This window comes from Paraburkholderia sp. D1E, from assembly GCF_052682275.1.
In genome coordinates, this window is the sequence record NZ_JBQYMB010000001.1 from 801938 (window position 1) to 917280 (window position 115343).

A 115343-nucleotide genomic window follows, 5' to 3' on the forward strand; every position below is an offset into this window, starting at 1 on the left:
CCGTGTTTCCGTACGTGTTTCCGCTTCAACTCAACCCGTATAGCGAAGTCTCGGCGATCATCAATTACATCGGTCAGCAGTCAGGCGGCCTGAATCAGCTCAAGGGCAAGAAGATCGTGGTGCTCTACCATGGTTCGCCCTATGGCCGTGAGACGATTCCCGTGCTCGATGCGCTCGCCAAAAAGTATGGCTTTGAACTCACGCAGATCGAAGTCCCGCACCCGGGTAACGAACAGGGCTCTCAGTGGCTCACCATCCACCGGATCAATCCGGACTGGGTGATTCTGCGTGGCTGGGGCGTGATGAATCCGGTCGCGTTGAAGTCGGCGCAGAAGGTGGGCTTTCCGGCGAATCACATTATCGGCAACATCTGGAGCAATTCGGAAGAAGATGCGCGTCCGGCGGGCGACGCCGCGAAGGGCTTCATTTCGATCACTACGCATCCGTCGGGTACCGGGTTCCCGGTGCTTCAGGCGATCAATCAGTACGTGATCAAACCCGGCAACGGCAACCTGAAGGACCCGGCGCGCTTCGGCACGGTGTACTACAACCTGGGCGTCGTGAACGGCATTCTCAATGTCGAAGCGTTGCGCGTGGCTCAGGCGAAGTACGGCAACAAACCGCTTACTGGCGAACAGGTGCGTTGGGGATTCGAGCATTTGAATCTCGACGACGCGCGTCTTAAACAGTTGGGTGCGTACGGCCTGGTTCAACCGCTGAAGTTGTCGTGCTCCGATCACGAGGGCGGCGGCGCCGTGCGCTTCCAGCAATGGGACGGACAGCAATGGAAAGTGATCAGCGGCTGGGTTCAGGCGGATCGTGCCCTGCTGCGCCCCATCATCGAGAAGTCGGCGAACGCGTACGCGAAAGAAAAGGGTATTACGCCGCGCGATTGCAGCAAGGATCTCTGAGCATGGGCGCCGCCCCGATCCTGCAGGTCGAGGACATTGCCGTGACGTATAGCCAGCTCATTCCGGCATTGCGCGGCGTTTCACTGACAGTGCCGTCCGGCGCCATCGTCGCGCTGCTGGGCGGCAATGGCGCGGGCAAGACGACCACGCTGAAGGCCATCTCGAACCTGATTCGTGCCGAGCGGGGCGAGCTGACATCAGGCCGCATCGCGTATCGCGGCGATGCCACTACCCACGTGGACCCGTGGACACTCGCCGAACGTGGGCTCGTCCAGGTGCTGGAAGGGCGGCGTTGTTTTGCTCATTTGTCCGTCGAAGAAAATCTGCGGCTCGGCGCGTTTGTGCGCCGGCCTCAACGCGCTGAGCTCGAAGCGGATCTCCAACGCATCTACGGGATCTTTCCGCGGCTCAAAGAACGCCGCAAGACGCTCGCGGGATATACGTCCGGCGGAGAACAGCAGATGGTTGCGATCGGCCGCGCATTGATGGCGCGGCCCTCGCTGGTGTTGCTCGACGAACCTTCTATGGGACTGGCCCCGCAAGTCGTCGAAGAAATCTTCGAGACCGTGGCTGCACTCAATCGCAACGACGGCGTCAGCTTTTTGCTGGCTGAGCAGAATGCGGCGATCGCGTTGCGGTATGCGCAGTCGGGATATGTGCTCGAAGGCGGACGCGTGGTTGCGCATGGGAAGGCAGACACGTTGCTGGAACTGGATGCGCTGCGCGATGCCTATCTTGGGCGTGGCACACCCGTCACGAGTAGCACGCGCTGGGGATCACGCCACGCTGCCCTGCGAGCGAGCGGCTAACGCCACGGACGCCTCAACATTTCAACGCTGCTGCTCAATCCTTATCCACGGAATGCGCAGCAAGTCCTTTTTCGAAGTGCGGGATCTCCTCGCCGCGGACCGGCTTGCCGAGAAGAAAACCCTGAGCATGCGTGCATCCGCAGACGCGCACAAAATTCAGCTGCTCCTGCGTCTCGATGCCTTCCGCCGTAGTCGGCATACCGATTTCTCGCGCCAAAGCCACAATCCCGCGAACCATGGCCGCGGATTCGCGCCGGTACGCGGATTCCTTCACGAACGAACTGTCGATCTTGAGCTTGTCGAACGAGAAGCGCACAAGCGTCGACATGGTGGAAAAACCGGTGCCGAAGTCATCGAGCGCCAGACCGATTCCCAATGCGCGAAGCTTTTCGATGTTGTGCCGGGTGATGACGTCGTCGCTCAACAACACCGTCTCCGTGACTTCGATATTCAGACGCGCCGGCAGCAATCCCGTCTTGCCAAGGATCGCCGCAACAGTCGACGCGAACGACTCCTCCCGCAATTGCACCGGCGACACATTCACGGCGACGCTCACTGCATCACGCCAGGTGGCAGCTTCCGCGCATGATTGCAGCAAGACCCACTCGCCGAGGGCAAGGATGAGCCCCGTACGTTCGGCAGTGGGAATAAATGCGGAGGGAGAAAGCTCGCCGCGAGTCGGGTGGGTCCAGCGAAGCAGCGCCTCGCGGCCGGAAATCGTGTCGTCGCTGAGATCGACGATCGGCTGGTACTCCATGCGCAAATCGCTGTAAGACTGCATCGCGCCTTCCAGATCGCTGCGCAGGAGACTCAAACTTTCGTCGGATGCGTGCGTGGCCGCGTCGAAGATAGCGAAGGCGCTTTTGCCGCTGCGTTTGACTGCGTACAACGCGCGGTCCGCGCAAATCAGCAGTTGTGGCCCTGTATTGGCATGCTCCGGATAGAGTGAGATGCCCACACTCGCACCGATATGTACCAACGCTTCGCTCAACACGAAAGGACGCGCCAGTGTTTTGACGATGCGTTCAGCCAGCAAACGAACATCGCGGGTGGAAGCCGTGCCGTCGGAAATGGCGACGAACTCGTCGCCGGCCAGGCGTCCGACAAGGTCGCCGGCCGGCAGCACTTCACGCAATCGCGTCGCCGCCTCCTGAAGGATCTGATCGCCGGCGGCATGGCCCAGGCTGTCATTGATTGCCTTAAAGCCGTCGAGGTCGATCAGTAGAACCGCGAATAAATGATCCTGCCGTAACGAGCCCGCCGCCGTGCGCTCCAACAGAAGTTCGGTAATGCGAGCGCGGTTGGGCAAGCCCGTGAGACTGTCCTGGTGAGCGAGCCGGTGACTGCTTTCACGCGCCAACAGTAACGCAACGGTGTCGCGATTGCTGCGCAACGCCACGGTGAAGAAACCGGCCGCACAAAACGGCGCCTGAAACAGCAGCACGAGTTTGCCGGAGCCGGGAGAAAGCGCCGCCCCCCACCCCAACAGCCCGAGAATGAGCGAAATCTGAAGAAGCACGAGCCGGGGTGTGCCTGCATTGCGTCCGGCCAATCCGCCGATTACGCCCACAGCGCAAACGTTACCGAGCAGAAAGAGCGTCTGGTTTCCGCTGGTATTGCACAAGAAACTGCCGAACCCGAATAAGACGGCCCAGAGAAGGCTCGCAAAGAGGAAGGCTGAGGTAGGGGTCGGCAGATTCTGGGCGCTGCGCCGGCAGCACAGCCGGATCAACGCAAGACGCGCAACCAGCAGCACGACCACGGCGCTGCTCCACCAGGCGTAAAGGGCTCTTGGGTACAGGTAGTAGGCGGTCGCGCAGACACTGATTTCGCAGATCGACGCAAACACGATCGATGCGGTTCGCGTGAACAGGTTGGCAAGCAATACCTGCCGGTTGTCGGCACTCAGGTCCTGAGCGGAGGACACCACCCACTTGAAAAATGGAGACCTTGGTTCGCTGAAAGCCATGACCTGCACATTTTCACTGGTTAGTGGATCGAATCGGACGCGCCTCGCGATTATTACGTAAACACAAAACAAAATGTCCAAAGCAACGCTACAGCCCTGCTTTGGACGCTATCACGCCGGTATATACCCGCAATGTTGTGCCGCATCCAGGCCGAACACGCGAATATGCCTTACGGATTGCCTCGCACTTGCTTCACACTCCAGCGAGAAAGAAAGTCGTTCAGTCGACTTCTACCGGCACCCGCTTTGCCAGCGCGCACATCAGTTCATACCCGATCGTGCCCGAAGCGTGAGCAACGTCATCGATCCTGACCTGCTCGCCCCACAACTCGACCTTTGAACCGATCTGCGCTTGCGGACATGACGTCAGGTCGACGGTGAGCATGTCCATCGAAACGCGGCCCACCACTTGCGTCATGACTCCATCGACAGCGATTGGCGTACCCGTCGATGCGTGCCGGGGATATCCGTCCGCATATCCGCATGCCACCACACCAATGCGCATCTCACGATTCGCAGCGAAGGCACGGCCATAACCGACCGTTTCCTGTGCCGACAATGACTGCACACCGATCACTTCGCTCCTGAGCGTCATCGAAGCACGCAAGCCCACGTCGTCAATGTGGCGCGACTGACCGGTGGGCGAACCGCCGTACAGCACAACGCCCGGACGCACCCAGTCACGATGCGCCTGGGGGTGCCACAGAACGGCCGCTGAATTCGCGAGACTTCGTTGACCCGGTATGTTGTGAGTCACCGCATCGAAACGATCCATCTGCCATGCAACGTCGCCATCGTCAGCGTTCGCGAAATGGCTCATCAACGTAATGTCCGCGATGGCCGGAATCGATCTGGCTTGCTCCCACGCGGCACGGTACGCGTCGGGTCGGAAGCCGAGGCGATTCATCCCGGAGTTCATCTTCAGATGCACGTTGACGCGCTGACCTGACGACGACAGACGCAACAGATCGAGTTGCTCATGGCAATGCACGGCCATGGAAAGATCGAATTGTTGGGCGATTTGCACGTCACCAGGTCTGAACACACCTTCCAGAAGAAGAATCGGTTTGGACCAGCCCAACTCACGCACGCGGACCGCTTCATCGAGATCAAGCAGCGCGATGCCATCTGCACTCGCGAGCGCCGGGAAAACGCGGTCGATTCCGTGTCCATATGCGTTGGCTTTGACTACGGCCCAGGCCCGTGATCGAGACGCGCGCTGCTTGACGAGGGAGAGGTTGTGGCTGACTGCGCCAGGGTGAATCTGTGCAACGATCGGGCGTGGCATGGGAGGTGTTGGGGACTTGTCTAGAAGGAAGGGATGCCTGTTGCTAAAAGCCGGCGCTACCGCCAACAGGCAGGCTTTCCCACTATCGTATCTAGCCTCAACCAGTTTTTGTTACTGTATTGTTTTAATTTTTTGGGTTTATTTGTCGATTCGCCCGACCGGGTATCCGTCTACCCCAATACCCTTTCCGCGGCAGAACCGTCCCATACCGGGACGGTTCCTCATTTCACAAAGGCAATACTGACGGGAGTCGGTACGCCCACCGATTGCCCCGTGTCCGACACCATGCCAGACGTAGGGTCAATGCTGAACACATTCACCTTCCCGCTACGTTGATTGGCGACCAGCATCCATTTTCCCGACGGATCGATTGCAAATCCCCACGGTCTTTCACCGCCCGAGGACGTGCGCTGAACCAGCGAAAGCTCTCCCGAATCAGAGCTAATGCGATAGACGACTAGCGCATTTTCTCCCCGGTCCTCGACATAGACAAAACGCCCATCATGGCTCACCGCAACCTCAGCGCCACTTTTCACGCCCTGAAAATTCTGGCTGCTTGTCGGCACCGATTGCACCAGTGTCAAACGCCCCTGCTATGCATCCCAGCGTAGCACCATGATCTCTGCGGTCAGTTCGGTTAGCAGATGAACGTACTGACCGTTCGAACCGAAAGCAAGGTGGCGGGTACCACTGCCGGGCGGAACAATGAAGGACCGCGGATCGGTCCCGTCGTCCGGTGACAACGAATGGGCGGCGCGGTCAAAGCCATAAACAAACACACGATCGGCGCCCAGATCGGGAACGAGTGCGTATCGACCTGACGGGTCGACTGTGGCGCTGTGTGCATGCGCGCTCGCCTGCCGGCGGTTCGGTCCGGAACCTGTCTCCTTGATCGTGGACACAAGCGAGCCCAGGCTTCCGTCGCGATTGACCGCAATGCTCGACACGGACCCGCCGCCGTAGTTGGCAGCGAGTAAGGTCATCGAGGGTGTGTCCAGGCCCAGATTCGTGGTTCCACTGCCTCGTGTGGCGACCTCGTTCAATCGGGTGAGCGCACCGGTCCCGCGATCCACCGCGTAGGCGGTGACACTTCCTTCTCTTGTATTGTCGTCATCGACCGAATAGAGAATGGGCAAGCGGGGGTGCGCTGCGACCCACGTGGATTTCGGTCCCTCGGCAACCGGGCCGATCACCGTCAGCTTGCCGGTAGACGTGTCGAAGCGTAGCGCGTGAATCTGGCGTTCCTGCGTGCCAACGTAGGCGAGTTCCGTGTGTGCATCTTCCGGTAACGTAGCGGCGTTGCTGCGCGTGCCGTACATTCCAGCTAACAACGTAAGTGCGATAAATACCGCCACGGCTCCGTACCGTGTCAACCTGTTTTTCTGGTGGGGTGGGGTCGTGTCATAGTCCGCTAGCTTGAAGGTCAGATAGTGTGGGAAGAATGCACGCCGCCTGCCTCCATACGGCTCAAAGGACGCAAGCGGGCAATCATCCGTTATTCCCGACCCCGGCTCACCACGGCGCAATTCTGGTGAAAGCGATCAACGGTCTCCGCATTGTCTACGGGGTGAACTCCTTAACCAGTCTCTTCTGTCGGAAATCAGAGCCGTCTCTGTACGCCGTGAGCACACGGCGCATCCACGATGACGGCGTAATTATTTAATATTCCTTATTTATATGATGGACTTTCGCCTCCTTTCTGATATACGCCCTATTCCGAAATTTACAATCGGAATATATATATAGTATTTCTAATTAATATTAAAAATGAATGGCGCGGCACGCATTGCGTCGATACCGCGCGTTTTTCCTTACCTCACGCCGGCTCCATTCCGTGAGCAAGTTTGGCCGAAGCCGCTTGAGGCGAGACCAGGAACGAGATGAGTGCCTGCGCTTCGGCCCGCTGTTCAGACGTCGTGCAGACCGCAGCCGAGAAAACAGTGACAACCTGGATGTCAGGCGGCAATGTCCCGACAACATCGATGCCAGGCAAATGCATCAGCTCGCTCAATTGCTGGAAACCGAGCTCAACATCCCCACTCGCGACAAGCGAGCCCACCGGAACGCCGGGGGGAGCCTGCACGATGCGCGGTGCGATCGTCTCAGCGATGCCCCAGCGCTCGAATAGGCGAACCAGGTGCGAACCGCTAGGACCCGTTGAGTAGCCGATGCTGCGCGCCGCCAGAATGGCGTCGCGAACCGCCGCTTCACTAGCGATCTCGGGTTGCGTCGCCCCAGCCGCCACGGCAATCGCCACGCCCGAGCGTGCCAGATCTGCCCGCGTGCCCGCAACGACCCGGCCGGCCGCTGCCAGCCGGTCGATCGCGTCGGCCGACAGCACGACAATATCGAACGGCTCGCCGTCCAGAACGCGCCGGGCCGCCTCGACACCGCCGACCGATTCGACCACGACCCGTTGCCGCGAATGTCGCGCGTATTGTTCGACGAGATCGGCCAGCACGTTGCGGGTAGCCATCGAGGAGATACCAGTGATCGCCTGGCTCAGGGTTGGATCGAAGACCATGCTCGCTGCCCTTTCAGTCGATGTAGCGCAGTCCGGCCTGTCGCAACGGCTCGCGCATGTTGTACATATCCAGCCCCAGCACGCCAGAGGCCAGCTTCGCGCGCTTCTCGCCTTCGTTGGCTTCGCGCGCCGCCGCTTTTTCGAGAACCTTTTGCGCCGCCGCTGCAGGCACCACGACCACACCGTCGTCATCAGCCACGACGACATCGCCGGGATTCACCAGCGCACCTGCGCATATCACGGGTATGTTCACCGAACCAAGCGTCGCCTTGACCGTTCCTTTGGCCGAGATTGCCTTGCTCCATACCGGGAACTTCATGTCGGCCAGCACGCGCACGTCACGCACGCCACCGTCGATGACAAGTCCACGTGCTCCGCGAGCCTGGAAGCTCGTCGCCAGCAAGTCGCCGAAATAACCGTCCGTGCAATCCGTCGTGATCGCGGCAATGACGATATCGCCCGGCTGGATCTGTTCCGCCGCGACATGCAGCATCCAGTTGTCGCCCGGTTGCAGCAGGACCGTGACGGCGGTTCCGCTAGCCTGCGTGCCCACATGGATCGGCCGCATGTAGGGTTTCATCAGCCCGGTACGTCCCATTGCCTCGTGCACCGTGGCAGTCCCGAGCGCACCGAGCTTCGCAGCGACGTCGCCGTCTGCCCGCTGAATGTTGCGATACACGACTCCAAGTTCATACATGATCAATGCCCCTTCGCTTTCAATGTTGCATCCAGACGCGGGTAGACACGCCGCGCGTTACCCTCGTAAATCTTGTACCGTTCGTCTGCGTCGATATGCGCCGCCTCGATGTAGCGCTTCGTGTCGTCGAAATAGTGCTGCGTGTAGGGATCGATACCGCGGACCGCGCCAATCATCTCGCTCGCGAACAGGATGTTGTCGACGGGAATCACTTCGGTTAGCAGATTGATGCCGGGCTGGTGATACACGCAGGTGTCGAAGAAAACGTTGTTCAGCAGGTGGTCTTCGAGTGGCGGTTTTTTCATCTCTTGAGCGAGGCCGCGGAAACGTCCCCAGTGATAGGGCACTGCGCCGCCGCCATGCGGAATCACGAAACGCAGCGTGGGGAAGTCATGGAACAGGTCCGACGTCAGGCACTGCATGAACGCAGTCGTATCGGCGTTCAGATAGTGCGCGCCAGTGGTGTGGAAGCACGCGTTGCAACTCGTGCTCACGTGAATCATTGCGGGAATGTCGTACTCGACCATCTTCTCGTAGATCGGGTACCAGTAGCGGTCGGACAGCGGCAGGCTGGTCCAGTGGCCGCCCGAGGGGTCCGGATTCAGATTGATCGCCACGTTGCCGTATTGCTCGACACACTTCACCAGTTCGGGAATGCAGGTGGCGACGTCCACGCCCGGGCTCTGAGGCAGCATCGCAGCCGGAATGAAATGGTCCGGAAAGAGCTGGCTCACCCGGTAGCAGAGTTCGTTACAGATCGCCGCCCACGTGTTCGACACGTCGAAGTCGCCGATGTGATGCGCCATGAAACTCGCACGCGGGCTGAAAATGGTCAGATCGAGCCCGCGCTCGCGCATCAACCGCAACTGGTTGCTTTCGATCGACTCCCGCAACTCGTCGTCGCCGATATGCAATTCGGAAGGCTTCGGCATGTCCGACGGATTGTTGATACCTGCGATCTGCCGGTTGCGCCACATCTCCAGCGCCTTTGGCGCCGTCGTGTAGTGGCCGTGGATATCGATGATCATCGTTGTTCCAAATAGCTGATTTGATGTTACCGCGATGCCACGCGTGACGAGTGGCATCGCCCCATTACTTCGTCAGTGTGCCGTGTTGGGCTGCGGCGCCAGTTCACCGGCCCTCGCCCGTTGAGCCAACAAAATGGCGACCGCAGCCAGCGTTGCGGGCACTGCCAGCATCGCAAGAATCGCCCCGAACAGCAGACCGAATCCAAGCAACGCACCACCTATTGCCGAGCCGAAGATGCTGCCAAAACGGCCCATGCCAAGCATCCAACTGACCCCGGTTGCGCGCGCAACTGTCGGGTAACGGCTCGGTGCAAACGCGTTCAGTCCGGTCTGCGCGCCGCTCATGCAAAAACCCGCAGCAAACACTAGCAACGTTAGCGAGGACGACAATGCCCCGATCCACGCCAGCGCCAGCACGCACAGACCACCGCCAAGGTAGGCCGCGCTGATAACGGGCGCCGGCCGTACCTTGTCCATCATCCAGCCGACAACGATGGCGCCGATCGTTCCACCGATCTGGAACATCGCCGTCACATTAGCGGCCGTCGTGACTGTCAATCCGGCATCTTTCATGAGCGTCGGCAACCAGCCCGTCAACAGATAGATGACGAGCAGACCCATGAAATAGGTCACCCAAAGCGCCGCCGTCATGAAGCCATACCCCTGCGAAAAGAGTACGCCGATCGGTTTGCGCGTTGGCAAAGGCGGTTCGCTGGAAACGAAAACCTCGTCACCGGAAAAGCGCGTGCCGCACACCCGGCCCAGAACCGCACCGATACGTGCGGGCGATGCCCCGCGCACCGCGAGCAGGCGAGCCGACTCCGGCAGCAGCCACATTTGCAACGGAATCAAAGCCAGCGGCAGCGCGCCACCGAAAATCAACACCGAACGCCAGCCGTGTTCAGGAATCAGCCAGCCGGCCGCAAAACCGATCAGGGCCGACCCCAGATTGAAGCCCGTGAACATGATGGTGATCAACAGCGAACGCTTGCGCTGAGGTGCGTACTCCGACAGCAGCGTCGTCGAGTTAGGCATTGCGGCGCCGAGGCCAATGCCCGTCAGCAAACGCAGAGTGGCCATTTCCATAGGCGACTGAGTAAAGGCCGTCGCGATCGTGAACACACCGAAAAGGAAAACCGAGGTAATCAGCACCCACTTACGGCCGATGCGGTCCGAAGCAGGTCCTGCTCCCAGTGCACCGATCACGAGACCCAGCGGCGCCGCGCTCATCACCAGACCGAATGCGGGGCGCGAAATCCCCCAGTCATGGATGATCGAAGGCGCCACAAAACCCATGATGGTCACGTCCATGCCATCGGCAGTCACGATGAGAAAACACAGCGCCACCAGTAGCCACTGGTAAGGCGAGATGGGTCGCTCGTCGATAAAAGCCTTGATATCAATTGTCTTTCCGCTTGTCATTTGTTTCTCCTGTCTCCTTGCCGCCTGTTTGATATAACGCGACGATCGTGATCTGGTCCGCAACCGCGTCTATCAGAAGCGGGTGTGAATACCGACTCGCGCAATCGCCTGAGTGGCACTACTGGATGCGCCGTCCGAACTGTTCAGGCCGTTGATCTGAGCGAGCGCTCCAGAATTGGCGCGCTGATAAAGCCCCAGAACGTAGACGCTCGTTCGCTTGGATAGCGCGTAGTCGACGTTGACGGAGTTATGAACCGTTGTGAAAAGTGCATTCGCGGTCCATGAGCCAAATTTGCTGACGTAAGTAATGCCCGTGTCGATCAGGCCAAATAGCGTAACGCTGCTCTGCGCCTGAGCCCCCGGGGCAGCAAAAGCGGCGCTCAACAATGCCAGGGTGATCTTTTCGGTCTTCTTCACAAAGTCTCCTTACGTCTTAGTTAGTTTTACTAATTTCATGGAAAGTTAGCGACTTCCATATCTGAAGCAAAGCTAGCAACTCACTTCGACTTGATGAAGCAGACCTGATCCGGGTGCAACGCGAAACAGTTACACCGGATCAATATAGCCACCTCACCCAGCTTTCGAAATAGGTCCACGCATACTGAACAGGGCAGAACGAACGTGCGGAACATCGGTTTCGATATAAGGGTTTTTACTTATCTCACATTCTTGCTCGTGGTACGACATAAACACCACATCTCGCAAACCTTTGAAAAATATGATCTTTTACATAGTTTCAGTAAGGGACTCAGCGGTCTGCCGTTGAGCCTCGAGGATGAGTGCGCGTCCTGACCATGAGGCCGGTCACTCAGACTCGATAAACAAAACAGATGGCATGCAGTAGCACTTGGCAAAATGGTCGGTGACGAAAGGCCGCGCGTTGGTATCACGCCGGTCCCATCCGTTTCTCAACTCTTTCCTTTTTCCGCACTGTCCCAGTCGAGCTTTCCAGCACTCTTTCCCGCCACCGAATACAAAGCGCCGGGCGCATTGCGAGTGCGTTGGAAAGCCTCCAGCGTTTCTCCGCGCATTGCGGCGTAGATGTGAAGATTCGACACGCCCGTCACCGCGCCTAGCTTCTCGAGCATGAAGAAAATGACGCCGTAGTGCAGCAGGCCGCGCCAATCTCGACGGCGGATCAGGTCCCGCTCTTCCTCAGTCAAGCCCGCTGCCACGAAACTCGCCTCCGGATCATTCATGAAGGCTCCGCGATGAACGGGCTCTACCATCCGGTGAAGGTAATCGTTGATCCGATAGGCCCTCACGGCGACCTCGATCGTGAACGGATAGGTGCCCTCAAGTGTCTCGACACCGGTGAGTTGAGCCGCCATCCGCTGCCGGTGGCGCTCTGCGATGGAAGGCGCCGCTTCACTCTCTTCGCCTTCGTAGATCGCAGTCGCGATGCCGGCCATCGACGGCAGGTAGTAGCTACGGTGCTTGCATACGACGTTGGACGACAACGCGCCTCGCATCGTGAGCCACATGATCACTTCCGCACCCTCGAACCCGCCCAGCGTTGCATATTCAGCAATCGTCATCTCAGCCAATTGCTCTGGATCGCGCTCGAAAAGATCGAGAAAACGCTGGTCCCATTCCGTATTGTTGAAACCCGCGCGTTCCCCATGCACCTGGTGCGACAGCCCACCCGTTGCGACGATCGCGACTTTGAGATCCTCCGGGTAACTCTCGATCGCGCGTCTCAATGCTTGCCCGAGCTTATAAAAGCGCCGCGCACTCGGAACCGGCAGTTGCAGGACGCCCATCTGCAGCGGTACGAGCTTCACCGGCCATTCGGGCGTGTGTGGGCAGAGCATCGATAGAGGCGAAAAGCAGCCGTGATCGAGCGCCTTGTTCTGAAAAAAAGACATGTCGAATTCATCGGTCATGAGCGAGGTGCCGATGTGCGCAGCCAGGGCCGGATGCCCTTTGATAGGCGGCAGGTCCCGTGCGCCGCCACCCTCGTCAGCAACATGCCACTCGGGCCCCACGCCCAGCGTGAATGCCGAATAGTGGTCGAAGAAGAACGAGGTGACATGATCGTTGTAGATGACCAGTAGCACGTCCGGACGCTTCTCCGCGAGCCAGTTGGCCAACGGGGCGAAATTTTCGAAGATCGGTGCCCACACTGGATCGTCGCGCTTGTTCTTATCGAACGCAAAGCCGATCGTGGGTGTGTGCGAGGCGGCGATGCCGCCGATGATCCGTGCCATGCCAATACTCCTCAAAACTCATATAACCGCCAATCGAAGCCCCAGGCCTCGCTAGTGCGGGAAAAATGCTTGTCAATGAACCGGCGATGGTGAGACCCGCCATAAGTCACGGCAATTGTCGGACAGTCTGCCGTTCCAACCCCGCCGCCCATGACTCCCGCCAGATTCTTGCCCTCCTCACTTTGCGCCGCGCATTTTCGTGCGCGGATTGGATGGGTACGGCGACCGGTGACACTATCTATTGCCCCTATTTGGGATACAAATATAGAAACAGCGGAGATTTTCGGTAAGGGAGGGTAAACCACATTAAAGCGCCGTCAAATAGCCTTCTAAGCGGCATTCTGTCGATTTTCTATCGTTCATCACCCGCCGCAAACCGCATGGCATCAGGTACATTTGGGATCCCAAGCGGGTATAGTCCATCCAGGACGCCTGCTCGCATTCGTCCACGGTCCATAAATAGAACAGATGGCTCATAAACTAAATCGCAATCCGGTTTGCATACGTAGTGGCGGCGATAGCACGTCGCTATACTGATATCGACAAATGAGTCAGTCCCGCCATTCATGAGCAACAACGAACTTCTCAACCTGTCGCAACTGCGCGCGTTCCGGCTTGTCGCCGATACGGGCAGCGCGACGCGTGCAGCCGCTACGCTCTTTCGCGCCCAGTCTGCCATCACACGTTCCGTGCAGGAGTTGGAAGCAGCGCTCGGCGAGCCGCTTTTCGACCGCAGCCCTTCGGGCATGCTTCCGACTCCGGTCGGCCGTGCTGTTCTGAAGCGTTGCGAGCGGATCTTCGCCGAGTTGGAAGAGCTCGCGCAGTGGTGCTCGGCAAAGCAGGCACGCCGCCGGCCTGCAGCGGAAGGTGCGTTGCCGGCGTATCTGCTCAACACGCGGCGGCTTCAGTTGTTTACCGCGCTGGCCCGCCATCGGCACATGCCGAGCGCGGCCAAGACCTTCGGTATCAGCCAGCCAGCAGTGAGTACGGCGATTCGCGTGCTGGAAAGCGGCGCCGGCCTGACTCTGTTTCATCGCAGTCCGCGCGGGATCCTGCTCACAACGGAAGGTGAAACGTTTCTGCTGCGTGTACGCCGTGCGTTGAACGAGTTAAGGCATGTTCCCGACGATATCGCGGCAACGCACGGCAAGATCCAGGGCACGGTGACGGTCGGCGCGTTGCCGCTCGGTCGCACGTTGATCCTGCCCAGAGCGATTGCGCGGATGACCAAAGAGAATCCGGGCGTGCGTACGGTCACGAACGAAAGCGCCTACGAGGCACTCGTCGCAGACCTGCGCGCGGGCGACATCGACTTTATCCTCGGCGCCCTACGGGATAATGACGCCTCGAGTGGCCTGAAAAACGAGCGTCTGATGTCGTCAGATATGGCGCTGCTGGTGCGCTGCGATCATCCGCTAGCGCATATGGGCAATCTCACCATCGTGGATTTGCGCGGCGCGCAATGGGTGCTGCCGCGGAGCAATGCACCGGCTCGTGCGCTCCTCGAAGCGCAGTTCAAGCGGATAAAAGTGAAGCCGCCCATGCCGACTGTCGAGACAGCGGACCTTGCCGTGATTCGCGGGCTGCTATTCGACACGGACATGATCGCTGCACTGTCGGCCCATCAATTACACCTGGAGATCGAATCCGGACAATTAGCGGTTCTCGATGTCAAGTTGCACAATACCCGGCGCGACATCGGTCTGACCATGCGCTCGACCGGCAACCCGTCTCCCGCTGCACGAGCGTTGATCGATGCGATCCGCCTCTCCGTTGTCGACGTTACGCGCACAATCAGCGGCTGAATTTCGTCCGCTCGCGCCCAGAGGCGCCAGCTCCCGCTCAATTCCTGATCGATTGCACGAACCATTCGCGCGGTAGCGGCACGCCAAGCTTCTCGCGCACCGCTTCCCGGTAGACATGGCCGCCGACCGCCGCGAACTGCACGCCCCAGTTGCCGACCGTATAGTAAAACGTGATCTGCCGGTCATCGGTTCGCCCTGGTGCGCGGCCCGAAATCACATCGGTATAGATCGGCCAGTGCGTCGTATCGACACGCGCGCCATGCGACACCGGCAACCGCGCTCGTTCCTCAGCCGAACCGCCGACGAACGCATTCGGGCTCCCTGAAATATGCTGGCTGAAGCGCTCGCTCTCCGCCATCGGCAGCGGTTCGCGGCCTTGTGCAATCGTGACGTCGAAACGGGCCGCAACTTGCGCGTCGAATTCGCGCGGCGTCAGCGCAACAACGTGCATGCCCGGTTCGAGCCACGCGGCATCGAGCACGGGTGTCATGCTGTCGGTACAGGTCGCGACGATATCGGCGCCGCGCACCGCGGCTTCGGGCCCTTCGACTGCCGTGACCTGAATGCCGAGACGCTCGCTCATCCGCTGCGCAAAACGGTTGCGATTATCCGCACTGCGGCTGAACACGCGCACGCTTTGCAGATCACGCACGGCCGTCAACGCTTCGAGAAAGGTTTCGGCCATGCCGCCCGAGCCGATCATGCCGACCGAATGCGCGTCCGCGCGTGCCAGCAGCCGCGTGCCGAGCCCCGCCGCACCACCGACGCGCATATGCTGCAGATGGCCATCGTTGAGGATCGCGAGAGGCGCGCCGTCCTCGGTGCTGAACAGCACGACGAGCCCGCAATAGGTGCCCGGCTCGACGCAATACTTCTGCTCGCTGCCACCGCGCGGCCAGACCATCACGTCCGATTTGAGCCGCACGGCAAGCACACCATCGGTCGCACCGTCGACAGAACCGAAACGGTAGTAGCCGTCATCGCGCGCCGATGGCATGTACGTGTCGATACGCGGCCGGCCAATCGACGCACCGGTCAGGAGGCCTGCAAACGCGCGTTCCTGCACATCGATGCAGTCTCGCATTGTCAGCAGACGCGCGACGCATTCGTTATCGATCAGCAGCATCGTTAGCGCGCTCCACGTATGAGCGCAGCCGCGCCGGCGCCCGCGCGTCTACCGAACACGGCGCCTGCGACGAGACCCGTGCCGCTGCCATAGTTGTGATAGTACAAACCGCCGACAATCTCGCCGGCTGCATACAAGCCGCGCACCGGCTGGCCGGACACATCGAGCACTTCCGCGGCGGTAGACACTTTCAGTCCGCCGAACGTAAAGGTAACGCCAGTCGTCACGCCATAGGCTTCATAAGGCGGTGTATCGAGCCTGTTGGCCCAGTTGGTCTTGTCGATCGCAAGCCCTTGCGTGCGCAAGCCATCGTGCACATTCGGATTGAACGGCACATCGGGGCGCGCGGCGTAGTTGTACGCGCGCACCGTGCGCAGAAAACCTTCTGGATCGACACCGGTCAGCCTGGTCGACAGTTCTTCGAGCGTATTCGCGGTTTCTTTCGTGATGCGCGCAATCCGATATTCGTCGCGCAGCAGTTTCACCACTTTCTGATCGAACACCTGCCATGCGAAAAGGCCCGGTTGCTTCAGCACTTCGTGGCCGTATTTCGCGTAGGTAAAACTATGGAAATCCAGCCCTTCGTCGAGGAAGCGTTCGCCCTTTGCATTGACGAGAATGCCGAACGGATAATTGTGTTTCTGGAAGCGGTCACCGATCGTCAGATCGCCATACTCGGGCGCGTTCATATCCCACTGCACCGCGTGTGCGCCAGACCAGTGGCCGGTCACCGCCGCGCCCACGTCCATCGCCATGCGATGACCCCAGCCGGTGTTGTAACGCGTGCCGCGCACTTTCGCGAGGTCCCAGTTCGGCCCGAGATAGCGAGCCCGCATTTCCGCATTCGATTCGAAGCCCCCGCATGCAAGCACAACAGCTTTTGCACGGACCTCGATCTGCTTGCCCTGATGCAGCGCACGCACGCCCTGAATGCCGCCGCCGTCGTACAACAGGCTCATCGCCTGAGTTTGATACACGACACCGATACCGGCATTCTCCAGCGCCTTATGCAGCGTCTCGACCAGATGCGTGCCGCCGCCCAGGATATGGCACGCGAGTCCACCCCAGAAACGGAACTTGCCTTCAACGCGAAACGCCTGCCGTCCCAACGCTGGCTGGAAACGCACGCCGTGTTTTTTGAGCCATAGCGCAGCGTCGAAGCTGTTTTCGATCAACACATCGGTGAGTTCAAGATCGGCGCGGTATTCGGTGAGGCGGCCAATGTCGTCGAAATACTGCTCGCGCGTATAAGTCCCGAAGTCGATGTTCGGCAGATCGAGTTCCGCAATATCGGGCGCGAGCTTCAACAGATCGTCGACGGAATCGTAGACGAAGCGGAACGCGCCGCCGGTAAAGGCGGAATTGCCGCCGCGCGCATCGGCTGGCGCACTTTCGAGCAATGCGACGCTCGCGCCGCCTTCACGCGCGGCAAGCGCCGCATTCGCGGCTGCGTTGCCGGCGCCGATCACGAGTACGTCGATACCGTTGAGTTCTTCAGGTGTCATCGGATGAATCTCCTTGAAATGAAAGCGGTCAGTGGCGCGGATAGTCGGCAAGCGGCGGCATCGATGCTGCCTGGCTGCCCGCCGCATCGACGGCCGGATTGAGGGTTTCGAGACTGCGGCCGGTCGTACGCGGACCAAACGCGAGTGTGATCAGCGCGGTGAGGAACCACGCGCCAGCGATATACATGAACACCGTCACGTAACCGTAGTTCGTATAGATCGCTGCGATGATGAACGCATTCGCGACGTTCGCGAGGCGCCCCGCGCCATAAGTCAGACCGGTCGCGCTGGTGCGCACTCCGGTCGGAAATTGTTCGGGTGTGTACGAGTAAAGCAGCGTGGCGAAGGTTTGCGTCAGCATGCCGACCGCGAAACCAAACGTGACGATCAGGACCGGCGTGAAGCTCAGGCCGTATAACAGCCCAAAGCCCGCGATCAGCAACGCGACCACGGCGATCAGATGCTTGCGCTCGAAGCGGTCCGCCGGATACACGGCGAGCAATGCGCCCAGCGGCGCGCCGACATTGATCAATGTGAAATATGTGAGGCTGCGCGCGATCGTGATGCCGTGATGCACGAGCAGCGTCGGCACCCACGCTTCGAAGCCATAGAAGCCGATTGTCTGCAGCAGCCAGATCGCGCACAGCGTCAGCGTGCGGCGTCGGTAGACACGATTGAACATCGTGGTCCACGGCTCGCGCACTTCCCGCGGACGCGCGACGACGTCCGGCACACTCAGTGTGTGGCCGTCGGCCACCGCGCGCGCTTCCATTGCGGAAAGTGCCTGTTCGGCTTCATCGAAACGGCCCGCACGCGCGCTCCAGCGCGGCGACTCGGGCAAGCGCCGCGCGAGCAACGGAAACACAATGCCGAGCGCGCCCCACACAAACACCCAGCGCCAGCCATGTGGACCGTACGGCACGAGAAGCCGCGCGACCAGGTTCGTCATTGGAATGGCACACAGGTTGACCACCATCGCCCACGATTGCCAGGTGCCGCGTGAGCGCGCCGGAAACACTTCGGCGATATAGACCATGACCGTCACCATGCCGGCCGAAATGCCGAAACCGGTCACCACCCGCGCCGCAAACAGATAGGCCACGCTTGGCACCGCCGCGGTCGCAAGCGAGCCGAGTGACGAAATCATCACGAACAGGATCAGCGAACGTTTGCGCCCCAGCCGGTCCGACAGCATGCCGCCGAGCGTCGCGCCGAAGAACATGCCAATGAAACTCGCCGACGTGATCAACGCGATTTCGTTGATCGCGATATGCCAGTGCGCGATCAACGCGGGCGCGGCGGACGCGAACGTGTTGATATCGCAGCTTTCGAAGAACAGCGGAATCGCGAACAGGAACATCCATTCGCGGTGCATTCGCGAGGTCGGCAACCGGTCGACGCGCGCGGCGACGAGTGAATCGTTCATGGCTTGTCTCCTTCGTTCCCAGCGGTCGTTACCGCTGGTTTGATGTCGATGCCTAGTTGCGCAGGCCCGCTTCCAGCAACCCCGACAGCGTGGCGAGATCGTCCAGTTCGTCGATTCGCCACAGCATCGCGAGTGCATCGGTGCTGGCCGCATCGGTCAGCACATGCTGTGCGCAATCGAGAAACTTCGCTTCGATACGCGAGTTCGGCAACGGGTTAGCGGACGTGCGCCCTGCGGCACTCGCAACACGTTTTGCAAAGCGCCGGCCATCGCGCATTTCGACGACAATCTCGGCGCCGAAGTGGTCGGGCTGTTGGTCGGCTTGCGGATCGGGCTCGGCAATCACGCGCTTCATCAGGGCACGGATCGCCGCCTCGGCATACGCCTCACCTTCAAAATCCGATAGCACCACACGTCTCTTCGCCAACGCACGCGTGACGCAATACTGCACGCTGAATTTCGCGTCGAGCGCGCTATTCGGTTCGGGACGGTTCGTGTGCTGCAACCGGCGCGGATGCGTATACGACAGCACGCGCTCGACATCCTGCGGTTTCAGATCATGTTCGGCGGCCAGTATCAGCATCGCGTCGATCGCAGGATGCGTGCTGCCGCAGCATGGGTACTGCTTGATCGCGATGCCAGGTTCGACGATATCTAGCGGATCGGCCCAATGATTCACTGCCGCATCCGCGTCGTAGTTGCCCGCGCCGTTGTAGACGTTGAGAAACCCTTGCCGGTGTTCGAACGTTGCATCGCCTGCGGTGAAGCCTTCGCGCGCTAGCAATGCCGCAACGAGGCCGTTACGTGAAGCGTGTCCGACATGCAGCGGTTTGGTCATGGTGCCGAAATTGGCTTTCACACCTGATGCAAACGACGCGGCAATCGACAATGCGCTCGCCGTCTGCGCCACATCTAGTCCAAGCAGGCGCGCCGATCCTGCGCATGCGCCGAATACGCCGAGCGTCGCTGTCGGATGCCAGCCTTTGTCGTAGTGGTGAAAATTCACCGCGCGAGCCAGCCGCGCCTGTGCTTCGAAAGCCGCGACGTACGCCGTCAACAGTTCGCGTCCGCTCACATGCCGCTCGTCGGCGAGCGCGAACAGCGCGGGCAGGATCGGTGCCGACGGATGGCCGCCGAGTGTGTTGCTGCAATCGTCGAAATCGAGCGCATGCGCGGCGGTGCCGTTGACGAACGCGGCATCGGTCGGGCGGATGCGTTCGCGGCGGCCGAACAGCAGCGCGTCGCCAGTCGACGGCGTGGCCACGGCGCGGGCCATTCGGGCACATGGTTCGGGCGCCCCCGCGAGTGTCACGCCAACCGTATCGATGATGCCGATGCGTGCCCAGTGCCGCGCTGCGTCGGGCACATCGGCAAACGAAAAGGCGGCGATTCGCGCGCCGAGTATTTGCGCGATGCTCATGTACGAACTCCTTGAGGCGCGGCGTCGAGCCACTGCAAATCGGTTTCGTGTTCGAGCGCATCGAGCCGCTCGAACAACGTGGCGGCGCGATCACCGAGCCGGCGGGTCAGCCGCACGAATTTGGCGCGAAGTTGGTCGATCTCTAGCGGATCGCTCGGGCAGCCGGGGAAATCGGCCTGCGCCTGTTCATACGCCGTGCCGTTGCCGAGCGTGATGCGCGTTAGCGTAGAAAGACCCGTCTTGTCAGTCGGCACGATTTCGACGCGTTGGGCGAGTTCGCGCACGGCTGGATCGTCAAGCAAGGCCGCACCGAACGTGGCCGGATCGTCGGCGTCGTACAGCAACGCTGCGGCGACGCAGAATGGCACGCTGTACTGCGCGAGCACCTGGTCTTGCGGTGCCTTGATGTCGTGATTCGCCGCGAGCCGCGCCGCGCCTTCGATACGAATCGACGCGATGCGGCGCCCGTCGCTGCGTCGTGCATCGATATCGTGCCCGGCGCGCAATCTTTGCGCGGCAAACACCGGCGTATGCGCGACGATGTGACAGGCGTAGCGTTTGAGGCACAGCGTCAGCGTTTCATACTGCTCGCCGAGTCCGGCAGTCAAACGCGATGCGTCCGCACTTTCGCAATAGCCATGCAAAAACCCATACTTTCCTTCGAGCACACTGGACGGCCCATCGAAGCCAGCCTTCACGAGTCGTGCGGCAGTCACGCCGGCTTGTGCCGCGCGTCCGAGATGGATCCGTTTGACCAGCCCCCCGTCACCACTCTTCGCAAACTCCAGCAGGCCGCCGCCGAGCGACCCCGCAATACCCAACGCGCGACGCAGTTCGCCGGCATTCAACCCTGCAAGCCGGCCAGCAACAATCGCCGCGCCGAACGGCCCCGTCAATCCCGGCGCGTGAAAGCCACGCGCCTCGGCGGAATGTCTCGTCGCATTGCCGATCCGGAACAGCACTTCAATGCCCGCGACCAGCGCGGTCAGCAATTCACTGCCCGATGCACCCGACGCCTGTGCCGCCGCCAATGCCGCCGGTACGAGCGCCGCGCCGGGATGCACGCCGCTGCCAGGCTGCCGCAGACTGTCGAGTTCGGCGGCATGCGTGAGGACACCGCCCGCAAACGCCGCCGCTTCCGGTGTGACCCGTCTCGCACTTCCCAGGATCGCGCAAGGTCCAGCCGCCGCGTCTTCGCTATAACGTATCGCGGCCTGGCCTGCCGCGACTTCATGTCCGTAAACCGCCGCGCCGATCGCGTCGATCAGGCAGTCTTTCGCGCGCCGCACCACCTGTTCGGGCAACTGCCCGAAACGCAGTGCACTCGCATACTCCGACAGCACTTGCGCTGCGAAAGGCGCGTCGTGCGAACTGGACGGCATAAGCAACGGTCTCCTTTTTTCTAGTGCGCTTCTTCGTCGATGATCGAGCGATGCCGCGTTTCCGGCATCAGCAGATAAGTGACGAGCGATACGGCCGCGCACGCGCTGACGTAATAGAAAAACCACGCTTCGTGTCCGGCATTTTTCAGCCGCAACGCGAGAAATTCAGTGGTGCCGCCCATCACCGACGACACCACCGCGAACGGCAACCCGACACCGAGCGCACGCACTTTGGCGGGAAACAGTTCGGATTTGACAAGCCAGTGAATCGACGAGAAGCCGCTCAGAATCGCGAGCGCGCCCAGGTTCAAAGCAAATGCGGTGAGCGCGCTGTGCGTGGCGCCAAGCGCATGCATCAACGGCACGGTGAGGAACGTCCCGCCAATGCCGAAGATCAGCATCACCGGCCGCCGTCCGATAAGATCGGACAGCAAGCCGAAGAGCGGTTGAAAGAACATATAAATCACGAGTGCGATCGTCGTAATCAGCGTCGCCTCGTTGCGGCTGAAACCGGTCGTATTGACCATGAACTTCTGCAGATAGATCGTGAACGTATAGAACGCAACCGTGCCGCCCACACTGATGCCGATCGACCAGAACGTTTGCCGCCGATGCTTGACCAGCAGCACGAGCAGGCTGCCGCGCTCAGCCTGTTGTGTAGCGCGGCCGGTGCCGTGTCGTTCGAACGCATCGGTTTCCGCAATACCGCGGCGCAGATACAGAGCAAACACCGCCAGCACGCCGCCGATCGCAAACGGAATGCGCCAGCCCCACTCTTCGAGTTGCGTCGGCGTCAGTGCGAGCCTCTGCAACACCAGCATCAACGCAAGCGCCACCAGTTGTCCCATCACCACCGTGACCTGCACGAAGCCGACAAAAAAACCACGCCGCCCGGTTGGCGCCATTTCGCTCAGATAGGTCGCGCTCGTGCCTGCCTCGCCGCCCATGCTGAAGCCTTGCAACAGGCGCGCGCAGACGAGCACCGCGGGCGCGGCGACGCCGATCGTCGCGTAGGTGGGCGTCAGCGCGACGATCAGCGAACCGACGCTCATCATCGCCACCGACAGGCTCAGCGCGACGCGCCGCCCACGCCGGTCCGCGAGTGCGCCGATCGCCCAGCTGCCGAGCGGCCGCACCACATAGCCGATAGCCGCGACGGCTGCGGCGTTCAGCAGTTGCGCGGTCTGGCTGCCACCCGGAAAAAACGCCTTGCTGAAATAGATCGAGAAGATTGAGTACGCAAGAAAGTCGTACCACTCGATCACATTGCCCGCGCTGCCGCCGATGATCGACCGCAGCCGCGTGCGACGTTCGCTTTTCGACGCGGGCAGGTTCAACGTACGAGGCGTCGCGGACATGGTTCGCGCCTTATGCGGTGACAGTCGTGACAGGGGCGACGACGATATCGGTGGCAAGCAGGCGCGCCAGCTCGCTCGCGTCCGGCATCGTTTCGGCATGCAGCACCCAGTCAACGATACGTTGCACGTGCGCGGCGTCGATTCGATGGCCGGCCAGCTTTTTCATTTTGTCGATGATCTCCTCAGCACTCGCAAACGCATGCTCGCTGCCGCGCTGCGCTTCAACCGTTTGCTCCAGATGCGTGCCGTCGCGCAGGAACGCTTCGACGCGTACCATATGCCTGAATGTCGAACCGCGCGCCGTGATCGCTGGATCCTCGATCACCTGCACGCGCTCGGCTAGCGCCATGCGCTGCGGGTCCGCGACCTTGTCTTCGGTGAACTGGTCGACGAATACGTCACCTTCGAGCAGTAGTGTGGCGACGCAATACGGCAGGTTCAGTTGCGCCGACGTCAGCCCTTGCGGCGCATATTTCCAGCCGACGTGATCGACCGTCACGCGCGAGCCGTGCACGACAATGCGCTCGATATCGGACGCGCCGAACGGATGGCGTCCCTGCATCACGCGGATCGCATCGAGTGTCGTGTGGTTGCTGCCGACGCATGAATAGAACTTCAGCGCAATGCGCATCGTCTCGAAGCGCTCGCCAAGGCCATCGACGAGTTGCGACAGATCGAAGCGATCGTCCGAGCGCGAAAACGTGCTGCAAAAACCGCCGTAAGGATTTTCGAAAACATCGACGATGCCGGTAAAGCCGTTCTGCGCGAGCAACGCGCCGTACAAACCGCTTTGCGACGCACGTCCCGCATGCATCCGTTTGACCATCGCACCGAACTGCGCGGCCATCAGCCCCGCCGCTTGCGTCCCGCCTATGCCGAGCGCGTGCACGGTCTGCTCCACATTCAGCTTCAGCGCCGCCGCCGCGCCCGCCGCCGCAGAAAACACGCCGACCGTCGCGCCCGAGTGCCAGCCTTGCGCGATATGCTCCGGTCCCATGCACATGCCCACGCGTGGACCGATTTCGTAGCCCGCCACACAGGCGCGCAGAAAGTCGCGACCGCTCATGCGCTGCTGTTCGGCAACCGCCAGCACCGCCGGCAACGTCACCGCGCCGACATGCAGCACGCCGACGCGATGCACGTCATCCAGTTCGAAACTCTGCACCAGCGTGCCGTTGACGAGCGCCGCATGCGGCGCCGACAGCTTCAGCGACGTGCCCCACACCGTACTCCCCTGGGTACTGTCGACGCGGCTCAGCGTGTCGGCAAGAATCCGGCTCCACGGCAACGCGGCGCCATAGATCGCGCACCCGAGCGAATCGAGTATCAGTAGTTTGATGCGCTCAAGCACGGGCGCGGGGATCGCGTCGTACTGCAAGCCTGCGACGAAAGCGGCGACCCCGCCGGTATAAGGGTTTGTGCCAATGTCGTTGTGCTGGTTCATCACGGGTTCGCTGTAGTCATGTCGTGTGTTCAGTATCCGCAGCATCGACGGATTTGTGAATTGCACAGCACGTGATTATTATTGCGTCACACGCAATAGTTGGCGGACTACGATGAACCAGTTTCCCGGGGTCGATCTGGATGCACTGCGAGCGTTTGTGGCGGTCGCAGTGCACGGCTCGTTTCACGATGCCGCGATCGAATTGAGCCTGTCTGCATCGGCCTTGACGCGGCGCATCAAACGGCTGGAAGAAGCGCTCGACGTGATCCTGTTCGAACGCACCACGCGCAACGTCGTGATGACGCAGGCAGGCCAACTGTTCCTGCCGCGCGCGCAAAGCGTACTGCGCGAACTGGAAGCGTCGCTGCAGCTCGTCACCGAAGCGAGCCGCCGCCACTCAGGGCAATTGACGATCGCGTGCATCCCGACGGTCGCCAAATTCCTGCTACCGAAGATCATTGGCAACTATCACCGCCGGCGCCCCGAAGTGCGTTTGCGGCTGATCGAAACAAATCTGGCGACCGTGACGCGCCGCGTATCGGATGGCGACGCGGAATTCGGCATTGCCTTTCTGGTAAACGAAACGCCTGAACTCGCGATCGACGAACTGCTCACCGATCCCTATGTGCTCGCCTGCCCCATCGATCATCCGCTTGCCGCGCGCGAAACCGTTGCATGGCGGGAGTTGCGGCCATGGCCGTTGATCGTGTCCGGCACGACGAGCGGCAATCGCCGGATGCTCGATGCGGCACTCAGGGATATCGACTGGCGGCCCGACCGGTTGATTGAGATCGAGCATCTGACCACGTCGTTGGGCCTGGTCGAAGCCGGCCTGGGCATTTCGATCATCCCGCGCTGCGCGATGCCGCGCGACACGCAAGCGCGTATCGCAATCCGCCCGCTGGTCGAACCGACGGTGGCGCGCACCATCGGTCTGATCCGCCGGCGCGAGGGCACGCTGTCGCCCGTAGCGCGGGATTTCAGGCTGACGTTGCGGCGCATGGCGCCGCTTGATGCGTCCTACCTGTCTGGTGAATGAACCGGATGCGCTTTGTCCTGCGCGTTCTCACGCGCGCCTCGCCTCGATAACGACCGACGCGCGTTGTTCAGGTTTCGAGTGCGCAGCAAAATGCCCGGTCATTAGCGTTAGCAGGCCGGGAATCAGGGCCAGTGGCAAGTCATGGCCCATGCCATCAATGGCCTCCAGACGCGCGCCCGGAATCCGCCTCGCAAGGTCTTCACCGCAGGCAAAAGGTATCAGTGGATCGGCCTTGCCGTGAATCACCAGAGTGGGCGCACGCAACCCTGCCAGTGCTGCTGTGCGGTCGCCGTCGGCCCGCGCCGCAGCCACTTGGCGCAGCACGCCCTGCGGGTAGCGGCAGCGCGCGGCCGCTGCGGTCACGTTATCGCGCACCCGGGACATATCCGGTGGGAAGCCCGGGCTGGAGGTGGCTTGCACCAGCTTGACCGCATGCTCCAGGGTAGCTTGCAAGTCCGTGCCATCGGCCCCGCTTAGCATAGCCTGCATGATCTCTGGTTTGCCGCGGGGCAAATCTGTTGCGCCGCTTGAGCTCATGATGCAAGTCAGGCTTAGCAAACGGCTGCGCGCATTCAGTGCCATGCGCTGGGCGATCATACCGCCCATGCTGACTCCGACCACGTGCGCCTTTTGAATCTGCAAAGCATCCAGTACGCCCACCGCATCGGCAGCCATGTCATTCAAGGTATAGGGTGGCGGTCGCGTCGCTCCATTGGCGCCGAGTATCGTATTCAATGACAGAGTGGCGGCGTCGAAACGAGTGCTCAGACCGATATCGCGATTATCAAAACGTACTACCCGATACCCCGCATTCACAAAGCCTTGTACCAGCTCGGGAGGCCAGGCGATCAGTTGCATTCCAAGCCCCATGATGAGCAGGACCGCCGGTCCGGGATCGGCTGCGGCATTCAGGACATGGCCTGAGTCTTCGACTTCGATGTCCAGACCGTTGGCTTTGATTTTCATGAGATCTTTAAGCGGCTCCGACCGATTGCAGGTCGAGGGTCAATTGTGCGACGGAGACGAAAAGGGCCACTCCGCGCAAGCGATGTCATGTTCATGCAGACAAATTCAGACCCATCAGATAAACCGCAGCTCGTTGCGGCTGAAGGACCTCGCACCCGGCGCGGTAAACGGGCCGCTGTCGGTTGGCGCCGCCGGCGCCGGTTCGGCAGCGCAACGGGTCTCCTCGAAAATTGACGCGACCCGTTGCACGTCCATCCTTTCCCGCGTCGCGCCGAGCTGTTGCGCGCTTCGCCCCGTGCGTCCTAGAACAGGCCACCCAGCATTTTGTCCATGCCGCCCATCATGGGCATGGCCGATCCTAGCATCGATCCTATCGGATTGAGCATGCTGAAGGCCGAGCCCATAACGCTGCTGAACGAGTGGCTGACGGTCGGATCGAGCAGCGTGCTGATCGGATTCTTTAGTAAGCCCCCGAGGGACAGCACCTGCGACGCGTCATACTCGCGGCCGTACTTCTTCGGATCCGACGAACCGCCGTCGAGCGGTCCCCCGGTCTGATTCGCAATCGCATAGGCGCCCGCAGACGTACCGGTGTGACCTTTCGAGTTGAAGTTGTATTCGCCCGCCGCCGGTCCCTTGGTCAACAGGATGGAGGCTTGCTGCCTGGTAATTTCTCCCTTGTTGATCGCCATTTGCAGGTTATTGATCGTCGCCTTCTTGTCCTTGGAATTGCTGGCGTTCGAGTTGAACTGGTTCGCGGCACTCGGATCGGTCTTCTGCCATTGACTGAGCGCGCTCTGGTAGGCCGAGTTATTCTCGCCGGCCGGTTGCAGCATGCCCAACCAACTGCTGCCACCACCGCCGCCGCCGAACATCTGGCTTACCCATCCCTGGATTTCGCTTTCGTCCGGGAAGGACCCTGAGCCGCCCTGGGTTTCCGAGAACGGCGTCGATTCCGGCGTGTACGCTCCGCCTGACGGTGGCGGTTCGTAAGTGGTGTTGACTATATCCATAGTATGGCTCACTAGCGGTTCAGAATTTGAAAATGCAGGCGCAATCCGGCCCGCGGCTTGATTTGCACCTCCTACTCTATTCGTCGCCCACCGCTGTCGACTGCGCCGAAGCGAAGCCGGTGCGGCGCAAACGAAACGGCACCCGCCAGCACCGGTTCGATTTCAAAGCCCCAGATAGTGCTCAGCCAGCGACCGCCGTTCGGCGCTGGCGGGGGTGTCAGCATTCGCGCCGATAGTTTCGCGGCGCAGCCGCTGCATCGATTCGGGTTCGACAAGGATGCCGGTCCTCAGCGACCGCTTGTGCGCCTCGGCCATGTCGTAGTGCGCAACGACGGACATGACGAACAGGCGAGCCTCGCGGGCAAGACTCTCCACGCTCAGCATGTCGTCCGACAGCGCTCGCCATTGCGCGTCCCCGTTAGCCGCGACGCAATAGATCAGCATCGCCGCGTTGCCCGGCAGGCCTATCGACTTGTCGGTCAACGCAGCGAACATATCGATTGCGGCATGCCAGTCGCGGCGCGCGGCGTGCACGAAGCCATCGAACGCATAGAATTCGAGCAGTGCAGGACGCAGCGCGTGCAGCGCCTCGAGTAACGCGTCGACATCGCCGGGATCGCAGCGGATCGACGGAAACGGTGCGACGAGCGACAGGCGCAACAGTTCCGCAAGCGCGCATGTCAGCTCCTCGCTACAGTCTGTGTATTCGTGATCTTGAGCCATATCGGGTCTCGAAACGCTTGGATCAATAGGCGTTAAAACCATCATTGCGCGATGAGGTCCGCCATGGCTTTGGGAATGATCTTTTCGCCGGCTCCATTCTCACGAGCGGAAAGCGGGCAACAATCCGTGGATGCGCAGTGCTGTCGCGCAATGCGAACCGGCATACATTGTGGATCGTTACGCGTTAGCCATAGGGGCGCAGGTTGTCGCCGCCCAGCACCCGCGAGGAGATCGCAAGATCGTGGGCCTGCTTCGCGAACGGGCCGCCGGTTGCATCCATTTCGCCTTCAGCACGTTCTTCGCATAGTTGGCGAGAGCCGGGCCTTGCTGCGCATCCGTTGCGACTCAGCCTGGATACAGTGCAATCCGGTCTCTTTGGCGGGCACCACGGTCTCTCCCAGATCGAAGGTCGCACCGCCCTCGCCCGGTGTTCTGCTTTGGGACACCGGGCATTCTTTTTTCATCGACGCGCGCGTCCGCGTACAGGCGCGATGGAGAAGCACCCCCTTCGTTTCTTTGCGACACACTTCGCTGCATCGCTGCGTTGATCCGGTGAACGAAGCATATTGGCGACATGCGTTTGCTCGAACGCCGAACCGGCACGGGTAGCCCAGTCCATTTTCCACACGGAGCGCCGATATGCGATACGAACTCAGTCAGAAATTTTTCTTCGAAGCCGCCCATACGCTCGATCGGGACATCGGGACCGACAGCAGCCGCCGGATCCACGGTCACACCTATCATGCGCAAGTGGTATTGAGCGGCACACCGGATACGACCTCCAGCATGATCGTCGATCTAGGGGTACTCAAGGAACACATCGAGACGGTGCGCGATCAACTCGATCACCGCTTTCTGGACGAAGTCCCGGATCTGGGTCCGGCAACGCTCGAAAACCTCTGCGCCTACATCTATAAAAAGCTGGCGGCCGTGCTGCCGAACGTGGTCCGGGTCGGCATCGAACGTCCGGCGAGTGGCGACCGTTGCCAGTTGATCTGCCATCCCGGTTGACGCAACAGGGACACCGCGGGTCCATGTCTGTTCCCGCGCGCCGTCGGACACCCTTTCACCTGCCACGCTATGCTGGAGCCTGAACCCTGACGTTACGACCGGCAGGATGCCATCGTGCCCTGCGGCACGGCTGCGCGTGCGCCACAGTACGTGTGCTCCCCCGACCCGTAATGCACCAGCCGTGTCTTTCCCGTCAGAGGATCGGCAAATGACGCAGTCGATTCATCCAGCCAGAACGACACCTTTGTCATGCTTTTCATTTTCAGCATCGCCATCAGATCGTCGCGCACTTTCGCCCGCAATTTCCGCTTCTGCGTTTCCTGCAGCGAATCCGCAAGAGAGAACCTGAAACGTATCGTCCGCTCTCCCTCAACCACGACCTGGCACTGCGACATGCCGTCGATACCGAGCGACAAACCGATGATCGCCAGTGCGTTCAGCTCGTCCATGCGTCCCTCGTCGTTGAGCAGGCGAACCGCCTCTTCCGCCCGGCCGAAGTGCGAAGAAATTACCGTATAGGGACCGGCACTACGGTCGAACCGCCTCGCCAGCGCGTCGTGAAGCGTGTAGCGGATAAGCGGCATCGTGTACTGGTTCAAGCTTGTCACATTGACGTAATTGCCCATGAACTCGTAGATCAGATCGTCTTCCAGCAACAGCATATGCTCGCCCTGGCCGATCCCCATCACGCCGAATTCGGTTGTGCCATAGACATTCGTTACCGGGCATGCAAAAGCCTTTTCGATCTCTCTGCCGACCGGCGCGAGCATCACTTCGCCGACGCAATTGATCGAAGAAGGCCGACAGGCCGTCCGTTGGGCCTCGGGCACTCTCGCCAGCGCCAGAATTGCCGACGTGTATCCACACAGCACGTTCGGCCTGAAGTCGTTCAACTGTTCGACGATGGTCGGCAACGGCATCCCGACGTCGATCGGCAGGAATTCGTGCGGAGCGTGCGCGGGAAAAAGATGTGATACGCCGATATAGCTCGCCGCATAGCGATTGGTGACGCCGATGAACGCGAACCTCGCCCCGCTGCTGTCGTCGGGCTCGAAGCGTCGCATCTGGGCGGCGAGACCCGCGCATTCGTCGAGCGACGACACCACGGGCAAGCGCTCGCCCGAGGTTCCGGACGTTTCCCGCACGATGTAACGGCCGTGCAACAGTTCGGTCGGCCCGGTCGCGGTAGCAAGAAAGCGCCGCACGCTCTTCTTGTCGAGCGAACGATCCGTAACGATTTCATCGAAATGCGCGATCAGTAGCGCTTTGGTCAAAACCGGAAAGTCCTGTGGCGTGCAACTGTCCAGTCGAATCGCGCGCTCGTCGATGAGCCGCCGGTAGTAGGGCGAACATCGATATGCGTGGGCGACCAGCGCGCGGAATCTGGTTAGCTGAACCCGTTCGAACGAGCTTCTGTCGAGCGTCTGGTTCGATCGATACTGCATCAGTTTCCGGTGAACGATATCCGCTGGCAAGATGTCTTGTTTCATGCTGGCCTCCGAACCAGGTCAACGCGACCGGCGCGCCTTCCGCACGCAGCCGTACGCGGCACGTACCGGTTTATTCAAACTCACGCATCCACGCCGACGTCGGCGCATTCGCGCAAAGTTGAGCCGGACGGAAAACGGTCGGCTCAGGCGGAAAGAACGGGCCGCCTGTTATGCGGGCCGCTGCGACCCGTCGCCATATGACCAGTTCGACGATTCCGCTGGATCTTGCGACGGCTGTTGCGGTGCCGGTGGATAGGGATACTGCGAGGGCGGGTACTGCGGGTATTGCGACGGCAAGTACGTGGATTGCGGCTGCGCCGGCAACACCGTGTCAGACGACGCGCCTACGGACGGGGTGCGGGACAGCGATGACGGGAACGCGGGCGACGGTGGCACCTGCGGCGATTGCGGCCACACTATCCGGCCGAGTTCCATCGCGTTGTCGTCTTGCGGTACCGACCCATAGCTGGCTCGCAACTGATCGCGACATTCGAGCACCGCCTTGGCAAAATTTCCGGCGACTTCATCGACGTCGTCCTTGAACGTCTTGTCTTTCCTGTAACGCGCGAACGCACCCGCCCCCAGAATATGCGCAGCGAGCAGGGAAGAAACCGCCGTGCTGACAATTTCCTGGTTGATCGATACCTCGTCGAAACCCTGTTTCAGCATCGCCATCGCAGCAAACTGGAGGGCCAATTTCATCATCGGGTTGCTGCCGCCCGCCAGGCTGATTCCCATCGCCGTCAGCCGAACCCGTTTAACCGCATCCTTACGTGATTCGTTTTTCGAATGCATCTTCGCACTGATTTTCTTCCCCGGCTCTGTGAACTTGAAGACGGCCGTCGTCGCCGCATGTATCAGGGTATCGAAGCTGCACTCGAGAAGACTCGCAACCAGTGAACCCTCGAGGCCCGACGCGATGCTGTTTCTGCCGATCATGGCGGAGTTCGTCACGATCGACACCAACGAATCGGTCACTACACTGACAGTCCAGACCGACGCCGAGCCGTGCGTCTTCGCCGCCATCGTGGGCCAATAGTCCAGACCGGAATACGCGTGGGGATCCTGCTGCGGCACCAGCGCGGCCATGGAGTCCTCTCTCTGGAGCGCCGTTCCGGTAGTCGAGCGCGACAGCGTCGACTGATCGTCGTCGACGAACTGTGTCGGCATGTCCACATGATAAAAGGTCGGCTCGGGCGCACGCGGCATCCCGGGCGGTTCGGAACCCTGGCTTGTCCAACCTTCCCTCGGCGAAACCGGTGAGTAGGTCACCGACAGAGGCCCAAAACGGTCGCCTATCCGGAGCGCGTCGAGATCACGCGCAAGTTGTTCCTGGTCGCGCGACGACCGATTCGTTGTTCCCGACCTGCGCCGCGAAGGCGCCAGCGTCTGCGGAACGTAGCCCTCGGCGGGCGTCTCGACGACCAGCGACGAGTACCGCGACTCCGTGCGGCGCTGCCGTATGCGCACCGTCCCGCCCGCATGGGAAGACTCGCGCGACGTCGTGAGCGGCTGCAGCGATCCGAATGGCCCTTCCACCCACCCTTGCCTGCGAGTGGACTCCACGCGCACTGTGGAACGTGCCCGGGTGTGCTGATCATCGTCGTCATCGCGATGACTCGAATCTGACCGTCTAACCCCGTCACCGTGACCCATGCTCTCGTTCCACCCGTAATCGCATACTCGATTCTTCCATGTACTGGAGCAAACCCTTAGGCACAGCGCGAAGTTCTGTCGCTGCAAGCGCAGCTTCATCTGTGCCGCACGTCGCACCCGATCACGCCCGACGCCGCCGTCTGTTTTTCCAGCACGCCTCGCCACTGCTTCGCCAACAGGACAGGAGCAGTCCCGAACCGTAGCGAATCGCCCACGATCCGCTACTTCTTGCCCGCGACCGCGCGAATCTGCTCGCCCACATGCAACAGGGCGACCTGGTCGCGCACTTGCCCGATGAACATGCCCGTCAGCAGCGCCAGCATCAGCACCGCCATCGCGCCTTTAATAGGTTGCGAGAGGGAAACGAGGTCCAGCTTCTGAGCCGCTCTCGATATCAGGCCGAGACCCAGGTCGACCAGCAGCAACAGCAGCATCGCGGGCGTCGCGAGCTTGGCGGTCGACTGCATCAGCGAGTCCGTTTGCCTCAGCACGAATGCCTGAATCAGTTCGCCCGGTATCGGCGCCGCACTCATGAGCGGCCATAGCCGATACGACTCGAACAGCGCGCCGAGCAGATACGTCATCCCGCCGAGCGTCCAGAAAGCGATCATCGCGCACTGGCTCATCAGCGTCGACGTGAGCGAAGTCTCACGCCCCTGGCTAGGGTTGGTCATCTGGACATTGTTGTAGCCGGTCAGGTCGTCGACATAGGCGCCGACCGCTTCGGCCACCCAGAACACCGGCGAAGCAATGAAGGCCATCACCAGCCCGACCGCCGCTTCTTTCGCGCAGACGTAAACCAGAAAGAAACCGTGCAGTTGCGGCAGCGACGCCTGCTGGCCCAGCGCGACGTACGCGGCCCACACCGCCACGATCGCCGAGCGGGTGGTGCCGTGCAGAACGTTGTCGCCGGTCGGCGGAAAGATGACCATGATGACCAGCAGCCGGATACTGCAGATTCCGCAAAGCAGCAGCATCTCCCTCAAGGTAACGCCATACTGCAGGAGATCGAACTGATACTGGTTCATCGCGCGATGTCTCCCGCGTCGCGTCGCGCCTGCGCACGGCGCGCGATCTGCCGGTTGACGACACCCTCTTCGGCCTCTTCGTCCTGGATATCGTCGGCTCGGGTTTGCGCCTGCGCGTGCAGCTTCGCGATGCGCTCCTTACAGTGATCGAGGCGCACGTCGTTGCGCATGATCTCGGTGCGTGCCTGCGCGATCTTCAGATCGATTTGCGTGACCGCGTCGCGCAACTGGGCAAGCACCCCGACCTGCGTCGCACGCCGCTCCACCGCCTGGGCCCGGTGGTCCTCCCAGCTCAGCAGGTCGTCGATGCGAACCGCCCGGCTGCCGTTGAGCAGCGCGTCGATGCGCGCCTCGTGCGCCCGCAGTTCGTCGGCCGCGCGAGCGACCTCCTGGGTCTGGCGCTCTACCTCGACAATCGCTTTGTCGCGTTGTTTCTGCTGCGCCGCCAGCGTCTCGCGCAAGCCTGACTGCAGGCGGTCCAGCCGCCGCGTCACCATTGCAAATGCCTTCAGGCGAGGATCGGCCATGCCGTTACTCCTGCGTTGTATGCGGTTAAGTCAGACCGTCACGGCCGTTGCAACGCCTGCAGCGCCGTCAGCGTATCGGCACGCGAGCTGAACTCGTCGGTACGTTGAGAAAGGAACTCGCGGATCGCATCGTGCTTGCGTACGGCCTCGTCGGCAACCGGGTCGCCGCCCGCGCGATACTCGCCCAGTTGCAGCAGGGTTTCGATCTCGCGATGCCTGGCAAGCAGGCGCCGAACGTGGCCCGCCGCGCCCATATGCGCGGCGTCGGTCACCTGCGGCATCACCCGCGACAGACTCGCCATCACGTCGATTGCCGGATACTGGTTGCGCGCGGCAATCTCGCGCGACAGGATCATGTGGCCGTCGAGAATGCCTCGCACCTCTTCCGCGATCGGATCGCTGCCCGATTCGTCTTCCACCAGCACGGTGTAGAGCGCCGTGATCGAGCCGTGCGCGGACAGACCGGCGCGCTCCAGCAAACGCGGCAGTTCGGCGAAGATGGACGGAGGAAAACCGCGCCTTGCCGGCGGCTCGCCCGCGGCAAGGCCGATCTCGCGCTGCGCGCGGGCAAAGCGCGTGAGCGAATCCATCATCAGCAGCACGCGCTTGCCGGCATCGCGGAAATGTTCCGCGATCGCGGTCGCGGCGTAGGCCGCCTTGACGCGTTCGATCGACGAGCGATCCGAGGTCGCGCACACGACGATCGAACGCGCCATGCCCTCCGGACCGAGAATCTGCTCGACGAACTCGCGCACTTCCCGCCCGCGCTCGCCGATTAATGCAATCACGTTCAGATCGCAGGCAGTGCCGCGTGCGAACATGCCCATCAACGTGCTCTTGCCGACGCCGGCCGGCGCGAAAATTCCGACCCGCTGGCCTTCGCCGAGCGTGAGCATGCCGTCCACCACCCGCACGCCGGTGTCGAGCGGCCGATCCAGCAGCGGACGGCTCATCGCGTTGGGGGGCGCCGCATAGATCGGCGCGGTGTCGAGCGTCTCGATCGCAGCGAGCCCGTCGATCGGCCGCCCCGTGCTGTCGATCACGCGCCCAAACAGCTCTGGTCCGACCGGAATCGCGAGCGGCTTGCCCAATGCAATGACCTGCGTGTCGCGCGACAAACCGTCGAACCGGCCGAACGGCGACAGCAACGCCGTGTCGCGCGAAAAGCCGACAACCTCGGCGAGTTGCATCAGCGCTCCCTGCGGCGTGCGCAGCTCGCACAGTTCGCCGTAGCGCACGTCGATCCCGCTGACTCGGATCAGCGTACCGATCGCCTCGAGTACCTTGCCGCGCGTCGACGGTTGCGCGCCAGTCGCAAGTTCCACTTCGATCGAATCCGCCAGCACATTGAGCTGCGCCAGATCCTCGACGACGGCATCGGCTGCGATAGACGAGGTCATGCGAGCTCCAGCACGCGCGCGTCGGCGGCGGGTGGATCGCTCCGCGTGAGCGTGTCGGGAAGGTTCCGTTCAAGCGAGGCGAGCTCGGCATGAGCGGCGTGCGGTGCCTGCGCGTCGCCGGTGTCCTGCGCGTCGCCCGTGTCTTGCGGTGTATCGCCGGCGTCCTGCGCATCGCCGTCCGCGGGTGCTGCACCGGTCGTCTTGCGATCCTGCGCGAGCGCACGGCGCAGTGCCGCATTGACCGCGCCGCGCACCGCTTCGATCTGCACGCCGAGACTTGCGTCCATCGAGCCGATATCCGTTTCGCAAACGCATGCGCCAACGTCCAGCGCGCGGTCGGCAGTCACGGTGATCTGCACCGGCCGACCGTTCTCGCGCCAGCCGGCGGCGGCACGCGCAAACTCCTCGGCGGCCGCGTCGCGCTGGTCGGGGTTGACGCGCACGCGCAGATAGCTGCTGCCATCGACAATGCGCTCGACCGCAGTCGCGGCCCTTGCGAACATCGCGGCGGGATGCTCATTGACGACGATCCGCTCCACCGCCGACACCACCAGCCCCGCGATGCGGTTGCGCATCGACATCTGTATTTCACGCCGCTGCGCCAGCAGTTCGGCGGTGCGCGCATACCACTGCGCCGCGGCCTCGAGGCGTCCCGCTTCGAAGCCGCGCTCCTGGGCCGCGTCAAATTCACGCTGCGTCAGCAAACGCAGCGCAGCGGCGTCCGCCGCCGCCGTCGCGACGATCTCCGCCGCCTCGGCGCGAGCTCGCGCCAGTATTTCGGCGTGCTGGTTCTGCAGCGCGATAAAGCCGTCGTCCAGTTCGACGAGTTGGGCCAGCGCCTCGCGCGGCACAATGTCGTCGTTCGTCCCCACGCCCAGTTGCAGCATGGCGCCTGCGCCTGCGATAACCGGTTCTCTCAGCCAGATCATCATGTATCGCTCCCAAAAAAATCGCCAAGTCGGCGGATGACCCTGTCGCTGTCATCCACATGTAGTCGTGCCCCGTGCGCGGACAGCCATTGCGGCTCCATGACGCCCTGCGCCCACACAAAGCGCAGCAGCGCCGCCGGCATCGACGGTTCGCACAGCCCGCTGTCGGCGAACAGGCAATAGCCTTCCCACGCGAGGTCCAGATCGTCGAGCTCGTCGAGCGGCCGCATGTCGTGATCACGCATCAGCCGGTCGAGCGACGGTGCATTCGGCGTCTCGATCAGCCAGCGCAGCGCCGCGGAGCCGTGGCGGCCGAGCCAGCGCAGCACCAGTTCGCGGCTTTCGCGATCGACCCAGTAGCGCAGTTCCGCCCGGCGCAGATACAGCGCGCGCAGGCGCAGCGCGCCCAGTGCGTCCTCGAGGGGCAGCGCGCCGAGCAGCGCGTGCTCGCCGCGAAAAGCCTCGAGCGACGGCACCGCGGCACCCATCGTGCTCAGCCAGGCATCGACCCCGCGCGCAAGCCGCCAATGCGTACCCCGCGAGCCCTCGGGCGGCAGTCGAAACAGCTCCGTGTCGAGCCAACCGGGATGAATCCAGTCGAACAGCGCGAGGCGGTTGCGCTGATACTTCAGAAGCCGGTCAGCAAGCTGTGCCGCAACGCTTCCATGCCGTTCCGTATCGGTCATATGCGGTCCTTGTGCCGGTGTCGGCAATGCGCGTCAATGCACCGGTTCCACTTGCTTGCGGCGCTTGAGCAAAGCCGCCGGCAGACCACCGCCCGCCCCGCCCGGCTTCGTGCGGCGCACCAGCACCAGCAGGCCGAGCGCGCCCAGACCGAACGCAAATAGCGCGAGCCAGCGCAGCGGGAAGCCACCGGACGAGCGGCTCGCCTCGAGCGCCAGAGGGTCGGCGGGCACCGAGGTCACGCTAACCTGGTCGTACGTCAGCCCTTCGACGCCGTGCACCACGAGGTTCTTGATCTGCGGCGTGAGCGTCGCCAGGTTGGCGCTCGGCTGATATTTGATGAACACCGACGCGGACGACGGCTTGATCGTCAGTGCAAGCGGATCGTTATCGGGCAGCACGATATGCACGCGCGCCACCACTACGCCGTCGATCTTCGAAAGGGTATCGGACAGTTCCTGCGAGACGCCGTAAATGAAGCGCACGCGCTCCTCCGTCGGCGTGGAGACCAGACCGTCCTTCTTGAACAGATCGCCGAGATCGTCGTACTTGCGTGCGGGCAGACCGCGCTCACGCAGGACTTCCATCGAGCGCACGATGTCGTTTTCGTCGACCTTCGCGCTCCAGGTCTTGCCGCCATCGGCGCTGACCTTCTGCGCGTCGATGCCCGCCTGCATCAGCGCGGCAACGATCTCGTTGCAGTCGCGCTCGCTCAGGTTGCCGTACAACTCCTTCTGGCAACCGGCGAGCAGCAGGGAAAGCACGAGCACGATGCACAACACCACGCTGCGATGTTTGGTTTCGGTCAGGACGTTCATGTCATTGGTTCTTCATCAGGGTTTCGAGGGCTTCCTTCGAAGAGTTCACCACCGCCATCTTGGTCTGCATATCTACCTGCATGCTGGTCGACTCGATCTGGATCGCCATGGACGCGGTAGTCAGCTCCTGCATCGACATCGAACTGGAGTTCTGCAGCATGAACAGCATGTCGTTTGACACCGACTGCAACGCGGTGTCCTCGCCGCGCACGACCTCCGAGACCAGGGTGCCGGCCGGGTCCGAACCGTGTGTCGCCGGTCCCATTACACCGTTTTGCATCATCGCTTCGAAGCTGCTGGACAACTGCGGCGACACGGGCTGGCCGACCGTGCCGGCGGCCGACGCCTGCGCCGCCTGCGCGGCGGCGGCCTGCATTTGCAGCATCGACAAGGTGATTTCCATTGCGCTCTCCAGATAGACGGGGTGAATCAGAGGCGGAGGTAGCCGTTGAACGGCACCTCCATGTTCATCAGGGGGACCTCATCGAGCGGCGCGGCATGGGACGTTGCGGGGAGCGGACGCAGCGATTCGGGAATCACGAATTTCCCCGAAACGGCGGCCTCCGCACGCGCCTGCCTGATGTCCTGAAGGACGGTAATCGACCTGATCAGCAGACTCGCGTCCGCCGAAAGCGGTTCGTCGAGTGCCTGATTCGCGACGATGCGCCAGTCGGAATTGTTGCTGGCGCTCAAACAGTAAACCAGCATGGCCCGGCTGCCGGGCAGGCACAGCGAGCGGGCGACAAGCGCCTCGAACACCGCGATGGCGTCGTGCCAATGGCCTTTGACGATATAGGCGAAGCCGTCGAACAACGATAGTTCGCCGAGTTTCGGCCGCATGGTGTGGAGGGCTTCGAGCAGATGCTCGGTATCGCCGATCTCCACGCGCGGCGCCGGAAACTGGTCGACCAGCGCCATCCTGAGCAACTCTGTCAGCGCCCCGATCAGCTCGTGACTGCAATTCGTTGCGTCGATTTGCTTGTTCATTTTCAGTCCTGTCCATGAAGTTGACGGTTCTTTCGTACTGACGGTTAGACGGTAGCAAACAGCCCCTCCCCAGGCCGTGCCGCCAGACGAAGCGAGCGGCAGATTCGCGAAGTCGCCCCAGCGGCGAAATCGAAGTGCGTCGTCCGCGCGCCGCGCACTCTGCTTCGCGTGGACCGGCGACCCTTCGCGCCCGGGCCCCGGCAAACCGGCAGCAACGGCTATCGTGCAATGCAGACCCGGGCGAGCGGACAGAACGTCCGCCCGCCGGGCCCGTACGGGACTCGACCATGAGCGAAGAAAAGACCGAAGCACCAACACCTAAAAAACTGCGGGACGCCCGGAAGAAAGGCACGGTGGTGAAAAGCGCGGATCTGATTTCCGCGGCGCTGCTGCTCGCCATGATCGGCGTGTTCCAGTTCGGCAGTCGCTGGCTGCTCGACTCGTTGCATCAGGCAATCACGATCGCCCTCGGCTTCTGCACGTCCGACCGCTCGCCTCAGGCACTGTCGTCCGCGCTGATGCATATGCTCGGCGTCTGCGCGATGGTCTGCGGACCGATCAGCCTGGTCGGACTGCTCGCCGCGGCGGTCGCGACCCTGGGCCAGGTCGGCGTCGAGGTGACCTTTACGCCGGTGATCCCGAAGCTGAGCGCGATCAGTCCCGGGTCCGGCATGAAGCGGATTTTCTCGAAGAAATCGATGATCGATCTCGTCAAGATGACACTCAAGGCGATCGTACTGGCGATCGTGCTCTGGCAGACCATCGCCTCGCTGTTTCCGCTCATCACCGGCGCGCTGTATGAGCCGCTGCCACAGCTCGCGGTGATTCTATGGAGTTCGGTCGTCAGGCTGCTGATGGTGGCGTGTCTGCTCTACCTGTTGCTCGGCGCGGTCGACTGGAAGATCCAGCACTGGCTGATGATGAAGTCGCAGCGGATGTCGAAGGACGAGCTCAAGCGCGAGCGCAAGAGCCACGACGGCGATCCGAAGATCAAGAGCGAGCGGAAAAAACGCGCCAAGGAACTGATCAAGGGCGATACGCGGCCGGCTGCCGTGTCGCGTTCGAGCGTCGTGGTGGTCAACCCGACGCATTACGCCGTGGCGCTGCGTTATGCGCCGCACGAGCATGCGCTGCCAGTGGTCCTCGCCAAGGGCGTGGACGCCGACGCACTGGAGATACGCCGCCTCGCCGCCGCCTATGGCATTCCGATCGTAGCCAATCCGCCGGTCGCACGCGCGCTACACCGCGTCGAACTCGACAGCAACATTCCGGAGGATCTGTTCGAAGTGGTCGCCGCCATTCTGCGCTGGGTTCAGTCGATCGGCGCGCCGCGCGGCGAACCCGGCGCGATCGGCGTAGTCGGCGCGGTCGCAGCGGACCCGCCGCGGCCGGTCGAACCCACCGCGATGGCCAGATTGCCGTAGCCCCGCTTTTCACTGCATTTTCCTGGAGCCTTTCATGCTTAAGACGCTCAAAATACCCGCCAGCGGGGAAGTAGGCATCGCGGTACTGGTGATCGCGATCATCTCGCTGATGATCCTGCCGCTGCCGCCCGAAGTGATCGACGTGCTGCTGTCGATCAATATCTGCATCAGTGTGACGCTGCTGATGGTCACGATGTATGTGCCGACCATCACGTCGCTGTCGTCGTTCCCGTCGATGCTGCTGTTCACGACGCTGTACCGTCTGTCGCTGAACATCGCGTCGACCAAGTCGATCCTGCTGCACGCAGACGCCGGTCACATCATCGAAAGCTTCGGGGAGCTGGTGGTCGGCGGCAATCTGGTAGTCGGTCTGGTGGTGTTCGTGATTATCTCGACGGTCCAGTTCATCGTGATCGCCAAAGGCTCGGAGCGGGTCGCCGAAGTCGGCGCGCGCTTCACGCTCGACGCGCTGCCGGGCAAGCAGATGAGCATCGACGCGGATTTGCGCGCCAACATCCTCACGCCCGAGGAAGCGCGCCGCAAGCGTAGCCGCCTCGCCGTCGAAAGCCAGCTCTACGGCGGGATGGACGGCGCGATGAAGTTCGTCAAGGGCGACGCGATCGCGGGCCTCATCATCACGCTGGTCAACATGGTGGCCGGTATCGCGGTCGGCATGGCCTATCACGAGATGACCGCGGCCGATGCCGCCAACCGCTTCTCAATTCTGTCGGTCGGCGACGCGATGGTCTCGCAGATTCCCTCGCTGCTGATTTCCGTCGCGGCCGGCGTAATGATTACGCGGGTGTCCGACGAATCCAACGACGGCGGCCGGTCGCTCGGCGACGAAATGATGCGCCAGCTCGGCGGCAACGCGCGCGCGTTGTGGTTCTCCTCGCTGCTGCTGCTGGGCTTCGCGGCCGTGCCGGGTTTTCCGTGGCCGCTGTTCCTGCTGCTGTCCGGGACTCTCGCGTTCGCGGGTTATCGTCTGCAACGCAAAACGGTTCACAAGGTGGAGGTCGGCGAGCAAGTCATGTCGCTACAGCGCGCCGGTGCCAAAGGCGACGCGCCGAGCATCCTCAAGCATGCGCCGCAGTTCACCAGCGCGCTCGGCGTGCGGCTTGCAGTGGATCTTGGCGCCCGCCTCGTGCCCTCCGTGCTCGACAGCGCGTTCGAGGTGCAACGCACGCGCCTGCAGGAAGAAATCGGCCTGCCGTTCCCCGGCATCACGATGTGGACCAGCGACGAACTACCCGCGGGCACCTATGAAATCCTCGTCCAGGACGTGCCGTGCGCGCGCACGCAGATACCCACCGGCAAGGTCATGCTGCCCGGCGCGGCTACGGACCCCGCATTAGCACAACTGTGCGAAGCCGCCGGACCTGCGGGCGGCATGCCGGTCAGCCACTGGATCGGCGAACGCCAGGCGCCCCCGAACGCGACCGTGTGGCAGGCCGAACAGGTCATCGCCAACGAAACGCTCAGCGCGCTTCGTCAGCGCTCCAAACTGTTCGTCGGCATCCAGGAAACGCAGTGGGTGCTCGACCAGCTAGGCGCGGACTATCCGGGCCTCGTCGCCGAAGTGCAGAAGGCACTGCCTTTGCAGCGCATCGCCGATGTGCTGCGGCGCCTGCTGGAGGAACACGTGCCGATCCGCAATGCCCGCAGCATCATGGAGAGTCTCGTGAGCTGGGGGCCGAAGGAAAAAGACATGCTGATGCTCGCCGAGTATGTGCGCGGCGACCTCGCGCGCTTTATCGCCTACCGCGCCACCGGCGGCGCACGGACCCTCGAAGCAGTGCTGTTCACCAACGAAGTCGAGCAGCATATCCGCCAGTCGATCAAGCAGACTCCTACCGGCAATTTCCTCGCGCTGCAGCCCGACCAGATCCGGCAAATCTGCGAGCGCATCCTGTCCTACACCGGCAACGGTCAGCGAGACGGCGTCGCGCTGGTCACTTCAATGGATATCCGGCGCTACGTGCGCCGCATGGTCGAAGCGCATATCGCATGGCTGCCGGTGTATTCGTACCAGGAACTGGGCGAGCACGTCGAACTGCGCCCACTTGGCCGCGTGTCGCTCTGACGGGTCCCCTCCATGTGCAGCACCAACGTTCACCCGTGCATCATTCCGGTCGAATCCGCCGACCCGGATGAGGCGCCCGCGCGCCCGCCGGTGCGCCACGGCGGTTTCAACTATGCCACCTTGCTGCGCCAGGCGCGTTTGCGCAGCGAGCGGACCCTGCTGCGCAAGCTACGCGACACCGATGCGCACAGCGTGTCCGACGCAGGACGCGACGATGCAGTGCTGCCGACGCTGCCCAACGAGACCGTGCCGGTCGACGAAGACACCGGGGACGACGTCGCCGAGCAGGAATCGATCCGGGCGCGAGAGCGCCGCCAGGAGGAACACACGACGCCGTTCGTCGCCGAGCTCGCAAAACAGCAGGCGCGTATCGCGGGACTCATGCAGTTTCTCGCCACCCGTGTGGTCGATTTCTGCAGCGACGACGCGATCGTCGAGCATGGCAACTGGACGATCCGCATCAAGCTCGATCCCGCTTTGCTGCCCGAATGCACACTCGAGCTGGGCCTTTCGCATTTTGATTTGACGCTTCGCTTCGAGACCGAACACGAGCCCACGAGAAAGTTAATCTGCCGGCATGAAGACGTCTTAAAGGAACAACTGGTCACGCTACTGCAACAAATGGATACCCCTCGCGAAGTCTCTATCGACGTGTCATAGCGACGATCCGGATAACGCGAAACTGAACCAACCGAGTTCGAACCCAGATCAACAGCAAAAACCCTCGGGGTCTACACAATATGGACCGGATAGTCCCAATCGCCAGCATCAAGGTCAAACGGCTGGCCGAACACGCCGACGCGCTGCCCAGCATCGATCACGAAACCGCGCGTCTTACGCGGCTATTGTGCGACGCGCGGCTCGTGGCCAGGTTAGCCCAACTCGGAATCACCGACTGGCGCGTCTCGCACGATACCAGGACGGCGCCGCTGCGCACGGGCTGGATCGACCTGCAACACGGCAGCGCGCACACCAGCTTCGCCGTCGACCTCGCGGTCTACCCAGCTCTCGCAAGCGCCGTCGCGGAATCGATCACGGTCGACAACGTCGAGGCCGGCGCTTCGCTGCGCTGCGCCGTGATCGCCCTGCTGCTCGAACCGCTGCTCGCCGCACTCGACCGCCTGGGCGCATCGAACGTCGACGTCAGCGGATCGCGCCGCTACGAATCGATGAAGCCGACGCTCAGCCTGAGCTTCACGCACGGCGGACGTCTCATCGAATGCCGGCTCGGCGCGGTGGACAGCGGCTGGAAAGCGCTGCTCGAACGGCACGTCAACCAGCATCGCGTACCGTTCACGAATCGCGTCAGTGAAATCAACGTGCCCGGCTACATCTGTGTCGGCGAAAAGACGCTGAGCATTCAGGCGCTCAACGGCTTGCGTCCCGGCGACGTGATCCTGCGCGCCGCGCCGCAGGATTGGCGCACGCTGCTCGACGGCTCAGGCTCGACCATCAATACCCAGATCGTGTGGGGCCCACCCGGCGCCCACCAACTTCTCGCGAGCGTCACGCTCGCCGGCAAACGGCTTGTCATCACTACGGACCCTTCCATGACCCACAACAATGAACGTACCGACGGCGCCCATATGGACGTCGACACCGCGGGCTCGCTCGACGACCTCGACCTGCCGGTCAAGTTCGAAATCGAAACCGTCACCCTGCCACTCGTCCAGCTCTCCGCGTTGCGCGCGGGCTACGTGCTGGAATTGCCCGGCACGCTGCGCGACGCGCGCATCCGGCTCGTCTCGTACGGCCAGCTTATCGGCTTCGGCGAACTGGTCACCGTGGGGGAGCAACTGGGCGTACGTGTCATTCAGATGTTCAGCGGCCATGACTCAGTTTAGCGACTTCACGGGGCTGATGATCGCGGTCGTCGCGATCGGTCTGGTCCCTTTCGTCGCGATGGTGGTGACCTCGTACGCCAAGATCACCGTTGTTCTCGGCCTGCTGCGCAACGCACTCGGGGTGCAGCAGGTGCCGTCGAACATGGTGCTCAACGGCATCGCCATCCTCGTGTCGATGTACGTGATGGCGCCGATCGGCATGAGTGCGATGCAGACGCTCAGCCATGAGCAGGTGTCGCCAGAACCGTCACAGGCCATGATTCAGGCGTTCGGCGCCGCGCGCGAGCCGTTCCGCAACTTTCTCAAGAAGCACGCGCGCGAACGCGAGAAACTGTTCTTCCTGCGCTCGGCGCACGTCGTCTGGCCGGTCGAGATGGCCAACCAGTTGCATGAAGACGACCTGATCGTACTGGCTCCCGCCTTCACGCTGTCCGAATTGAGCGACGCGTTCAAGATCGGCTTCCTGCTGTACATCGCCTTCATCGTCATCGACCTCGTGATCGCGAACGTGCTGCTGGCGATGGGGCTCAACCAGATACAACCCGTCAACGTCGCGATTCCGTTCAAGCTGCTGCTGTTCGTCGCGATGGACGGCTGGTCGACCCTGATTCACGGCCTCATTCTGACCTACAGGTGACGCATCATGAATACCGACGACCTGATCGGGCTGACCACGCAGGGCATGCTGCTGTGTCTGTACGTGTCGCTGCCGGTGATCATCGTATCCGCGCTGTCCGGCCTGATGATCTCGTTCATCCAGGCGATCACGTCGCTGCAGGACCAGACCATCTCGCATAGCGTCAAGCTGATCGCCGTCACCGCGACCATCGCGCTGAGCGGCGCATGGGCCGGTTCGGCGATTCTGCACTTTGCCACGCGGCTGCTGACGCTGGCCGTACCGACATGAGCGTGCATCGCACCGTCCCGGACGCGACCACGGTCCACGAATCCCACATCGAGGACGCTCACGAGGAGATTCGCTCGCACCACCGGCGCAAGCTGATGCGGCAGGCGAAGCAGTATCGCCAGACCACGTTTCGCCATGCGGCGAAGATCGCGCCCGAGCATGGCTCGCCCAACACCGGCCGGCTCCCGCAGCGCCTGCTGCAAGGCCGCCGGGTATCCGCGCTGCACGGGGACGGACGCGGTGGCGGCAAGCAACAGGGCGGCAGGCAGGACGGGAAACAGCAAGGTGGTCAACAACAGGGTCGCCAGCAGCAGGGCCGCCAGCAACAGCAGGACAGACGCGAGCGCCGTGGCCCGCCGCTACCCGACGAGCAGCGGGCGACAGCCGCGACGGCGAGGTACGGCACCGCCGGGACCGCGCCCCGCGTACGCAGCATCGCCGTCGACACGGCAAGCGCGCGCCCTGCTGCAGCGCCGCGCACCGACCTGCAGAATCTCGCGGACCAGCTACACGATCGCCCCATGCTGCTCGATCCGACACTACGCGTCGAATGGATCCGCCAATGTTTTCTCGCCAACGAGGAACACCGGACGCATCCCGATCGGCGCGGCTCCCATCAGCGTTATGCGATCACCCTCGATATGCTGAAAGCGCGCCAGCGAACTGGCGATTTTTCCCGCTCGTCCCCCGACGATATGAGCGGTGTGCGCCAGGACCTCATCAACGCAAGCAGCGCGTTGCGCGCTTCACCGATCGGACCGCCGCGCGACGAGAAAGAAGAAACCGATAACGCGTTGCTACCGCTCATGGCATTTCATGGAACTCGCTCGTTGAGCCCTGGCATGCTCGATCGTGCGATTCGCCACCTGTCGACCATGCTCAATACGCTGGCCATGAGCGGCAGAAGCCGGACCGACGACGATGCTTCGGACCCGTCGTAACGACTTCGCAGCATGCGCGGCACGAAGCAGGCAACTCGTTAGACTTGATTCAACGCCACACATTTATGCCGCACTCCTTAAACTGCTGATCAACCGGAAGAGAGCGGTATGAAAATCCTGCGCATCTTGACTGGAACCCATGCGGGCATCCAGGCGAGGCTCACGCCGGGCCGCTATCGGATCGGCAAGGCCGACGACACCGACATCTGCATCACGGACTGGGACGATCACGAGGTGATCGTCGAGATGGACGAGGCCGGGGTCGTGAGCGTTCGCCGTTTCGCCGATACCGCCGCGGGCGGGGCTCAAGGGGACGATGCCGATCCGGTGGTCGTGCTGGTGCCGGATTTCGTGCCGTTCCCCTTCGGCACGACGGTCCTGTGCTTCGGCACCGAAGACGCCCAATGGCCACCCGACATCCAGTTGCTGGCCAGTATGTACAACGGCAACAGCAACGGTGCCGCCGATGCGCGGCCGGGCCAGAACGCCGGAGCCGGCGTGCTGCCTGATCTGACTACCGGCAGGACGCGCATACTGCGCACGCTCTGCATCGCCACGATGGTCGGCGCGGTGCTGGTGATCGCGGTTTCGCTGGCGTCCGGCATGGTGCGCCGTCCGCAGGCGGCGACCAGCGCGGCGCAGAACAAACGCGACCTCTCGACGCTCAGCGAGCGCGAGATCAGCGCGCTTACCGACCAGCTAAACCGGGCACTGCAGCAAACCCGGCTCGGCGATCTGCATGCGCAGCAGCGCGGCAATACGATCGCGGTCGACGGCATGGCGCTGAATGCCTCGGAAGACATCGCCGCACGCGCCATCCTCGATCGCTACGGGCGCGACAGCATCGCGCACCACTACGATGTGGCGCAGGACGACGTCGCGAGCATTACCGACTCGCTGGGGATCGACGGCGTGCGTGTTGCTTACTCGGGAAACGGCGTGTTCGCGATAAGCGGCAACGTCCCGTCGCTGACGTCGCTCCACGACCAGCTGGAACGGTTGCGGAGCGACCTCGACGGCAACATCAAGCGAATCGACGTAGACGTTACCGAAGTTCCCACGAACATTTCGATGAATGTGTACACCGAAATGATTTCGGTCGGCGATACTCGTTACGTGCAAACAGCGGACGGCGTCAAGCATCTGTTTCCCGGCACGACAACCGGCTCGGTGAACAACGTGCGCACGCTGCACGAGTCGATCACCCCGCTGCGTGCGCAGGCGCAGTAACGCACTCGCGCTGCTTTCAATCATGCTCAGGAGAAGCACCATGTACGACGCACTCGAAACAGTTCGCACCGATATCAAGGGACTCGAGACAACGCTCAAGACACCCGATGCAAAAGAGCGCGTGGCGCGCATCGCGCAGGCGTTCGAGCAGTGCGCTCAAGACGTCAGCGATGCCACACGCCGGGCGTTGCAGGAAGACGAGCGCGCCGCGCTGCAGAAGATCTATCGCGGCATGGTCGCCGCGCGCCGGATGATGCTGCGCCTGCACGAACTGGCAGGAATGGAATCCAGTGGTTTGTAGTGTGGTGGTTGCAGGAAGCAGCAGGAAGTGGAGGGTAGGGGGTACATCAGTATCGTAGGCGAACAGGCAGCAATTACAACTAGCTGGTTTGCGTTTTCTTAATCTCAACTGTAAAGGAGTCGAGCATGTCTTTTGGTTCAATGGCCTCTGAGGCAATGAGTTCGATGAGCAGCATGATGTCGTCGATGGTCCCGGACATGATTCAAACGACTGAGGATCAGTTCGGACTGTCAATGGTGCAAGGTGTGATGAACATCGCAAAGACCATTGGCAACGACATCGAGGACGATTCGAAGAAGCAGTGACGGCTTGTCTCGCAGCACGGCACGTCGTCGGCGTCTTGTCCGCAAAAAGGACCCGGGGCCTCGCGCTCCGGGTTCTCTATTTTCGCAGCGGGATCAGTCATGAGCATCGAACGATTTGCGGAGGTGGTACGCGACGTCTGCACGGTTGTCGATCTTCCCGATCCGGAACATGTGCTGCAAACACGCACCATCGAGGTCGAAGGTTTCGACGTCCGGCTCGATCACTTCGAGAACGATCAGGAAGCGATGTATGTGAACTTCCACTACGGTACGGTCACCGCAGGCCGCACCCTGGTGGTGTTCCGGCTGATGCTCGAAGCCAATCTGCTGATCTACGCGCAAGACCAGGCACAACTCGGTCTCGATACCGACACGGGCGGCATCATCCTGATCCTGCGACTACCGTTGACACCCGACGTCGACGGCACGGTAGTCGCCGACCTGCTGTCACACTACGCCGAGCACGGCCGCTACTGGCGCAGCAACATCATCGAATCGACCGACGAAATGTTCATGGGCATCGTCAGCGGCGATTACTTCTGGCTGCGCGCCTGAACCTCGCCGCGTATCCGCTTCGCATCCGGCACCTGCGTTGCGTCGCCGGCACTGCGCTCGATCACGTGCGGCACGAGCATCACCAGCCAGATCGTCGGCGGGTCCTGCGCAGTGGCTTGCGCACTTCCTGACGCCCGACTCTCGTCAGGCACCACCAGCACCATCCCCTCGTGCGGCGCCAGCGTCATACGCGCGACGTCGATCTCCACCGGGCTGCGCAGTTCGACTGCCAGCGTAATGCCGGGCGGGCCCGTGCGTTGCTCGACGGACGGCACGATGCGCAGTGACATGGCCGCGGGCGCGACGGCCGGCGGCCGGACGTGGCCGCTGATCGCGACCGGTTGATCGAGGCGCTGCTCGAGCGCGGCCGCCACGCGATCGACCGTGGACAATTCGCTCTCGGTGCGAACGTGTGCGGTCTGTGTCGCCTCCAGTTTGTGCAACCGGTCGCGCAACGCCGCGCCATCGCCGCCAACCTTGACCTGTCCGCCGTCGCCACCGGTCGAACCGGCCTGCACGCGCCCCAGCAACAGAAGCGGCAGCGCCGCAGTCCGCACGTCGGCGATCAGCACGTCCAGCTCGACCAGCGGCGCACTGTTGTCGAGCGCGGTGACCGCGCGCACGTCGGCGTCGAGTTGTTGCGGGCGATCGCGAATCAGGACGGTGTTGGTGCGGGCGTCGGCGGCGATGATCGGCAGCGGCGCTTCGTATTCGGCCACGTCGATATACCGGTTGCCCGGCGGATCGAGCAATCGCCTCGCCTCGCTCGCCACCCCTTCCACCGGACCCGTACGACCGTTGGTCAGCGCGATCCGATCCGCCGCCTGGCTGTAATGCAGGCCGACGATGCGCACCGCCGTGGCGACTTTCATCCTTGCCGCGCCGTCGACCTGGCGCGCGGACCTGTCCACCAGCGCAAGGTAGGCGGCCGGCCCCCTGACGGTGATGAGCCCCGGCATCGGCGTGTCGTCGACGAGCGGAAAACGCGGGTCGGCGCTAGCGGTGCCGTTCAGCAGCGCGTGTAACTCGGCGGGTTTCGCATAGTTGAGGCGCAGCGTCAGCGAGCGTTCGTCGCCGGTTGGGTCTACGTGCAGCACCGTGCCGTCGTAGTACCAGACGAGCCCGTAGGCATTCGCCAGTACTTCCAGGAAACGCTGCGGCGGAAGATCGAAACGGCCTTCGACGGAGCCCGCAAGCTGCGCACCGGCGGCAATCGGCACGCCTGTGGCGGACGACAGGTCGCGCAGCACGTCGGCCACGCTGGCGCCGCTAGTCGAGAGGTAGTAGCGCGCGATGCCCCAATGCGGCGTCGCGGCAGTGAGGCGCGCGTGCAGCGTTGCGTCCGTGTGCCGTACGACCGCTTGCCTGCCCTCGCCTTGCGCGACGCAAGCGTGGGCGCACACAATCGTCAAGCAGAGATGCGCGAGCGCGCTGCGCATCCTGAAGCGACACGGCATGAAGTTCAATAAAGCGAGGCGACGGTCTCGTTCGCGTGGATGCCAGCCGGGCTCGCCGCCTGCCGCGCCTCCGCTTCGCTGAGATTGAGCCGGTAGCCCTTCGCATAGACCGACTGGATCGTCCATTCGATATCGAGCGACTTGAGGCTCGCCCGCAAACGGCTCACATACATGTCGACCGAACGGCTCTGAACGCCGCCATCCCAGCCCCACACCACGGAATGCAGATCTTGACGCTGCACCACCGTGCCCCGGTGCGTGGCCAGATGCCACAGCAAGTCGAATTCCTTCGTGCCGAGCGTGTGCACGTCGTCGCCGCGCGAGACGGTCAGGTTCGCCCGATCGAGCTGATATTCGCCGACGATCATCCGGCGGCTGTCGCTGCCCGGCGTGTGAAAACGCCTGAATAACGCGCGGATGCGCGCGAGCAGCACCATCCGGTCAAGCGGCTTGACGAGAAAATCGTCGGCGCCCGTGTCAAGAATCCTCACGATATCCGCTTCCTCGGAACGGATGGTCTGGAAGATCACCGGCACCGTCGTGCGGGAGCGGCTGCGCACCCAGCTCAGCAGCTTGTCGCCCGACATGCCGGGGAGATCCCAGTCGAGGATCATCAAATCGGCCCAGTGGTCCGACAGGTGATTGCGGGCGTCCAGTCCATTCTTGAACGCATCGACCTGGTACCCTTCCGCCTTGAGCCATGTCACGAGCAGCGACTGCTGGATCAGGTCGTCCTCGGCTATAAGAATCCTTGCTTGATTTCGCATGCTCACATTCCGGCTTTTGGCCGGAGTTCCCATTCTTGTTTTGCGCCTTGTATCACGGGGGATGCATTCACAACGGGCGCCTTGTCGTTGCGAAACTACCGTATTCACGCACCAGATCTGATGTTTCCTGGTTGCCTCGTTGTACAGCAAGGCACGGCAAACGAATGGCGAAATCGGTACCGCCTTTTGCATTACGATCAGCGTTCAGGGTGCCGTCATGAAGCCGAACGATACGTGCAGCCAGCTTCAGCCCCAAGCCAAAACCGCTGGCCGAGCGCTGCGCGAGCGCGTCAAAATCGTAGATGGCTTCGTCCACCAGACCCGGGAGTCCGCCGGCTTCGTCACTGACCGTGATAACGGCAGAATCGCCCATGACCTTTAGCGATACGGTGACCGGCGCGCCGGCGGGGGAAGCCTGAATGGCGTTGTCAATCAGATTCTGCAGCGCTCGGATGACAAATACTCTCACTCCGCTCACCCAGACCGCCGAGCCTTCCGCAAGCCACAGCCGCAACGGCACGTTCCGGTAGACTGCGGCGACGTCGAGCTGCGGGATCAGATTGCGCACCGCGCCGCGCAGATCGAAACGGGCGAAATCACCGCGCTGCAGCGCACCGGCAACCGACGTGAAGATGAACTGATCGCCGAGCGAGAGCGCGTAGCGCGCAAGGTCGGCGACGCGCTGAATGCCGCCGCACTCTTCGAAAGCGTTGGGGTCGTGTTCGTGCAGTTGCGTCAGTGCGACGATCGAATTGGTGGGCGAGCGCAGGTCGTGCGACAGGAAGCGCAATGACTCCACCCGGTCGTCCACGGCGCGGCGCATGTCGGTGACGTCGAACAGCGACAGCGTTGCCGCGATCCGCTCCGAGCCCACGACCATGGTCTGCTTGAGCCACAGCCAACGGTCATCGATCTGCAGTTCGACGCCTTGCTCGAGCGCCTCCCTCAGGCCGGCGTCGTGGTTGTCGTCCGCCAGTTGCGGCAACAGCTCGGCAAGCGGCACACCTGCCACTACGCGCCGCCGCAACAGCCTTGCCGCACCCGGTGTCGCAAACAGCACATCATGCCGCGCGTCGAGCGCAATCGTGCCCCACGGCCGGCTGTCCAGCAGTGCGTCGAACTCATCGTCGGGCGCGACCGCAGCACTCGAACGTTGAGGTCTGAAGCCATCGTCAAATGACATCGACATAGGACGCCTTCTCGCATAGGTCATCACATGATAGTGTGAAAAACATATATTTGTTCGCGTTTTGCAATTTTGCTCGTGCCTCGCGAATGACTGGCCTCCGGATTGCCTCGCCACACTTGCGTGACAGCGATGCGAACGGACGTGCGCGTGGATCTGCATGAATGCGCATCGAACAACTAAGCGTCCTCTCTTACAGTATCTTTCCTATCGACTTACTTTACCCCTACCTTTCGATCAAGCGCCGCTGCGTCATCGGCTCGAAGTCGCCGGCGGTTGACGTCCACGCCGGTGCGCCTCCCGACAGCGCCGGAGTCGCTGCGATCGCGGCTTGTTCGGTGTGGATCGACGTACCGGTTTCATGGCGCGATGGCATTGTTCTGAAAATATTTCACCTTCTGATTGTCCCGATAGATCAGCGATCGTTTCACGTTGCCGGCACACCAAGATCGATGATGCGGGGCGTCAGCAGGAACAGACGTTCCATGTGGCTCTCCTCCTTGTCGGTGCTCTTGAACAAGTTGCCGAGCACCGGGATTTTCGACAGATACGGCACGGCGGTGCCGTCGTTGGTGCGGGTATTGGTCTTGTAGCCGGCCACCAGCAGCGATTCGCCTTCGTTCACGAAAGCCGACGTATTGATATTGCTGCTGGAGATCACCGGAATATTGTCGACCGTCTGGCCGCTCAACTGCCCGTCGCGGATGGCGACGTCGAGCTTGATCTGGGTATGGCCGCTTTCGTCGACCACCATCGGCAGCACCCGCAGCGACACGCCGGTCGACACGCTATACAGGTCCGCCGACGTGTAGCCGGACACGCGCACGAAGAACTGCGTGTCGTTGGTCATGTCGGCCTCGATATTGTCGAGCGTCGTTACCTTCGGGCTCGCATCGATTTTTGCCTGATTGCGCTCTTCGAGTGCCGATACGTTCGCCATCAGATAGCGGCCCGCGTTGCCGATCACCGCACTCAGCGCTCCACCGACCGGCGTCGCAGCCGCGGTCACGCTGCCTGCCAGCGTGGTACTGCCGAAATTCTGGCTCAACGTGCCGTTATAGGTGTTCTGCGCGGCCTGACCATTGCCGGTCTGGAAATCGACACGGCTGTTATGCGCGGTCCAGCTCACGCCGAGCTGCCTCATCGCCGTCTCGTCGACTTCGAAAATCTGCGCTTCGATTTCGATCAGGCGCGGCCGGACATCGAGCCGGGCGATCAATTCCGGGTACTGGTACATGCGGTCCGGCGTGTCGCGTATCAGAACCGAGTTGGTACGCTGGTCCGCCTCGATGACGGGCAACATCTGGTCGTCCGAACTCGCAGCGCCCGACGCTCCGCCCGGCCCGCCGTTCAATGCGGCGGTCAGTTGCGACGAGGCATGCCCGGTCAATCCTGCCAGCAGACCCGTCGCCTGACCGCCGGAGAGACCCCCGCTACTCCCGATGCCCCCGCCGCTCTGGTTGGGCAGCGGCGGCATCACCGCCTGGCCGCTGGAACCGCCGGAGACGTCGCTCATCGGTTGGACCCGCTGCACGTTCTGGGCCGAACCCGTGGCTGCGCCCGACGCAGTCCCGCTGCCCTGATTCGGGTGATACATGTTGTTGAGCACGGTCGCGACGCCCTGCAACGTGATCGACGTGCCGTCGGCGTCCGCGTTACGGTCCATGGCCCACGCGTGATGCAGCGGGTACACCCGGATCACGGTGCCGGCCCGGTGCTGCGTCGTCGAGTCCAGCCGCGCGGCGATGTCCGTGACCATCTGCACGTAGTTCGGCGGCCCGTTGACGATCGCCGCGCCCTGCGCATCGTCGTAAGTGATATGGAAACGCGGGTCCGTCACGCCCATCGACATCAGCGTGTCGCGCAGTTCGGCTGCGCTGCCGTGATCGAGTTTGATCAGCGTGCTCTTCATCTCTTCCGGCGTCACGATGTCGAGCACCTGGCCATCGAAGTACCAGACAAAGCCGAACGACGAGGCAAGCGTATCGAGAAAGCGTCTCGGCGCCATGTGGAACTTGCCGGTCACGCTGCCCGACACGTCCTTCGAGATGTTCGCCGGAATCCCCTGGCTCGCGGCGAAATCGCGCAGGACGTCCTTCACGTCCTTGGAGTCCGCCGAGTAGTCGATCCCGTTGATCTTCCAGTGTACGGGTGCGGCCAGCACGTCCACGGCACACAATGTCAGGAGGGTGAACAGGATGGCGCGTGCAAGTGGGTTCATGGCGGTCATCGAAGAAGGATTGAACAGAACGTATGACTCATGATTCGTTCTGGACGCCTTCCGGTCAATCAGGATCCACGACGCTTGCGCGCTTGCTTCCGGTTCCCGCACGGAGGTTCGCACCGACACGCGGCCGCGCAGCGCGACATGCGGCGCGCCGGCGCAGCGGGCGAGCGCCGGCGCCCGCGACATCGGGTTGCGGGTTCGGATCCGAAACGACACAGCGAGCGGTCATGTCAGTAGTAACTGTTGAGGGTCCATCCCGTCGCAACCGGTGTGTTCGCGATCACCTGCCCCTGCTGTCCGCAGTAGCTGCTGGCCCAGGGCGTCGTGATGACTGCGTAGCTCGCCCAGTTCGTCACCATGACCACTTTATAGGTGCCGATGGCGAGCGCCTGGGTCAGGCTATTCTCGATCCCGCCGGAATCGTCGGTCAGCGTCGGGCTTTGCGATTCGGCGTGAGCGAGGGATACACTCGAACCGGACAGATAGATGTCGATGCTCTGGGAGATCTGCGCACGTGCACCGGCCGAGGGATTGCTACAGTTCCCGTCGTTCATGTGCGACCACGTCGAGACGGCTATGATCCCGGACTTGGTCAGTTGTACCGACTGCGTCTGCGAGTATGAATAAGTGCCGTTGGTGGCGTTGTACGAATACGGCCCCGCCGAATATGCGCCGCCGGGCTGTCCGTTGCACTCCGTATAGTCGGCCGCCCCCGAAGAAGGCATCAGGATCGTGCAGCCGACGGACGTGCTGGCTGGCAGGATCTCCGACTGGGTCTGCCACTGGCCGTTCTGGCACGACAGCACGCGCCCGGTGGAATCGGTCGTGACCGGTGTCGTGCTGGCGGCATCCGGCGCGCAGGCGTTGCCCACGGTCTGCTGGTTGCCGAGATTCAGGTTGCCCAGTTCGTCGACCGCGATGGCCTGCCACGCAGTGCCGTTGTACGTATAGCCGCGGCCCGTGTTGGTCGTCATCGACACATCGCCGCGTTGCGGATTGGGCAACGTGCTCAAATCGGCCGCGGCCGCCACCGGGTCGCGCCAGTGCGCCGACGAAATCGGTTCCCACTCGCCGTCGATGCAACTGACGACGTTGCTGTTGGTATCGGCGGCAATCGATCCCACCGTCGCCGTGCACGCGGTGTAATCTGTCTGCTGCGCGAGAATGATCGGCACCTGCATCGCGTTCGCGCTTACATCTCCCGGCACGCTGACGCGATAGAGATAGTCGGTGTTCTGCGCCTGGTTCGCACCCGCAAAAATCTCGCTTGCCAGATGACCTACGCCGGTCACCGTGCCCGAACAGGACACGTTCGACGGATTCGGCGTCGCGACGCTCCATGAGTCGTATGCGCCGAATGCTGCGCCGCCCGCATTGTTGGTCTTCGGAATCGAGCCGCCGCCCGAACCCGAGTTCGACGCGATATAACCGAGCTGCGGATCAGGAATGACCATGCCGCCCTCGGTCACGAGCAGGCCCTGCAGCCCGCCGAGATCGTTCTTGTACACCAGCAGACACGAAGTCTGGCCGTAAGCGTTCCGCGCCTGCACGCTGGTCGGCAGGAAAGTGGCAAGTTGATACGGCGAACCCTTGAGCGGCACCACCACCGGTACGGTAGGCGTCGCCGCGTCCAGCAGCGCCGCCGAATTCTGCGCGATCAGTTGCGTGGCCGCCTGCGCCATCTGCGACTGGTAGAGCGCAGCCTGCTGACCGCGCGCGTCTTCCATCGACGTGTTGATCATCGCCGCCATCCCGACGATCATCAGCGTCGCGATGGCCAGCGCTGCCAGCATTTCGATCATCGTAAATCCGGCTTGCCGCGCCGTGCGCCTGTACATGGAAACTCCTGCCTCTTTCAGCATGGGTCGACTGGGTTACCGTCTGCAAACTCGCATGGCTCAGGGCTGATACGCCTGCGCCATCCAGACCGGCGTGCCGTTCGGGACCACGGCCGCGATCGCCGTGGGTAGCGGCACCGCCGGATTACCCGGCGACAGCACGGTGCCGTTCAACGCGACCCCGGCCAGCGCCGAACCGCCGGACAACTGCTCGATGCCGGTGAGCGCCGCCGCGGCGCTAGCCGAGGTCGTGTAGACGACGACCAGACTGCCCGCCGACGAGGTATTCGGCACCACATAGTTCAACCACGATCCGCTTGTCGTACCGGCACTCAGATACGGTTGCAGCGCCGCCGCCGACACCGCGCCCACGAACGTCGGATTGGCAAGCGCATAGGCGACCAGCGCCTGCCGGTACGCGCTCATGCTCTGCGCGGTGGTGACACTCACCATCGTCGGCGTCGCCTGCATGTAATTCGCATCCACCAACGCATAGACCCCGGTGATGCATGCGATCGCGAACACCATCCAGAGCGCTGTCATTTACGTCCGCCCCAGGCGCTCGGCCAGCGCGTCGGAATGGATCATCGATCTCATTTGCTGGCGCATCTCGAATGCCAGTTCGCTGTAGTGACCCTGCCGCACGTGATGGCGCGCCGTCTCCCCATCACGCAGCATGAACAGCTGCGTCTCCAGCTTGCGCGTCGAACCCGTCGAACCGATACCCGTCGCGAGTCGCTGGTGCAGCACGCCTGCGAGACCATCGGCTATCAGTGCCTGCACGCTCGCCACATCCAGCGATTGCGAGACGAGTGCATGAAGCCGTCCCACCACCGCGCTGATATCTTCGGCCCGCATGGTGGTGACGAGCAGATGACCGTCGCGTCCCGCCAGCAACATTTCCAGCGCCAACGCGGGCTCGTCCATCGCGCCGACGAAGATCATCCGCGCACCCCAGCTCAGCATCGAGCGCAGCCCGGCCACGGCGTCCGCGCAGGCCGCGGTCTGGAAACAGATGCCGTCGCCGTGCCGACCTTCGAGCGGCAGTTCGATCGGGTTCTCGGACGTCAGCCCGATGCCGCCGTGCGTGAACAACTGCTCGCGCACCAGGGCGCCGGCGGTGGTCGTCTTGCCCGCTTTCGCCGCGCCCGATACGATCAGCAGGCCCGACAGGTCCGCACACATCAGCCGCCTCGCATACGCGAGCGGCACGCCGAGTTCGGCCAGCGACGCGACGGTATTGTCGAGCCGGCGCAGCACGAAAACTTCGCCCTCCGCGGAGTCCATCGTCGACACGCGATAGGACACGCCTTCGCATTCGACCTTGAACACCGGCGTACCCCGCTGCGCGTCACGACAGGCCATCTTCAGGCGATACAGCTCGTTTTGCAGCCGCGGATGCTCCGGCACGGGATACACCGCCGAACCGGGTCCATCCGAAAAGCGGTCGCCGATGCTTGCGTGACCCAGGTAGAGGTACGAGAAGTCGAAGCGGTGCAACAGCGTATTGGTGTCGTAGGTCATCGCACCGTCCAGGTCCATTCAGGTCGAGGTCCAGACGATCGTGTTGGCACTGGTGCTCGAGCAATCCGCCGATGCATCGGCCGGGGTAGCCGGCAACGTAAGCGCCGTGCCATTGACCGAGATCGCCATCCAGCTCCCGCCCGCGGACACCGCATTGACGCATACGTTTTGCGGCACATCCGTGTACGTGATCGTGAACTCGTCGGGCGAGCTCGCCGCCGCCACCGTCACGGTACCGTTCCACGTATTTGTCACCGAGCCGTCCGAGGCCGGCGAGAAGCTTGCCGGAAACACCCCCGCACTCGCCAGCACCGTGTTTGTGAGGCCACTGTAGCTAGCGTTCTGCCCCGAGTACAGCTTCTTCACACCGGTCTGAATCGCACTGATCTGCTCGCTCACCGCATTCGTATTCGCACTACTGAACGCACTGGTAAGCAATGCAATTGCACCGATCACCACCAGTGCCGCAATCCCGAGATACGCGATCGCTTCGAGCAGAGACGCACCCCGTTGCCGGGTAGCCGCACTACTGCGCCAGCGAGCCCCCGCCGGTTTCATAACGGCCTTTTTTACACCGTCCACATCTTTCATTTCGACACCCCAAAAGCGTTGAACATGCACACCTGTCAATGCAGCGATCTGGCCATCGCCGCGATCTCCTGCTGAATCCCGAAGAAGCCGGTAATCAGCAACCCCAATAAAGATGCGAGTAAAATAATCGCCATGCCATTTAGCAAGCGCATCTGCACCGAAACCCTCTCCACCCCTGTTTCGACCCATTCGTCCGCGATCGTTTTCAACGCCTCGCCGAACCCTTTGTATTGCGCATACACGCAGAGATCTTCGACGATTTCCCGCGACGGAAAGTGATAGCCGGCATTCCTCATTGCCTCACCGACATTTAAGCCCGACTTCACGCCGAACAGCATGTCTTCGATTCGTTCGCGCAGCCACGGCTTCGCATTGCCGGACAATCGCGTGAGCGACTTTTCGACCGTGAAGCCCGCCGTCTGCATCGACGCGAATGCGGTCAGAAAACTGGCGCCCACCATCAGCCGGTAGATCGAATAAGGCGGAAAATCGTCGAGCCAATTGCGCGCCCGGCCGCGCCAGCGCGGCAGCGAATAGATCAACAAGGCAGCGAACGCGACCAGCACGAGCACACACTGCACCATCCAGTGCTGGACGAACTGCGACATCAGGTAAAGCATCCGCGCCGCACCGTGCCAGCGTTCCGGATCTTCTATCGCGGCGAACTGGGGAATCAGCCGTGTGCCGAACAGATACAGATAAGCCAGCGTCATCGCGAACAATGCGATCGGATAGGCCAGACCGCCGATCACCGCATTGCGGATCCTGCGTCCCGACATGACGATGCCGGTCACCGCGCGCAGCGCCACTTCGGTGCGGCCCGACTGTTCGCCGGCCATCACGATCATCTGCTCCACGTTCGGCACCCATCCTTCCATCCCCTCGGCCAGCGCGCCGCCGTTTTGCACGACCCGGCGCCACTCGCCAAGCAGAATCGCTTCGGGCTGGTTCGGCTGACGGCCGTCGCGCGATGCGCGCAGTTCGAGTTCCTCGAGAACCTTCAACAGCGGCAGACCGTTCGAGAGCATCTTCTCGATCTTGCGGTAAAGTCGTAGACGCTGTTGCGGACCGGCATTCAGCTTGGCCCAGCGACGATTCAAATCAAGACCCATAGTCCCCGCCCATGCCATTGCCGCTCCTCAGATCGTTGCCCGGCGCCTCGACGGTGTCCACCGGGCGCAGCCGCACCGGTTCGCTGCGCGCCATCAGCGGCCCGACGATGCGCTCGGCGCCGCGCGGGTCGACCAGCCCCGCGGCGACTTTCTCGATCGCATGTTCGACCAGCGTGCTGCCACCCAGTTGATCGAGCCAGTACGCGGTAGCCGCCGCCTTGTTACCGTCGCGCAGCAGCGCGAAAAACTGCGCGTCGGTATGCACGACCTCGGCGACCACCGTGCGGCCCGTCGTGCCACGCCCCACGCAATGCGGACAACCCGGGCCTTGGGCGAAGACGTTTTCGAAAGCCGCGCCGACCGCGCGGCGCACCCGGGCGATCAGTGCTGGCTCGCATTCGTTGGCGATACTGGTAAGGGGTTGTTTGCAATGCGGGCACAGCAGCTTGACGAGCCGCTGGCTGATCAGCCCCGTCACGACCGTCTCGTCGGTCACCATGCGCAGCGGCAGCCCGAGGTCGATCAGCCGGTCGACGATCGAGAGCGCGCCGTTCGCATGCACCGTCGTCCACACCTGGTGACCGGTCATCGACGCGCGCAACGCGCTTTGCGCCGAGGCCCGGTCACGCACTTCGCCGATCATGATCGTGTCGGGGTCGAGTCGCATCGCATTGGAGATCGCCGCGGCAAACGCGAGCGAGCGCGCTTCTTCGGTGGCCGCATTGGTCACCGGTGTTTGCACCGCGCCGGCGATCGGATACTCGACCGGATCCTCCACTGTAATCACGTTGATGCTGCCGTTGCACTCGGCGATCTGGCCGAGCAGCACGCGCTGCAGCGTGGTCGATTTGCCGGAGCCGGTCGGTCCGCTGATGATGTTCATCCCATGCGGCAGGCGTTGCAGTTCGTCCACCTCCGCCGCTTGCGAGCCGGAAAAACCGAGCCGTTGCAGATCAGTGGTTTCGCCCGCATCGTTGTAGAGCAGCCGCATCACCATGATGTTGCCGACACTGGTCGGCGCCGTGGCGATACGCACGCCGAACAGTTGCTCGGGCAGCTTGTCGCGATCGCCAATGCTGGCGTCCTGGCGCTCGCTAGGCTTATACGTGTTGTCGGACACGCTCGCCATCGCCGAATACAGCGTGGCCAGAAGCCGCGCGCCCTGTTCTCGGGTCTGTTCGCTGACACGCACCAGCTCGTTGTGGATGCGAAACAGAATTTCCGTGCTATGGCGTTTGATGCGGATATGGATGTCCGATGCGCGTTCGCGGCAGGCCTGCGCAATCAGTTCTTTTGCCAGCACCTGCATTGCGGTGTGGTCGACGCGCTCACCGGTGCCGTCCCGACGCATGCCCTCGTACGCGCGATGCACAACGTCGAGACTGACCGGGCACGGCTGGTGGCCGAACTTCAAGCGATCCAGACGGGCCCGATACGACAGCACATACGGATTCATCTCGTGGCCTTCGGCGATCAGCAGCCGGCCGTCGTCGAGCAGACAGAGCAGCTTGCGCTCCTCGACGCTGGCGGCCCACGGACCGTCGCCCGACAACGGATGCGCAAGACCGACGTCGCCCGCTGCCTTTGCCAGTTTTGCCGCGGCCGCGGACAAGGCTCGCGCGCTCAATGAAGAGGGGTTCATGGCAACACTCCTATTGAGACCGCGGATAACCGGGCGGCAACCCTGGCACGCCGTTGGCGACCGGCGCGCCCCCTGCCGTGCCCAGTGCGGCGTTCGAGCTGCTCCCCGAAGTCACGCCGGGGTTGAGCACCGCGCCGCTGCGCGAAGCCAGCACCGGCATCAGGCGAAGCGTTTGTCCGCTGCTCCAGCGGCCGACCACCTCGTTCGAGGCAATCGACACGATGTGCAGCCCGTTGGGCAGCACGTCGCCCGCGCTGACATCGAACTGCGCGCCATCGGTACTCTGCAGCGTCGCGGAGAAACGGTGCCCGAGGCCTTCGATCGCCACCACCCGCACGGCATCGGAACCTGCGTCCACCGAGCCGGCGCTGCCAAGCCGGGTTAGCGCAGCCGTGCGTTGTGCGACTTCGGCTTGTGCATCGAGCTTCTTGATCTCGGCCTTCAGCAGGACTGTCTGCTCCTGCAGGCGAGTCAGTTCCGCCGCCGCGTTCGGCATCCACGCGCCATTTGGTGCTTCAGCCGACGGCGGCGAATTCGCGACCGCGACCGGCTCGGCCGCGTGTGCGCAGACAACCCACGTCAGCGCGGCGACCAGCGCCGCCCCATGGGGCCAGGAGAAATTAGTTTGCATAGACGACTCCCTCGACGGACCACGCGCCCGCTTGATAGGTCAATTTCACGAACCGCACGCCGGCTTCGTTCAGATAGGAAGCAAGCTGGTCCGGCGACAACCCGCCGAAATTCGCTTGCAGACGCCATTGCCGCCACGGCGGCGGCGGCGGTTTCTTTGCGCCCACCGGCGTCATGGCGCTGCCGGGCGTATACACGACCGGCGTCAGCGTCAGCGGCACGTCGAGGGTCTGGAAACGCGAGAACAGTCGCGTGTTCACGGTCTTGCCCGGCAGCAGCGTGTCGTCGGCAACCGCGCCCATCGGGAAGGGCCGCGTCAGCGACGCGTAATCGCCGCTACGATCGAGCTGCGCGAGCGGGACGCGTTCCAGCAGCAGCGAAACCGCCGAACCGTTGCGCGACCATTGGTAGTCGACGCCGGTCGGTTGACAGGTATAGCGTTCGAGCTGCCAGCCGCCCGGCGCCAGTTCGGTGAAATGCTGCAGGCAGGCCCGCGCGAATTGTGCGGGTAGCGGCAGCGTGGCCCATGGATGCAGGTTCTGGTCCTTCTGCTGCGTACGCTGCAACAGCGCCCGCGCAAGCTCCAGTTGACGCTCCTGCTGCGCAGCCAACATAGCGCGGTAGTGCTGCACCCACAGGGCCCCGCCGAGCAACGCGACGGCAACGCCCGCCGCCGCCGCTGCGAGGCGCGGCGACACGCGCCGCGTCACCGGGCGCAGCCGGGCCCAGTTCGGGACGCGCAGGCGGCCATGCCGCTTGCCAAGCATGTCTTCGATGCGGCGGGGATAGAAGTTGTGAAACCCCATCGCCTCGATTTCGCTGTCGCCGATCACCGCGTTCCAGCCACCCAGGCCGTAGTCGGAATTCAGGCGCTCGAACACTTCGTCGCTGGTGCCGATCCAGTCGCCATTCGGCAGAAACGCGCCGTCGCGTACGGCGAAGTATGCCCAGCGGCCGTCCGGCAATTTGAATGCGCCGAGCCAATTGGGTGCCGATTGCTGACGACCTTCGTAGAAAGCGCCTTGCTGCGCGACCGCCTTCGAAACTATCACGCCGAGCGAGGCGAGGCCCGCTTGCGCGCCTTCGCGCGCGCTGGTGAAGCCGACCGCGGCGACGCCGCGATCGGCACGCAGCACCATCAGGTCGAAGTTCAGCTTCTTCGCGAGTTCGACGGCCTCTTTCTGCAATTCGTGCCGCCGCGACAGCGACTGCCAGAACAGCCCGCAAATGAAACGCTGCCGCTCGATCTGAACGATATGGGTAGCCATGGCGCGGTGTCCAGTTCGCTCGTTTCGCTCAAGCACCGTTCATCATCACGGGCGTGATCAGGATGACGATCACCTCCCGGTCGTGCGTGCCCTGATAGCCACCGCCAAAGGCGTAGTTATCCGGTTTGCCCACGCCCTGCTTGGTGAGGTCGTCGTCGGTGCCTTCGTAGCCGCTCAGCACCAGTGTCTCGCCGGACTTCATCGAGACGCGCTGCAGGAAGTTGCGCGTATTCACGTTCGGCGTCTGGATCTCCTGGCCGCCGCTCGACACGGTCTGTAGCGACAGCAGCGACGAGATGTTCGTATAGAACTGCAGCAGCACCGTCCCGTTGTCGAGCACATGCGGCAGCAAGGTCATGTTGAAGCCGGTCGTGATGGTGCCCGGCGTCAGTGCCGTTTCGGAGCCGACATTGGCGGTGTTGGTGGTCGACACCGAGGCGAGATAGCCCTGCTCCGACGCAACCTGAACCGGCACCGGCTGGTCGTTGAGCGTGGTGACCGACGCCGAGGTCTTGCGGCGCACCTTGCCTTGCTCGGACAGCGCGCTGATCATCGCAGTGGTTCCCGAAGCGCGGCTGTTCGGCGTAATCACCTGGGCGGCAAGCGAAACCGGATTGGTTGCCGTCGTCGCAAAGGTGCTGGCGAGCGAGAACTTCGTGCCGAGCGCCTGGTAGACCGCGCTCCAGTTGATGCCGTAGCTGTCGTCCGCGGACAGTTGAACCGACAGCACCGTCACGTTGATCAACACCTGCTTGGACAACGAGCGGTTTTGCTCGTCCATGAAGGCGGCGACGCTGTCGAGTACATCCGGCGTATCGGTCACGGTAATCGAGCCGGTGGCCGGTGACGACACCACGCTGCCATAGCGCGACAGCATCGCCTGAATCGACGCATGCAGACTGTCGAAGACCGACAACTGCGAATTGACGACGGTGTTCGCCGTGTTGTTGGACGTGACGGTCGGCGTGCTGCCTGTACCCGAGCCGCCCGAACCGCTGGAGGAACCGCCGCCCGAACCGCCGCTGCCCGAACTGTCGTTGGTCGCGCCGCTCGTCACGGTCGCATTGAGCTTCGCATCGCCGGGAATCGCGCTGACCTGGAAGGTGCGCGTGTCGGTAAAGAAGAACACGATGGCGCCGCCCGCGAGCTTCCACGACACGCCGAAACGGGTCGCCGCGGCATCGAGCAGACCGCGCAGATCGCCGTTGCGGTATGAAATGTGCGTGGGCGTCGGCAAGCCTTCAGTCGCGGCGATGCCGCGCGACGAGGCGGTGCTCGAGAGGCCCGGCAAGGTCGGCAGCGGCGGTTGCACGGCGCCAAGCACCGGCACGCTCTGCGCCGCACCGCCGCCCGTCGTGCGCGAATTGGCGAGCGCATTGGGCGACACGCGGGTGGGAATGTGAGTGAGCCGCGAGATGTGCTCGGCAAACTCCGGCAGCGAATTCACCTCGCTGTCGAAGGTGGCCGGCTGCGAGAACACCGCCGGCAGCACGCTTTCGCGATCCAGCTTGATCGCAGTGCCGGACAGCCACAGTCCGTCCTTGACGATCACGCCATCGGTCGATGTGGCAGGATGCGCATTGCCCTCGCGGGCGGCGTCGAGCGTCTGCTTCGATTCCGCATTGTCGTGATCGACCGAATCGGACAAACGCTGAGACAGACCGGTGCAACCCGCCAGCAGCAGCACGGAGAGTGCAAACATTGAAATGGTGTTGCGCATCAACCTGCCCCTTTCTCAACAATACGGAGTACTTTGTTGCCGCGATACAGAATCGCCTGCACGGGCGCGTTGGAACTCGCAAGCGCCGCGACCACCGACTGCAGCGCCTGATCGAAGGTGCCCGTGACGACTGCGGGAGCGTCGACGCTGAAATCCACTGGCGCTTCCCAGATCAACTGCCATCCGGCCTGCTGTGCCCAGCGCGTCAACGCGGCCCGCACGGTGCGATCCGACAGTTCGATGCGCCACGTAGGCAGCGGCGGTGGAGGCGCCACAGCCGGTGCACTCGATGCACTCGGCACGGTAGCAGCCAGCGCGGGTACGGCGCCACGTGCGGTAGCGGACGGCGTGCCTGCACGGGAGGTCGAGCCGTGGGCGGCCGCAGCAGTCGACGACGCCGCATCGGCGTAGCGATCCGCCTGGGTCGCCGTGCCGGTTCCGGCGGACGGTCCGGCAACGCCTGCGGCAAAATCTTTCGAGGTGATGCGTGGTTGGGCGGGCGTCGGACTCGCGGTGCTGTTATCCGTGCGAGCCGCCATCGCGCTCTGGGCACCGGCGCGCGAAGCCGGTGAGTGCGCCGCTTTCGCTGCGGGCTGCGCTGCCGCGCCGGCGGTATCGCCGAGCGGCGCGGCGCTCACGTTGGTGGCCAGCGGACCGCCGACCACGGCGGCACCGCCCGCTCCCGAGTTGGAAGCCGATGCGGAAGGAGTCACCGAATTCCAGGCTGGCGGCAGCGTGCCAACCGTGTCGGTGCCAAACGGCTGCCGGTAACGCACCGTCACCAGTTGAAAATCTGTATCGACCTGGGCCGCCAGTTCCGGATGTCCAGCCAGCATGTCGCGCAGCGTCTGCACCAGCGAATGGCCAGCCCCCCAGCTCACCGGCGTCGCGGCCCACACACCTGCGTTCGGGAGATTGATGCTGTAATCGATCGGTACGACGAGACGCAGCGCATTGCGCAACGGCATGTTGGTGCCGCTTGTCGTCACGCGCGGACTTTCACGCGCCTCGCCGGTCAGGGTCACCTGTCCATCGTGCTGGGCGTCTGGCATCGCAGTTGCGCACGCGCAGCTCGACCATCCGCCGCCCAGCACCAACAGTGTCACCATGCATGTAATGACCGTGCGCATCTGCGACCTTCCTCGTATTCGTTCGTGGCGTCTGATAGCGCCAACCATGTTTTCACCGCCAGTCGTGCGCCGATTCTTTAGCATCGTTCGCCGACCTCGTTGCCTCTGCGCTGGACAATCGACTACTGGCCTGAGACGATTGCAGCACTCCATCCTTACCCGACGACACAACCGTGAAAAATCCCAGCCAACTCCGTGATCTGACTCGCGAGATACTCGACCTCGTCGATCAGCGCCGCTTCTTTACCGACCTGCACATCGAGCAGGACCGGCCCATCATGATCAAGACGCCACGCGGCTGGATCGAAGCGGACGGCGGTCCGGCCATGATCGAGGAGATGGAACCGCTGCTCGCAGCGATCGACGACGACTGGCGCGACCGGCTTCAGGAAGGCGCGCTCGACAGGCCGTTCGTCCTGACCCGCTGCCGTCTGCGCTGCCACGTTTACCGCGTCTCGGGCGGGCGGAAAACGGTCATTTCGATCCGCCGCCTGCCACTCGAACCACTGTCGCTCGACAAGCTCGGCCTGCCCGCTTACATCAAGACGATGCTCGAGAGCAACAAAGGCATCGTGCTCGTGACCGGCCCCACCGGTTCCGGAAAAACGACCACGATGGCGTCGCTGCTCGATCACATCAACCATACGCGCAACTGCCACATCGTCACGATCGAACAACCCATCGAATACGCATTGGAAGCACACCAGGCCATCATTTCGCAGCGCGAAGTGCCGACCGACACGCGGAGCTTTTCTGCAGGCATGCGCGAAGTGCTACGCGAGCGCCCCGACGTCATCATGGTCGGCGAGATCCGCGACCAGGAAACCGCCGAAGCCGTGCTCCAGGCCGGCGAATCGGGACACCTGGTTTTCGCTAGCATGCACACCAGCAGCGCGCTCAACACGCTGACCCGTCTGCTGTCCTTCTTTCCGCCCGAGCAGCGCGACCGCCATGCCGCATCGCTCGCGAATTCGCTGATCGGCGTGATCTGCCAGAGCCTCGTTCCGAGCGAAGATGGCGCACAGCTCGTGCTGGCCAGCGAACTCCTTTTCAACCACAACCAGCAGGTCAGCAAACTTCTGGTCGACCCTGCCAAAATCCATTTCCTCGCAGACTTTGTCCGGCGCAAGGAAGACAACATGTCGCGCTCGCTGAACGAAAATCTCAGTCAGCTCGTGACCAAAGATTCCATCACCGCCCGCGACGCGCTTCGCGCCGCCTATAACCGCATGGAGCTGCATGAACTGCTGCAGTCGTCCGCCACTCGTTGAAGCCATTTTCTCCTGCAAATATTGCAGGCCTCGAGTTTTTGACAATCTGTTACGGTTGACGCCTAAACGAATCGCCAGGCACCGGCCAGCAACGACATTGACGCGGCGAACGCATGCATGCATGCGTCATTCGACGTGTGACAGCGCAGGCTGGCGAGTGCAACAGATCGGGAGAGTTAGCCGGAGAATCGGCGCGATAGGGAATGCATGGACGCGATAAAGCGCCGCCGTGCACACGTCGTCAATCCGCTTGAAGCAAGCGGGGCGCCAGCATGAGCAGTTCGCCGCATCAGCGACTCATACTTTGGGATGTCGCATAGCAGCCCATATCATTCGCCCGCTATGCGATCAGGACAACACCGTCACAATCATTGCAACGAACTTACTGCATTCGCACGACGCGCCCGGTAAGGAATCCCGAACGCCTCGCCACGCGCCACGCAAAGCGCGGCCAGCGTCCCAAAGCGGAACTCAACGTGGGGCTTCTCCTGTGGCCGCGTTTTCCGCTGCTGTCGCTCGCCGGCTTGTGCGATGCGCTGCGTCATGCCGCCGATCTCGGCGACCTGCGCCGGCCGCTGCGCTGCGCTGCGCGTAGAGGATTATTGGCGTCCAGAACGAAATCGTCGCAGCCAGTTGCGGGGTGACGGTTTCAGTGCAGGCGGCCTTCCCCGAAGTCCGCCAATTCGACTACGTGGTCGTGATCGGCGGCTTGCTGCCGCATCTCGACATGCGTTCATGGGCCAGGGGCTTTCACCAAGCCGAGCTTGTCCATTGCTTCATGTGCATCGATCACCATCGTCGCGATTTCGCCCACGGTGACCCGCAGGCTCGTGGCGCGTGAACGCATGTGTTCGTACGCATCGTTCTCGCTGAGCCGATGCGCCTCCATCAGGATGCGGCTTGCCTTCTCGATATGGCGTCGTGCCTTGAACGCCTCTTCAAGCTTGCCGATCTTGTGGTGCAGCCGTTGCTGGTAGCCAGACGATGCGCGCGCCAGCATCAGCGTGCTGAGAATGCCGTTAGAACGATAGGGCTTGGTGATCACGCCGTGCGCCTGGCTATCGACGAGCATTTTCAGGGCCGTAGGATTTTCGTAATCGGACAGCGCGATCAACGTTGCTTCGGTATCGGCCGCACACCAGTTGCCAGCGCTTCGAAGTTCCTGCCCCACCAGAAAGAAAATCACGTCGACATCCACCGGCAGTTGCGAAGGAAACGGCCAGAGGACGCGAACCGGGCAACCGATCCGGCGCAACTGTTCCTCGAGGACGCGGCGGTCGTCTCCGGGCGGATGGATCACGACCACGCGCAGCGTGCGCAGATCGTCAAACAGCCGGCGCGCGCCCGTACTCATGGCCGTTCTCCATCCAGCCAGAACTCCGCGAAACCATAGGAAGTCAGATACGGGTCCGGCTTGATCGGACTGCGACCTTCCCACACCACGTCGAACACACCGTCTGGCCGGCAAATGGCGATGCGTGGAGTCAGGACGGCATGGTTGTTATCGGGGTCGATTTTCAGTAGACCTTCTGGAGAATCAAACTCAACATCACAGGCCGCCTCGACTATTTTCGCGGTGTCCAGACTCCCGGTGCGTGCCAGCGCGAGTGCGAACAGATGCACCTGGTTGTACGCCATCTCAGACCACATGCTGGCCGGTTGCGGGCCGAAGCGTGCGTGCCACGATTTCAGGAAACGCCGGTTGCTCTCGTTGCTCAGAGAATTGACATAGCTTGCAGAGACGATATGGCCGCCGCACAGTTGCGTGCCGATCATGCGCGTCTCGCCTTCTGTCATGGTCAGGCTGGCAATCGGGATGCGCGCGGGGTCGATGCCGTGTTCGCGGTACAACTGATAGAACGCACGCGCACCGCGGCCAATCAGCGTGGAGAACACTACATCGGGTTCGATCGCCCTGATCTGCTTCACCACTTCCTGCAGTGCGGCGGGATCGGCATCGCTCGGCAAATAGACTTCGTCGATAATCTCGCCGCCATGCTCCTCGACCATATCGCGCATGATCCGGTTCGATTCGCGCGGATAGATATAGTCGGCGCCGACCAGAAAGAAACGGCGGCCGTGATTACGCAGCAGATAGGCGGCCAGTTGCATGCTGTTCTGGTTGGGCACCGCCCCGGTATAGATCACGTTCGGCGAATACTCGAAGCCCTCGTAGATCGAGCAGTACCACAGCAAGGCGTTGTTTCGTTCGATCACCGGCAACACCGCCTTGCGGCTCGATGAGGTCGAACAGCCGAAGATCACCGTCGCGTCGTCTTCCTGCAACAGGCGTGTGGCGAGCCGCCGATATTCGTCAGGGTCGCTCTTCGGATCGTAAGCGACCGGTTCGAGAAGACGCCCGTTGACGCCCCCCGCCGCGTTGATCTCTTCGATTGCAAGGGCGGTGCCGAAGAAATGTTCGGATTCGGTTGCCGCGGTCACGCCGGTTCGCGAGTACAGCACGCCAATGCGCCAGCCATCGCCCGCGCGCAACGCAGGATCGTCGTACGCACTACTGCTCGTCATGGTGTTGCTCCATCCCTTGTCCTGGAGGCCGCCACCGGATCATGGCGACGCCGTCTTGTCCTGCTGCCGCGTTACAAGACGACAATCGTACTTGAATCCCGCTGATCGATCCGTTTCGCAGCATTGAAAAGTGCATTCGAGTTCACCACGTCCCACTTATAGGGAGGAGTCAAACGCGAAGGTGTTCGAAAATTGTACCCGCGGCGCCAGCGTCTTTCGCATTGCCGTGATCGATGATTTCGCCCTGCTTCAGGACCGCATAACGATCGGCAACCTTCAATGCGAACGGCACGTTCTGCTCGATCAACAGAAGCGTGGTGCCGTGACGCTTGCGTTCCCAAAGGAGTGCTTCGGCCAGCCGGTCGATCACCGAGGGCTGCAGGCCTTCGGTGATTTCATCCAGCAGGATAATCGACGGACGCATCATGAGCGCACGGGCCACCAGCAGCATCTTCTGCTCGCCGCCCGAGAGCGTGCCGGCGAATTGCCTCAACCGGCTCTTGAACACCGGAAAAACCGGTTCAATCCCGGCAAAGCGTTCGTCGAAAACCGACGCCTTGGCAAGTCCCAGGCACAGGTTGTCACGAACGCTGAGATCCTGAAACAGCGCATGCTCCTGAGGCGCATAGGCGATCCCTGCTTGCGCGATCCGATGCGGCGCCAGACGGGTGATATCTTGCCCGATCGCACGAATCGCACCGCTTTTCTTCGGCAGATAACCCATGATCGTCTTGACCAAGGTGGTCTTGCCCATGCCGTTCTTGCCCAGCAAGGCGACAGCCTCGCCGCTCGCCACGGTCAACGACAGCTTGCGAAGTACCACCGAGGTCTTGTATCCGCTGGTGACGTCCTGCAGATCCAAAGCAATCTCGCTCATGACGCCTCCTGACGGATGGTGCCGCCATCAGATCCCGCGCTCTGCGCGGTTCCGGCGTAAATAGTTCTGACCAGTTCCGAATTCACCACTTCGTCGAAGTTGCCTTGCATCACGATGCGGCCCTGATGCAGCACCACAATGCGGGTCGCAATCTCGGCGACGAAATCGAGGTCGTGCTCGACCAGCACGCAACAAAGCTGATACTGGTGAGCCAGTGCCGCCAGCACGTTGCCGATCTGCGTGCGCTCCGTCTTGGTCAATCCCGCAGTCGGTTCGTCGAGCAGCACGATGCGCGGCTCCAGGCCGAGCACCATCGCCAGTTCCAGCGCCTGCTGTTCGCCGTGCGAAAGATCCTTTGCCACCGCACTCAGCTTCTGGTCGAGGCCCGTGGTCCGAATCACCTCGAGTGCATACGGCGGTAACGCAAGCGTCGGCGCACGCTGCAACAGCGACGGCCGTTCGATGATCGTGCCCGCGATGCGTAGACATTCGGCCACGGTCAGCGTGTCGAAGATGTTCGCGTTCTGGAACTTGCGCCCCAGTCCGAAATGCACGCATCGGTCTGGCGGCAGTTGCCGGATATCGTTACCGCACAGCAACACCGAACCCGCCGAGCGTTCCGCGCCGTCACTCATGCAGCGCATCAGCGTCGTCTTGCCCGCGCCGTTCGGACCAATCAGGCCAACCAGTTCGCCGGCGTCGGCGTTCAGGTCGATGCCCTGCAACACCTTGAGACTGCCGAAATGTCTGGCCACACCGGTCATCGCCAGCGCCGGCTTCGAGGCGTCCTGCGTGTGCCCCATCCGGACGGCCCGCTCCACCAGTTCGGGTTCGGCGCCCTGGCCCGCCAGGTGGCGCAATGGTTTCAACAGCAACGGCACCAGACCTTGCGGCAGCAAGACAATCACGGCCACGAACGCGGCGCCCAGGATGAGCTGCCACGCAAATGGCATGCTGCCGCTGAGATACGACGTTCCGACGTTGATCAGCAGTGCACCGATGACCGGTCCCCACAGGGTTCCGCGACCGCCCAGCGCGACCCAGATAATGAGTTGCGTACCAAGCACGAAGCCGGTCAGTTCCGGGGCCACGACGCCGCTAAACGCGCCATAACCGAAGCCCGCGAGGCCGGCGACGATCGCCGTCGCAACCAGCAGCACTATCTTGATCAGCGATGTATTGATACCGAGGTACGAACAGCGTGACTCGTTGTCGCGAATCGCCGCCAGCACCCGGCCACCGTCGCTGCGCACGAAAAACCACGCAAGCGTTGCGATGAGCAGCAAGGCGCCTCCGGCGATCCAGTACCACGCGCCGAGCGACAGATCGAACGTCTCGTAGCCGGTCAGCCCCGAACTCGAGCCGGTCCATTCGCCGCCGGAGAGCAGAAGCTGGCTGAGTACGATCGGCAGCACAAGCGACATCACGGTCGCGAAGAACGGTGAGGCGCCACGATAAAAAGACAGCCAGCCGAGCAGTGCCGCGACCGCGGCCGTCGCCGCGATCGCCGCGCCTAACGCCAGCACCGCATAACCGGCGGAAAAGCCGCCGTGCGTGAAGACGAGGCCCGTCGCGTATGCGCCGATTCCGAAGAAGGCCGATTGCCCGAACGTTAGATAGCCGGTGTATCCCCAGAGAATATCGACCGTCACGGCAACGATCGCAAAGAAGAATGCCTGGATCAGGATGTTCAACAGATACGTGCCGAACAGCAACGGACCGAGCGCGAGCAGCAGGACGACGCAACCGCCGAGCATCAACGATCCGCGTCCGGACAGCTTGCGCCGGTTGGAAACCGGTTCATCCCGAAACGACGGATTGCCCATGGTCGCACGGCCCGGCGGCGTGCTGACTTTAGCCATGTGAGAACCCCTTCGGACGAATCCGCAATGTGAGCGCCGCCAGCACGGCGATAGTCAGGCCACCCAGGACCGGGCTGACGAACGTGCTGACGAGAACCTGGCAAGCGCCGAATACGAAGCAGGTGATCAGCAGACTGACCATCGAATAACCCGAGACCATCACCAGCATGAAGGCGCTCACCAGCCAGGGCAATCCCATGTCGGGATCGACGCTCGACAACGGCGTAACGAGCGTGCCGGCAAGCGAACCCAAAGCCGCGCCGAGACTGAATGTGATGAAGCGGATACGGCCCGAATGAATGCCGAGCCCGCGCGCCAGGTCCTCATTCATGATGACGGCACGCGTCTTGACGCCGAAGCGCGTGCCCGTGAGCAGCGCGGTCATGAGCGCGCACAAGCCGAGCGCAACCGGAATCAGCAGCAGGCGATATGCCGAATATTCGGTCCCCGCAATGGAGACGGCTCCTTTGAGCGGCGTTTCCACGAACTGGACCTCGCGGCCAAAGGCCATCACGATGAGTTGCCCGATCACGATGCCGAGTCCCCAGGTGGCGAGGATCGCGTCGAGCGGGCGTTTGTAGAGCGGGCGCACGATCACCTGCTCGACCAGCATGCCGACCACGGTGCCGACCACGACTGCGAGCAGCGGGCTGATCCATGGGTTGAGCTTCAGTTGCGTCACAACGAAGCTCGCATACGCGCCCATCGTCAGTAAGGCGCCATGGGCAAAATTGACGATTTTCATCACACCGAAAATCACCATCAATCCCGCGGTCACGATGAACAGTACGGCCGCGGTTGTGAAAATATCCAATGCCAGAACCATTGTCTTCTCCTGTCACAACCGCCTTCACGCAGGCGAGGCCCGGCGCTCAGGCGGATGCTGCCATCCTCAGCCAGCCTACTTGATATTCGGGCACTGTTCGCCCGGGTCTACGTCCGGAAAGGATTGCAGGATCTTCACCGAGCCGTCTGCCTGAATCTGGCCCAGGCGCATGGCGAGCGGCGTATGCCGGCTCTTGTCCATCGTCACCGGACCGCGCGGGCCGTCGAACGACACCTGGCCCAGTGCCTTGATTACCTTGGCGGGATCTGTGGAACCGGCTTTCTCGACGGCCGCCTTGTACAGGTAGAACGCTTCGTATTGCGGCTCCGACAACTCGTTCGGCGTCTTCATATCCTTGCCGAAGCGTTTGTCCAACGCGGCGAGGAATTTCTCGTTCTCGGGCGTGCTGATGCTCGTCAGGTAGGAGCCCGACATATAGATGCCCGTTGCAACATCACCCATGCTGTGGGCCGTGCCTTCGTCAATGGCCAGGTTGCCGTACGGCAGTGTGAGTCCCGATCCCTTCAACTGCTTGGCAAGCGATACGTTGGGCGCGCCGCCCGCCGTCGCGCTGATCAGTGCGTCAGGATGCGCCGAGCGGATCTTGGAGAGAATCGGCGTCCAGTCGGTGCCGTCGATCGGCAGGTATTCCTCGCCCACGACCTTGCCGCCATGCTGCGCGATATATTTTTTCGTGAACTCAAGCATGCCTCTACCGAAAGCATAGTCGTTGCCGACCAGATAGAACGTCTTGGCACCCTTGCTCTTCGCGAAGTAATCGACCACCGGCGCCACCTGCTGCTCCGGTACCCAGCCGTTCACGTACATCCACGGGCTGCATGAGCGGCCTTCGTAGAACGAAGTATAGATAAACGGCTTCTTGCCGCGTGCAACGATCGGAAGCGCCGCGTTGCGGGCAGCACTGGTTTCCATCGAAATGATGGCATCCACATTCTTCTGAAACACCAGTGTGTCGTACGCCTTTTGCGCGCCGACCGCGCCGGACGCGTCGTCGGTGATTTCGAGTTCGATCGGTCGGCCCAGGATACCCCCAGAGGCGTTGATTTCGTCCACCGCAAGCTGTGAGGACTGCACCACGGCCGGCGCAACCACGCTGTTGGCGCCGGACAACCCGACGGCAACACCGATCTTGATGGGCTCAGCGGCTAACACATTGACACAGGTGCTAACGCTCACAATGGCCGTGATCGCGGCAACAAGAAACTGCTTGTCGAACTGGGTCATGACTTTTCCTTTTTTGGTGATCGTGTGGTGTTTTGAGGAGCATGCAGGCGCCCGCCAATATTTCAACAGGGAGACAACGGCCAGCCGGTGCCGAGCATTGGGTCGTACACGTCGGCACGCCGGTCGCGCAGAACGTGATTGAAAGCGTTGAGCGTGCGCTCGGCGCGCGTGCGCTGCACATCGATCGCGGCGTACAGCACTTCCTCGCGGTCAACGCTTGCAGGCCCTGCGACAGGCCACCCGTTGCCTCCTACAATCAGGCTCTGGCCGACGAACGGTTGCCCGCGCTCGGTCCCGATCCGGTTGGCGCAGGCGATCATCACGCCGTTGCTGTGCGCGGCGGCCATGGTGAGGGTCGTGGCCATCGCAGGACAATCGGCCGGCTGTCCCGCCATCGGCACCCAGTTCGTCGGCACGCACACGATGTCCGCACCTTGCGCGGCCGCCAGCCGATAGGTTTCGGGGAACCACCCGTCATAGCAGATCACAATCGCGACGCGTCCCAACGGGGTGTCGAAAACCGGCACGCCACGGTCACCGGGTTCGAAGAAGCGGTGTTCATTGTTCCAGAGATGCAGTTTCCGGTATATGCCGACGTGCCCCGAAGGACCGGTCAGGATGGCCGAGTTGTACAGATGCCTGCCCGCCCGCTCGGCAATGCCGGCGACAATATAAATGCCCAGGCGCTGCGCCGTTTCGGTAAAGGTCTGCGCGGTTTCTCCGTCCGGCAACCCTTCTGCCAGAGCAAAAACCTCTTCGCGATCCTTAAAGACGTAACCGGTATTGGCCAGCTCGGGCAACACCACCAGCGAGGCGCCTCGTGAGGCCGCGGTTTCGATGTGCTGGACCGCACGCGCCACGTTATCGAGCTTCGCGCCGACCTGCGGCCGCATCTGGACGCAGGCAACGACGGGGCCTTTGAAGCCTGGTTCTTTCGGGTTGTGCTGCAACATCCCTTTTCGTCTCCCAAAACAAAAAGCCCCCTCACCAGCGTTGGACGCAAGTCAGGGGGCTGCATAGCCTTCCATATGTGGCACGGCATCGTTGCCGTGGAGCCGCCAGACAACATGACGGCTCAGTGGACGCGAATTTAAGAAGCCAAATTCAGGATGTCAAGTGCTTTAGCGGGAAGAGATTGAGGCTTCTTCCAGGCTGGATGGCGACAAACGGATGGTGAACGGGTAGCAAACTGTTATTTCGTGGCGGTAGAAAATGGCAGCGCTCGCCTCCTGGGTACACGCGCTTCGCGCGTCGCGTCCTTGCTTCGCGGAGCCGGCAAAAACGCAGCGTAGCGGATTCTATTCTCGTGTCATTAACTGACCCGAACCACGAGGATAGCGATGGCGCACGTCACGAACGACAGCAGTATTCCAGCAGCAGATCTCTCTCACGATAACGATTCGATCACGGAAACGCGTGGGGAAACCAGTCGCGGCAATCCGCTGCGTTCCACTCCGATGGGCTCCTCAGGCAGGGACATGCCCCCAGCTCGCACGAGCACCTCGGGGCGCCCAGTGCAGGAGCAAAGCGTGGCGCTTCGCCGACGAAACGCGCCGCTGGCGACACGCAACGCGCAGGAAGCGGAGACAGGCGCACCCACGGCCGAAAACCGGCTCCGGCATCTCGCCGGCGCCAATGTGTCTGAATCCGCGATTCAGGTCGCACACACGGCGGGACGGGTTCTCTACCCGAAGACCTTCGACAAGATGCCGGACGACGTGCTCGTCAGCCTGATCGAGCGAGCGCCAGTGTACGAAAGTCATGGCATTACAACGCGTAAAGACTTCGAGGGATTTTTTGCGAGGTCGCTCGCCGAGACATTTGCGCCGGTGCTCGGGCGCCTCGGCTATCTGCCGACGCTTCCGCTCGCGGCCAATTACATTGCGCCGCATCTCGAACTCCCGTTGACCGGCTATTCGACCGGCGCCCCGACGATGTTCATGACGGTCAATACGATGGCGTTCGAGGAAGGGCTCAGGAAGTACTACATCGGCCAGCTCGATACGCAGCACCTGCCCTTGTCGGTCCAGTCGCGCTATGACGACTTCAGGAAAAACGCCGTGCCGCCGGAGGTGCTTACCGAAATGTACCGGCAGATCCCCCGCGTAATGACGACGTTGATCCCCGCTTTCAATGCGATGCGCAAGGGTGAACTCCTGAATCAGAAAGCGGTGGTTCTCAACGACGTTTATGCCGATTCCGCGAGTTTCGCGTTTGCCGACCTGATTCCCGTCGTCGCGACGGCGGTCAGCGAAACCATGTTCAAGAATCATGCAGACGCCGGTAGAGGCCTCGAGGCGCCGACGCATGGCGAATTGAGCGCGCATCAGCCCATCGATATCCTCGAACATCGGCTGAGCAACCATGAAAAAGGGTGGTTCAAGTCAATCGGCGAAGCGGGCAATGCAATGACCAAGGGATTGGGAGAAGCTCTGGACGACGCGGGAACGCCTGCCAAGGACCGTGCTCGTGCCAGCCAATGCTGGATCACTGATTTCGGTCGCGCTTGTCGTGACTGCATTCACGCTCGACAAGTTCAAGAATCCGAACCACCCCGCAGGAGAGATCGATCCGAAACTCGCGGCGGCCGTGCCCTTGCCGCTTGTGTACATGGAAGTCCTCGCGACCCTCGCTTTCGGCAAGCTGCTCGAGGTCTGCGACAACGCGATCACGAAAGGCGCCCCGCGCAGGGAATACGACACGCCGGCGATGATCGAAGAAGTGACCGGACACCGCACGGATGAAGACAGCACTGACGGGCACGACGTCGCTGTAACCGAAGCGCGCCGCGAATCGTCACGATCCGAAGCGCACCCCGAACCTTTGATGACCGCGGCGGCAACGTCGTTCGAAACGCCCGGGAGCAGAACCGCCAGACCCGGTGCGCATCTGGGCGACGCAAGTTGAGCGGAGCATCGAGGTGACTCACGAGCGCCCCCCGAGACTGTCAGTCTCTGGGGGCATCGTATCTACCTGACTACCTTGAAATCGAAAAGGATATTTCTTCATGTCTGACCTCAATATCACTCGCACCGTTGGCGACGATCATCCGGACCTGCCGGTGATCTCCGAACCCAGTACCACTTCGGCGCGCCGCAATACGACCGCGAGCTCGCGGCTGCCCCGACCGGCCAACGTACCGTCATCTTCGTTGACGCTGCCTTCCAGCGGCACGCGTCAACCTGTTCGCCCAGCGCCGTCCGGCAGCGCAAGTCGGACCGCGGCGGCTAGCGCCGAAGCAAGCCTGATTCCGGGCGAGATCGACACGGCGAAGCTCGACAAGTTAACGGACGCCAAGAACAAGAGCCGACCCTATCGGGCGAAGCTCAGTACGATCGGGCTCACGCTGCCCGCGATGGTTCCGCAAATGATCGGACACTATGCGCCCGCTGTGATCGGCGCCTGGCCCGCCACGGACCGCACCAGGAAAATGGATTGTGTCCTGATGAACCTGAAGACGCTGGCCGAGATGCCAGCAGGAACCGATAAGGCAAAGCAGTTACATCGCGAAATCACGGTGCACTGGCACGGTCTCTCGCCGACGGAAATGAGCGACGTGCTCAACAAGGTCGGCCCCACGATCACCAGCAAGCCGAACGGCAAGCGGTGGCTCGAGCATACAGCCGCGCACATGGCGGCAGACGACGTGACGGATCTGCTCAAAGCGTGCGACCCAGGGCAACAAGTCGGCCTGGCTGCGACTTTCGGCCTGGCCGGCACCGATGCCGCGCGCAAGGCCCAGGTCAAGAGCGACACCGCAGACATGCGCATGACACTGCCGATGGACCACCTGTTCGATTACACGGGTCTCATGGAGAAGCACGGCTGGAATCTCGTGAGGTTTCCGGAAGGCTCCAACAAGCCCAAATCGATCGGCGTGATAGCCGGCGGAGCCGCAGGCATCACGATCGCGACGCTTGCCAATCACGCCGGCATCAAGGTGACCGTGCTCGAGGCCGAAGATCATATTGGCGGCCGGCTCGCAACGCATCGGCGCGACCTCGAGGACGGCACCAAGAGCCCAACGGAAACGCACCCGGGCGGCATGCGATTCCATACCACGCACGGCAACCTCTACTGGCATCTCGCGGAGAAATTCGAACTGGAGCACATTGATTTCGTGAACCCGAGCCAGGTCGGCGCGACGCTCCTGGTCGGTAACGACGTCCTCAGGATGGAACCCGGCAGAGAACCCGACAGCGAGGTGCTTCGGAAGGTCAGGGACGACTTCAACCACGCGATCGGGTCGCTGACGCAGCCGTTGCGCGACGCACGCGACGCAGGCAATGTGCCACGGTTCCTCATGCTCTCCCAGGCGGCGAAAGAAAAGTTCGACGGGCACACGTTCGAGACCGGTGTGAAGCTGCTGCTCAAGGAAAACGGCCACGAATGGACTGACGAACATTGGGAAAAATTCGGTGCGGTCGGTATTGGCGTCGGCGGCTACAAGGGTTACTTCAACACCGGTTTCCTCGAGGAGTTCCGCTTCCTCGTCGACCAGCGCCTCGAAGGACACCAGTTGCTCGTCAAGGGTGCCGACGAGCCGCTGCGCCGCATGGTCGCTGAAATCCCGCAAGGCGGGAGGTCACTCGGCGAACTCGGGGCTATCCAGCTCAACACGCGCGCCACCGGGGTCGACAAGGTCGATGGTCAGTACGTCGTCAAGGCGCAGGGCCCGGATGGCGAGCAGGAGCATAAGTTCGACGAGCTGTTCTTCGCGGCCCCTCCTGGCGTCGCTGTCAAACTCGGGCTGACGGAGGAAGTTGAAGGCAAGCCGCGGCTCGTGTCGCCGGAGATCGCGACGGCGCTCAAGCGCGCCAACATCGTCGGTGCAACGAAGATGACGATGACGGTGCCGGCAGCGGACTTCCATCCAGAAATGTTGCCGAAGAATGTTCAAACGACCGCGCTGTTCCAGCAACTTTATCTGCAGCCACCGGCCAAAGTGGGCAAGAACGCGGTGATCTACCTGAGCTATACGCTCGGCGAAAACGCGAAGAAGGTTGAAGGCATGTCGAAGGAAGAGCAGATCGACCTGTTGCTGGAAGATCTGGAACAAGCGCAAAAGGACGCGACCAACCCTACGGACAAGGCGGAGCTGGGCGCCCTTGCCACGGTGATCACGAACTTTCGTGACCGGACCGACTACACGCACTGGAGCGAAAAAAACGGTGCGTTCAAGATGGACGGCCCGGGCGATCTTGCCAACTCGCGCGTTCTGTACGGTCAAACGCTCAAGCCGAGAGACGAGCCGTACTTCGTCAACGAAATGACGACCTACGAGGCCGGCTTCGCGAGCGGCGCCATCGCTGCCAGCATCAATGCATTCCAGGCCATGGCTAGCCGGCGCGGGGCCATTCTTCCTGCGAACTCTCCGCTTGCGCAGAAACTCCTCTGATCGGGCACGGCTGCCGCGTCCGTTGCACAGCGCGCGGCGGCATTTGTCCTGCTGACAGAGACAAGGCCGGTACATCGATTTGTACCGGCCTTTTTTATCGTTTGCGGCGGACTCAAACCTTGTACGCGTGGGATATTTGATCGCGAGCCGATCCGAAGTATCGGTTACTTCGGATTGCTTTTGATTTATTTTTATTGCTTTTGACGTCCAGAATAACGAAGCCGTCCGCGTTGCTGGATCGACAAGTTGACAACGCCCGCCCGGCGTCGGCTGCGAGACGCGCTGTGCGGAGCCGACTGGTCAAGCGTGCGCGAGCTGCTCGCCGGGTGCGGTACGCAGCGCCGGTGCCGCGGTGCGGCGGGTGCGTGCAAGCCGGTCCACAAGCCGCGCCAGCGGCTCGCCCGGCGCCCGCGTGATCGCGAACAGCAGGGCGTCGTCGGCCGCCAGTCCGCGGTTCGGTCGCGGTTCCCAATTCGTCAGTTGCCCTTCGAGCGTGAAGCCGAGCCGCGTCATCGTGCTGACGGCACGGCCTTGCGGCGCGCAGTACGCATGCAGGCGGCACATCTGCGGTTGGGCCATCAGCCAGTCAATCAATTTGAGCAGCGCGGCGAGGCTCGCGCGGCGCCGACGATGCCCGTCGCGCCGGCTGATGATCACGCCCAGTTCGGCGCGCGGCAGGTTCGGCACCAGTTCGATGGCCGCCAGCAGGTGTCCGCTTACGCTGTCTTCGAGCGCCCAGGTGAAGCGCGTCGCACTGGTCCAACCGAGTTCGCAGACGCGGATGAAGGCGCGCGATTCGTCGATGCTGCGATGCGTACGCAGCGGCAACCACTCGGTGACGGCCGGGTCGCCTAGCAGCACATAGAAGAGGGAGCCGGCGTCGGCATCGACGAACGGACGTAGCCGTATCTCGCCGGTTTCGATGACACGCGGGGGGAAGAAACCGTTCATATCGCCTCCTTGCAGGATCGGCTTGCGCGTACGCATGCGCTCAGCGCGACAGGGTTTCCGACGGGGCTTCGTTGTACAGCTTGCGATAGCCATTGAGGAGAGTCGAGCGATGCTGCACGCCCCAGCGATTGGCAACCTGCAATACGCTGGAGGCATGGGTATCGTCCGCGAGCAGTTCGTCGCGGATGTGTTCCATGCGGCGGCTACGGATCAACTGGCTCGGCGAATAACCGAGATTGGCCTTGAAGGCGGCCTGCAGCGCGCGCTCGGTGACGCCGATATGGTTTGCCACTTCGCGCACCGACAGATCGGGACGTTCGAGGTGCTCGATCAGATAGCGGTAGGCGCGCCGGTATTTGCCGGGCAGCCGCGCGCTGATATCGTCGGCCGGGGCCGCGGCACGTTCGGCGGGAGCGCTGGGCATGGCGACGCTGTCCGCGCGCACGTGCTTGATCGACATCAGCGCGTACCGGGCGTACATCTGCGAATGGTCTTGCAGGCGACCCTGCTGCTGGCGCATTTTCGACTGGCAGTACAGATACTCGAGGTACCAGTGAGCGTGCTGGTTGCCGTGCATCGCGCCGTCGCTGAACATGCGCAGCATCGTGTCGGCCACATTGGAGGCACTGCCGGCCAGTGCCGCGAGCGCGACCTCGAGGCGCAGCTCGCGGTGGTAGTCGTCGAGTCCGGCGCTCTGGCTCCAGCGCAGATGCGCGTCGATCTGCGTGAGCCCGGCATGGCTGCCGCGCGACAGCGCCAGCAGGTGGTTCAGATAGTCGGCGCGGCGCGCGAGCGCGGCGATCGTCGGGGTGTCCTCGGGCAGCGGAGGCGACGCTTCGCAGAGATCGGCGGCACGCAGTTCGAGAATTGCCGAGTGCCAGTAGATATGGTCGGCGAGCTGGGCAGACGAACGCATCCGGTATTGCGCGAGCAGATCGGCGCGCAGCACTTCGGCGAGACGGCGCCAGCGGCTGTCGGCGGCCTCGCGGGCCATCTCGCTGAGCAATTCGAGGCGACTGCGCACGCCGTCGAGGCGGCCGAGCTGGAACAGCACCAGCACCGAACCCACCAGGCTCTCGAGGCGCAGTCCGGGACTCGCGTCAGCGTCGTCGTCGACCCGCTTGAAGCACTTCAGCGCGGTGCTGAGATGACTCTGAAAGAGTGCTTGCCAGCCGGCGTTGCGCGACAGTGCGGCGCGCATGGTGCCGTGTTCGCTGCGGATGGATTTTTTCGCGCGCCGGTAGATCTCTTCTGCGTCTTCGTAACAGCCCAGCACAAGCTGCACGTCGGCATAGTTCTGCAGGCTGGCATAGTTCGGCGCGGCCCCCCCTTGCTCGCGCTCGGCACGCGCCGCGGCGACCGCGGCGGCATCACGGAACTGGCCGGCGAGCATCTTGGCGAAGAAGGTCGACGTGGCGTCGGCCGACGATAGCGTGGAGGCAACGGCAAAGTAGATCGAGACAGACATGATGCAACTCCCGCAAAGAACCTGGTAGAAAACGAAAACGTCGTTGGCTGGACGTATCGTTGCACCAGGGTCCGTTGCGCAATTCGCTTTGTGACGTTCTGTTACTGTTGTTTGGCAGTTGGGTTTGGCAGTTGATAGGACGGCGTTCGCACATCGCCCCGTTACGCTGCCGGCGAGGGGCTGCGAGCATTGGTCAGCCACAGTTCCCGATAACCCCGGAAGCAGCCTTCCTGCAGATACGGATTTGCGTCACGCTCGAGCGCGACATTCGGCATGCGCTCGATCAGCGCGGCGAACAAGGCTTCCAGCTGCATTCTGGCGAGCGCCACACCGATGCAGCCGTGCATGCCCGCGCCGAAAGCAAGCGAGTTGCCGCTTGTGCGATCGAGCCGCACTTCGCCTGGTGCTTCGAACTCGGCCGGGTCCCGATTGGCGGCGGCGATCAGCAAGGCCACCCGTTCGCCTGCCTTGACGGACAGACCGTCGAGCATCGCGTCGCGCACCGCGTAGCGAATCAGGATATGGACCACCGGCTCCACCCGCATCAATTCGCGTATGACGCCGGAGACGCTGGCCGGCTCGGCCACCAGAGAACGCCATAAGCCGGGACGTCGCAATGCTTCGGAGACGGTATTGCCGATCGACAGCATCGTGGTTCCGTAACCGGCGATGAACATCAGCAGCACGTTGACCAGCAGTTCGCGGTACGTTGCCGTCGCGCCCTGCTGCGCGGCGGCGGGCGAGGCCGGCGTATCGCCCGCGCGGATCAGCGACAGCACGCCGGGCATGTAGCCGTTCAGTTCGCCCATGAACGCCATCGTCTGCGTCACGGCCTGGGCGTGCTCGTGCGGTCGAAGCGGTGCGAAGCTGATAAGCCTGATCGCCGATAGCGATGCGGCGACCAGTCTGCTGGTGTCGGTCACGTCGATGCCGAGCAGCCGGCAGATCGTCAGCACGGGTAGCCGTTGCGCGACCTGGGCCACGAGATCGAAGCGCGCCGGATCGGGGATCTGCGCGAACAGCGCGGCGAGATCCGCCTGCACGAGTTCGCGCAAGCTCGCCATGCGGGTCCTTGAAAAGAGCGGCGCGAAGACCTGCCGCAAACGATGATGATGGTCCTCGGACTGAAACAGCATCATGTCGAGAATGCCTGCCGTGTCCTGCAGCGCGCCGGTTTCGGCAGACGGCGTGCGGTTGGAAAAGTCGGGGCTGTTCAGCACCGCCTTGGCGAGCCGGTACGAACTGACCATCCAGGTGCCGCTGGCATCGCGGTAGACCGGATGCTCGACGGGTAGCGCGTCGTACAGCGGCCGGCGGTCGTCTGTGTCGTTCGTCAGCAGATAGAAAAGTGCCCTGCGCGCAGTGGCGCTGGCATCCAGCGTTGACATAAGGCTTCCTCGCAAGCGGTGTGCGCCGAAGTGCGTGGTGATGGGTTCAGGCAGCGACGATATCGCGGCGGGCAGAGCCCGTCGCGATACCGTACGTGAACCCGCGCGGCCGGGCGGCTACGCGGGCTGCGGACTCAGGTCGAGTGCTTCGATAACTCCTCGATGTCTTTCCCGGCTTCTTTCTGCAGGTTCAGATAGCCGGTGAGGAGGCTCAGGCCGGTGCTGATGATGGTCATGCCCATCTGCCCGAATTGACCGACCCAATTGCTGACCGTCGACACCACGTTCGTCCAGCGGCTCTGCTGCGGATAGCCCGGGTAGCCGCCGGGTTGGTTATACATCGGCAGTTGGGGTTGGAGCGGCTGCGACCACGGCGTCTGGTTCATCGGATTCATGCGACTGAACCCGCTCGGATACTGTTGTTGCGGATAGCCATGCGGCCCGCCGCCCCCCGGGAACGGCGGCTGTGGACCGTGCGAGGGTGGCATTGCCTGGAACCCTGGGTTTTGCAGCGGCACACCGTGCGAGGCCGGCGGTGCGCCGAACCCGGTCGGCTGCGCACCGGACTCCGGGCGCTGACCCGGTGGCAGGCTGAACTCGATCGGCGCTCCGGACATCCGCCCGGATTCGCTGGACGTGCCAGGATGATTCAGGTCCGAGTCGCCCGGCTGCGGATTGCCAATGAACGCTTCTTCATGAGCCGTGCCAGGACGCCTGGGGCTGCTGTGCCCAAATACCGGAGTCGAGCCGCGTGAAGACAGTAGTGGCGATACGGTGCTGGCGCGGCTGGGGATGTCCCGCTCCGGGTGCCCAAAGTAGCTTCCTCCCGGACGGAAGGCGGGCGTCTCTGGCTGCCCTCCCCTATCGTCCGACCCGAAACTTCCAGGGCGCCGTGCGCGCGAGAAGCCTGGTGAAATCGGCGTGCCTTCGAACGGCCTTCCATGAACGATGTTTGCGTTCTCGGGCGTCGAAGGACGGCTCAAACCCGGCATCCGGTTCCGGCTAATCGCGGGCGCGGGCGAGCGCGGGCGGTTCAATCCCTCGAACTGTGGGATGCTGCCGAGCGTGGATGATCTTAGCTCGGACTCCTGTTGCGGTATGTCGTGTTCCGCGGGTGAGCCTGATGGCAGCCCGTCGATGTGCGACGACTCGTGGTGGCCTAATCTCTCTGCGCCTGGCATAGGAATCTCCGTCAATCGATGCGGCCGCATCCAACGGCCGCGCCGCAGGCATGTCAATGGCCAATAGGGTGCGTTATAGCGTCGTTCGCGCACGCGTCAGGCATCTTGCGCGAAGCGACGCCGCGCGATGCGAAGTCGGCGGTGCGCAGCGGGTTCGACCGCGGCCCGGTGCCGAAGCGGTGAACGCCGATGCGAACCTGTGGCCCGTTGCTGGCGCTGCGCCATGGACTTCCCTCAAACGCCCGACTACCTTGAATCCGGAATCGAGACGCTCCCGTCTGCGCCTCACGTGGTCTGCCACGAGGTGTGGCGCGCGTCTCGCCACGCCGCAACGTTCCTTCCAACCCTACAGAGCCGACGATGACTGATCCATTCAACGGTAATGCGGGATGCGATGACCGCATACGCGCATCCCATCGAGACCATCGCGTAACCACCAGCCGCAGGTCCGGCCGTGTCGTGCCGCGGGCGTTTGCCGCCGTCGCGCTGGCGTTGTGTTTCAGCCAGCCGGCTCGCGCGGATTGCTTCGATAGCGCGGGCACGTATCAGGGCGTCAATCCGCTCGTGCTGCGCGCGATCGCATGGGTCGAGTCGCGCGGCAACCCGGCCGCCGTGCATCACAACGCGAACGGTTCGACCGATATCGGCGAACTGCAGATCAACTCGGTCCATCTGCGCGAACTGGCGACCTACGGTATCAATGCCCAAGGGCTGCGCGACGAGTGCGTCAACATCTACGTCGCCGCATGGCACCTGAAGAAACAGATGGTCAAGTACGGCAATACGTGGGACGCGGTGGGCGCGTACCACTCGGAAAGCCCGCCGCTGCGCGACGCGTATGCGCAGATGGTCAAGACGACGCTGGTCCGCCGGGGTTTGATGGCATCGTCGCCCTTGTCTCCCAACCAGTGAGATCGCCATGTCTCCCACCCTTGACTTCCTGCGGCTGGTCGGCAGCAACCCCGGCACCCCCTCGCGCGTCGACCGGATTCTGGCGGCGCTGGCGGACGGCTGCGCCGTGTACCGCGCCAGTTGACCTTCATGTGTTGTGTCAGAAACAGGAATACTCCATGACCCCTCTGCTGCTGAGTTTCTGCTATGCGAAGCCGGTCGGCCATGCGCTGGCGTTGTTCGATTGCGATACCAACGCGTTCGAATGGATCGACCTGAGTGATGTGCCGCTGCCGGTGTACGGCGCGACCGGCGTGTGCCGCGTCGGCGACGTGTATTACGCGGCGCTGCAGGTCCGCGCACCCGGTACCTTGGGGACGTTGCTCGCGCAGTTCGACGGTGCGGGCCGGTTGCAGCGTACCGCCGCGCTTGCGCAAGTGCAGGACGCGCATTCGCTGCTGTGGTGGAACGGCGAGCTGTTGCTGGTCAGCAGCGGCACCAACCAGGTCTTCGCGATCGACTGGGCGCCGGACAGTGAGCCGCGCACGCGGGTGTTTTTCGAGCGCGATCCGGGCGCGGATACGCTCCATATGAATTCGCTACAGGCGTTCGACGGCCGCGTCTATCTGTCGATGTTCGGCTGCAAGCCGAGTGCATCGGGGCAAGAGGCGGCCGACGGCCAGGTGCTCGATCTGAACGCCGGCGGTGCGGTTGTACGGCGCGGTCTGCAGCATCCGCATTCGCTGTTCGTCGACGGCATGTCCCTGTGCTGCGTGAATTCGCGCACCTCGACGCTGATTCACGTCGCCGGCCCGACCCCGCCGCGCGAGATATCGCTGCACGGCTATGTGCGCGGCGCGCGGGTGGAGGGTGAGCGTCTGTTCGTCGGCACCAGCATGCTGCGCACCGGCAGCAAGAGCCGTGGCACGACCGAGGTCGTCGACAATGCGTCGGCAGTGCGCAACGGCGGTGGCTGCGGGCTGCAAGAGGTCGAGATGGCATCGGGTGTGCAGCGTTGGCACGATCTGAGCGCCTTCGGCGCGGAGCTTTACGACGTGCTGCCGTGGGCGGGCCGTGCGGTCGAGGGCACGCGCGGTGAGGCGATGGTGCGGCGCCTGCATGCGGTGAACAGCGAATTCAACAGTGTGATGAACGCGCTCTATCGCCTGCGGCAGCAATACGCCTCGATCGAGCGGATGCTGCACGAAACGATCGACACCGGGCAGGACATTGGCCCCGCGCAGCGTTTGCTGGAACGGTTGTACGCGGATCAGCCCGATCTGCCGGAATGGAATCTGTTGAAGGGCCGTCTGCTGCTCGCGAGCGGTGCCGAACCGCTTGCGGCGCTGTCTTACTTCAGCAAGGCCATCGAAGCAAACTATCGCTGCTTCGACGCGCACTGCCAGATGAGCAGGGCCTACGCGCTGGCCGACGATGCTTTCAGCGCGGCGCAGCACGCCCAATCCGCCTTGAAGCTGGCGCCGGCCACTACCGGCGCTCACGTGCTGGCGCAGCTCGCGCGCGCGGCAGTACCCGCACCGGTGTTGATCAGGTAAGGATCGCCGCGCAACGTCACCAATACTTCGTCAAGGTGTCACGTGCCGGGCTTGCAACGCGCCGCTTTCACACGGTATGCGAAACACGCACCGGATTTATCGCACCAGCGTCAGACAGTTTCGTAGCCGACGATAACCCCACGCTCGAACAGCAGCTCTTCGATCATCGGACCACACCATGTCAGTCATTCCTAGCGTCAAAAGATTTCTCGATCGCCGGGCTGCGGCAGGCGCGGCGGTAACCGGCATCAACCAGTTGGATCCTCGGACAGCACGCGATTATTTCGATTTCAACATGCAGCTCGGCAGCATCCCGGCCCGCCAGCTCGAAGACGTCGAAGCCGTGCGTATCGGGATGCGCGACGGCGCTCAATTGAATGGTCGCATCTATTACCCCCGTCAACCGTGCTGGGCCGATCCGCTTCCCGCGCTGCTGTATTTCCATTCCGGCGGCTACGTGGTCGGCAGCCTGGCATCCGCCGACTCGATCTGCCGGATGTTCGCCGCGGACACGCAATGCGCGGTCGTGTCGGTCGATTATCGGCTCGCGCCGGAGCACAAGTTTCCGTATGCGGTCAACGACGCGGTCGACGCGCTGTCATGGCTGCATCGGGAAGCGGGGTCGCTCGCGCTCGACGGCGAGCGGCTCGCCGTTGGCGGCGAAAGTTCGGGCGCGACGCTCGCGGCGGTCTGCGCGGTCCACGCGCGCGATGCGGGCATTCCGCTGGCCCTGCAGATGCTGATCTACCCAGCGCTCTCGGCCCGCACCGATACGCAGGCCCACCACCGCTATGGCGAAGGATATTTCCTGACCCTCCCCGTGATCCAATGGATTCAGGAGACCTATCTGACGGATGAGGACGACACCCACGACTGGCGTTTCGCACCGCTCGACGGTCATCGCAATGCGCCGTCGAGCTGGACGGACCTGGCGCCCGCGTGGCTCGTGTCGGCCGAATACGATCCGCTACAGGAGGAACATGCAGGCTATGCGGCCCGCTTGCGCAGTCATGGCAACCAGGTCGAGATTCGCTTTTATCCAGGCATGATTCACGGCTTCTTTTCGATGGGCGGCCTGATCCCCGAGGCCGCCGTCGCGCATCGGGAGACGGTCGGCGCGCTACGCGAGGCGTTTGGTATCCCGGCTTGACTCGCGCTGCCCGCGCCACGTTGCGGTCCGCGAAATTCCCGGGACGACCCGAAGCAGCGCGCGGTTTTGCGAAGCCTCGGACCGCTCCGCGGATCGCTCGCCTTGCATCGCGCGACGAGCGCATCCAGGCTGCTCAAATGGAACGCAGTCCGGCCTGAACCGGTATGCAACCGGCAGTACAAAGGATGAACCGCGGCAATCTCGACGACGGCCTATGAGCGTATCGATGCCGCACCGGAGATCGACTATGCGGTTGGAACACATTCTCTACACACTGGCGCACAGCATGTTCGGCGATGAGCCGATGCCGGCAGGCCCCCAAAACGGCATGCACCCCGGCTATCCGCATTCAATGCCGGGTGTGCTGGGCGGCCTGCCTTCATGGGGAACGCGCCCATATGGCCAGTTCCATCCTGCGCCGCCCGCCTTCGGCGTCGGCGCGCATCCCGCTCCCGGCGCGTGGGCACCCGGCAGCCATGGGCCGGGCGCCCACGCACCCTGGATGGGTCAGCCGGGCACGCGCCCCGACCGCTTCGACACGCGCCCCCCGCCGGCCCCGTCTCGGCACCAGCCTGCGCAGTCAATGCCCGAACAAGCGCCGATGGGTGTACCCCACGTTCATCAGTATGGGCAAAACGGCACGCAAGGTATGCGTCGCGAACCGCCACGCGCCGGCGTCGAAGCGGAGCCAGCGTCGTATGAGTCGCAATGGTCGCCGGCAATCATTCGGGATTTCAGGCCGCCGAAGAACGAACAGGAAGAAAAGAAGCAACTGGATCTGACCATCGAGCGAAGCCTCCGCGACGTTCGCCGACAGCCCGTCGAGGCTCTTGTCAGTCATCTGAAAACCATTGCGAAATCGACACCGCCTCTCGACCCGATCGCTTTCAACGACCTGCCCAGCCGCATGCGTCGCCACTACAAGGACGAGGGCGAATACCTCAAGGCGTTGCAGGCCGAGTCGATGGCACCCTTCGAAAAAGCGTTGCAGCAAGCCGGTATGGAGACGGTGCACAACACCATCCCTGAAAATGACACCAAAAGTAGTTTCCTGATCTGCCTCGAGCAACTGAAGCGCAACGACTACACATCGTTGCATCTGGACGCGGCCAGGCTCACGAGGGGCGCGATGGAAAGCAATCCGCAAGCAGTGGCCGCCATCAACGAACGGTCGCCCGAACATAAGACTGTCCTGGCCGATGCGCTGCCTTTCCGTCTTTCCAGCGATACCAGGCTCTCTTCGCGCAGCACGGGTGCCCATCTGGCACTCGGCCTGATCAACGCCGGACAGGCGGAAGACGACAGGATCGACGTGTTGGTAATCAGGATCATCAACGGCGGACCGCACATCACCATGCTGGAATCAGGCTCGCCGTCTGCACGCGTCGTCTCCATGTGGGACAAAGGCGACGGCCACTTCGAACCGATCCGGCCGAAGCGGGAAGGACCCGCATACTACGAGTATAACAGGTATGCGTAACCAGGCAGCAGCGCAGGCACCAGCGCAGGCCGCAGATGCAGAGGATTCCAGAACTATTCATCGATTATTCACACCAACCGGTCGATTGCCGGCAAGTCGAGACCGAAGACCCGACGGTCACGCAGCATCGTTACGTCCCGGATGAATACGGGTACGGTATCCAGTGCAGTGCGGCGTGCAGCGGAGTCGCCGCCAGCATAAGAGCGCTCGGACGGGCATCCGTCCGAGCGTCGATCCGCACGCTACTTCGACCCATGCGAAGCGCTTGCCCGTTATGCGAACTTTTTGCGGCGAATCCCGCGCACCCGCGCAATCAGCAAATGCGCAATGCACAGGCAGGCACTACACTCAGCAACACTGAAATCGCCAACGAATCGCCACGGACAAGCGCATGGCCCCTGCTACTCTCGACCTGACAAGCGCGCAATTTCGCAGCAACCCGTATCCCACTTACGAAACGCTCCGGCAAGCGGGCGGCGTGCACTGGTTGCCGCACGGCGGCCCCACCGGCGGCATGTGGCTAATAAGCCGCTACGACGACGTCGCGGAACTACTGAAGACCAGAAAGACGTCCAAGCATGTCAACGGCGTACCGGTGCGACGCTGTCCGTACGATCACAATCTGCTGTCGCAGGACGCGCCGGACCATACCCGCATCCGTTCGCTCGTGGTGCGCGCGTTCAGCTCGGAGCGCATCGCCGCGCTCGAGCCGGCGATCCGCACGATCGTCGATGAACTGCTCGATCCGATGATCGAGCGCGGCAGCGGCGATTTCATCGAGGAATTCGCTGGCGTGCTGCCCGCTTACGTGATCGCCGATCTGATGGGTGTGCCGCGCAGCGATCATGTCCGCTTCAGCGCATGGGCGCGCGACCTGCTGACGGGCCCCGATGTGTCGAACCCGCGCATGTCGCAGGTCATGGCCAGCATCGGCAACCTGACGGAATTCTTCCGGACTCTCGTCGCCCAGCGACGCCGGACCCCCACCGACGACTTCATCAGCGCGCTGACGAGGGAATGTGACGTGCACGACCGTGTGTCGAACGACGAGATGCTCGCCGCTCTGATCCTGATCCTGGTCGCCGGGCACGAAACGGTCGTCAACATGCTTGCCAACGGCATGTGGATACTGCTGGATCAAAACGAACCCTATCGGCTTTTGCAGCGTAATCCCGATCTTGTGCCAGGTGCGATCGAAGAGATCATGCGTTTCGAGAGCCCCGTGCAGCGGGCCACCTTTCGCACCACGACAGAATCGATGACAATCGGCGGAGTCGACATCGGAAAGAATCAGCAGATCAGTGCCGTCATCGGTTCGGCCAACCGTGACGCGGAATACTTCAACCAGCCCGAACAGTTCGATATCGAGCGTCGTCCCAACCGGCATCTGGGGTTCGGCTCCGGCATCCATGCCTGCCTGGGCCCGGCGCTGGCAAGGCTCGAGGGCAAAGTGGCGTTTCAGCGACTGTTCGAACGCACGCGTGAACTGCGGCTCGCCGACCCACAGCCGCACTGGAATATATCGACGGGCGCCATGAGAGGACTGACGTCGCTGCCTGTCTTGCTGTCGTAGTCCCAACTGGCGGTCGAATCGAAGTCCCAATTGAAGTCCTGCGCAAGCGTTGCGGGAATTGAGTCGCCATCTTTCTTTTGAGGGTGTTATGAACCCAGTGTGGATTATCGTCATCGGGGTTGCGTTAATCGGTCTGTGCGGCGCCTTGTTCGTTCAGGCAAAGCGCCGCGCAGGTGGACCAGTCGATTATCTCTTACGCCCGTTGCTGACGGCTCGAGAGACGGCATTCCTCGCCGATTTGTGGGCGGCGTTGCCCGAAGCGGTCATTCATGTTCAGGTGGCCATGTCCGCCCTCATCGAGGTGAAAGGCGGTAATCGCGCGGCACGCAATAAACTCGACCGCAAGGTATTCGATTTTGTGGTTTGTTCAGCCAACGGCGACGTGCTGTACGTCGTCGAACTCGACGATTGCCACCACTCGCCACACTCTGCGCGCGGACGGGATGCGACCAAGGACGCGATCGCCTCGGCGGCGGGACTGCGGTTGATCCGCTACGAAAGCGGCAAGGTGGATGCGGCGACACTGCGCAGCGATTTCGAACTGATTCTCACTGTGCGCCGCTACGCGGGAGCGCCATCCACCCGCGATGTACCGGATGGTGCGCTGAAGGGTCGTTCGTCGGATATGCGTTCCACCTGGCTATGAAAGCTACCAGAGCATGGGTTGGTCCGGAGTGGTTAAGCAAAACCCGCATTACACTGCGTAGATGTCTAGTCCCGTCGGTGCACCGTGCCGCACACTTTGGAGCTAGTCGTTGCGCCAGCCGCCCGCGCTACTCGTCAACTCGTTCGTCGAACGCATTCGGTCGTTCGCGAGCGAGCGGCTAGATCCATGCCTCGTGGTGACCTGCGGCTATGCCAGCATGTGTGATACGTTCGAATCCGCGTCGAGATTTGCGACTGGCACCATTGGGCGAAACGCCGCCGTTGCCGGCGTTGCCGGCGTATTTCCGTTACATGGGGTCGCCAGGTGATTCTCGACATCCGGACGCTTTACGTTGTCACTGCGGTTGCCTGTCTCGTGCTCGGTGCGCTGCAACTGGTCGCGTACTGCACGCAGCGGTTCGAGCGCTGGCCGGCATGGTGGGGCCTCTCCCGCCGCGCTGCGCCAGCAGCACTGTCGAACCGCTGACGATGCGCGGTGACAACAGGCCGCACTCCTGGCATGGCATTCTCTCATCACGCCTCGCAACCGGGCGGATGGAATTGAACGTCCCGCATGCATCGCAGGCATGCTCATAGATTGGCATGGCGTTCTACCTGTGACCGCCAAGTTCGCCGCGCGCGACAAACTTTCCCTGACCGGTCCGTCCGACCCAGTCGCCGTTGTCGATCAGCAATTCCCCTCGTAGCAGCACTTTCTTCACCCGGCCCGTGACCTCGCGGCCCTCGAACAACGTGAAATCGCAATCGCTGTGCTGCGTGTCCGCGCTGATCGTGTGCGACTCGTGCGGATCGAACAGGACGATGTCGGCGTCGCTACCGATCGCAAGCGTTCCCTTCGTCGGGAACAGGCCGAAGAGCTTGGCCGGCGCAGTCGACATCAACTCGACGAAGCGATTGAGCGTTATGCGGCCGCCGCGTACGCCGCCGTCGTAGACCACCGTCATGCGCGTTTCGACGCCAGGCACGCCGTTCGGGATCTTCGAAAAATCGTCGCGTCCAAGCGGCTTCTGGTTGACCTTGCCTTGATGGCCTTCCTTCATGCAATACGGACAGTGATCGGTCGAGATCAATTGCAGATCGTCGGTCCTGAGCGCGGTCCATAGCGCGTTCTGCGCCTCCTTCGAGCGCAGTGGCGAGTTCGGCGAGCCTGATGCCGCGATGCGTCGCTTCGCCCTCCATGATCGCAGGTCGCGTCAGCGCGTGATAACGCGGCGCGGTATGGCCCTGCGCGAGCGCCTCGCGAATCAGCAGGTCGATGACCGTGCCGTTCTCGGCATGCAACGCGATCATGCCGCCGTGCTGGCCGACCATCCGCATCGCCTGAAAAATGGCGGCGTCGTCCGACATGACCGTGCCGGGATAAGTGTAGACGATCACGCCGAGCCTGGTCGCGCGGCAGATCCGAATCGCGTGCTCCGCAACGCCGGCGGAATCGCATTCGGTCAGATACGGCGGAAACAGCAGGATGCCGTCGGCGCCATTCACTTCCGCCGCCTGCGCCTGCTCGATCGCCTGCGCGGTGCCGCCACCGGCCGGCGCGATGACGGGCAGCTTGCCCGCCACCTGCTCGACAGCGGCCTTAAGGACGTCAGCGAGAAGAACTCGCCCGTGCCGCCAGCGGCGAACAGACCCGCGACGGGATAGCTCGACAGCCATTCGAGATTGCTGCGATACGCGGCTTCGTCGAATGCGTAGTCGCGGTCGAAATGGGTAACGGGGAAGGAAAGCAGGCCTGCGCTCAAAGCGCTGCGCAGTTCCTGTAACCTGTAGCGGCTCATCAGCGATCACTCCATCAAGAATGGTGATTACTTTAGGAAGTAGATCGATTCACGCAAATTCCAAACAGTGAATCGATCAATATCTTTTCTGGATCGATCGCTTACCGTCGCAAGCAGCCAGGCGCACCGAACTTCTCGACAATCCTCTGCAGATTGCCGTTGCTGCCGATATCCGCACGCCGGCTTCGCCCATCATTTACTTGACATCTAAACTATCGAAGCCTAAATTACATTCCAGAGCAAAGTCCACGTGGGAGAGTCAGCATGCGCATCGTCTGTATCGGCGGCGGCCCGGCCGGGTTGTACTTCGGCCTGTTAATGAAGGGCCGGAACCCGGCGTATGACGTCACGGTGGTCGAACGCAACCGCCCGTATGACACGTTCGGCTGGGGCGTCGTGTTCTCCGACCAGACGCTCGGCAACTTGCGCGCCGCCGACGCCCCAAGCGCGGACGCAATCCTCGACGCCTTCAGTCACTGGGACGACATTGAGATCAATTTCCGCGGCAGGCAGATTCGCTCGTCAGGCCACGGTTTCTGCGGCATCGGCCGCAAACGTCTGCTGAATATCCTGCAGGCGCGCTGCGAAGAACTGGGCGTCAAACTGGTTTTCGAAACCCAGGTCACGGACGACACAACTTACGAAGCCGACCTGATCGTCGCCTGCGACGGCGCCAACAGCGCAATCCGTCAGAAGCACACCGCGACCTACCAGCCCGCCATCGACATGCGCGATTGCCGTTTTGTCTGGCTCGGCACCAAAAAGCTCTTCGACGCTTTCACCTTCGCCTTCGAAGAAACCGAGTTCGGCTGGTTCCAGGCCCACGCCTATCGTTTCGACGATCAAACCTCCACGTTCATTGTGGAAACACCTGAGCGCGTGTGGCGCGCCGCCGGTCTCGACGAAATGAGCAAGGAAGACAGCATCGCGTTCTGCGAGAAGCTGTTCGCCAAGTATCTGGACGGCAACGCGTTGCTATCGAATGCAGCGCATTTGCGCGGTTCGTCGCAATGGATTCGCTTCCCGCGCGTTGTCAACGAGGAATGGGTGCATTGGCGCGGCAACGCCGACGGCACGCGAACACCGATCGTGCTGATGGGTGACGCGGCGCACACCGCGCATTTCTCGATCGGCTCGGGCACCAAGCTCGCGCTCGAAGATTCGATCGAACTCGCCAACAGCATTGGCGCGCATCCGGGCGATTTGCCCGCCGCGTTGAAGCATTACACGGATGTCCGCAGCATCGACGTATTGCGCATTCAGAACGCCGCACGTAATTCGACGGAGTGGTTCGAGAACGTCGATCGCTATACATCGTTCGAGCCGGAACAGTTCGCCTATTCGCTGCTGACGCGCTCGCAGCGCATTTCGCACGAGAATTTGCGTGAGCGTGATGCCGGCTATCTCTCGACGTTCGAAGACTGGCTCGCACACCGCTCAGGCGTTGACCGCGCGCCTGAAAAACACTCCGTTCCGCCGATGTTCACGCCCTTCACGTTGCGTGGCATCACGCTGAAAAATCGCGTGGTCGTCTCGCCGATGGCGCAATACTCCGCCGTCGACGGCATTGCCGGTGACTATCACCTGATGCATCTCGGTGCCCGCGCAATGGGTGGCGCGGGGCTCGTCATGACGGAAATGACCTGCGTGTCGCCCGAAGCGCGCATCACGCCCGCCTGCCCCGGCATGTACGCGCCGGAGCATCTCACGGCGTGGAAACGCATCGTCGACCTCGTGCACAGTCAGTCGGATGCGAAAATCGGTATCCAGTTGGGGCATTCCGGCGCGAAAGGATCGACACGTGTCGCGTGGGAAGGCATCGACCAGCCGCTTGACGAAGATAACTGGCCACTCGCGTCCGCTTCGCCGCAGCAATACTTGAGCGGTGTCAGCCAGTACTCGCACGAATCCACTCGCGACGAACTCCAGGAAATCGAAGCGCAGTTCGTACGTGCCACGCAAATGTCTGCAGAAGCAGGCTTCGACTGGCTCGAACTGCACTGCGCACACGGCTACTTTCTGTCGAGCTTCCTGTCGCCGTTGACCAACCAACGCACCGACGAATACGGCGGCTCGCTCGAAAATCGTCTGCGTTACCCGTTGCAGGTCTTCAAAGCGATCCGGGCAGTCTGGCCGCAAGACAAACCGATTTCCGTGCGTATTTCCGCTAACGACTGGGTCGAAGGCGGCACCACGCCCGACGACGCGGTGCAGATCGCAAGTGCCTTCAAAGCGGCAGGCGCCGACATGATCGACGTCTCGTCGGGCCAGGTCAGCAAGCAGGAAAAACCCGTGTATGGCCGTATGTTCCAGACGCCATTTGCCGACCGTGTCCGCAACGAAGCCGGCATCGCAACAATCGCCGTTGGCGCAATCTCGGAAGCGGATCACGTGAACAGCATCATCGCGGCGGGTCGTGCGGATCTCTGCGCGATTGCGCGGCCGCATCTGGCGAATCCGTCGTGGACGTTGAATGAAGCCGCCAAAATCGGCTATTTCGATGTGATGTGGCCGAAGCCTTATACAGCGGCCAAGTCGCAACTTGAACGCAATCTCGAACGTGAGCGTGCGCAGGTTGCGGCGAATGCCGGTCTGTCGCCACAAGAACGCGCGCGACGTGCGGAGGGAACCACGTGAATACGCCCACCAGAACGCTCGCAGGGCAGCATGCTGTCGTCACAGGTGGTGGCAGCGGCATTGGCGCGGCAGTAGCCGAAGCGCTGCTGCGTGCCGGTGCTCGCGTCACCTTGATGGGGCGCAATGCACAACGTCTTGATGCGCAGCGGGAAAGTTTCAACGGGCTTGGCGAGGTCGCCTGCATCAGCGTCGACGTCACCAGCGAGGAATCGGTCGAAAAAGCATTCGCACAAGCCGGTGCAATCGACATCCTCGTCAACAACGCTGGTCAGGCGCAAGCCGCGCCCTTCGCTCACACCGATATGGCGCTCTGGCAGCGCATGCTCGACGTGAACCTCACGGGCGTGTTCCTTGGCACGCGCGCCGTATTGCCCGGCATGCTCGAACGCGGCCACGGACGCATCGTCAATGTCGCGAGCACGGCAGGGCAAATCGGCTATGCCTACGTCGTGGCGTACTGCGCGGCGAAACACGGTGTGATCGGGCTGACGCGTTCGCTCGCTCTGGAGGTCGCGACGAAAGGCGTCACCGTCAATGCCGTATGTCCCGGCTACACGGAGACCGAACTGCTGCACGCATCGCTCGAACAGATCACAAGCAAGACCTCGCGCACCGAACAGCAGGCGCGCGAAACCTTGCTTCGCTCAAATCCGCAACATCGCTTCGTGAGCCCGGAACAGGTCGCCAATGCAGTGCTCTGGCTCTGCCAGCCTGGTTCGGACGCAATCACGGGCCAATCCATTTCCATCTCCGGTGGAGAAGTAATGTGACCAAATCACCGAACATCAAGAAGCCCTCATCGGTCGAAGTCAAGCCGCCACGCAAAGGCGTCGCCAAACCAGCGGAGAACGTCGTGGATCTGGAAATGAGCACTGGCGCGGATAGTCACATGGGCCTGCGCCTATGGCTGCGCATGCTGACCACGACCAACCTCGTGCAAGCTGAACTGCGCAAGCGCCTGCGCAACGAATTCGATACCACGCTGCCACGTTTCGATTTGATGGCGCAACTCGAACGTCATCCGGAAGGCCTGAAGATGACCGAACTGTCGCGTCGCTTGATGGTGACGGGTGGCAACGTGACCGGCATCACGGATCAACTCGAAAAAGAAGGCCTGGTTTCGCGCGACACCGATCCGAACGACCGCCGTTCGATCAGCGTGTGTCTGACGCCCACTGGTCGAAAGGCGTTCGACAAGATGGCAGTCGCGCATGAGCAATGGGTCGTCGAACTGTTTGGCGGCTTAAGTCTCGATGAAAAATCGCGCACCCATCAGCGTCTCGGCAAGCTTAAGAAACATCTGCTCGACAGTCTGAAAGACTGATCGAACCGAACTGCGCAACGAAATTACGTGGGACCCGAGTAACGCGCTAAAGCGCGAACTCTGGTCGACCGCTTTGCATGGGACCTGAGTAACGCGCTAAAGCGCGAACTCTGGTCGACATAGGAGAGACTCATGACACGATCCACCGCCGACGCGCTACTGGCCGGCAACCGCCTGACGCTCGCCGGTTACGAGGCGCGACATTTCGGCTGGTCGGTCGCCGATAAAGTCGCGACGATCACGCTGAACCGCCCTGAACGCAAAAACCCGCTGACGTTCGAATCGTATGCGGAGTTGCGCGATCTGTTCCGCCAACTCACCTATGCGACTGACGTCAAGGCTGTAGTGATTCACGGCGCAGGCGAAAACTTCTGCTCCGGCGGCGACGTGCACGACATCATCGCGCCGCTGATCGATCTGCCGATGCCGGAACTGCTGCTGTTCACGCGCATGACCGGCGATCTGGTCAAAGCAATGCGCCATTGCCCGCAGCCCATCATTGCCGCAGTCGACGGCGTATGCGCCGGCGCCGGCGCGATTCTGGCGATGTCGTCCGACATGCGCCTGGCCACTGCGCGCAGCAAGCTCGCGTTTCTGTTCTCGCGGGTCGGTCTCGCGGGTTGCGATATGGGCGCGTGCGCGATCCTGCCACGCATCATCGGTCAGGGACGTGCCGCCGAATTGTTGTTCACCGGCCGCTCGGCGAGTGGTGACGAAGGCCACGCCTGGGGTTTCTACAACCGCCTGTGCGAACCGGCAACCCTCCTCGCGGACGCACAAAAGCTTGCCACCGATCTCGTCGCCGGTCCGACTTTTGCGCACGGTATCACGAAGAAGATGCTGCACCAGGAATGGAGCATGAGCATCGACGAGGCGATCGAATCGGAAGCGCAAGCACAGGCAATCTGTATGAGCACGCGCGATTTCGAACGCGCGTATAGCGCGTTTGCCGCGAAGTCGCGCCCGGTGTTCGAAGGAGATTGAATTGAGCACTCACAGCGATAAAAACGATATGGATCTGCACAGCGCGCTGGCCTGGCCGTTCTTCGAACCGCGCCATCGCGAACTCGCTGCGGGTATCGAAGCATGGTGCCGCGCGAATCTTTCGCACGTAAAGCACGATGACGTCGATGCAGCCTGCCGCCATCTGGTCCGTGAACTCGGCGCGGCAGGCTGGCTGAAATACGGCGTCGGCGGCGTTGCTTATGGCGGCCACGGTGACACGATCGACACACGCGCGGTGTGCCTGCTGCGCGAAATCCTCGCCAGGCATTCCGGTCTCGCGGATTTCGCGTTGGCGATGCAAGGACTCGGCTCAGGCGCGATCTCGCTCGGCGGCACGCATGAGCAAAAGACGCGCTATTTGCCACGCGTGGCGAACGGCACGGCCATCGCCGCATTCGCCTTGTCGGAACCGGAAGCGGGATCGGACGTCGCGGCAATGGCATTGAGCGCACGCGAAGACGGCGACGCCTACGTACTCGACGGCGACAAGACGTGGATCTCCAACGGCGGCATCGCCGATTTCTACGTGGTGTTCGCCAGAACCGGTGAAGCGCCGGGCGCACGCGGCATCACCGCCTTCATCGTCGATGCCGACACGCCGGGTCTGCAAATCGCGGAACGTATCGACGTGATCGCGCCGCATCCACTAGCGCGTTTGCATTTTTCCGGCGCACGCGTGCCGCGCAGCCAGATGCTCGGCGCGTCCGGCGAAGGTTTCAAACTCGCCATGCGTACGCTGGATATTTTCCGCACGTCGGTGGCAGCTGCGTCGCTGGGATTCGCGCGTCATGCCATGGCTGAAGGTCTCTCGCGTGCGTCGTCGCGCAAGATGTTCGGACAGACCCTCGGCGATTTTCAGCTCACGCAAGCCAAGCTCGCACAGATGGCATTGACGATCGACAGCAGCGCGTTGCTGGTCTATCGCGCCGCCTGGCTGCGCGATCAGGGCGAGAACGTCACGCGTGAAGCCGCGATGGCCAAGTGGCACGCAAGCGAAGGCGCACAACAGGTGATCGACTCCGCAGTGCAACTCTATGGCGGCATGGGCGTGCAAAGCGGCACGGCCGTCGAGATGCTGTACCGCGAAATTCGTGCGTTGCGGATCTATGAAGGCGCGACTGAAGTGCAGCAGTTGATTGTCGGCCGCGATCTTTTGAAAGCTCACGCTGCGGAAGTCATCAAGGACGCGGCGAAATGAATATGACCTTCGAAAGACCGGTCCGCATCCGCTTCCAGCACTGCGATCCTGCCGGCATCGTGTTCTTTCCGCAATATCTGGTGATGACCAACGCACTGGTCGAAGACTGGTTCAACGAAGCCCTGCATATCGACTACGCGCAGATGATCGCGCAACGCCGTATCGGCTTGCCGATCGTCAAACTCGATTGCGAGTTTTCGCGGCCGAGCCAGATGGGTGAAACGATCACGCTGTCACTCAACGTCACGAAGGTGGGGCGCCGCTCGATCAGCATCGAGATCGTCGGCCAGCACGGTAACGAAACCCGCTTCAGCGCGAAACAGGTGCTAGTCACGACATCGCTCGAAAGCGGCACATCCATCGACATTCCCGACGATATCGCGAGCGCGCTCGCGATGTTCGCCCCACAGCCCGAATCTATTGAGGCGCATCGCTCATGAAAAAAGCTCTCCTCCCGGCCGGTTGGATCAAGCCGCGCGGCTACGCGAACGGCGTTGCGGCAACCGGTACGCAAGTGTTTATCGCCGGCCAGATTGGCTGGGACGAACAGGCGCGTTTCCAGACCACCGACTTCGCGCAGCAAGCCATTCAGGCGCTCAAGAACGTACTCGCCGTATTGCATGAAGCGGGCGGCACACCCGAGCATCTGGTCCGCATGACGTGGTACGTCACGGACAAGCGCGAATACCTCGCCGCGCTGAAAGATATCGGCCGTGCGTTTCGCGAACTGATCGGCGACTACGACATCGCGATGAGCGCGGTACAGGTCGTCGCGTTGATCGAAGACGAAGCCAAGGTCGAAATCGAAGCCACGGCAGTGGTTCCCCAGTAAGCACACGAAACACGAAACCCACCAAGCCAACCGAAGCGCATTCATCCGGCTCAACGCCCGGGAGACCATGATGGAACCGTCAGCACACGTCGATACCTTCGCGCGCGACAATCTTCCGCCGCAGGATCAGTGGCCTGTCTTTCTGCTCGACAACCCGGACGTGGCTTACCCGGCGCGCTTCAATTGCGCGACGGAATTGCTCGACACGACTATCGCAGCCGGCCATCGCGATCATCCGGCGATCTGGTCGGACGCAGAGGGAACGCCTCAGGCAACCACTTATCGCGAGCTGCTTGCGCTCGTCAATCGCAGCGCGCATGTACTGGTCGACGAAATGGGTTTGCAGCCGGGCAACCGCGTGCTGCTGCGTGGACCGAATACCTTGCACATGGCAGTGACAGCGCTCGCCGCGCTGAAGGCCGGCCTCGTGGTGGTGCCCACCATGCCACTGCTGCGCGCGAAAGAACTCAAGCAGATCATCGAGAAGGCACAGGTCAGCGCCGCGCTATGCGACGCGCGCCTAACCGATGAACTCGCGCGCTGCAACAATCCTCAGGACGAGTTCTACTGCCCAGGCCTGAAACAAACGCGCCTGTTTCATGACGATTCCGCCGATTCGCTCGACACGCTCGCGATCAACAAACCGGACCACTTCACCGCCTGCGACACCGCCGCTGACGACGTCTGCCTGATCGCCTTCACCAGTGGCACGACGGGCGCGCCGAAGGGCTGCATGCATTTTCATCGCGACGTCCTGGCGATGTGCGATCTGTTTCCGCGTCATGTTCTAAAACCTTCATCGAGCGATATCTTTTGCGGCACGCCGCCGCTCGCCTTCACATTCGGCCTCGGTGGCCTGTTGTGCTTTCCGCTGCGAGTGGGTGCGTCGACGGTACTGATCGAGCGGCTCACGCCCGAGACCTTGCTGCAAACGGTCAAGCGCTTTCACGCGACGATCATGTTCACCGCGCCGACGTTCTATCGGCAAATGGCGCCGCTCGTTGCGCATCACGACGTTTCAAGCCTGAAGAAAACGGTCTCGGCGGGAGAAGCGCTGCCGGATTCGACGCGCCGTCTTTGGCACGACGCAAGCGGCATCGACATGATCGACGGAATCGGCGGCACGGAACTGATCCATATTTTCATCTCGGCGCAAGGCGGCGAGATTCGTCCGCATGCCATCGGCCGCGCGGTGCCGGGCTACGTCGTGCAAGCCGTGGACGATGCCATGCAACCCGTCGCGCCCGGCACGATCGGCAAACTCGCGGTACGCGGGCCGACCGGCTGCCGCTATCTGGCCGACGAACGGCAAAGCCGGTTTGTCCGCGACGGCTGGAACCTTCCCGGCGACTCGGTCTATCTCGACGAAGACGGTTACGTGTTTTATCAGGCGCGCGCCGACGACATGATCGTCTCCGCCGGCTACAACATCTCCGGGCCGGAAGTGGAAAGCGTGCTGCTGCAACACGACGCGGTGGCAGAATGCGGCGTGATCGGCGTGGCCGACGAAACGCGCGGGCAGATCGTCAAAGCCTTCGTGGTGCTGAACCCAGGTTTTGCGCCGGATGACAAACTGGTCGCGCAACTGCAGGATTTCGTGAAAAATAGCGTAGCGCCGTACAAATACCCACGCGTCATCGCTTTCGTCGGCTCGCTGCCACGCACCGAAACCGGCAAGCTCAAACGCTTTGAATTGCGTACACTCGCGTAGACCCTCGAATAGCCCCTCTTTCCTGTCGGAGACATATCGCATGGCCGCCTCTTTCGTCGAAGTCGTCGCCCAGGATGGCGGCCGTTTCAATGCCTACGTCGCGCGTCCGGCGCAAGGCTCGGGCCCGGGGCTCGTCCTGCTGCAGGAAATTTTCGGTATCAACGAAACGATGAAGTCGATGGCCGACCGATTCGCAGAAGAAGGTTATGTGGTGCTGGTGCCGGATCTGTTCTGGCGGATCAAGCCGGGTATCTCGCTCGGCTATGGCGAGGCCGATATGAAGCAGGCGCTCGACTATCTCGGACGCTTCAATGTCGATCTCGCCGTCGACGATATCGCGGCAACAGTCGCGACATTGCGCACTTTGCCCGAGCAGGCCGGCAAGGTGGGGACAGTCGGTTACTGTCTCGGCGGCAAACTCGCGTTCCTGAGCGCGGCACGCACTGACGTGGACTGCGCAGTCAGCTACTACGGCGTCGGTCTCGAAGCGTATCTGGATGAAGTGCCGGCCGTGCGCTGCCCAATGGTGTTTCATTTCCCCGAAAACGACGCGCACTGTCCGCCCGAAACGCGCGAGCGAATCAGCACGGCATTGCGTACGCGTCTGCAAATCGAGCAATACGTGTACCCGGGCTGCGATCACGCTTTCGCCGCGCCATCGCGCCCGCAGTACGATAAACCCGCCGCGATGATGGCCTATTCGCGCACGCTCGCGTTGCTGCGCAAAGTGCTGGGTCCGGTCTTCGATCTGAACGCGTTGTGGGAAGCACATTGCTATTACGAGTTCGCCACGCGCGACGTGGATGCCGTCATGCCGACCATGGTCGCGCAACCCTACGTCAATCACGTCCCCACCATGACGGGCGGCGTGGGACATGACAACCTCAAGCGTTTCTATACGCATCATTTCGTCAATTCGAATCCCGCCGATACGAAACTGATTCCAATCTCGCGCACAATCGGCGCGGATCGTATCGTCGACGAATTCATTTTCAGCTGCACGCATAGCTGCGAAATCGACTGGTTGCTGCCCGGCGTCGCACCGACCGGTAAATACTTCGAAGTGCCGATGCTGGCAGTGGTGTGCTTTCGCGGCGACAAGCTGTACAACGAGCACATCTATTGGGATCAGGCGTCCGTGCTCGTGCAAGTCGGCTTGCTGAATCCTGAGGGACTGCCGGTGGCCGGCATCGAAAGCGCGCGTAAGCTGCTCGATGAGACGTTGCCGTCCAATCAACTGATGGGCGCGAAGTCGCGGGTGTGAAGCGCGCAGTTGAAGCTGCACCTCGGCCACATCAATAAGGCATTGGAGCGCGGCGGCAAGTACGAACTACTGGGTGGCGATTGACGGCAAACGCCGCCCAGGAATTCGTAGTTGTGGGTCGAAAGTCGCGGGTGCTAGACTAAAATTCCCCATTGCCTTCAACGGGTTGCCGACCGGGTTTCCGACTTCGTGTCGAGCGGCGGCACGTCCGGCATCCGCTTGCATCCGCTTGCGCCCGACTGACCACGGCAAAGGAGCTCCCGCATGACCCATTCCATCCACGGCAACAAACGCTGGCTGGCGCTGATCGTTCTGTGCCTCGGCGTGCTCATGATCGTGCTCGACACGACGATCGTGAACGTTGCATTGCCGTCTATCGCCGTGGACCTCGGCTTTACCGAGACCTCGCTGGTGTGGGTGGTCAATGCGTACATGCTCACCTTCGGCGGCTGCCTGCTGCTTGGCGGGCGGCTCGGTGATCTTTACGGACACCGCAAACTGTTCCTCGGCGGCATCACGTTGTTCACGCTGGCGTCGCTCGCATGCGGCATGGCGAATTCGCAAGTGCTGCTGGTGAGCGCGCGTGCCGTGCAGGGTCTGGGCGGCGCGGTCGTCTCCGCTGTTTCGTTATCGCTGATCATGAATCTGTTCACCGAGACCGGTGAACGGGCGAAAGCGATGGGCGTATACGGCTTCGTCTGCGCAGGTGGGGGCAGCATCGGCGTATTGCTCGGCGGGCTGCTGACCAACCTGCTGAGCTGGCACTGGATCTTTCTCGTCAACCTGCCTATTGGCGTCGCCGTCTACGCGCTGTGCCTCGCGCTCTTGCCGTCGGCACGCGGTCACGCGCATGGCGAACGGCTCGACGTGGCCGGCGCGGTCACGGTGACTGCGTCGCTGATGCTAGCCGTGTACGCCGTTGTGAACGGCAATGAAGCGGGCTGGACCTCGGTGCAGACGCTGGGCATGCTGTTCGCCGCGCTTGCGCTGCTGGCCGTATTTCTCATTATCGAAGCGCGCGTACAGCATCCGTTGATGCCGCTCGGTCTGTTCCGCTTGCGCAATGTCGCGACGGCGAACGTGGTCGGCGTACTGTGGGCGGCTGCGATGTTCGCGTGGTTCTTTATCTCCGCGCTGTATCTGCAACGCGTGCTCGGTTACCGGCCGTTGCAGGTCGGGCTCGCGTTTCTGCCCGCCAATCTGATCATGGCGTTCTTTTCGTTGAGCCTGTCGGCACGCGTGGTGATGCGCTTCGGTCTGCGTCTTCCGCTTGCCGCCGGGTTGCTGGTCGCCGCGTGTGGCCTCGCGCTGTTTGCGCGTGCACCGGTCAATGGCAGCTTCGTGCTCGACGTGCTTCCCGGCATGATTCTGCTTGGCTTCGGCGCGGGCATCGCGTTCAATCCCCTGCTGCTGGCTGCCATGAGCGACGTCGGTCCGAGCGATTCGGGCCTCGCGTCCGGTATCGTCAATACATCGTTCATGATGGGGGGCGCACTCGGCCTCGCGGTGCTAGCGAGTCTCGCGGCCGCGCGCAGCGACGCCATGCAGGCTTCTGAAAACGCAGTGACAGCGCTCAACAGCGGCTATCACGTGGCGTTTCTGTTCGGTGCGATCTTCGCGGCGGCGGCGGGTGTGCTGGGCGGTTTGCTGTTGCGCCCGGGGCAAGCTGGCGGCGCACACGCTGGCGGCGCATCCGCATCGGAACAGTCTCGCTCCCCGGGCAACGAGGCAACGACGGAAAACTATTGACCTGCGACGTATTGCGGCTCACCGGCCGAAGACGTTTCACCTGCTTGAACGCGAACCACTCGCCACACATAGCTCGCTGAGCGCGGCAAAACCGCAAGCGCGATCAAATGCGCCGCATCACGCCTGGCTATGATGGCAATATTGTCGAGATGACCACGCGCGCGCAGCGCTTCGGGACTACTTCGGCAAGGTGCCGGGACAAGTGGGCGGTGTAGCCTACGGCGTTTGCTACAACGCCGACGACGCGGGCAATTTCGACTACCTGTGCGGCGTCGAGGTCGGCGACTTCTCGGCACTGCCCGCCGAGTTGAACCGCTTGCGCATTGTCGCGCAACGCTATGCGGTATTCACCCACCGCGAGCACATCTCGTCGATCCGGCGCACCGTCAACACGATATGGAATCAATGGCTGCCGGCGTCGGGACATGTGCCTGCGGACGCGCCGAATTTCGAGCGCTATAGCGAACAGTTCGACCCGGTCAGTGGCATGGGTGGACTCGAAATCTGGCTGCCATTGAAGGCCTGATCACCGGCGCGTTGAATATTCCCTACTTCCTGCCGGGTATCTCCCGCCCGCGTATCGAGCAGCCCGATGTCTCCGTCACGAAGATCAGCGCGAACGCGCCGATCGCGCAAGCGCCCATCATGTAGTACGCCGGCATAAGCGTATTGCCGGTATGCGCGATAAGCCATTCGTTCACCATCGGCGCTGTTCCACCGAAGATTGACGTGGAGATGTTGTAGGCGATCGCCATCCCGGCGTAACGTACCTGCGTGGGGAACATCGCTGGGAACATGGCCGAGATACTTGCAAGTTGTGGAACGTACAGCAAGCCCAGCAGGGAGAAACCTACGATTGCTCCGGGCACGCCATGCTTCATCAGGAGGAACATCGGAATGGCTGCGACAAAGAGCCCAACCAGCGAAAACCACCAGACGTTCTTGCGGCCAACCCGATCCGAGAATGTCCCGGCAAAAGGAAGAAAGACCATCATCGCCAACATACCGATTAGCGGTACGAGCAAGGACATGTTGTCGCTCATGCCGAGCTGTTTCTGCATGAAAGTCGGCATATAAGCCAGCAACACGTAATTGACGACGTTCAACGCCACCACCAGGCCGCCCAGCAACAGCAGCGGCTTCCAGTATTCCGTCAGCAAGGCTTTCAGCGGCACGCGGGTACGCTGTTCCTTGTGGCTCGATTGTTCCAGTTCGAGGAAGACGGGCGTGTCCTCCAGCTTCGAACGCAGATAGAAACCAATCAGACCAAGCGGTGCCGCGATCAGAAACGGCAGTCGCCAGCCCCAGGCATGCATGGCTGTGTTCCCCAGCAGGACGGAACAACCGAGCATCAGGAACGCGCCGAGCGAGAAACCCGCAAGGGTGGCGAATTCAAGGAAACTGCCGCAAAAACCGCGCTTCCTGTCAGGGGCATATTCGGCCATGAAAGTAGCCGCGCCGCCATACTCCCCGCCAGTCGAAAACCCCTGGACCATCCGCAAGACGATCAGCAGCGCTGGTGCCCACCATCCGATGCGCGCGTAAGTCGGCACGAGCCCGACCAGCAGCGTTGCCACCGACATCATGATGATCGTCAGCGCCAGCACGTGCTTGCGACCCAGCCGGTCACCGAGCGGCCCCCAGAACAGCCCGCCGAGCGGACGAACCAGAAACGAAATGGCAAAGGTGGCAAGTGCGAATAAGGTGGCCTGTGCCGTGCTGCCGGGGAAAAGCGCTGCCGATATGTAGGTCAGACCGTATGCGTAGATTCCATAGTCGAACCACTCCGTGGCATTGCCCAGCGCCGACGCGGCGATGGCGCGCCGCAACAGGCTCGGTGATTGGGGCTGCAGGGCCTCGCTGTCCCATGGCTGTACGTAGCTCATCGTTCCTCCTGAATTTCGAGCGATCCGACATATTCAGCACCGCCCCGAGTCCACAATACCGCTGAGGCGATATTTGAAAGATGTTCTAGGACGATGCAGTTGTTGGGGTTTTCCATGACGTCCGGTTGCCCGGCGCTAAGCTATTTGACTTAACTGACAGGCAGCGGCAGCGTCATCAATCGTCCCTGCGCAGGTTTGGCCGTGGTCTCGCCGCAAAGACGCAGACACATCCAGGCAGTGGCGAAATTGCTGCTCACGACCGGCTTGCCAATGGCGGCTTCGATTCGCGTGATAACCGCCGCCGCCCGCACCGCCGTGCAGGAAATAAAGAGCGCGTCGGATTCTTCCGCCATCGCGTCACGCGCGAATGCGACGATATCGTCGTAGGAAATCCGCGCCATCTCCCGGTCATCGGTCAAGCCGATGCACGTGAAGCGGTCGATGATGAAACCTTGTGCGGCGAAGTACTCGGCCATCGGCCGGCTGGTTTCAACCGTGTAGGGCGTCAGCACGCTAATACGGCGCGCGCCGAGCGCTTTAAGGGCGGTGACCGCGGCGGCCGTGGGCGTGACAACTTGTGCCTCGGGTTTCGCCGCATGAATAGCTCGCTCGATCTCCGCATCTCCGATCACAACGGACGCCGACGTGCACGAATACATCACCACGTCGAGCGCTTCGCCGGGCAAGATCAACGCGGCGCCGGCGGTCAACGAAGGCTGCATGGCGAGCAGATTCTCCGGCGTCACCGGGTTGGCGTACGGCACGCGATTCACGTAGATGCCGATACGCTCGTTCGCGACGAGCGTCGCGAAGTCCGGTTCGGTGGTGTGATCGGTTGCGAGGATCACGAGGCCGATACGTCTGGCGAAGGCGCGATCGTCCAGACGCGGCACCCGGCTGAGCAGATGGATGAAAGTCAGCATCGCCTAGTGCCCGAGGTTGGGAAAGCGTTTTTCGAGCAGCCTTACACCGACCACCGCAATAAGGCTGATACACAGAAACAGCACGCCGACGAGCGTCATCGGTTCGAGGTAACGGTAGTCCGTGTTCGCGACGATCTTCGCCTCGTTCATCAATTCGAGGACAGTAATCGCCGACAGCAACGGCGTTTCCTTGAACATGGAAATCAGATAGTTCGCGAGCGCGGGCAGCATCGGCGGGACCGCTTCGGGCAAGATGATGTGCTGCCACATCTGTGCCGGACTCAGGTTGCACGCCTTGGCCGCTTCCCATTGCCCACGGGGTACGTTTTCGATGCCGGTCCGATAGACTTCAGCCGTATACGTCGCGTAATGAACACCCAACGCGAGTACACCGGCAGCGAGCGCGGGCATCCGGATGCCGATATCGGGCAGCACATAGAAAACAAAGTAAAGCTGCACAAGCAACGGTGTGCCGCGAATAAAGCTCGCCATGGCCGTAGTGGTACGCGATACCGCACGATTCGGCGAAAGCCGCAAGATCGCGAACGCCATGCCGACCACAGCCGCCACCACGGCGCCGAGCAAGGTCGCAAGCACAGTGATCTTCAAGCCTTGCAGCAAGATCGGCATAATCCCGCGCGCGAAACTCCAGTCCCATTCCATACGGTTATCTCCTCATCCCGTCGAGACCAAAGGTCATCCGGCGTTCGAGCTTGCGCACGCCGAACGAAATCAGGCAGGCCATTGCGAAGTACAGCGCGAGAATCGTCGCGAACGGTATCAACGTATTGCCGGTTTGCGAGCGGACGACCTGCGCCTGGAATGTCATGTCGCCGAGAGAAATCAGCGATACGACCGCCGTGCCTTTGAGCAACTCGATCGCGTTGTTGCCGAAGGTGGGCAGCATCAGCGGCAAGGCTTGAGGCAAGATCACGTGACGCATGCGTTGATACGTGGACAGATTCAGCGCAATGCATGCGCTCCTCTGCTCCTGACCGATCGCGACGACCGCGCCACGTACCACTTCCGCGCCGTACGCGCCCACATTCAAGCCGAGAGCGAGCACACCGGCCTGCAGCGGCGTGAGGGTGAGCCCGACCATCGGCAACACGAAATACGCCCAGAACAACTGGACAAATACCGACGTGCCGCGAAAAAACTCGATATACGACGTGGCGAGTGCGCGCACCGCAAAGAATCGCGATAGCCGCCCGAGTCCCGCGACGAACGCCATCACGAGCGCAAGCAGCGTGCCCATCACCGTCAGTTCAACGGTTGCCTCGGCGCCTTTCAGAATCAACAGCAGATAGCCGGACCAGTCGTTCATCAACGCACCTCGCAGGCAACGGAATGGCCATTTAGCGCGCTACTACGTAGCGTGCCAAACGGCTCGGGCAGATTCAGTTCTTCGCCGCGCACAGTTTTTCGCGGCTTGTCGACATCGCTGCCTTTGCCGAGAAACCGTACGGCTCGACGATCTTCGCGAACTCGCCGGATTCCTTCATCTTCTTCAGTTCGACGTCGAACGCATCACGCAGCGCGGTGTCCTGCTTGCGGAACGCCACGCCATCGCATTGCACCGGTGTGCCTTGCACCGGTGCGATCGATTCGAGATTGGCGTCCTTCGCTTTCGAGAGCAGATCGCTGATCGACAGCAGCGGCAGCGCGAACGCGTCGATGCGCCCGTCCTGGAGCATCTTCAGGCCACTCTGACCGTCCGGCACGATGACAACGCGTTCGGTCGGAATCTGCGCGGCGGTCGCGAGTTTCTGTTCGGTCGTGCCGCCTTCGACGCCAATCACAGCTTTAGGATCCTTGGCGATCTCTTCGTAGGTCTTGATGCTTTTGGTGTTGCCCTTCTTGACGGCAAACGCCTCCACCGCGCACAGCACCGGCTCCGAGTAAGCAACCGCGGCGCAGCGCTGCGGCGTCATGAAAAGACCGGCTGCGATCGCATCATGCCGCCCCACCGCGAGACCCGGAATCATTGCGCCATACTCGGAGACCGACGCGACGATATCGTTGACGCCCAGTTTCTTGAAGACAGCTCGCGCCACATCAGGCGCGGCGCCCGTCACCTTGCCGTCGGCACCGACTGCGGTAAACGGCGGTTCGTTGGCAATCGCAATGCGCGCAAAACCCTGCTCCCTGAGTTGTGCAAGTTTGTCCTGTGCCGCGACTGCGAGACCGGTCAAGGTCAGCAGCGACAACATCCCCGTGATCAGAATCCCCTTCAATTTCATGATTTCTGGCTCCTAAAGCGTGGTGGCGTGCAACGTTAAGGGTGCGTAGTTGTGTGGTGTTGGTCGATCAGATCCGGTGCCCCGCGGCGATGATCTTGCGGAGAAATGCCTGGGTTCGCTCATGCTCTGGATGACTGAAGATATCCTCGGGCTTACCTTCCTCCACGATCCTGCCGCGATCGAAAAACAGCACGCGGTCCGCAAAATCGTGGGCGAAACCCATTTCATGCGTGACGAGCAGCATCGTCATATCGGTTTCTTTGGCGAGCCGCTGCATCACGTTCAATACTTCTTCAACGAGTTCGGGGTCGAGCGCGGAGGTCACTTCGTCGAAAAGCATGATCTTGGGTGCGAGGGCCAGCGCCCTCGCGATCGCCACGCGTTGCTTCTGGCCGCCGGAAAGTTGCGCCGGGCGGCTCTTTGCCTTGTCGGCCATACCGACCATGTCGAGTAGTTCCAGTGCGCGTTTTTCCGCCGACTCGCGGCTCTCACCTTTGGTCAGCATGGGCGCGAGCGTCACGTTATCGAGCACGCTCTTGTGCGGAAACAGATTGAAGTGCTGGAATACCATACCGATCTTCTCGCGCATCTTCTGCAGGTGGCGCTCGTTCGCGGGCACCATCTGGCCGCCATGCGGCATATGAAACAGTTGTTCGCCGTCCACTTCGATGTGGCCGCCATCGATCGATTCGAGCGTCATCAGAATGCGCAGGATCGTGGTCTTGCCGGAACCCGACGGGCCGATTAGCGCGAGTTTCTCGCCCGGCATCACATCGAGCGAGAGTTCGTCGAGCACGGTCAGCGCGCCGTAACGCTTCGTGATGCGATCGATGCTGATCAACGGCTTCATCATCGGTGCCTCCCGGCGTGGCGGAAAGGTGCCGGCAGAGGCCGACGGAAGCGTCGCCGGAGCGATGGCTGAAGCACTCAGCATGTCGGCGACTCGCGCGGTTTTCATATCGATTCGGTTCCCGTTCGTCATACCTGGCTCGATGGAAGGTGATGCGGCGGTGATGCCCGGCAAAGAACTATGCAAACCAGAATACAAAGCCATATTTGCGTTCCGATTGCCCTAGAACAATTCTTTTTTCATGGAGATCCGGGCCGCGCTATGAGGCGAAAGACCGACAGGGCAAGAAACCGGCATACGCGCCAGGGACAACACCTATGAGCAGAGCGCGAAACAGATCACGGCGACGTCGCCGAGTTGCGCGCCCCCGGTTCAGGCCCGCGATGAAGATTGAACTAGCACATTAAAAGCCGCTTTTCGCGGCATTAGACTGCGGCCAGAAATGCCTACAGGTGTCTCACTGCGTTCATGGGTCACCACTTTCCGCAACGACGTCACGCCAGAGAGAGGGGAAGATGTCAGATACAACGCAACAGGAACCGCGAACCACGGCACCCGTCGTACGCCTGCCGTTTGAACGTGCCGAATACGCCGCCCGTATCGGCAAAACGCGTAAAGCGATGCAGGCTGCAGGGATCGAACTTCTGATCGTGTCCGATCCGACCAACATGGCGTGGCTCACCGGTTACGACGGTTGGTCGTTCTACGTGCATCAGTGCGTGCTGCTCGCGCTAGACGGCGAACCGGTCTGGTTTGGCCGCGGCCAGGACGCGAATGGTGCAAAGCGCACCGTGTTCATGGAGCACGAGCAGATCGTCGGCTATCCGGATCATTACGTGCAATCTCCCGTGCGGCATCCGATGGATTACCTCGCCCGCGAGGTGATCGAGGCGCGCGGCTGGGGCGCACTGAAGATCGGCGTGGAAATGGACAACTACTATTTCAGCGCCGCGGCCTATCGTTCGCTCGTCGCTCATCTTCCCAAGGCGAAATGGCAGGACGCGACCAGTCTCGTGAACTGGCAGCGCGCCGTTAAATCGCCGCGTGAAATCGAATACATGCGCGTGGCTGCTCGCATTGTTGAGAAGATGCACGCGCATATCGTCGAGCGGATCGAACCCGGCATGCGCAAAAACGACCTGGTCGCCGAGATCTACTCGGCAGGCATTACCGGCGTAGACGGTTACGGCGGCGACTACCCGGCAATTGTGCCGCTGTTGCCCACCGGCGCCGATGCCGCCGCTCCGCATCTGACCTGGGACGACACGCCCTTCGCCAAAGATGCCGGCACGTTCTTCGAAATCGCCGGCTGCTTCAAGCGCTATCACTGCCCGCAGTCACGCACCGTTTACCTCGGTAAGCCGCCAAAGCATTTCGTCGACGGCGAGCGCGCGGTGGTGGAAGGCATTGAAGCGGGTCTCGCCGCAGCCAAACCCGGCAACACGTGCGAAGACATCGCCCACGCGTTCTTCGCGGTGCTGCACAAATACGGCATCGAGAAAAACAGCCGCTGCGGCTATCCGATCGGCGCAAGCTATCCACCGGACTGGGGCGAACGCACGATGAGCCTTCGGCCGGGGGACAAAACGGTCCTCGAACCGGGCATGACGTTTCACTTCATGCCGGGCCTGTGGCTCGACGACTGGGGACTCGAAATCACCGAAAGCATCCTGATTACCGAAACCGGCGTCGAGACCTTCTGCAATACGCCGCGCAAACTGTTCGTCAAACCGTAAACCCGTCAACCCCTGTGCCGCCGCGACCGCGACGCGCACAGGAATACGTAAGGGGAAACATGCTTCCGAAGACAATGAAGGCTGTCGTGCTGACGGCCCACGGCGGCCTCGACAAACTCGTCTATCGCGACGACGTGCCGGTTCCCATGTGCAAAGCGGGCGAAGTGTTGCTCGAAGTAACCGCTTGTGGGCTGAACAATACCGACGTCTGGGTTCGCGAGGGGGCATATGGCACGGATGACGACCCGCAAGCCGTCTCCACGTGGCGGCGGGGCCGCTCGACGCTGTCGTTTCCGCGCGTTCAGGGTGCGGATATTGTCGGGCGCGTGGTCGCAGTGGGCAGCGGAGTCAGCGATGCACGTGTCGGCGAACGCGTGATCGTCGATGCATCGATCTATAACCGCGACGACGACAGCCTCGCCGATATCGACTACATCGGCCACGGCCGAGATGGCGGATACGCCGAATACACAGCAGTACCCGCGGAGAACGCACATCGCGTCGATTCCACTTACTCCGATGCCGAGCTAGCGACGTTCTGGTGTGCCTATCACACCGGCGAACAGATGATCGAACGCGCCGCCGTCAAGAGTGGGGAAACCGTGCTGATTACGGGCGCTTCCGGCGGCGTCGGTTCGGGAATCATTCAGCTATGCCGCGCGCGTGGTGCAATTCCGTATGCGGTGGTTAGCAAAGGCAAGGAAGCTGCGGTGCTCAAGCTCGGTGCAGAAGGCGCGATGCTTCGCGACAGCGAGAATTTTGTCGTGGATGTCGAACGGATGACAGGCGGCCGGCCGGTCGACGTGGTGGCCGACCTGGTCGGCGGCGCGCTGTTCGGCAAGCTGCTGAACGTGCTAAGGCCGGAAGGCCGCTACACCACGGCGGGTGCTATTGGCGGACCTGTAGTCCAACTGGATTTGCGCACGATGTATTTGAAGCAGTTACAGCTAAACGGGTCTTCGCAAGGGACACGCGCGGCTTTCAAACGCGTGCTCGACTATATCCAGGCCGGTACGATCAAGCCGATTCTGGCCGCGACCTATCCTTTGTCGAAGTTTCATGAAGCGCAAACGCAATTCATGGCCAAGCGCTTCGTGGGCAATATCGTCGTGATTCCGGACCGGCATTACACACCGGCAGCAAAACGAGCTTGAAAAAACGGTCTGCATGACATTGCAACCGGAACAGCGATCATCCGCTGTTCCGGCTGTTTTCTATCCACCGCACGACACCACCTCACGATCGATCACTGATCAGCAGCGCCGGCGCCGCACCGCATTCGCTGCGGCACACGAACCGGCGCGCCATTTAGCTACGCGGAAGCAGCCGGCGCAAAAACCTGCGACGCGACTTCGTCCACCGCCTCACGTGCGAGCTTCACGATCTCGTCAACGTCGTTGCGCGACGTAACCAACGGCGGCGCGAAGCCGAGAATATCGCCGTGCGGCATGGCGCGCGCAATCAATCCACGCTGCAACGCCGCAGCGGAGACGCGCGGTCCGACCTTCAGCGCTGCATCGAACGGTTGACGGCCGTCCTTGTCGGCCATGAACTCAAGCGCGGCCAGCATGCCGGCACCCCGCACTTCGCCAACCAGCGGATGCGAATCAAACGCCGCATGCAACTGTTCGAGCAGATACGCACCGGTTTGCGCCGCGTTCTGCGTAAGGTTTTCGCGTTCGAGAATATCGAGGTTCGCGAGTGCCGCCGCGGCGCAGATCGGATGACCTGAATAGGTCCAGCCATGACCCATCGCGCCGAATTCCTGCGACGCCTTGTCGATCACGTCCCACACGCCTTCGCTGACAATCACGCCCGACAGCGGCGCATACGCGCTGGTCAAACCCTTCGCCACGGTGATCAGGTCCGGCGTGATGCCGTAGTGTTGCGCGCCCATCTTCGAGCCGAGGCGGCCGAAACCGCACACCACTTCATCGCAGATCATCAGGATGTCGTGCTTCTTCAGCACCTGCTGGATCGCGGACCAGTAACCGGCCGGCGGCGGCAGGATGCCACCCGTGCCCATCACCGGTTCAGCGATGAAGGCGGCGATCGTATCGGCGCCTTCCTGTGCAATGAGCTTTTCCAGTTCTTCCACACAGTACGCGACAAATTGCGCCTCGCTCATGCCGGCCGGCGCCTGCCGATACCAGTGCGGACACACCGTATGTTTGACACGCTCGATCGGCAAGTCGAAATATTGATGGAAGCTGGGCAAGCCAGTCAGACTGCCGGTAACGATTCCCGAACCGTGATACCCACGCTGGCGCGAGATGATCTTCTTCTTGTTCGGGCGCCCCTTCACGTTGTTGTAATACCAGACGAGCTTGATCTGCGTTTCGTTCGCATCCGAACCGGACATGCCGTAGTACACCTTCTTCATGCCCTTCGGCGCCCAGTCGATAATGCGCGACGACAATTCGATAATCGTATCCGTCGAGTGGCCGACATACGTGTGGTAGTAGGCAAGCTTCTTGGCCTGCTCGTAGATCGCTTCGGCTACTTCGGTGCGGCCATAGCCGATATTCACGCAATACAGACCCGCGAAGGCGTCGATATACGACTTGCCTTGATGGTCCTCGATGCGGATGCCTTTCGCGCCGGTCACAATACGGCCCGGC

The 115343-nt window shown here is 62.2% G+C and carries 99 protein-coding genes and 5 pseudogenes (2 of these 104 running past the window's edge); 40 read left to right on the forward strand and 64 right to left on the reverse strand.

Annotated features, from left to right (window positions below):
- Positions 1 to 911, forward strand: partial view of an ABC transporter substrate-binding protein gene (locus tag ACUN0E_RS03775; protein WP_408224088.1) — the 3' portion only. 385 nt of this gene lie to the left of the window's left edge; only the last 911 of its 1296 coding nucleotides appear in the window; the start codon falls outside the window, past its left edge; the stop codon is at positions 909 to 911.
- Positions 912 to 913: 2 nt separating this feature from the next.
- Positions 914 to 1720: an ABC transporter ATP-binding protein gene (locus ACUN0E_RS03780; protein ID WP_408224091.1), complete on the forward strand. Its 807-nt coding sequence runs from the start codon at positions 914 to 916 to the stop codon at positions 1718 to 1720.
- Between the two features lie 34 nt (positions 1721 to 1754).
- On the opposite strand, the gene ACUN0E_RS03785 is transcribed toward ACUN0E_RS03780, so the two are convergent.
- The 9 genes and pseudogenes from ACUN0E_RS03785 to ACUN0E_RS03825 form a co-directional block, all read right to left on the reverse strand.
- A complete protein-coding gene (locus ACUN0E_RS03785) occupies positions 1755 to 3689 on the reverse strand; it encodes a putative bifunctional diguanylate cyclase/phosphodiesterase (RefSeq protein WP_408224094.1) in 1935 nt (644 codons plus the stop codon).
- 220 nt (positions 3690 to 3909) lie between these two features.
- The gene (gene alr / locus ACUN0E_RS03790) at positions 3910 to 4977 is read right to left on the reverse strand and encodes an alanine racemase (RefSeq protein ID WP_408224097.1); all 1068 of its coding nucleotides are present in this window, start codon (positions 4975 to 4977) and stop codon (positions 3910 to 3912) included.
- 221 nt (positions 4978 to 5198) lie between these two features.
- Positions 5199 to 6296, reverse strand: a pseudogene (locus ACUN0E_RS03795) (lactonase family protein).
- 497 nt (positions 6297 to 6793) lie between these two features.
- Positions 6794 to 7501 carry a substrate-binding domain-containing protein gene (locus ACUN0E_RS03800; RefSeq protein ID WP_408224100.1) on the reverse strand — a complete coding sequence of 236 codons (708 nt, stop codon included), beginning with the start codon at positions 7499 to 7501 and terminating at the stop codon, positions 6794 to 6796.
- Positions 7502 to 7514: 13 nt separating this feature from the next.
- On the reverse strand, positions 7515 to 8198 hold the full coding sequence (ligK, locus tag ACUN0E_RS03805) for a 4-carboxy-4-hydroxy-2-oxoadipate aldolase/oxaloacetate decarboxylase (protein WP_408224103.1): 684 nt from the start codon (positions 8196 to 8198) through the stop codon (positions 7515 to 7517).
- A gap of 2 nt (positions 8199 to 8200) precedes the next feature.
- Positions 8201 to 9226, reverse strand: coding sequence for an amidohydrolase family protein (locus ACUN0E_RS03810; RefSeq protein ID WP_445565706.1), 1026 nt, complete (start codon positions 9224 to 9226; stop codon positions 8201 to 8203).
- Positions 9227 to 9298: 72 nt separating this feature from the next.
- Positions 9299 to 10648: an MFS transporter gene (locus ACUN0E_RS03815; protein ID WP_445565707.1), complete on the reverse strand. Its 1350-nt coding sequence runs from the start codon at positions 10646 to 10648 to the stop codon at positions 9299 to 9301.
- A 72-nt stretch (positions 10649 to 10720) separates the two neighbouring features.
- A complete protein-coding gene (locus ACUN0E_RS03820; protein ID WP_445565708.1) occupies positions 10721 to 11065 on the reverse strand; it encodes a porin in 345 nt (114 codons plus the stop codon).
- Between the two features lie 491 nt (positions 11066 to 11556).
- Positions 11557 to 12858, reverse strand: coding sequence for a gallate dioxygenase (locus ACUN0E_RS03825; protein WP_445565709.1), 1302 nt, complete (start codon positions 12856 to 12858; stop codon positions 11557 to 11559).
- Between the two features lie 566 nt (positions 12859 to 13424).
- Here ACUN0E_RS03825 and ACUN0E_RS03830 point away from each other — a divergent pair.
- Entirely contained in the window at positions 13425 to 14663 is a 1239-nt protein-coding gene (locus tag ACUN0E_RS03830; protein WP_408224117.1) for a LysR family transcriptional regulator, read from the forward strand.
- Between the two features lie 37 nt (positions 14664 to 14700).
- Here the strand turns inward: ACUN0E_RS03830 and ACUN0E_RS03835 are convergent, their stop codons facing one another.
- The 7 genes from ACUN0E_RS03835 to ACUN0E_RS03865 are packed head-to-tail and all read right to left on the reverse strand — an operon-like array spanning position 14701 to position 24324.
- Complete coding sequence (locus tag ACUN0E_RS03835; RefSeq protein WP_445565710.1) at positions 14701 to 15789, reverse strand: ornithine cyclodeaminase family protein; 1089 nt, start codon at positions 15787 to 15789, stop codon at positions 14701 to 14703.
- A gap of 2 nt (positions 15790 to 15791) precedes the next feature.
- A complete protein-coding gene (tcuA, locus tag ACUN0E_RS03840; RefSeq protein ID WP_445565711.1) occupies positions 15792 to 17294 on the reverse strand; it encodes an FAD-dependent tricarballylate dehydrogenase TcuA in 1503 nt (500 codons plus the stop codon).
- Positions 17295 to 17322: 28 nt separating this feature from the next.
- Positions 17323 to 18720, reverse strand: coding sequence for an MFS transporter (locus tag ACUN0E_RS03845; RefSeq protein WP_408224126.1), 1398 nt, complete (start codon positions 18718 to 18720; stop codon positions 17323 to 17325).
- Positions 18721 to 18772: 52 nt separating this feature from the next.
- Positions 18773 to 20140: an MmgE/PrpD family protein gene (locus ACUN0E_RS03850; protein ID WP_445565712.1), complete on the reverse strand. Its 1368-nt coding sequence runs from the start codon at positions 20138 to 20140 to the stop codon at positions 18773 to 18775.
- Positions 20137 to 21522 carry an MmgE/PrpD family protein gene (locus tag ACUN0E_RS03855; RefSeq protein WP_445565713.1) on the reverse strand — a complete coding sequence of 462 codons (1386 nt, stop codon included), beginning with the start codon at positions 21520 to 21522 and terminating at the stop codon, positions 20137 to 20139. The genes ACUN0E_RS03850 and ACUN0E_RS03855 overlap by 4 nt, the downstream gene beginning before the upstream one ends.
- A gap of 20 nt (positions 21523 to 21542) precedes the next feature.
- Positions 21543 to 22880 (reverse strand): MFS transporter, encoded by a 1338-nt coding sequence (locus ACUN0E_RS03860; RefSeq protein ID WP_445565714.1) that lies wholly within the window; start codon positions 22878 to 22880, stop codon positions 21543 to 21545.
- Between the two features lie 10 nt (positions 22881 to 22890).
- Positions 22891 to 24324: an MmgE/PrpD family protein gene (locus tag ACUN0E_RS03865; protein WP_445565715.1), complete on the reverse strand. Its 1434-nt coding sequence runs from the start codon at positions 24322 to 24324 to the stop codon at positions 22891 to 22893.
- Positions 24325 to 24436: 112 nt separating this feature from the next.
- Between ACUN0E_RS03865 and ACUN0E_RS03870 the strand changes: the two genes are divergently transcribed.
- Entirely contained in the window at positions 24437 to 25363 is a 927-nt protein-coding gene (locus ACUN0E_RS03870) for a LysR family transcriptional regulator (protein ID WP_408224141.1), read from the forward strand.
- Positions 25364 to 25390: 27 nt separating this feature from the next.
- Here the strand turns inward: ACUN0E_RS03870 and ACUN0E_RS03875 are convergent, their stop codons facing one another.
- The 3 genes from ACUN0E_RS03875 to ACUN0E_RS03885 all read right to left on the reverse strand — a co-directional run bounded on the left by ACUN0E_RS03875 (position 25391) and on the right by ACUN0E_RS03885 (position 28065).
- Entirely contained in the window at positions 25391 to 26329 is a 939-nt protein-coding gene (locus ACUN0E_RS03875) for an alpha/beta fold hydrolase (RefSeq protein ID WP_445565716.1), read from the reverse strand.
- 302 nt (positions 26330 to 26631) lie between these two features.
- Positions 26632 to 27342 (reverse strand): hypothetical protein, encoded by a 711-nt coding sequence (locus ACUN0E_RS03880; protein WP_445565717.1) that lies wholly within the window; start codon positions 27340 to 27342, stop codon positions 26632 to 26634.
- Positions 27343 to 27504: 162 nt separating this feature from the next.
- Positions 27505 to 28065, reverse strand: a complete 561-nt coding sequence (locus ACUN0E_RS03885; protein WP_408519360.1) for an HrpB1 family type III secretion system apparatus protein — start codon at positions 28063 to 28065, stop codon at positions 27505 to 27507.
- Between the two features lie 639 nt (positions 28066 to 28704).
- Between ACUN0E_RS03885 and ACUN0E_RS03890 the strand changes: the two genes are divergently transcribed.
- Positions 28705 to 29076 (forward strand): 6-pyruvoyl trahydropterin synthase family protein, encoded by a 372-nt coding sequence (locus ACUN0E_RS03890; RefSeq protein ID WP_408224153.1) that lies wholly within the window; start codon positions 28705 to 28707, stop codon positions 29074 to 29076.
- Between the two features lie 92 nt (positions 29077 to 29168).
- On the opposite strand, the gene ACUN0E_RS03895 is transcribed toward ACUN0E_RS03890, so the two are convergent.
- The 10 genes from ACUN0E_RS03895 to ACUN0E_RS03940 all read right to left on the reverse strand — a co-directional run bounded on the left by ACUN0E_RS03895 (position 29169) and on the right by ACUN0E_RS03940 (position 38595).
- Positions 29169 to 30566 carry a phenylacetate--CoA ligase family protein gene (locus ACUN0E_RS03895; RefSeq protein ID WP_408334321.1) on the reverse strand — a complete coding sequence of 466 codons (1398 nt, stop codon included), beginning with the start codon at positions 30564 to 30566 and terminating at the stop codon, positions 29169 to 29171.
- Between the two features lie 168 nt (positions 30567 to 30734).
- Positions 30735 to 32105: a hypothetical protein gene (locus ACUN0E_RS03900; RefSeq protein WP_445565718.1), complete on the reverse strand. Its 1371-nt coding sequence runs from the start codon at positions 32103 to 32105 to the stop codon at positions 30735 to 30737.
- 338 nt (positions 32106 to 32443) lie between these two features.
- Positions 32444 to 33250 carry a type III secretion system export apparatus subunit SctT gene (sctT, locus tag ACUN0E_RS03905; protein WP_408224162.1) on the reverse strand — a complete coding sequence of 269 codons (807 nt, stop codon included), beginning with the start codon at positions 33248 to 33250 and terminating at the stop codon, positions 32444 to 32446.
- Entirely contained in the window at positions 33247 to 33777 is a 531-nt protein-coding gene (locus ACUN0E_RS03910) for a hypothetical protein (protein ID WP_445565719.1), read from the reverse strand. Before ACUN0E_RS03910 ends, sctT begins: the two co-directional genes overlap by 4 nt.
- Before the next feature lie 38 nt (positions 33778 to 33815).
- A complete protein-coding gene (gene sctN / locus ACUN0E_RS03915) occupies positions 33816 to 35177 on the reverse strand; it encodes a type III secretion system ATPase SctN (RefSeq protein WP_408334332.1) in 1362 nt (453 codons plus the stop codon).
- Complete coding sequence (gene sctL / locus ACUN0E_RS03920) at positions 35174 to 36109, reverse strand: type III secretion system stator protein SctL (RefSeq protein WP_445565720.1); 936 nt, start codon at positions 36107 to 36109, stop codon at positions 35174 to 35176. Before sctL ends, sctN begins: the two co-directional genes overlap by 4 nt.
- Complete coding sequence (locus tag ACUN0E_RS03925) at positions 36106 to 36792, reverse strand: type III secretion protein HrpB4 (protein ID WP_408224174.1); 687 nt, start codon at positions 36790 to 36792, stop codon at positions 36106 to 36108. The genes sctL and ACUN0E_RS03925 overlap by 4 nt, the downstream gene beginning before the upstream one ends.
- A 33-nt stretch (positions 36793 to 36825) precedes the next feature.
- Positions 36826 to 37608: a type III secretion system inner membrane ring lipoprotein SctJ gene (sctJ, locus tag ACUN0E_RS03930; protein ID WP_445565721.1), complete on the reverse strand. Its 783-nt coding sequence runs from the start codon at positions 37606 to 37608 to the stop codon at positions 36826 to 36828.
- 1 nt (position 37609) lies between these two features.
- The gene (locus ACUN0E_RS03935; RefSeq protein ID WP_408224180.1) at positions 37610 to 38011 is read right to left on the reverse strand and encodes a type III secretion protein HrpB2; all 402 of its coding nucleotides are present in this window, start codon (positions 38009 to 38011) and stop codon (positions 37610 to 37612) included.
- 26 nt (positions 38012 to 38037) lie between these two features.
- Complete coding sequence (locus tag ACUN0E_RS03940; RefSeq protein ID WP_408224183.1) at positions 38038 to 38595, reverse strand: HrpB1 family type III secretion system apparatus protein; 558 nt, start codon at positions 38593 to 38595, stop codon at positions 38038 to 38040.
- Between the two features lie 287 nt (positions 38596 to 38882).
- On the opposite strand from ACUN0E_RS03940, the gene sctU reads away from it, so the two are divergent.
- From sctU to ACUN0E_RS03995, 11 genes are all read left to right on the forward strand, one after another.
- On the forward strand, positions 38883 to 40019 hold the full coding sequence (gene sctU, locus ACUN0E_RS03945; protein ID WP_445565722.1) for a type III secretion system export apparatus subunit SctU: 1137 nt from the start codon (positions 38883 to 38885) through the stop codon (positions 40017 to 40019).
- A gap of 34 nt (positions 40020 to 40053) precedes the next feature.
- A complete protein-coding gene (gene sctV, locus ACUN0E_RS03950; RefSeq protein ID WP_408224189.1) occupies positions 40054 to 42102 on the forward strand; it encodes a type III secretion system export apparatus subunit SctV in 2049 nt (682 codons plus the stop codon).
- 12 nt (positions 42103 to 42114) lie between these two features.
- Positions 42115 to 42762 carry a type III secretion system protein SctP gene (gene sctP / locus ACUN0E_RS03955; RefSeq protein WP_445565723.1) on the forward strand — a complete coding sequence of 216 codons (648 nt, stop codon included), beginning with the start codon at positions 42115 to 42117 and terminating at the stop codon, positions 42760 to 42762.
- An 80-nt stretch (positions 42763 to 42842) separates the two neighbouring features.
- Positions 42843 to 43946, forward strand: coding sequence for a type III secretion system cytoplasmic ring protein SctQ (gene sctQ, locus ACUN0E_RS03960; RefSeq protein WP_408224195.1), 1104 nt, complete (start codon positions 42843 to 42845; stop codon positions 43944 to 43946).
- On the forward strand, positions 43933 to 44583 hold the full coding sequence (gene sctR / locus ACUN0E_RS03965) for a type III secretion system export apparatus subunit SctR (protein ID WP_408224198.1): 651 nt from the start codon (positions 43933 to 43935) through the stop codon (positions 44581 to 44583). Before sctQ ends, sctR begins: the two co-directional genes overlap by 14 nt.
- 6 nt (positions 44584 to 44589) lie before the next feature.
- Entirely contained in the window at positions 44590 to 44853 is a 264-nt protein-coding gene (gene sctS, locus ACUN0E_RS03970; RefSeq protein WP_408224201.1) for a type III secretion system export apparatus subunit SctS, read from the forward strand.
- A gap of 2 nt (positions 44854 to 44855) precedes the next feature.
- On the forward strand, positions 44856 to 45794 hold the full coding sequence (locus ACUN0E_RS03975; RefSeq protein ID WP_408224204.1) for a hypothetical protein: 939 nt from the start codon (positions 44856 to 44858) through the stop codon (positions 45792 to 45794).
- Positions 45795 to 45902: 108 nt separating this feature from the next.
- Complete coding sequence (locus ACUN0E_RS03980) at positions 45903 to 47024, forward strand: hypothetical protein (RefSeq protein ID WP_445565724.1); 1122 nt, start codon at positions 45903 to 45905, stop codon at positions 47022 to 47024.
- 40 nt (positions 47025 to 47064) lie between these two features.
- Positions 47065 to 47325: a type III secretion system protein gene (locus tag ACUN0E_RS03985; protein ID WP_408224210.1), complete on the forward strand. Its 261-nt coding sequence runs from the start codon at positions 47065 to 47067 to the stop codon at positions 47323 to 47325.
- Between the two features lie 125 nt (positions 47326 to 47450).
- Entirely contained in the window at positions 47451 to 47630 is a 180-nt protein-coding gene (locus ACUN0E_RS03990; RefSeq protein WP_408224213.1) for a hypothetical protein, read from the forward strand.
- A 99-nt stretch (positions 47631 to 47729) separates the two neighbouring features.
- Positions 47730 to 48185 (forward strand): CesT family type III secretion system chaperone, encoded by a 456-nt coding sequence (locus ACUN0E_RS03995; RefSeq protein WP_408224216.1) that lies wholly within the window; start codon positions 47730 to 47732, stop codon positions 48183 to 48185.
- Here ACUN0E_RS03995 and ACUN0E_RS04000 read toward each other — a convergent pair.
- From ACUN0E_RS04000 to ACUN0E_RS04065, 14 genes are all read right to left on the reverse strand, one after another.
- On the reverse strand, positions 48164 to 49588 hold the full coding sequence (locus ACUN0E_RS04000) for a hypothetical protein (protein ID WP_445570373.1): 1425 nt from the start codon (positions 49586 to 49588) through the stop codon (positions 48164 to 48166). The genes ACUN0E_RS03995 and ACUN0E_RS04000 overlap by 22 nt on opposite strands.
- Before the next feature lie 59 nt (positions 49589 to 49647).
- Positions 49648 to 50442, reverse strand: coding sequence for a response regulator transcription factor (locus ACUN0E_RS04005; protein ID WP_408224219.1), 795 nt, complete (start codon positions 50440 to 50442; stop codon positions 49648 to 49650).
- Positions 50443 to 50476: 34 nt separating this feature from the next.
- A complete protein-coding gene (locus tag ACUN0E_RS04010; protein WP_445565725.1) occupies positions 50477 to 51598 on the reverse strand; it encodes a sensor histidine kinase in 1122 nt (373 codons plus the stop codon).
- Between the two features lie 424 nt (positions 51599 to 52022).
- Complete coding sequence (gene sctC, locus ACUN0E_RS04015; protein WP_408224620.1) at positions 52023 to 53825, reverse strand: type III secretion system outer membrane ring subunit SctC; 1803 nt, start codon at positions 53823 to 53825, stop codon at positions 52023 to 52025.
- Between the two features lie 227 nt (positions 53826 to 54052).
- The gene (locus ACUN0E_RS04020; RefSeq protein WP_445565726.1) at positions 54053 to 55660 is read right to left on the reverse strand and encodes a prepilin-type N-terminal cleavage/methylation domain-containing protein; all 1608 of its coding nucleotides are present in this window, start codon (positions 55658 to 55660) and stop codon (positions 54053 to 54055) included.
- 60 nt (positions 55661 to 55720) lie between these two features.
- On the reverse strand, positions 55721 to 56203 hold the full coding sequence (gene pilM, locus ACUN0E_RS04025) for a type IV pilus biogenesis protein PilM (RefSeq protein ID WP_408389578.1): 483 nt from the start codon (positions 56201 to 56203) through the stop codon (positions 55721 to 55723).
- Positions 56204 to 57202, reverse strand: a complete 999-nt coding sequence (locus ACUN0E_RS04030) for an ATPase, T2SS/T4P/T4SS family (RefSeq protein WP_445565727.1) — start codon at positions 57200 to 57202, stop codon at positions 56204 to 56206.
- On the reverse strand, positions 57203 to 57775 hold the full coding sequence (locus tag ACUN0E_RS04035) for a type 4 pilus major pilin (RefSeq protein WP_445565728.1): 573 nt from the start codon (positions 57773 to 57775) through the stop codon (positions 57203 to 57205).
- 35 nt (positions 57776 to 57810) lie between these two features.
- On the reverse strand, positions 57811 to 58887 hold the full coding sequence (locus ACUN0E_RS04040) for a type II secretion system F family protein (protein WP_445565729.1): 1077 nt from the start codon (positions 58885 to 58887) through the stop codon (positions 57811 to 57813).
- Positions 58877 to 60529, reverse strand: a complete 1653-nt coding sequence (locus ACUN0E_RS04045; protein WP_408224240.1) for a GspE/PulE family protein — start codon at positions 60527 to 60529, stop codon at positions 58877 to 58879. The genes ACUN0E_RS04040 and ACUN0E_RS04045 overlap by 11 nt, the downstream gene beginning before the upstream one ends.
- Positions 60530 to 60539: 10 nt before the next feature.
- A complete protein-coding gene (gene pilP, locus ACUN0E_RS04050; RefSeq protein WP_445565730.1) occupies positions 60540 to 61160 on the reverse strand; it encodes a type IV pilus biogenesis protein PilP in 621 nt (206 codons plus the stop codon).
- Positions 61150 to 62427 carry a type 4b pilus protein PilO2 gene (pilO2, locus tag ACUN0E_RS04055; RefSeq protein ID WP_408389582.1) on the reverse strand — a complete coding sequence of 426 codons (1278 nt, stop codon included), beginning with the start codon at positions 62425 to 62427 and terminating at the stop codon, positions 61150 to 61152. Before pilO2 ends, pilP begins: the two co-directional genes overlap by 11 nt.
- 28 nt (positions 62428 to 62455) lie before the next feature.
- Entirely contained in the window at positions 62456 to 64147 is a 1692-nt protein-coding gene (pilN, locus tag ACUN0E_RS04060; protein ID WP_408224249.1) for a PilN family type IVB pilus formation outer membrane protein, read from the reverse strand.
- On the reverse strand, positions 64147 to 65277 hold the full coding sequence (locus ACUN0E_RS04065; protein WP_445565731.1) for a toxin co-regulated pilus biosynthesis Q family protein: 1131 nt from the start codon (positions 65275 to 65277) through the stop codon (positions 64147 to 64149). Before ACUN0E_RS04065 ends, pilN begins: the two co-directional genes overlap by 1 nt.
- A 173-nt stretch (positions 65278 to 65450) precedes the next feature.
- Between ACUN0E_RS04065 and ACUN0E_RS04070 the strand changes: the two genes are divergently transcribed.
- Positions 65451 to 66548 carry a type IV pilus twitching motility protein PilT gene (locus ACUN0E_RS04070; protein ID WP_408389586.1) on the forward strand — a complete coding sequence of 366 codons (1098 nt, stop codon included), beginning with the start codon at positions 65451 to 65453 and terminating at the stop codon, positions 66546 to 66548.
- A 733-nt stretch (positions 66549 to 67281) separates the two neighbouring features.
- On the opposite strand, the gene ACUN0E_RS04075 is transcribed toward ACUN0E_RS04070, so the two are convergent.
- From ACUN0E_RS04075 to ACUN0E_RS04105, 7 genes are all read right to left on the reverse strand, one after another.
- A complete protein-coding gene (locus ACUN0E_RS04075; RefSeq protein WP_408224258.1) occupies positions 67282 to 67902 on the reverse strand; it encodes an ANTAR domain-containing response regulator in 621 nt (206 codons plus the stop codon).
- On the reverse strand, positions 67899 to 69074 hold the full coding sequence (locus tag ACUN0E_RS04080) for a transporter substrate-binding domain-containing protein (protein ID WP_408224261.1): 1176 nt from the start codon (positions 69072 to 69074) through the stop codon (positions 67899 to 67901). The genes ACUN0E_RS04075 and ACUN0E_RS04080 overlap by 4 nt, the downstream gene beginning before the upstream one ends.
- A gap of 169 nt (positions 69075 to 69243) precedes the next feature.
- Positions 69244 to 69951, reverse strand: a complete 708-nt coding sequence (locus ACUN0E_RS04085) for a branched-chain amino acid ABC transporter ATP-binding protein (protein ID WP_408224264.1) — start codon at positions 69949 to 69951, stop codon at positions 69244 to 69246.
- Positions 69948 to 71708, reverse strand: coding sequence for an ABC transporter permease subunit (locus ACUN0E_RS04090; RefSeq protein WP_445570374.1), 1761 nt, complete (start codon positions 71706 to 71708; stop codon positions 69948 to 69950). The genes ACUN0E_RS04085 and ACUN0E_RS04090 overlap by 4 nt, the downstream gene beginning before the upstream one ends.
- 97 nt (positions 71709 to 71805) lie before the next feature.
- On the reverse strand, positions 71806 to 72639 hold the full coding sequence (locus ACUN0E_RS04095) for a branched-chain amino acid ABC transporter permease (RefSeq protein ID WP_445565732.1): 834 nt from the start codon (positions 72637 to 72639) through the stop codon (positions 71806 to 71808).
- A gap of 75 nt (positions 72640 to 72714) precedes the next feature.
- The gene (locus tag ACUN0E_RS04100; protein ID WP_408224270.1) at positions 72715 to 73884 is read right to left on the reverse strand and encodes a substrate-binding protein; all 1170 of its coding nucleotides are present in this window, start codon (positions 73882 to 73884) and stop codon (positions 72715 to 72717) included.
- A gap of 62 nt (positions 73885 to 73946) precedes the next feature.
- Positions 73947 to 74837, reverse strand: a complete 891-nt coding sequence (locus ACUN0E_RS04105; RefSeq protein ID WP_445565733.1) for a nitrilase family protein — start codon at positions 74835 to 74837, stop codon at positions 73947 to 73949.
- A gap of 753 nt (positions 74838 to 75590) precedes the next feature.
- Here ACUN0E_RS04105 and ACUN0E_RS04110 point away from each other — a divergent pair.
- A complete protein-coding gene (locus ACUN0E_RS04110) occupies positions 75591 to 76628 on the forward strand; it encodes a hypothetical protein (protein ID WP_445565734.1) in 1038 nt (345 codons plus the stop codon).
- 263 nt (positions 76629 to 76891) lie between these two features.
- Positions 76892 to 79282, forward strand: coding sequence for a flavin monoamine oxidase family protein (locus ACUN0E_RS04115; protein ID WP_445565735.1), 2391 nt, complete (start codon positions 76892 to 76894; stop codon positions 79280 to 79282).
- A gap of 300 nt (positions 79283 to 79582) precedes the next feature.
- Here the strand turns inward: ACUN0E_RS04115 and ACUN0E_RS04120 are convergent, their stop codons facing one another.
- From ACUN0E_RS04120 to ACUN0E_RS04135, 4 genes are all read right to left on the reverse strand, one after another.
- Complete coding sequence (locus tag ACUN0E_RS04120) at positions 79583 to 80233, reverse strand: GNAT family N-acetyltransferase (RefSeq protein ID WP_445565736.1); 651 nt, start codon at positions 80231 to 80233, stop codon at positions 79583 to 79585.
- Between the two features lie 40 nt (positions 80234 to 80273).
- Positions 80274 to 81701 carry a helix-turn-helix transcriptional regulator gene (locus ACUN0E_RS04125; protein ID WP_445565737.1) on the reverse strand — a complete coding sequence of 476 codons (1428 nt, stop codon included), beginning with the start codon at positions 81699 to 81701 and terminating at the stop codon, positions 80274 to 80276.
- A 161-nt stretch (positions 81702 to 81862) separates the two neighbouring features.
- On the reverse strand, positions 81863 to 83089 hold the full coding sequence (locus ACUN0E_RS04130; RefSeq protein ID WP_408224288.1) for a cytochrome P450: 1227 nt from the start codon (positions 83087 to 83089) through the stop codon (positions 81863 to 81865).
- A 134-nt stretch (positions 83090 to 83223) separates the two neighbouring features.
- Positions 83224 to 83706, reverse strand: coding sequence for a hypothetical protein (locus tag ACUN0E_RS04135; protein WP_445565738.1), 483 nt, complete (start codon positions 83704 to 83706; stop codon positions 83224 to 83226).
- Positions 83707 to 84630: 924 nt separating this feature from the next.
- On the opposite strand from ACUN0E_RS04135, the gene ACUN0E_RS04140 reads away from it, so the two are divergent.
- Together ACUN0E_RS04140 and ACUN0E_RS04145 are read left to right on the forward strand one after the other, a co-directional pair.
- Positions 84631 to 85182 carry a lytic transglycosylase domain-containing protein gene (locus ACUN0E_RS04140; RefSeq protein ID WP_408224294.1) on the forward strand — a complete coding sequence of 184 codons (552 nt, stop codon included), beginning with the start codon at positions 84631 to 84633 and terminating at the stop codon, positions 85180 to 85182.
- A 158-nt stretch (positions 85183 to 85340) separates the two neighbouring features.
- The gene (locus tag ACUN0E_RS04145) at positions 85341 to 86717 is read left to right on the forward strand and encodes a DUF4915 domain-containing protein (protein WP_445565739.1); all 1377 of its coding nucleotides are present in this window, start codon (positions 85341 to 85343) and stop codon (positions 86715 to 86717) included.
- A gap of 41 nt (positions 86718 to 86758) precedes the next feature.
- Here ACUN0E_RS04145 and ACUN0E_RS04150 read toward each other — a convergent pair.
- Positions 86759 to 86881 (reverse strand): annotated as a pseudogene (locus ACUN0E_RS04150) (IS6 family transposase); the annotation flags it as partial.
- Between the two features lie 14 nt (positions 86882 to 86895).
- On the opposite strand from ACUN0E_RS04150, the gene ACUN0E_RS04155 reads away from it, so the two are divergent.
- The 5 genes from ACUN0E_RS04155 (at position 86896) to ACUN0E_RS04175 (ending at position 92052) form a co-directional block, all read left to right on the forward strand.
- Positions 86896 to 87867: an alpha/beta hydrolase gene (locus ACUN0E_RS04155; RefSeq protein WP_445565740.1), complete on the forward strand. Its 972-nt coding sequence runs from the start codon at positions 86896 to 86898 to the stop codon at positions 87865 to 87867.
- Positions 87868 to 88153: 286 nt separating this feature from the next.
- A complete protein-coding gene (locus tag ACUN0E_RS04160) occupies positions 88154 to 89347 on the forward strand; it encodes a hypothetical protein (RefSeq protein WP_445565741.1) in 1194 nt (397 codons plus the stop codon).
- 391 nt (positions 89348 to 89738) lie between these two features.
- Positions 89739 to 90920, forward strand: a complete 1182-nt coding sequence (locus ACUN0E_RS04165) for a cytochrome P450 (protein ID WP_408519373.1) — start codon at positions 89739 to 89741, stop codon at positions 90918 to 90920.
- An 88-nt stretch (positions 90921 to 91008) separates the two neighbouring features.
- The gene (locus ACUN0E_RS04170) at positions 91009 to 91566 is read left to right on the forward strand and encodes a DUF2726 domain-containing protein (protein WP_445565742.1); all 558 of its coding nucleotides are present in this window, start codon (positions 91009 to 91011) and stop codon (positions 91564 to 91566) included.
- A 324-nt stretch (positions 91567 to 91890) separates the two neighbouring features.
- Complete coding sequence (locus ACUN0E_RS04175; RefSeq protein ID WP_408519375.1) at positions 91891 to 92052, forward strand: hypothetical protein; 162 nt, start codon at positions 91891 to 91893, stop codon at positions 92050 to 92052.
- Between the two features lie 28 nt (positions 92053 to 92080).
- Here the strand turns inward: ACUN0E_RS04175 and ACUN0E_RS04180 are convergent.
- Positions 92081 to 92170: pseudogene (locus ACUN0E_RS04180) on the reverse strand (FmdB family zinc ribbon protein); the annotation flags it as partial.
- Positions 92171 to 92176: 6 nt separating this feature from the next.
- A pseudogene (locus ACUN0E_RS04185) lies at positions 92177 to 93364 on the reverse strand (dihydrodipicolinate synthase family protein).
- 264 nt (positions 93365 to 93628) lie between these two features.
- Between ACUN0E_RS04185 and ACUN0E_RS04190 the strand changes: the two are divergent.
- The 11 genes and pseudogenes from ACUN0E_RS04190 to ACUN0E_RS04240 all read left to right on the forward strand — a co-directional run.
- Positions 93629 to 96001 (forward strand): bifunctional salicylyl-CoA 5-hydroxylase/oxidoreductase, encoded by a 2373-nt coding sequence (locus ACUN0E_RS04190; RefSeq protein WP_445565743.1) that lies wholly within the window; start codon positions 93629 to 93631, stop codon positions 95999 to 96001.
- Positions 95998 to 96771 carry an SDR family NAD(P)-dependent oxidoreductase gene (locus ACUN0E_RS04195; RefSeq protein ID WP_445565744.1) on the forward strand — a complete coding sequence of 258 codons (774 nt, stop codon included), beginning with the start codon at positions 95998 to 96000 and terminating at the stop codon, positions 96769 to 96771. The genes ACUN0E_RS04190 and ACUN0E_RS04195 overlap by 4 nt, the downstream gene beginning before the upstream one ends.
- Complete coding sequence (locus ACUN0E_RS04200; protein WP_445565745.1) at positions 96768 to 97325, forward strand: MarR family winged helix-turn-helix transcriptional regulator; 558 nt, start codon at positions 96768 to 96770, stop codon at positions 97323 to 97325. The genes ACUN0E_RS04195 and ACUN0E_RS04200 overlap by 4 nt, the downstream gene beginning before the upstream one ends.
- Before the next feature lie 132 nt (positions 97326 to 97457).
- On the forward strand, positions 97458 to 98309 hold the full coding sequence (locus ACUN0E_RS04205) for an enoyl-CoA hydratase family protein (protein WP_445565746.1): 852 nt from the start codon (positions 97458 to 97460) through the stop codon (positions 98307 to 98309).
- 28 nt (positions 98310 to 98337) lie between these two features.
- Positions 98338 to 99528 carry an acyl-CoA dehydrogenase family protein gene (locus ACUN0E_RS04210; RefSeq protein ID WP_445570375.1) on the forward strand — a complete coding sequence of 397 codons (1191 nt, stop codon included), beginning with the start codon at positions 98338 to 98340 and terminating at the stop codon, positions 99526 to 99528.
- Positions 99525 to 99968, forward strand: a complete 444-nt coding sequence (locus ACUN0E_RS04215; protein WP_445565747.1) for an acyl-CoA thioesterase — start codon at positions 99525 to 99527, stop codon at positions 99966 to 99968. Before ACUN0E_RS04210 ends, ACUN0E_RS04215 begins: the two co-directional genes overlap by 4 nt.
- Complete coding sequence (locus tag ACUN0E_RS04220; RefSeq protein WP_408224326.1) at positions 99965 to 100360, forward strand: RidA family protein; 396 nt, start codon at positions 99965 to 99967, stop codon at positions 100358 to 100360. The genes ACUN0E_RS04215 and ACUN0E_RS04220 overlap by 4 nt, the downstream gene beginning before the upstream one ends.
- A 70-nt stretch (positions 100361 to 100430) precedes the next feature.
- Positions 100431 to 102071: an AMP-binding protein gene (locus ACUN0E_RS04225; RefSeq protein ID WP_445570376.1), complete on the forward strand. Its 1641-nt coding sequence runs from the start codon at positions 100431 to 100433 to the stop codon at positions 102069 to 102071.
- 40 nt (positions 102072 to 102111) lie between these two features.
- Positions 102112 to 103335: a dienelactone hydrolase family protein gene (locus ACUN0E_RS04230; protein ID WP_408334395.1), complete on the forward strand. Its 1224-nt coding sequence runs from the start codon at positions 102112 to 102114 to the stop codon at positions 103333 to 103335.
- Positions 103336 to 103599: 264 nt separating this feature from the next.
- Entirely contained in the window at positions 103600 to 105084 is a 1485-nt protein-coding gene (locus ACUN0E_RS04235; protein ID WP_445565748.1) for a DHA2 family efflux MFS transporter permease subunit, read from the forward strand.
- A gap of 178 nt (positions 105085 to 105262) precedes the next feature.
- Positions 105263 to 105610, forward strand: a pseudogene (locus ACUN0E_RS04240) (GyrI-like domain-containing protein); the annotation flags it as partial.
- A gap of 22 nt (positions 105611 to 105632) precedes the next feature.
- Here the strand turns inward: ACUN0E_RS04240 and ACUN0E_RS04245 are convergent.
- The 6 genes from ACUN0E_RS04245 to ehuA all read right to left on the reverse strand — a co-directional run bounded on the left by ACUN0E_RS04245 (position 105633) and on the right by ehuA (position 111070).
- Positions 105633 to 106970, reverse strand: a complete 1338-nt coding sequence (locus ACUN0E_RS04245; RefSeq protein WP_445565749.1) for an MFS transporter — start codon at positions 106968 to 106970, stop codon at positions 105633 to 105635.
- 149 nt (positions 106971 to 107119) lie between these two features.
- On the reverse strand, positions 107120 to 107893 hold the full coding sequence (gene eutA, locus ACUN0E_RS04250) for an ectoine utilization protein EutA (RefSeq protein ID WP_445565750.1): 774 nt from the start codon (positions 107891 to 107893) through the stop codon (positions 107120 to 107122).
- A 3-nt stretch (positions 107894 to 107896) separates the two neighbouring features.
- Positions 107897 to 108556, reverse strand: coding sequence for an ectoine/hydroxyectoine ABC transporter permease subunit EhuD (gene ehuD, locus ACUN0E_RS04255; protein WP_408224344.1), 660 nt, complete (start codon positions 108554 to 108556; stop codon positions 107897 to 107899).
- Between the two features lie 4 nt (positions 108557 to 108560).
- A complete protein-coding gene (gene ehuC, locus ACUN0E_RS04260) occupies positions 108561 to 109220 on the reverse strand; it encodes an ectoine/hydroxyectoine ABC transporter permease subunit EhuC (protein ID WP_408519380.1) in 660 nt (219 codons plus the stop codon).
- 73 nt (positions 109221 to 109293) lie between these two features.
- The gene (gene ehuB / locus ACUN0E_RS04265; RefSeq protein ID WP_445565751.1) at positions 109294 to 110136 is read right to left on the reverse strand and encodes an ectoine/hydroxyectoine ABC transporter substrate-binding protein EhuB; all 843 of its coding nucleotides are present in this window, start codon (positions 110134 to 110136) and stop codon (positions 109294 to 109296) included.
- 67 nt (positions 110137 to 110203) lie between these two features.
- Complete coding sequence (ehuA, locus tag ACUN0E_RS04270) at positions 110204 to 111070, reverse strand: ectoine/hydroxyectoine ABC transporter ATP-binding protein EhuA (RefSeq protein ID WP_445570377.1); 867 nt, start codon at positions 111068 to 111070, stop codon at positions 110204 to 110206.
- Between ehuA and ACUN0E_RS04275 the strand changes: the two genes are divergently transcribed.
- The 3 genes from ACUN0E_RS04275 (at position 110967) to ACUN0E_RS04285 (ending at position 113876) form a co-directional block, all read left to right on the forward strand.
- Positions 110967 to 111212 carry a hypothetical protein gene (locus ACUN0E_RS04275; protein WP_408519483.1) on the forward strand — a complete coding sequence of 82 codons (246 nt, stop codon included), beginning with the start codon at positions 110967 to 110969 and terminating at the stop codon, positions 111210 to 111212. The two genes, ehuA and ACUN0E_RS04275, sit on opposite strands and share 104 nt — an antisense overlap.
- A gap of 289 nt (positions 111213 to 111501) precedes the next feature.
- Positions 111502 to 112722 carry an ectoine hydrolase DoeA gene (gene doeA, locus ACUN0E_RS04280; RefSeq protein WP_445565752.1) on the forward strand — a complete coding sequence of 407 codons (1221 nt, stop codon included), beginning with the start codon at positions 111502 to 111504 and terminating at the stop codon, positions 112720 to 112722.
- Between the two features lie 59 nt (positions 112723 to 112781).
- Positions 112782 to 113876, forward strand: coding sequence for an alcohol dehydrogenase family protein (locus ACUN0E_RS04285; RefSeq protein ID WP_445565753.1), 1095 nt, complete (start codon positions 112782 to 112784; stop codon positions 113874 to 113876).
- 158 nt (positions 113877 to 114034) lie between these two features.
- Here ACUN0E_RS04285 and ACUN0E_RS04290 read toward each other — a convergent pair whose 3' ends face one another.
- A protein-coding gene (locus tag ACUN0E_RS04290; RefSeq protein ID WP_408508392.1) for an aspartate aminotransferase family protein crosses the window boundary here: on the reverse strand, positions 114035 to 115343 show its 3' portion. The gene runs 89 nt beyond the window's last position; 1309 of the gene's 1398 nt are visible here — the last part of the coding sequence; its start codon lies beyond the right edge, outside the window; its stop codon occupies positions 114035 to 114037.

Excerpts from the sequence above, each read along its gene's own strand:
- sctN (WP_408334332.1), bottom strand. The coding sequence starts at position 35,177 with ATGACCTCGTCTATCGCAGCCGATGCCGTCGTCGAGGATCTGGCGCAG.
- ACUN0E_RS04120 (WP_445565736.1), bottom strand. The coding sequence starts at position 80,233 with ATGAACGGTTTCTTCCCCCCGCGTGTCATCGAAACCGGCGAGATACGG.
- ACUN0E_RS04230 (WP_408334395.1), top strand. The coding sequence starts at position 102,112 with ATGGCCGCCTCTTTCGTCGAAGTCGTCGCCCAGGATGGCGGCCGTTTC.
- ACUN0E_RS04145 (WP_445565739.1), top strand. The coding sequence starts at position 85,341 with ATGACCCCTCTGCTGCTGAGTTTCTGCTATGCGAAGCCGGTCGGCCAT.
- ACUN0E_RS03865 (WP_445565715.1), bottom strand. The coding sequence starts at position 24,324 with ATGAACCAGCACAACGACATTGGCACAAACCCTTATACCGGCGGGGTC.
- ACUN0E_RS04095 (WP_445565732.1), bottom strand. The coding sequence starts at position 72,639 with ATGGTTCTGGCATTGGATATTTTCACAACCGCGGCCGTACTGTTCATC.
- sctL (WP_445565720.1), bottom strand. The coding sequence starts at position 36,109 with ATGATGATCTGGCTGAGAGAACCGGTTATCGCAGGCGCAGGCGCCATG.
- ACUN0E_RS03890 (WP_408224153.1), top strand. The coding sequence starts at position 28,705 with ATGCGATACGAACTCAGTCAGAAATTTTTCTTCGAAGCCGCCCATACG.
- ACUN0E_RS04135 (WP_445565738.1), bottom strand. The coding sequence starts at position 83,706 with ATGTCCGGAGCGCCGATCGAGTTCAGCCTGCCACCGGGTCAGCGCCCG.
- ACUN0E_RS03985 (WP_408224210.1), top strand. The coding sequence starts at position 47,065 with ATGTACGACGCACTCGAAACAGTTCGCACCGATATCAAGGGACTCGAG.
- ACUN0E_RS03815 (WP_445565707.1), bottom strand. The coding sequence starts at position 10,648 with ATGACAAGCGGAAAGACAATTGATATCAAGGCTTTTATCGACGAGCGA.
- eutA (WP_445565750.1), bottom strand. The coding sequence starts at position 107,893 with ATGCTGACTTTCATCCATCTGCTCAGCCGGGTGCCGCGTCTGGACGAT.
- ACUN0E_RS03845 (WP_408224126.1), bottom strand. The coding sequence starts at position 18,720 with ATGAACGATTCACTCGTCGCCGCGCGCGTCGACCGGTTGCCGACCTCG.
- pilN (WP_408224249.1), bottom strand. The coding sequence starts at position 64,147 with ATGCGCAACACCATTTCAATGTTTGCACTCTCCGTGCTGCTGCTGGCG.
- ACUN0E_RS03825 (WP_445565709.1), bottom strand. The coding sequence starts at position 12,858 with ATGGCACGGATCATCGGCGGCATCGCCGCCTCGCACACACCCACGATC.
- ACUN0E_RS04210 (WP_445570375.1), top strand. The coding sequence starts at position 98,338 with ATGGATCTGCACAGCGCGCTGGCCTGGCCGTTCTTCGAACCGCGCCAT.
- ACUN0E_RS04205 (WP_445565746.1), top strand. The coding sequence starts at position 97,458 with ATGACACGATCCACCGCCGACGCGCTACTGGCCGGCAACCGCCTGACG.
- sctJ (WP_445565721.1), bottom strand. The coding sequence starts at position 37,608 with ATGAACGTCCTGACCGAAACCAAACATCGCAGCGTGGTGTTGTGCATC.
- ACUN0E_RS04160 (WP_445565741.1), top strand. The coding sequence starts at position 88,154 with ATGTTCGGCGATGAGCCGATGCCGGCAGGCCCCCAAAACGGCATGCAC.
- ACUN0E_RS04220 (WP_408224326.1), top strand. The coding sequence starts at position 99,965 with ATGAAAAAAGCTCTCCTCCCGGCCGGTTGGATCAAGCCGCGCGGCTAC.
- ACUN0E_RS04030 (WP_445565727.1), bottom strand. The coding sequence starts at position 57,202 with ATGGACCTGGACGGTGCGATGACCTACGACACCAATACGCTGTTGCAC.
- ACUN0E_RS03835 (WP_445565710.1), bottom strand. The coding sequence starts at position 15,789 with ATGCTGCTGATCGATAACGAATGCGTCGCGCGTCTGCTGACAATGCGA.
- sctQ (WP_408224195.1), top strand. The coding sequence starts at position 42,843 with ATGGACCGGATAGTCCCAATCGCCAGCATCAAGGTCAAACGGCTGGCC.
- ACUN0E_RS03855 (WP_445565713.1), bottom strand. The coding sequence starts at position 21,522 with ATGCCGTCCAGTTCGCACGACGCGCCTTTCGCAGCGCAAGTGCTGTCG.
- ACUN0E_RS04285 (WP_445565753.1), top strand. The coding sequence starts at position 112,782 with ATGCTTCCGAAGACAATGAAGGCTGTCGTGCTGACGGCCCACGGCGGC.
- ACUN0E_RS04110 (WP_445565734.1), top strand. The coding sequence starts at position 75,591 with ATGCCGGACGACGTGCTCGTCAGCCTGATCGAGCGAGCGCCAGTGTAC.
- ACUN0E_RS04235 (WP_445565748.1), top strand. The coding sequence starts at position 103,600 with ATGACCCATTCCATCCACGGCAACAAACGCTGGCTGGCGCTGATCGTT.
- ACUN0E_RS04090 (WP_445570374.1), bottom strand. The coding sequence starts at position 71,708 with ATGCTCGGCGGTTGCGTCGTCCTGCTGCTCGCGCTCGGTCCGTTGCTG.
- ACUN0E_RS04140 (WP_408224294.1), top strand. The coding sequence starts at position 84,631 with ATGACTGATCCATTCAACGGTAATGCGGGATGCGATGACCGCATACGC.
- ACUN0E_RS04080 (WP_408224261.1), bottom strand. The coding sequence starts at position 69,074 with ATGACGAGCAGTAGTGCGTACGACGATCCTGCGTTGCGCGCGGGCGAT.
- doeA (WP_445565752.1), top strand. The coding sequence starts at position 111,502 with ATGTCAGATACAACGCAACAGGAACCGCGAACCACGGCACCCGTCGTA.
- sctS (WP_408224201.1), top strand. The coding sequence starts at position 44,590 with ATGAATACCGACGACCTGATCGGGCTGACCACGCAGGGCATGCTGCTG.
- pilO2 (WP_408389582.1), bottom strand. The coding sequence starts at position 62,427 with ATGGCTACCCATATCGTTCAGATCGAGCGGCAGCGTTTCATTTGCGGG.
- pilM (WP_408389578.1), bottom strand. The coding sequence starts at position 56,203 with ATGACAGCGCTCTGGATGGTGTTCGCGATCGCATGCATCACCGGGGTC.
- ACUN0E_RS04085 (WP_408224264.1), bottom strand. The coding sequence starts at position 69,951 with ATGAGCGAGATTGCTTTGGATCTGCAGGACGTCACCAGCGGATACAAG.
- ACUN0E_RS04065 (WP_445565731.1), bottom strand. The coding sequence starts at position 65,277 with ATGCGCACGGTCATTACATGCATGGTGACACTGTTGGTGCTGGGCGGC.
- sctV (WP_408224189.1), top strand. The coding sequence starts at position 40,054 with ATGCTTAAGACGCTCAAAATACCCGCCAGCGGGGAAGTAGGCATCGCG.
- tcuA (WP_445565711.1), bottom strand. The coding sequence starts at position 17,294 with ATGACACCTGAAGAACTCAACGGTATCGACGTACTCGTGATCGGCGCC.
- ACUN0E_RS03785 (WP_408224094.1), bottom strand. The coding sequence starts at position 3,689 with ATGGCTTTCAGCGAACCAAGGTCTCCATTTTTCAAGTGGGTGGTGTCC.
- ACUN0E_RS03875 (WP_445565716.1), bottom strand. The coding sequence starts at position 26,329 with ATGAAAATCAAAGCCAACGGTCTGGACATCGAAGTCGAAGACTCAGGC.
- ACUN0E_RS04020 (WP_445565726.1), bottom strand. The coding sequence starts at position 55,660 with ATGTACAGGCGCACGGCGCGGCAAGCCGGATTTACGATGATCGAAATG.
- ACUN0E_RS04170 (WP_445565742.1), top strand. The coding sequence starts at position 91,009 with ATGAACCCAGTGTGGATTATCGTCATCGGGGTTGCGTTAATCGGTCTG.
- ACUN0E_RS03990 (WP_408224213.1), top strand. The coding sequence starts at position 47,451 with ATGTCTTTTGGTTCAATGGCCTCTGAGGCAATGAGTTCGATGAGCAGC.
- ACUN0E_RS03800 (WP_408224100.1), bottom strand. The coding sequence starts at position 7,501 with ATGGTCTTCGATCCAACCCTGAGCCAGGCGATCACTGGTATCTCCTCG.
- ACUN0E_RS04225 (WP_445570376.1), top strand. The coding sequence starts at position 100,431 with ATGGAACCGTCAGCACACGTCGATACCTTCGCGCGCGACAATCTTCCG.
- ACUN0E_RS04010 (WP_445565725.1), bottom strand. The coding sequence starts at position 51,598 with ATGTCGATGTCATTTGACGATGGCTTCAGACCTCAACGTTCGAGTGCT.
- ACUN0E_RS04105 (WP_445565733.1), bottom strand. The coding sequence starts at position 74,837 with ATGTTGCAGCACAACCCGAAAGAACCAGGCTTCAAAGGCCCCGTCGTT.
- ACUN0E_RS04045 (WP_408224240.1), bottom strand. The coding sequence starts at position 60,529 with ATGAACCCCTCTTCATTGAGCGCGCGAGCCTTGTCCGCGGCCGCGGCA.
- ACUN0E_RS03885 (WP_408519360.1), bottom strand. The coding sequence starts at position 28,065 with ATGGCTCAAGATCACGAATACACAGACTGTAGCGAGGAGCTGACATGC.
- ACUN0E_RS04100 (WP_408224270.1), bottom strand. The coding sequence starts at position 73,884 with ATGACCCAGTTCGACAAGCAGTTTCTTGTTGCCGCGATCACGGCCATT.
- ACUN0E_RS03910 (WP_445565719.1), bottom strand. The coding sequence starts at position 33,777 with ATGGCCGATCCTCGCCTGAAGGCATTTGCAATGGTGACGCGGCGGCTG.
- alr (WP_408224097.1), bottom strand. The coding sequence starts at position 4,977 with ATGCCACGCCCGATCGTTGCACAGATTCACCCTGGCGCAGTCAGCCAC.
- ACUN0E_RS04155 (WP_445565740.1), top strand. The coding sequence starts at position 86,896 with ATGTCAGTCATTCCTAGCGTCAAAAGATTTCTCGATCGCCGGGCTGCG.
- sctC (WP_408224620.1), bottom strand. The coding sequence starts at position 53,825 with ATGACCGCCATGAACCCACTTGCACGCGCCATCCTGTTCACCCTCCTG.
- ACUN0E_RS04130 (WP_408224288.1), bottom strand. The coding sequence starts at position 83,089 with ATGTCAACGCTGGATGCCAGCGCCACTGCGCGCAGGGCACTTTTCTAT.
- sctR (WP_408224198.1), top strand. The coding sequence starts at position 43,933 with ATGACTCAGTTTAGCGACTTCACGGGGCTGATGATCGCGGTCGTCGCG.
- ACUN0E_RS04040 (WP_445565729.1), bottom strand. The coding sequence starts at position 58,887 with ATGGGTCTTGATTTGAATCGTCGCTGGGCCAAGCTGAATGCCGGTCCG.
- ACUN0E_RS04245 (WP_445565749.1), bottom strand. The coding sequence starts at position 106,970 with ATGAGCTACGTACAGCCATGGGACAGCGAGGCCCTGCAGCCCCAATCA.
- sctP (WP_445565723.1), top strand. The coding sequence starts at position 42,115 with ATGTGCAGCACCAACGTTCACCCGTGCATCATTCCGGTCGAATCCGCC.
- ehuA (WP_445570377.1), bottom strand. The coding sequence starts at position 111,070 with ATGCTGAGTGCTTCAGCCATCGCTCCGGCGACGCTTCCGTCGGCCTCT.
- ACUN0E_RS04275 (WP_408519483.1), top strand. The coding sequence starts at position 110,967 with ATGCTGATCAACGGCTTCATCATCGGTGCCTCCCGGCGTGGCGGAAAG.
- ACUN0E_RS04125 (WP_445565737.1), bottom strand. The coding sequence starts at position 81,701 with ATGTCTGTCTCGATCTACTTTGCCGTTGCCTCCACGCTATCGTCGGCC.
- ACUN0E_RS03980 (WP_445565724.1), top strand. The coding sequence starts at position 45,903 with ATGAAAATCCTGCGCATCTTGACTGGAACCCATGCGGGCATCCAGGCG.
- ACUN0E_RS03995 (WP_408224216.1), top strand. The coding sequence starts at position 47,730 with ATGAGCATCGAACGATTTGCGGAGGTGGTACGCGACGTCTGCACGGTT.
- ACUN0E_RS03925 (WP_408224174.1), bottom strand. The coding sequence starts at position 36,792 with ATGACCGATACGGAACGGCATGGAAGCGTTGCGGCACAGCTTGCTGAC.
- ACUN0E_RS04005 (WP_408224219.1), bottom strand. The coding sequence starts at position 50,442 with ATGGGAACTCCGGCCAAAAGCCGGAATGTGAGCATGCGAAATCAAGCA.
- ACUN0E_RS03850 (WP_445565712.1), bottom strand. The coding sequence starts at position 20,140 with ATGAGCATCGCGCAAATACTCGGCGCGCGAATCGCCGCCTTTTCGTTT.
- ACUN0E_RS04190 (WP_445565743.1), top strand. The coding sequence starts at position 93,629 with ATGCGCATCGTCTGTATCGGCGGCGGCCCGGCCGGGTTGTACTTCGGC.
- ACUN0E_RS03870 (WP_408224141.1), top strand. The coding sequence starts at position 24,437 with ATGAACCAGTTTCCCGGGGTCGATCTGGATGCACTGCGAGCGTTTGTG.
- ehuC (WP_408519380.1), bottom strand. The coding sequence starts at position 109,220 with ATGAACGACTGGTCCGGCTATCTGCTGTTGATTCTGAAAGGCGCCGAG.
- ACUN0E_RS04215 (WP_445565747.1), top strand. The coding sequence starts at position 99,525 with ATGAATATGACCTTCGAAAGACCGGTCCGCATCCGCTTCCAGCACTGC.
- ACUN0E_RS03895 (WP_408334321.1), bottom strand. The coding sequence starts at position 30,566 with ATGAAACAAGACATCTTGCCAGCGGATATCGTTCACCGGAAACTGATG.
- ehuB (WP_445565751.1), bottom strand. The coding sequence starts at position 110,136 with ATGAAATTGAAGGGGATTCTGATCACGGGGATGTTGTCGCTGCTGACC.
- pilP (WP_445565730.1), bottom strand. The coding sequence starts at position 61,160 with ATGCAAACTAATTTCTCCTGGCCCCATGGGGCGGCGCTGGTCGCCGCG.
- ACUN0E_RS03940 (WP_408224183.1), bottom strand. The coding sequence starts at position 38,595 with ATGAACAAGCAAATCGACGCAACGAATTGCAGTCACGAGCTGATCGGG.
- ACUN0E_RS03880 (WP_445565717.1), bottom strand. The coding sequence starts at position 27,342 with ATGGATATAGTCAACACCACTTACGAACCGCCACCGTCAGGCGGAGCG.
- ACUN0E_RS03935 (WP_408224180.1), bottom strand. The coding sequence starts at position 38,011 with ATGGAAATCACCTTGTCGATGCTGCAAATGCAGGCCGCCGCCGCGCAG.
- ACUN0E_RS04115 (WP_445565735.1), top strand. The coding sequence starts at position 76,892 with ATGTCTGACCTCAATATCACTCGCACCGTTGGCGACGATCATCCGGAC.
- ACUN0E_RS03780 (WP_408224091.1), top strand. The coding sequence starts at position 914 with ATGGGCGCCGCCCCGATCCTGCAGGTCGAGGACATTGCCGTGACGTAT.
- ACUN0E_RS04035 (WP_445565728.1), bottom strand. The coding sequence starts at position 57,775 with ATGAAAGATGTGGACGGTGTAAAAAAGGCCGTTATGAAACCGGCGGGG.
- ACUN0E_RS03830 (WP_408224117.1), top strand. The coding sequence starts at position 13,425 with ATGAGCAACAACGAACTTCTCAACCTGTCGCAACTGCGCGCGTTCCGG.
- ACUN0E_RS03810 (WP_445565706.1), bottom strand. The coding sequence starts at position 9,226 with ATGATCATCGATATCCACGGCCACTACACGACGGCGCCAAAGGCGCTG.
- ligK (WP_408224103.1), bottom strand. The coding sequence starts at position 8,198 with ATGTATGAACTTGGAGTCGTGTATCGCAACATTCAGCGGGCAGACGGC.
- ACUN0E_RS04165 (WP_408519373.1), top strand. The coding sequence starts at position 89,739 with ATGGCCCCTGCTACTCTCGACCTGACAAGCGCGCAATTTCGCAGCAAC.
- ACUN0E_RS03860 (WP_445565714.1), bottom strand. The coding sequence starts at position 22,880 with ATGTCCGCGACGCCTCGTACGTTGAACCTGCCCGCGTCGAAAAGCGAA.
- sctU (WP_445565722.1), top strand. The coding sequence starts at position 38,883 with ATGAGCGAAGAAAAGACCGAAGCACCAACACCTAAAAAACTGCGGGAC.
- sctT (WP_408224162.1), bottom strand. The coding sequence starts at position 33,250 with ATGAACCAGTATCAGTTCGATCTCCTGCAGTATGGCGTTACCTTGAGG.
- ehuD (WP_408224344.1), bottom strand. The coding sequence starts at position 108,556 with ATGGAATGGGACTGGAGTTTCGCGCGCGGGATTATGCCGATCTTGCTG.
- ACUN0E_RS04075 (WP_408224258.1), bottom strand. The coding sequence starts at position 67,902 with ATGAGTACGGGCGCGCGCCGGCTGTTTGACGATCTGCGCACGCTGCGC.